Below are 115343 nucleotides of genomic sequence, written 5' to 3'. Positions count from 1 at the left end.
TCACTCTGTTCAACATCACGTACGGCGCCACCGCATCCGTCACTGTCGTGTGGGCGAGCCAACGACTAGGCCTCGACGAGGTGGGATTCGGTCTGCTCACCTCAGCCGGCGCCGTCGGCGGAGTCGTGGCGATCCTCACTTTCGGGGCGGTCACTCGGCGTGTGTCCTATGCCACGCTCATGCGAGCAGCTCTCGTCACCGAGACGCTCGTCCACATGACCTGCGCGCTCACCACGACGCCCCTGGTGGCGTATGTGGCGATGTTCGCGTTTGGCGTTGAAGCATTCCTGTGGGGGACGACATCGATGACGGTGCGACAAGCTCTGACCCCTCACCACCTGCTGGGTCGTGTCGGCAGTGTGACCATGATGGGGGTCTATCTGGGGCTGGTGGTCGGCGGGATGTTAGGTGGTGTCATTGCTCGCCAGTTCGGCATCACAGCCGTGTATTGGTGTGCCGTAGCTGGCAACTTCCCCTTGCTTGTGGTGATCTGGCGTCAGCTCGGTCACCTCGCACAAGCCGGAGAACCTCACCGTGACGACTCCGATGAACGCTGATTGGCAGATGTTGGCCCGGGAGTCCTACGACCGTGTCGCACAGTCTTACGCGCAGATGACACGTTCTGCTCCGATGGACAATGCCGCTATGGCTGGTGATTACGCCATGCTCACTGAGTTAGCGGCACGCACCATTTCCGATGGTGTCGCCACGATCGTCGACATCGGCTGCGGGCCCGGGTGGTGGACTCAATTCCTCGCTGCGCGCGGGGTACAGGTGATGGGTGTTGACCTGTCTCCAGTCATGATCGACATCGCGCGTGAGAATGTGCCGCAGGCGCGTTTCGAAATGGGGTCCGTTCTGGATATTCCTGTGCCGTCGGAGTCGGCAGATGGGGTGTGCTGCATGTACGTCCTCCATCACCTGCCCGATGCAGAACTCGGGCGTGCCGTCAGTGAGCTTGCGCGGATACTGACCCCTGGCGGTGTGTTGTTGCTCGGCGGCCACATCGGCGCTACACACAGCGTGAAAACCCAGGGGTACGGAGGTCACCCCATGCACGTCCACGTTAATAAACGTTCCGCCGCTACCTGGGAACAGGTTGTGCATCAGAAGGGTCTCCGCATCGAGTCGCACGCGATCTACGACCTTGACACGTCGTCCCTCACCCATGCCCTTTTGGCCCGTAAACCGAATGCCCTGACGATTTGATGCGCTGCCGTGATGAACGGCGCAAACAGATATGTGAGGCTAGCGCAGGTCCTGTGATATTCGTAGCGCCAGGTCGCGGCTGCGGTCTGGGTGATGTCGATCGTGATGACCTCACGTGGGTTGGTCTCAACGGGTGGGGAGCAACTGATCCCATCGGGTTGTCGCAGCAGCGGACAACAAGTCACGGCGCATCTCCCATGGGGGCACACGTCGAAAGCCTGCCGCGCCATACCCCACTACCCCGGGTCCGAGTCGCGCAGTCAGTGCGTCCATTGCGCGGCCTAACCGGATATCACCTGGTGAGCCCCACAATGGTGATGCCTCACCGGCCGGGGTGAGGTCCGTCAACAGCACACCTACCCGGGTGTAGGCAGCTCCATGTGGCATGGCCGTCGCTGTAGCGTGGTGGGCAGCGCGGATCAGGTCGTGGGTCTGGTTGGTGGGTGGGTCTAAGGGGACAGAGGCGGTGTCATGTCGTCGGCGTACGTCGTGCTTGTCGTGGGAGGAACCAGCGGACAGGATCACCGTGAGCAGCGCTGCGTGCAGGCCGTGGCTTCGCAATCGGGTCGCTGCTTGGCTCGCCCGGACCGTGACCACGTCTGTCATGTCGGTGAGGGTGTCCACAGGACGGCCAAGCATTCTCGTGTGCATGACTTGGGCACGCCGGACGGGTTGATTTCCCACAAGCAGACATGGGGTGCCCGCTAATTCTCGAGCGGTGCGTTCCACGGTGACGGAATAGCGTTGCCGGAGCCACCCCGGGTCCGCGGTGGCGAGATCAGCGGCGGTGGCGATGCGGTCCGCACATAGCCGGGCTGCCAGGCGTGACCCGATGCCCCAGACGTCGGCTACTGGTGTCGCGGCAAGAACATCACCGATCTGGGCAGGAGAATGCCCGGCAAGATTGCCGACATGGGGCGGATTTGGGTCACGTTTGGCCAGGCGTTGAGCTACTTTAGCCAGCGTTTTCGTCGTACCGATCCCACAGGTCACCGGCAAGCCCACCCACTGGTAGACCCGATGCGCGATGTCATTGACGATTTGCTCTGCCCGGGCTGCCGGCAGCGATAGGAAAACTTCATCGATGGAATACACCTCGACGTCAGCAGCGAGGGAAGTGACAGTGGTGACGAAACGCGCCGACAAGTCGCCGTACAGCTCGTAATTGCTGGACTTAGCCACGACTTGCTGAAAACGTGGATCGTCGCGCACCTGAAACCAGGGCGCACCCATCGCGACCCCACACTCTTTGGCTTCCCTCGACCGAGCGATCACGCAGCCGTCGTTGTTAGAAAGCACCACGACAGGCCGACCCATCAAGGCGGGATCGACGACCCGCTCACAGGAGGCATACATCGATTCCACGTCGATGAGAGCAACGACCTGACTCATGGGATGAGCAGGTCACGGACCAGCGCCGTCACCACTCCCCAAAATCGCACCGCATCGGTCGCGGTCAACACCCCAGCGTCCACAGCCAACGTGCCATGCGGAGTCAACCGGGCAATGCGATGTTCGCCGTCGGCGACCACCACCAGAATCATCCCCGGCCCGGGATCGACGGCACGATCCACGATGAGGACGTCACCGGCGGCGATACCCGCGCAGGCCAGCTGTGCCTCAGAGCGCAGCAGATAACGCGACGGGCGCCCCAAGTATCGGGCATCCAAGCTGATGGGGCCCTGGTAATAGTCCTGCGCCGGGGACGGCCAGGAGCTGGTCACTCCCGCGTTGATCGAACACATGTACGATATGATGACACTGGTGACACCGACTGGCCAACCGCCTTATGTACAGCGCAGGGGACGGGCGTCTGCGACCACCTAGTGGCAGATGAGATGCATCATTCGCTCTGTCGATCCTCAATCCTTCGCGCATACCTATCTGCGATGTCGCCATCCTGCTCACCACGAGATGAGCTGCACTGCATATCCAGTGCCAAAAAATACCGCACGTAAATATGCCACCCTCCTAAGCTAAGGGCATGAAGTTATCATCCATTCTTTCGCTTCACAAGGCACGATCCTAATAACAATAAAGCCGATACGAGAAAGATGCCACCAGATAGGCGGTCCCCTCCCAAGAATGTTGAGAGACTAGCAATAAGAAAAAGTACACCAATGACGATCCGCAGATATTTCCTATTTGTGGTATTCATGGATTCCTTTCGTGGAAGTTCTTGTGGATCAGTGATCTGCCCTGGCATAAATGCGCGCCGAAATCAGATAAGAGATGAAATACACGAGCAAGCTAAATGCCAGCAAATAGAGAGGTATGACTTGAAATAACTCTTTAAAGTTAATGCTAGGCGCATCGAAAGGCAGGGAAGGTCCGTAGAAGCCAAAAATTCCGATCAGGAAAACTGAAAAGAGAAAGACTATTCCGCCGCGCTGAGCCCCCCAAGCAGTATAAACAGGGAGAAGCAAAGCTAATAGGACGAAGATCGAGCCCACCCCAGCGCACAAAGCATTCATCAGATCTGATCTGCTCCCGCCACCGATGCATGCCCCCAAAATAAGAGGCGAAGCGCTAGCAGCAATAGATAAAATACCAACGAGGTAATGCGCCGCAACAACCTCCCTTGGGAGAACGGGGAGGGAGCCATAAAGAAAATGCAAGTCACTTGAATCAATAATATTATATAAATTGACGATCATGATGATTGATATCATCGTCATGAACGGCATAGTGCTTTCTAGTGGGATGGCCATGGTCGCTACAGCTGATATACCTATCATGGCTGCCGCTACTATCGACATAGTGCGGATAGTAATCAGATCCAACAAGACCATCGCGGCTATCCGCTTCAACGGAGTGCTGTTTGAAATAAAAGTCTGACTCCTCACGTCATGCGCAGAATTAAGCATCGCTGCAGCCTTGGGGTAAATAAATCACAACCTCATCCAACGATGGCTCCCTCAGTTTAATTGAATTTAAATTAATATTACTCGTATGCGAAAGTTTAATGAGGCCCTCACATGAGGCGGGTCCCTTTCGTAGGCCTATAATAGATTCTTTGATTGCTGACAGCTGATCAAATTCTCCTGAAATTATTCGATAGTCACTCAGTAAATTGCAGGTTTGACCTGAGAAGACCAACTTTCCTTCATGAAGCATGATGATATCGTCTGCGAATTTTTCTAAATCCGAGCTGATGTGACTGGAGAAAAGAACGGAGTGTCCCTGAATCTTCGAGAAATCAGCTATCATGTGTAAAATTTCGTGGCGCGCTAACGGATCGAGCCCCGAAGTCGGCTCATCGAGGATCAGAAACCTTGCATCGTGGGCGAATGCGACTGCAAGCTGCAATTTCATACCCATCCCCCGCGATAGTTCCTTAATTTTCTTTGACTGATCTATACGCGCCCAATCGACAGTGATATCGAATTGTTGCTGATCCCAGGTTGGATAAAATCTTCGAAGTGCTTTAGAAACCTCACGGACCCTCCAATCTTTACTATACTTAGGAGTGTCATATACGACTCCGACCTCGTCGGAATGACATTTCGTTACTGTTCCGGAAGATGCTCGTGTCAAGCCAAGCGCAAGTTTGATGAGAGTCGTCTTTCCGGCGCCATTGACTCCCACCAAACCAGTAATGCTGTTTTCTGCAATGGATAAATCGATGGGTCCGAGCTGAAAATGATTGTACGATTTAACAACACCATCGAAGGAAATGTGCAACATTCAGCCTTTCTTGCTATTAAACTAAATGAAGATGACCCCCTTGCGACACTTGGTGAAAGTGCAACTCTGGTCATCGATTATTTTCTTAGCTTATTTTGAGGTCATCAATGATGCACACATCCCGTATATGAGATGGCTTCACTGGAACATATCTGGACTTTGCCATATGCGTACTCCGACCTCTAATGGAGGCCTCATCTAAGCCGTCGAGGCAGCCATTGCTCAAGCCTCCCCTTCACCTCCGTTACCGACGTGACGCCGATATCCGTTATTGGGGCTACAGGCAGAGCATGACATAAATCTGGGCTTGGCGGGTGCTTTTCCGATTGCAATGCCGGAATCCAGATGGCGCCTATCCTTGGAGTTTCCTGGGAAAGTGGCAGTTTAAGCACTCCACCTGGAGGTCACCAGCTTCTCGAAAAGGCTTGAACCATAAGCGAATCCACGAGGATTTTACCCTACGCCAGGAATAGGAGATGGCGTCCATTTACTGAACGGTCGTTAGCTGAAAGAATCCAGCTTTTTCACAGCACAACCGGGCGGGTGCAGTCAAACGTCAGAGATAGAGACGACCGTGGAACAGCACCTGCCGTGATGGCTACATGCGTGGCAGGTGCTGCCATGAGTCGAGGCTCCACAGATATGGAGAAGCACTGGTCAGGACTGCGAGGACAGTGGAGCGGATGTGCGCTGAGTGCGCAGGTGTGCGGGTAGCTCCGGCCACGGGTCGATCCACATCGAGCAGCATGGTCAGGCATCGCAGGGTGTGCAGGGTATTGGCGCGGCATGGATCTGAGGGCTCGTCGGCGCTGCGATGGAGATAGGTGACGAGTGGGCCGAGCCAGGCCAGCTGGGTGGGGTCGATCCCTCCGGCAGTAGGGTCTGCATGGTCAGCGTTCTCGCTGTTGAGAGCGCAGACTATGGCGTAAGCGATATGTTCGTCTTCGCCATCAAGCCACACGAATTCAGTAGGAGCGATGAGTCGCCTGGTGCAGGCGCCTAAGAGACGTGCCGCGGAGGCTTGACGAGCCAGCGCGAGAGCGCCGATGAGATCAGCGCCGCGCACGACAGCGTGGATCCACCCGTCCTGAGGGTCGAAACTACGCAGATCGTCTTCGCGAGTCCACCAACGCAGCACAGATTCAGTCCACCCGTCATCCCAGGTGCCATATCGGGCCAGGTGGGTGAGCGCGAGCGCTGCGCTGCTGCGGACGGCAGTGAGCGGCGCCTGATGGAGTTCGTCGATCAGGGCGGCACCTAAGTCTCGGCGATCATGTGTCGACCATTCCTCCAGGTGAGCGCGGAGTACGTCGAGGCCGCGAGCGCGGTCGTCAGGGCCGGTGGCACATAGGAGGGTGTGGGCTGCGGCGGAAGTGGAGGGGGTCACGAGGGCAGATTACGTGCCGGGCGGAGCGGTTGAGTTGACGTCACCCCCACTGGGGTTATGCTCAGTATCAGCATTAGTAAATCCGCGTCAGGCCTCACCCCTGGAGAGCACCCATGCCCAGCATCACCAGCCACCGCCGTCGAGCCATCCCCTCGACAGATGAGCTCTATGACCGAGTACGTCAGGTGATCCCCCCGATTGAATGGGCCACGATGGTCGACGACATCACCGCAATATGGCAGCTCAAGGCTGAAAAACGGGCTGTCATCCTGGCCCACAACTACATGACTCCGCAGATCTTCCACGGCGTCGCCGATATCGTCGGCGACTCACTCGCTTTGGCCCGCCAAGCTCAAGACGTCGATGCGGACGTCATCGTGCTTGCAGGAGTCCATTTCATGGCCGAGACCGCAAAACTGCTCAATCCGAGCACAACTGTGCTGGTTCCTGACCTTCGCGCCGGCTGTTCCCTTGCCGATGGGATCACCGCCGACGACGTCGCCCGACTCCGTCAGGAACACCCGGGCGTCCCGATCGTCACCTACGTCAACACCTCCGCAGCCGTCAAAGCCGCCTCTGATATCTGCTGTACCAGCGGCAACGCCGTACAGATCGTCGAACGTATCGCCACCCGCACCGGCAACGATCACGTCCTCCTCATCCCGGACCAGCATCTCGCCCGCAACGTCGCAGCACAGGTTGCTCCCCGCGGCATCGGCATCCTCACCTATGCCGGGTCATGCGAGGTCCACGACCGTTTCACCCCCGCCGATGTGCGCCAGATCCGTCAAGACCATCCCGGTGTCACCATCTTTGCCCACCCAGAATGCCCCCCTGGGGTCGTTGCCGCAGCTGACCTCGCCGGATCCACCGCACACATGCAGGATTACGTCGAGAAACACCGGCCACGCCAGCTAGCACTCATCACCGAATGTTCGATGAGTGACAACATCGCCGCCGCATATCCCGACGTCGACATGATCCGTCCCTGCAACCTATGCCCCCACATGAAACGCAACACGCTCGCCGCCATCAGGCACGTCCTGGAAACCGGGGCGAATGAGATCACTCTCGACCCGGCCGTCGCCGATGGTGCCCGCCGCGCCGTCACCCGCATGCTTGAGTTCAGCTGACCACTGGGAACGACGATGACCTCCTCCCCTACAGTCTCCGACACGTCGTACGACGGCATGACCGTCATTGTCGGCGCCGGTCTCGCCGGCTTGACGACCGCACTCGACCTGAACCGTCCCTGCCTCCTGGTCACCGCCACCGACCTTGGTGCGGACTGCGCCAGTGACTGGGCGCAAGGCGGACTAGCAGCCGCCGTCGGCCCAGAAGACCATCCTGAGCTGCACAGTCAGGACACTCTTCGCGCTGGGGTTGGGCTCTGCAATCCCCAGGCTGTACGCCGGATCGTCTCTGCCGGACCAGCCGTCGTCGACCACCTCCTCGCCCTCGGTGCGCGCCTCGACCAGGACACAAACGGCGCTCTTCGGCTCGGATTAGAAGGCGCCCACCGACGACACCGCATCGTCCACGCCGACGGCGATGGTTCTGGACGGGAGATGACCCGTGCCGTCGCCCAGGCGGTGCGAGCGACGCCGACGATCCACGTCATGCCCCACACCCGTGCCACCCGGCTACATGTCGATGGCAACGGACATCTCAGCGGAATCGATCTGCACCACCTCGACACTGACCGCCACCGTCATGTCGCCACCACTCACGTCGTCCTCGCTACCGGCGGGGTCGGTGCCCTCTTTGCACACACCACCAACCCTCGGGGTTCGTGGGGCAGCGGCCTGGCGTTGGCTCTGCGCGCCGGTGCCGTCGCCCGCGACCTGGAAATGATCCAGTTCCACCCCACCGCATTAGACGTCGGACTCGACCCGATGCCGCTGGTCAGCGAAGCCGTCAGAGGAGAAGGCGCTCACCTGCTCGATGACACCGGCGCCCGGGTGCTCCCCGATGACTTGGCCCCTCGTGACGTGGTCTCTCGGGCCGTCTGGGCTCGGTTGACTCACGGACATCGCGTCTTCCTCGACACTCCAGGATCGTTGGGGTCCTCTTTTGCCCAACATTTCCCGTCGATCACGGCGGCGTGCCATGCCGCCGGACTCGACCCGACCGTCGACCCTCTTCCAGTCCGCCCCGCCGCGCATTACCACATGGGCGGATTGATCGTCGATGCCCGCTGCCGCACCACCGTCCCCGGCCTGTGGGCGGTAGGCGAAGTGGCTTCCACTGGATTACACGGCGCCAACCGCCTGGCCAGCAACTCTCTCCTCGAAGCTGTCGTGACCGGTCGCGCTGCTGCCGCTGATCTGAGGGCTCACCGACGTACCTCACGCAGGGCCAGCCGCATCCCCCTCGCCCCCCACGAGGTACCTCTCCGGCATTCTGACGGGCCGTCACCGGCCATACGGACGTTGATGGACCACCATTGTGGAGTGCTCCGCGACGACACCCACCTTCGCACCGCCGTGGAACACCTTCGGGACGACGCCGACACCGATGACGCTGCGCTGGTCGCGCTCCTCATCGCCTGGTCCGCGAAGCAACGCACCGAATCCCGCGGCGGGCACACCAGACTAGACCACCCGGAGACCAGTCTCCCCCGCCATCACGACCTGACCTTGGTCTCTGCCCTGGCTGATATCGACAACCCGGCCACCACTCGGACCCGCCCCTCCAGGAGTGCCTGATGCTTGACTTGCAGATCGAACCCATCGTGCGAGCTGCGCTGCTCGAAGACCTCGGCCGAGCCGGTGACCTCACCACCGACGCCACCGTCCCCCCGGACCAATGCGGCACTGTCGCGCTCATCGCCCGAGACCGCGGTGTCATCGCTGGCGTCGACTGTGCCCGGCTGGCCTGGACATTGATTGATCCGACAGTTCACGTCACGTTCACCGCCCCCGACGGCAGTCGCGTGCAACCTGGCGACCAGATTGGTGAAGCGACTGGCAGCGTACGGGCATTGCTCACCGGCGAACGCGTCGCACTGAACTTGCTCGGACACCTCAGCGGCGTCGCAACCGCCACCGCACGGCTCGTCGATGCCGTCGCCGGGACCCACACCCATATTTGCTGCACCCGCAAAACCACCCCAGGGCTCCGGGCATTGGAAAAAGCCGCTGTCGTCGCTGGCGGTGGAAAAAACCACCGGTTTGGGCTGGATGATGCGATTCTGATCAAAGATAATCACGTCGCGTTCGCCGGGTCGCTGACTGAGGCTGTACGTCGAGCGCGCGCTTACGCCGGGCATCTGGTGAAAATTGACGTAGAAGTCGACACCCTCGACCAAGTGCGTGAGCTGCTCGACATCGGCGCTGACGCGGTGCTCCTGGACAACATGCCCCCCGAGGTGGTGCGACAGGCCGTCGAGATGATCGCCGGTCGCATGGTCACCGAAGCATCTGGGCGAGTCACCCCGGACACCGCACGGGCTCTCGCTGAGACAGGTGTCGATCTGATCTCCGCCGGATGGATCACCCACAGCGCGACCGTGCTCGACATTGGCCTCGATCACCACAGATGATGCATCCAGGGTCCCCGCCCGCCCGAAAGGATGCCACGATGAGCTACCCCCCGAACCATGGTCACGGACCTTCCTCTCCCCATCAGCAGCCTGGATCACCTGGTGATCCGAGGAATCACGGGCATCAGCCCTACATGGCTCCGATCCCACCTTTGAATGCTCCCGGCTGGTCAGCTGCCCCTCAGGCAGGGGCAGCTGACTCCAGTGAACGCAACACAGCGATGTTGATTCATCTGTCGATCATCCCGTTCGGATTCATCGGTCCGCTGATCGGCTATCTCATCAGTGACCACAAGCCCTACCTCAGAGCGCAATCCGCAGAGGCGTTGAACATGGCGATCACCCTCCTCATCGCGGCAGTCGTCGTCGCAATCCTGTGTCTCGTCCTCATCGGCTTCCTGCTCGTACCGGTCCTAGGCCTTTGGGGACTGGTGATGCCGATCATCGGTGGGGTCAACGCCTCCCAAGCCAAGCCCTACCGCTACCCCCTGGTCCTGCGGTTCGTCAGCTGACAGTAGTGGGTCACACTCTCGTCTGACCTACAGCTCCGACGCTCAGAATCGTTCCTGACGAACATCCTCTGCGGACGATGAGCGGTCATGCACCCACCATGACCCCTCATCGATGCAGGTCATCGCCTTTAATCCTGACGGATAGCTTCTCCGTCGGTCACTACTATGACCTGACCCCACCTCAGGGTGAGTCATGTCCTCCTGAGATCCCATCCCTGATCCTCAGGGGCCCGTCAATCGTCAGGAACCCACTCCAGCAAGTCCCCAGGCGTGCACGTCAACACCCGGCACAGCGAGTCGAGCGTGGACAACCTGACCGCTCTCGCCCGTCCGTTCTTCAGGATCGAGATGTTTGCTGGCGTCATCCCTACGGCCTGCGACAGCTGGGCGACACCCATCTTCTGCTTGGCCATCTCCACATCCAACCGGACGATGATGGACACCTCAGACCACTCCCGCCAGTTCAGTGTGATCGGTGATCGCTGACATCAGCAGCGACCGCATCGTGGAGACGATGGCCCAGAGCCTGGAGAGAATCGTCAGTGCCAGGATCCCGGTGACCGGCACAGTGATGGGGCCCAGAGCAGCCAGCAAGGCATAGGTCAGTTCAGTAGCGGTCAGCAGCGCCGCGATGACGATGCAAGCGAGGATGACGTCCACCCAGACGAGCAACTTCTTCAGTCGCGCAGGGATACGGGCGATGAAAGAAATGGACGCGATGATGACAACCGAGTCGGCGCGAATACGATCTCTGTTATTATAAATAATAAAGCTGGTAAAGTCACAACTGTCACCAAGGGGTAGGTTTGAGATTAACATACGATCAAGATGCTGATGCCGCATATCTTTTAGTGGTAGATGAGATTGCTCCCGGCGAAGCAACTAGTCAAGTTCAGGTACATGGCAGCGACAGTGTCGATGGTCGAGTCATTTTTGACTTTGACGCGGAGGGAAAGTTGCTTGGCATAGAAATACTGTTCGCTTCGGAAATCTTGCGAAAATCCACTCTCAACCTCCTTGAGTCAACATGAAAAATGAGGTTGATGATGTTGCTCATGGCGTTATTCCCGGGGGTTTTATCCTCTTGGTGAAAACCTGAAACTCGCAGGTCACGAGCGACTCCGGCAGATAGTTGGTTTTTTCGAGACCTCTTCATGGTTCCGATGCGCACGTGCTGACGGGGTACCCGGCCGGTGGAGAAACACAACGACATGACCCATCGGTCTGGTATTAGGCGGTGTCGCCGGCGAGGAGTCGATGGACGACAGTGTCAGCGAGAAGGCGACCTCGCACAGTGAGCACGACCCTGCGACGGTCGGTTTCAGCTGACTGCTCAGTGGTGGTGTCGCTGGGAGCGCTAACGCCGAGACCGCTCGTGTCCCAGGCTCCCGTGATGGCACCTGGCGCTCCCAGAGCAGGCGCTGCTTCAATGAGGCCGTCAGCGATCAACCCTGCGACAGCGGCGCGGCCAGCTGCCCGCAGCGAGGTCACAGGCAGCCCTTCGGCGAGTCGTGAACGCAACAGGACGTGCTCGTCGTACTGCTGGTCGGCGGTGAGGATTTCACGTTCGTGACCGGGGGCGGTGCCGTGAAGGAGCCGGTCAGCGTAGGCGCGGGGGTGTCGGACGTTCCACCAGCGGACCCCGCCGAGGTGGCCGTGGGCTCCCGGTCCGGCGCCCCACCAGTGGCCGCCGCGCCAATAGCCCACGTTATGACGGCATACGCCAGCGTCGGTGCGTGCCCAGTTACTCACTTCGTACCAGCCGTATCCGGCGGCGTGGAGTCGGGCGTCTGCGAGTTCGTATTTGTCGGCTTCGTCGTCGTCGTGGGGGGTGGGGAGTTCACCGCGGGCGACCTGACCACCCATTCGGGTGCCTTCTTCAACGACCAGGGCGTACGCCGAGATGTGGTCGGGTTCCAGGGAGATCGCACTGTCGAGGCTGGCCCGCCAGTCGTCGAGTGTTTCTCCGGGGGTGCCGTAGATCAGGTCGAGGCTGACAGTGAGACCAGCGTCTCGTGCTGCCGCCACGGCACGTGCCACGTTCGCGGGGTGATGCGTCCGGTCTAGGGTGGCCAGGACGTGCGGGACCGCCGATTGCATCCCGATGCTGAGGCGGGTCACGCCAGCGGCGGCGAGGGCGGCCAGGCTGTTGGTGGTGACCGTGTCCGGGTTGGCCTCGACGGTGATTTCGACGTCAGGGGCGACAGTGAAGACGTCTCGGGCTTGATCAATGATCGCGGTGAGAGCGTCGGTGGGAAGCAAGGTGGGAGTGCCACCACCGATGAAGATCGTGTTGAGAGGACGAACGTGCTCGCCGAGGACGGTGCTGGCGAGGTGGAGTTCTCTGGTGATCAGGTCGGCATAGGCGCCGGGCCCGGCAGGGTCATCGCCGTACGTCGTGATGGTCGACGACGCTCCGGACGATGCGGCGAGGAGGTCGCCGGGAACGTAGGTGTTGAAATCACAGTAGCCGCAGCGCACCCGGCAGTAGGGCACGTGCACGTACAGACCGAATGGTCCGGCGGTGGCGGCGCGGAGTGCCGATGAAGGAAAGGTTCCGTCGGAGGGGACGGGGACGCCGCGGGGAGGCTGGGAGGGCATCCGGTCAGTGTGGCAGAGGCGAGTCTCTCTTGCGGGCCCGGGTCAGCGGCGACGTTTGCTGCTTCCGCCGCTGCTGGCACGGGTGGGAGTGACGGCATCGGCGGCGTCAAGGGCAGCTTCGCCTTGATCGTGGACAGCTGAGGTGACCTCATCGGCGGGAAGGGTGGGGCCGGTGGGGCTCTCATAGCCAGGAGTGGCTGCCGTGGCAGGTTCTTCCATCGTGATGTCGCCAAGGTTGACATCACGCAGGGGGTCGTCAGCGACGCCGGTGCCCAACCCGAAGGTGGCCAGCATGGAACGGACGTTGCTGAGCTGGGAGGTGATGGAGTCACGCCGAGCCATAGCGGCCGCCAACTCCCGCTCGGATTCGCGGCGGATCCGTTCGGCTTGGGAGCGAGCAGTATCAACCATTTCCTGGGCTTGAGCTTTGGCTTCGGAGAGTCGGAGCGCTGATTCTTCAGCAGCTTGAGTCCGTTCTTGTTCGGCGTCGGTGCGCATGACGGTGATCCGGTCAGTGAGTCGACGCAGCTCTTCTTCTTGGCTGGCAAGTTCTGATTGGAATTCGCGGGTGGCTTTTTCACGGCGCTGTCCGAGGGTCTGTTCGAATTCGGCGGCAGCTTCGGAGGCGAGCGCGCGTTGCCGTTCAAAATAGGCTTCGGCTTCTTCGCGGCGGGCGGCGGCGTCCCGGATGGCGTCGTCGACGAGGGTCGCGGAGCTTTCTTTGGCTTCCATCAGGGTTTGTTCGGCATCGGTGTCGGCGCGTTCGCGGGTTTCGGTGGCGTACTGTTCTGCGGCCCGGCGGGTACGGATCCCGTCGTCGGTGGCGTCTTGACGGATCCGGTCGGCTTCTGTGGTGGCTTTCATCACCAGGGAGGTTGCTTCGGCTTCGGCGAGGCTGAGGATCTGGCCGACACGTTTGCCGAGGTGCACGAAACTGGAGGGGCTGTCTTCGGTGGGTAGGTCGTCATGCTGTGCCAGTTGTGCGTGAACTTGGGCTAGTTGATCACGCAGGTCACGGATGGTGTCGTCTTGAGTGTCAGCTTTGCGTTCGGCGGTGGCGAGGCGGGTGCGTACGTCGTCTCGTTCTTGCCGTACCGCGTCGAGTCTGGCTTGGGCGCGCGCGGACTCCTCACGGGCGGTGGCGACGCTCTCCCGTAACCCAGCCAGTGCTGATTCCACCTGTCCGGGGTCGAAGCCCCGGAAGACCGTCGCGAACTGCGGCGTGGCGCTGTCGGTGCTCATCAGGACTCCTCGCTGGCGGGTGTGTTTCCGGCCGGTGCTAATGGGGCCGGGTTGATGCTGCGTTTCGGGCTGCGGTGATGCTCAGGGTCGATGCCGTATTCCGGGTGGGAGGCCCGTTCGGGGACGCTCAACGCTTCGATGACGGCTTGCAGGTCGACCAGTTGTCGGGAAATGTCGTCACGTTGCGCGGCGAGGGCGGCCACTTCGTCGCGGGCGCGGGCGGCGGCGGCTTCAGCTTCGGCGCGGATGCGTTCGGCGCGTTCTTGAGCTTGGGAGGTCATCGCCATAATTTCTTCCCGGGACGACCGGTGATACTCGTACGCTTCGCGGTGCAACCGTTCTGCTTCGGCGCCGGTGCGTTCCCGCACGACGCGGGCAGCGCGTTCCGCTTCTTCAGTACGACGGCGGGCCCGGTCTTCAATCTCTTCTTCCCGAGTGTGGGCGTCGGCGATGATCTGTTCGGCGGTGGCGCGAGCTCCGCGGATGAGTGCGTCAGCTTCGGCGCGGGCTGCGGTGAGTGCGCTGGTGGCTTCTTCGCGGAGACGTTCAGCCTCGGATTTGCCTTGGGCGATCATTTCGCCCGCTCGGGTTTCGGCGCTGGCGATGAGGATGACGACTTGGTCGCGGGCATGGTGGGCGCGGGTGGCTAGCTCTTGGTGGTGGACCCGGCGTCGGGAGTCCATCTCGGTTTCGGTTTTGGCGATGAGTTCGTCGGTGGTGACGCGAGCCCAGGCGAGGTGGTCCTCAGCTTGGGTCATCACCGCAGCTGCTTCGGCTTCGGCTTCTTCGAGGCGGCGTGCCGCTTTGGCTTGAGCTTCTTCCCACGCTGCTTGGATATCGCGAGTGGCCTGGTCCTGTCGGTCACGGATGTCGCTGTGGCGGCGAGCGATATCAGCTTCGGCGGCCTGTCGTAGGGCGTCGCGTTCAGCGCGAGCTTCTTCGGCGATCGCAGCGGCTTCTTCGGCGGCGTGGGCGCGGATGCCGTCGGCGTCGGCGGCGGCCGCAGCACGCAGGTCAGCGAGGACCACTGCGTGGGTGGTGGCTTCTTCCTCAAGTCGTCGACCTTGTTCCTCGGCGTCTTGGCGGGCTCGAGCGAGGATCGCCAGCGCTTCCTCTTCGGCGGCTTCACGTCGCCGGCGGCCTGCGTCCTGGGCGCCGGTGAGGGCTTCTTCTGCGGCTTTTGCTGCCTGGGTTTGGACGACAGAGGCTTGTTCGATGGCGTCGTTAATCAGGGCGTCTACTTCGGCACGCGCTCGGGCGCGCATCTCCGATTCGTCCTTGCGGGCACGTTCGATGCTTTCCTGCGCGCGGCGGAGTTCTTCAGCCGCCCCAGCGGTGTCGACTTTGATGCGTTCCGCTTCAGCGCGGATCGCGCTCGCTTGTTCTTGAGCTTCGGATCGTACTCGGTCAGCGACGACCTGGGCGCTCGCCAGGAGGGTAAGTGTGGCTTGGACACTCCCGTCCACTGCACCTCCTCCACTGTCGGGGGAGGGGCTTTCACCGACCGATGTCATAGTGTCAATCATGGCATCCGAAGATCATTTCTTCGGGAGTTGTTGCCGTCTTGTGTCCCTGTTCTAACCAGGACGATCGACCAATCTTGATCGATTCAGTTCTCGCTTTTTATCCCACCGGTAACTAGGGTCGAGCGTCCTGGCTGCAATGACACTTCAACTGTTTTCGATTGTCATATTAGGGCGCATCATTCTCGGGCGTCACAGGCGTCGCAGTTCAAGATCGAATGAGGTACGACCCGCAGCCAGACCTTTTCGTTCGAACTTGGTCTGAGGGCGGCCCTCCCAGCGTGGCGCGAAACCGCCGTACGGATTGGTCAGCTGAGCGCAGGATTCAGTGACGGTGAGCATCTGATCGGCATAGTCAGCCCAGTCCGTCGCCAGCCGCAGGATGCCTCCGGGAGCGAGGACCCGCACAACCTGGGTGATCGTGTCGTCATTGACCAGTCGCCGCTTGTGATGGCGCGCTTTGGGCCACGGGTCGGGAAAGAAGATCCGCACTTCCTGGACTTGGCCGTCAGCCAGAGCAGTCCGGAGCAATTCGGCGGCGTCCGCTGGCAACACCCGCAGGTTAGTCAGGCCACCCCGGTGCGCACGGATCACCGTGGTCGCTGCGCCCGGTCGATAGACCTCCACGGCGAGATGATCGATGTCCGGGTGGGCTTGTGCTGCAGCAAGGACCGCATCCCCCGTGCCCGAGCCAATCTCCACGACGAGCGGGGCGCGGCGGCCGAAGATTTCCTGTTGGTCAACTTTCCAGGCCGGGTCCAGTGAGGCATCGCGGTCGCAACGCACCGGATGCACCATCCAGTCTTCGTGTTCAGCGCCCCAGGCCTTGGCGATGTGAGGGCGAACCCGGCCATCACGTCGGGCGAAGGACACCACCTCTCGGCGGATCCCGTGCGGGAGCCGCCGAGAGTCGGGCGGCGTCACTTCTTGGTCTCCACCTCATCAGAGGACAACGCTGCGATGAAAGCTTCCTGGGGGACCTCGACGCGGCCCACCATCTTCATCCGCTTCTTGCCTTCTTTTTGTTTTTCCAACAGCTTGCGCTTACGGGAGATGTCACCGCCGTAACACTTCGCGAGGACGTCTTTACGGATGGCGCGAATGTTTTCTCGAGCGATGATCCTCGACCCGATCGCCGCCTGAATGGGGACTTCGAACTGCTGGCGAGGGATCAGCTTGCGCAGCTTCGTGGCCATGGACACCCCGTACGCGTACGCCTTGTCCTTGTGGACGATCGAGGAGAACGCGTCAACCTGCTCTCCTTGCAGCAGGATGTCTACTTTGACCAGGTCGGCAATCTGATCGCCGTCAGGTTCGTAATCCAAGGAGGCATAGCCACGGGTTCGGGACTTCAACTGGTCGAAGAAGTCGAAGACGATCTCAGCGAGTGGCAGCGTATAGCGCATCTCTACCCGCTCCGGGGAGAGGTAGTCCATTCCCCGCAGCGTCCCGCGGCGCTGCTGACAGAGCTCCATGATGGCGCCGATATATTCGCTGGGGGCCAAGATGGTGGCACGCACCACCGGCTCGCGGACCTCGGCGATCTTGCCATCAGGGAATTCGCTGGGGTTGGTGACCTCAACGATCCGCTTGTCTTCCAATGTGACGTCGTATTCGACGTTAGGCAATGTCGAGATCAGATCCAACCCGAATTCTCGCTCCAGGCGTTCGCGCACAATCTCTAGGTGCAACAAACCTAAGAAGCCCACTCGGAACCCGAACCCCAGCGCTGCTGAAGTTTCTGGCTCGTAGACCAATGCAGCGTCATTGAGCTTAAGTTTGTCGAGGGCGTCGCGCAATAGCGGGTAGTCGGTGCCATCAATCGGGTACAGCCCAGAGAAGACCATCGGTTTGGGGTCGCGATATCCCCCGAGAGCGTCTGTCGCCGGTTTGCCTTGGTTGGTGACGGTGTCTCCAACCCGGGACTGGCGCACATCCTTCACCCCGGTGATCAGATAGCCCACCTCGCCGACTCCGAGCCCCTTGCACGGCTCGGGTTCTGGACTGGACACGCCAATCTCCAACAGCTCGTGGGTGGCGCCGGTACTCATCATCAGGATCCGCTCGCGCGGATTGAGGTTGCCATCGACGACCCGCACATAGGTGACCACGCCGCGATAGGTGTCATACACCGAGTCAAAAATCATCGCTCGACTCGGCGCATCTGGGTTACCGGTGGGTGCGGGGATCGTACCGACGATGCGATCGAGCAGTTCCTCCACCCCGGCACCGGTCTTCCCAGAAACGTGCAACACATCCTGAGGGTCACACCCGATCAGTCCGGCGAGCTCCTCGGCGTACTTCTCCGGTTGGGCTGCAGGCAAGTCGATCTTGTTGAGGACCGGGATGATCTCCAGGTCGTTTTCCATGGCCAGATACAAGTTGGCCAACGTCTGGGCCTCGATACCCTGCGCGGCATCAACCAACAGGATCGCCCCTTCGCAGGCGGCCAGTGACCGCGACACCTCATAGGTGAAGTCCACGTGACCGGGGGTGTCGATCATATTGAGGCAGTACGTCGACCCCTCACGTTCCCAGGGCATCCGCACCGCTTGGGACTTGATGGTGATGCCCCGTTCGCGTTCGATGTCCATCCGGTCGAGGTACTGCGCCCGCATGGCGCGTTCCTCCACGATGCCGGTGATCTGCAGCATCCGGTCGGCCAACGTCGATTTGCCATGGTCGATGTGAGCGATGATGCAGAAATTGCGGATCAGCTCAGGCGGCGTCGCGTGCGGCGGCAACGCGGTGCGGGCCATCGGTGACACGTGGAAGTTTCCCTTCGACAGGACATGAACGGCATCGGGCAGCACCGGTACGGAGCGGGTGGCCTCGGCGGAGCACTGTTCATCATCCCACGGTTACCCGTACGGTCCGATCAGCGGGATAGCAGGGCGGGCAGGCACACTTGTCCGTGATGAACGTCGACGAGATCCTTCAGACCATTCCCGCCGAGGCGGTCTATGGCGTGGTGGGGCTGGTGATCGGGTTGGAATCCCTCGGGATCCCCCTGCCCGGCGAGATCACCCTGGTCGCCGCCGCGCTGCTATCCACCGACTCTCGCTTGTCCATTTCTCCCTTGTGGGTCGCCGCCGCGGGCGCCACCGGCGCCATCGTGGGCGACTCCATCGGGTATGAGATCGGCAAACTCTACGGATACCGCCTGTTGCGTTGGCTTCGCCGACGCTTCCCCGGGCACATCAATCCCGAAACCCTCGCCTACGCCACGTCGGTCTTTCACCGCAACGGGCCAGCCACGGTGTTCTTCGGACGATTTATCGTCCTGCTGCGCATCATTGCTGGGCCGCTGTCTGGCGCATTGAAGCTGCCGTACCGGGTGTTCCTGCCAGCGAATGCCCTGGGCGGGATCACCTGGGCGATGAGCATGACGTACGGCGTCTACTACCTCGGTCAGGTCGCGGAGAAAGCCTTCCAAGGGGTTGCCTGGATGGGCCTGCTGATCCTAGTGGGCAGTGGCGTCGTGACAGCGACCTTGATGCGTCGACGGATGCAACGTGAAGTGCGTTCCTTCGCAGCCTCCCATCCCGATATGGTCGCAGCCATGGATGAGGCGACCCGGTGATGCGCCGGTGGTGGGGCTCAGCGATGGCCCGTGCCCGGACATTCCTGTCCGGCACCCACCTGCGACGTACTCTCCCCCGACCAGGCCCGGCATATCCCGGTGACGTCGTTGACCCAGTGCGCGTGAGTTATGACCCCCATGACGACGACCAGCCGGACCCTGGGGAGATCGTCTGGGCGTGGGTGCCCTATGAAGAGGACCACTCCCAAGGCAAGGACCGTCCCGCGCTCGTCATTGGACGGGACGGCTCATGGCTCTTGGCGCTACCTGTGACCAGCAAAGACCATCACGTAGACGCTGACAGCGAAGCCCGGGCGGGACGATACTGGGTGGACATCGGCAGCGGCAGTTGGGATGCGCGTCGCCGACCGTCGCAGGCTCGGGTCAACCGAGTGGTCCGGTTGGCTCCGTCATCAGTACGACGCATCGGGGCCCGGTTGGATCGGCGCCGATTCGACGACGTCCGTACGGCGATGGCACGCCACCACCGATCTGCTTAACGTCTTTGTCGGCTCCGCCATGGGTGATGCAGACCTGCGCCCTGCTCGACACCGAAAACCGATCGGTCACATCACCGCCCGGTGACCGCACACAGACACGACCGGTTACCGTCGGCGTCCTCCACCACCCAGAACGAGGGCGCCGCCGCGTCACTGACCAGGGTGCCTCCAGCTGCGATCACCGCCTGCAGCCGTCGGCCGACGTCGTCCGCTGGCACCCAGACGTCAAAATGCCACCGTTGCTCGACATCCTGTGCGGGCAGCGGCGCACGTCCAGACGACGTGGCATCCGGCGAGCGTGGCTCCTGCCACCAGATTGTCGGCACCTGACCACTGGGGTCTACCGGCTCACCACCCACCAGGTCGCTGCCCAACAGGGCGGCGTACATCGGTCCATGACGGGAACCGTCGGCCGTGTCCAGTCCGATCTCCAAGATCGTCAGCCCGGTCACGTCCGACACCGCTCCCACCTGATGAGCCAGCGAGCTGACGATCCGCGCCATGTCACAATCACGCATGGTGACACCGCCCACGTCATGACTGGTCAACGTGACCATGACCTCCGAAGAAGTCACGGTCATCACTGGATGATGATCTGCGGCCTCGGCAGCGTGGCCGATGCGTGTCACCAGGTCCAGCGCACTGCGATAGTCCGGGAGGGTGAACCGCGCTTTGAGGACGTCACGGAGATGACGCCAATCGGCCAGCTCGCACGCCTCCACCGCAGCCGGGCTCAGCACCGTCTTCGAATCATTCACTCCACCAGCCTGACACGTGGCGACGCCGCGCGAGGACATCGAAGCACAGTGATGGGGGCACCGGACTCACCGGCGCCCCCATCACTGATGGCGTATCAGGTCACGGCTGTCAATCTCAGTCCAGGTAGTCGCGCAACACCTGAGACCGCGACGGGTGGCGCAGCTTGCTCATCGTCTTGGACTCGATCTGCCGGATGCGCTCGCGTGTCACGCCATACACCTTGCCGATCTCGTCCAGGGTCTTTGGCTGGCCATCGGTGAGCCCAAAGCGCATCGAGACCACGCCAGCTTCCCGCTCAGACAATGTGTCCAACACGGAATGCAGCTGCTCCTGGAGCAGGGTGAAGCTCACCGCGTCCGCAGGCACAACAGCCTCGGAGTCCTCAATCAGGTCACCGAACTCGGAGTCGCCGTCCTCGCCGAGCGGGGTGTGCAGCGAAATGGGTTCACGGCCGTACTTTTGGACCTCGACCACCTTCTCAGGGGTCATGTCCAGCTCTTTGGCCAACTCCTCCGGGGTGGGCTCGCGGCCCAGGTCCTGCAGCATCTGGCGCTGCACCCGGGCCAGCTTGTTGATCACCTCAACCATGTGCACCGGGATACGAATGGTGCGGGCCTGGTCAGCCATGGCCCGGGTAATGGCCTGGCGGATCCACCAGGTCGCATAGGTGGAGAACTTGAAGCCCTTGGTGTAGTCGAACTTTTCGACCGCACGGATCAGACCGAGGTTGCCCTCCTGAATCAGGTCGAGGAAGAGCATGCCGCGACCGGTATACCGCTTGGCCAGCGAGACCACGAGGCGCAGGTTGGCCTCCAGCAGATGGTTCTTGGCGTTACGCCCGTCCTGAGCGATCCACCACAGTTCCCGCTTGAACTTATTCTCGAGCTCTTCACCCGAGTTGAGCTTCTCCTCTGCGAAGAGACCCGCCTCGATACGTTTGGCGAGTTCGACTTCCTGCTCCGCGTTAAGGAGGGCGACCTTACCAATCTGCTTCAGGTAGTCCTTGACCGGGTCGGCGGTAGCGCCGGCGGTCACAACCTGTTGAGCAGGGGCGTCATCATCATCGTCATCCCGAAGGACGTAACTGGCTTCTTCCTCGGCGGATTCCTCCCCAGAACCAGCCTTGCCGGATCCACGACCAGAAGCAGCTGCTTCCTCTTCGTCGTCCTCGGTCTCGACCTCTTCGACCTCATCGGTCTCTAGGACATCCAGGTCAGCCACGACGGTGTCGGCCGCTTCGATCTCTTCAGGCAGGTCACCATCGAGACCGGGCTCGTCCGCACCAGCTGCTTTGGCGGCAGCTTTCTTCGCCGTGGTCCGCTTCGTAGTGGTCTTCTTGGCCGCAGCCTTCTTTGCGGGTGCCTTCTTTTCCTTCTCCGCTGCGGGTTTGGCGGCCTTCGGGGCGCGCGGCGCGGTGAGCCGCATCTCCCCGTCGACCGTGAAGCCCTGCTCCAGAAGGGCTTTCAAGATTTGCTTACGGCGGGCGGTCTTCAACCCGTCAGCGTCCATCGCCTCGGAGAGCGCCTCCGCAGTCACAGAGCGGCTGCGTGCAGCTGCCTTGACGACCTTCGTGACGGTAGCTTCCGTCGCGCTGGATCGTGACGTGCGGGACCTTGTTGCGTTCGGCACAGGCTTACACCGACACCTTTCGTCGTCACGGGACCTGCGCGCCCCGACAGCGCAGGCCCACACCTGCCGTCTGGTCAGGTGGTGGGGTCATCGTGTCTAGGATCGGGGTGACTGCCGGGACTGGATGCCATCGCCTGTTCCAGCCAGCGATCATCGCCGGTCAGCCTTCTGACGAACATTATAATCGGGCCCCTGACAGGACGCGCGCGGTGAGGTCGACGGCGCGGCTCCGGATCGCAGTGAAACCCCCTGGCAGCCCCTCCTCCGCACCGTCTTCATGCAGGTAAAGGCCTGTTTTGGGGTTTTCGGTCACCGTATCGTCACCATATGCATGTGCAGAAATGGCCTGAGACATGCTCAGGCAACAAGGTCTCGGGGTCGCAAGCCAGCATCGACGACCCGCCGTAACAACCCAGCCAAGACGTGCCCTGGAGCCAACGCTGACCGGTCCCTGGATCCGCCTGAAGCCATCGGATCTCCCAACACCCGATCCAGACAGACCGACGCGATGGTGCACTCCCCCAACCACCAGGCATAGGCGCCGATCATCACCACCAGATCTGCGCGATGTCCCGCCGGGAGTCGTCGAGCAAACTCCATCAGCCTGGCCAAGCGTTCGCTTCCCGCTCCAGCGTCCTCGCGTCCGCGATGCGGCGGCGCACCCCACATCCGCTGCCGAACGGTCTTAGACGCTCCCGGAACCTGCTTTCCCAGCAACCCGGGACACAACCAGTCGAGGATGCCATCCCGGAACAGATAGACCTGCGCCGACGCCACCACCATCGCAGCCTGTTCCTCAGTGAGGTGCTCCGCGGCGACGGAGAGATCCAGCAACGGCGTCCATGCCCGATACACCTCCTCCACGCTGGACAGATCCACCGCAGCGAGAGCCGCCAACTGATACGGCGCCACTCCTTCCACCGGTTCGATCCGGTCGACCAAAGCGTCCCGATCAGCGACCGGCGCTACCCCCAAGGCCACCAATTCCGCCAACTGGGGAGTCCGAGCGGGCGAGGGGATCGGCGTACCCCCAGGTGGGCAACATTGACCGTCAAGACAATCCAACGACCACCACCGACCATCAGCGACCACTAACCGATCGAGGACATCGATTCCGGCCGCAGTCATCGACGTCGTGACTTTCTCAAGACCCCGCACCTGGGTCACCGGGTTGTCGTCGTACGCCACCAACATCACCCGGTCGGACCCATCAGCGCGAACGGTGCGCACCACCTGCTTGAGCAAGCGGATGGGATACCGATCCTTGCCCACCAATCGATCCACCCGCTGGATCGGACCGACCGTCGTCCCCCGCAACGCGATCACCACCACTGAATGCAACGGGTGATACCCCAAGACATACGGCAGTGAAGTCAATACGTCGGCGGGTCGGGAAAGGCGCAATGTCGTCATACCGGTCAGCGTCGCCGCAGCAGCCCGCCCACCAACCCACACCACCGCCACGCTGTGGACGAAGCACCCGACGATTCCGCCCTGTGGGCAATCCTCAGCGGCGTGACAACACCACCCGAATCACGCTGAAGCTCAGCGACAGTCAACGCCAAACGACGCTCAACGCTGCGGGAACTCCGTACGCACCTGAGCGGCAATCTGACGCACCAAGACCCCATCCATCCCGGCACCCAGCAAGCCACCCATGACGGGGACACCGCGCCCCAACCGAGCAAACGTCTTTTTGCCCACCTGCGTCAGCAACCGGAAGCCCACCGCCTTGTTGACCGCCATCATCAATGGACCCGGCAACTGCTGCGTCGCCAACGATGCCAACCGACTCGTACCGACGTAACCAACCTTCGCCAAGACATCCTGCGCATCCGCGCCCACCAGGGACAACAACACCGCAGAACGCACCGACCCCTCCTGCAGGTCATACCCCCGCAGATGCGCGATCGCCGCCGCCATCCGGGTCGCCACGATGTAGAAACCAGCAACATTCGCAGGCAACGCCACCGGCAAGGTGACGAAACCACCCAAGCCCGTCACAAAACCCCCGGCAGCAGCCAACCTCGTGTGCTCCCACACGACGGCGTCAATCGCCTGCGGCACCGTGCCCCGGCGTCGTAACGCCTCGTCAGCAACAGCTTCGGCCGAGGAAAAAGCCCCCTTGCCATCGATGCCCACCGACAGCAGCCGCTCCACGAACGCCGTAGCCGCTCCCGCCACACCCTGGCCATCATCCTCATGGGGTTGTAGCTGCTGGGACGGTTTATCCGATCTGTCGAAGACACCCACCAGTTGGTCCTCCTGCTCGTCACGGACCGGTCAGCTGACCGACCCTACCCACCCTGCACCGTCACCACTCACCGGGAAAAGCCCGGACCAACTTCCGGTTCACCGTCCTGACGCCGCAAAAACGCCTCGAACTCCTCGCCCAACTCATCAGCGGTGGGGATCTTCGAATCGTCACCGGCCAGCAAAGCCTTGCGCTGCTGCCCAGCGACAAACGAGTCGTACTGCTCCTCCAACGCGTCAATGACCGCCGGCGCATCCTCAGTGGTCGACACCTCCGAGGCAATCGCCCGCTGATTATCCGCCGCCGCCACATGCAATGCCGCGTCAGGCAACGCCAGCCCAGTCGCAGCGACCAAGTTTTCTAATCCCGCCAACGCCGCCGCCGGGAACTCCGCCTGCGACACGTAATGCGGGACATGCACAGCAAAACCCACCGCCTGCCGACCCGCTTCACCCAGGCGCAACTCCAAAAGGCTCGACAACCCGGCCGGGACCTTCACTTCGCCGAACACCGGTTCACGACCGTGGATCAACCGCTCATCGGTGGCATGCGCCGTCACCCACAGCGGCCGCGTATGCGGCACCGCCATCGGGATGCCATACACCGTCGTCACCAGATCCACGCCAAACCGATCCACCAGAGAGAACACCGCTTCGACAATCCGTTCCCACTGATAGTCCGGCTCCTTACCGGTCAACAGCAGGAACGACGTACCGTCGTCGTCGAACACCTGATAGAGGATCAACGACGGGTCGTCATACGCCGTCCAGCGATCCCGGTCGAAGGTCATCAGCGGACGCCGCCCCCGATAGTCAAACAACTCGTCAACCTCGAAGGTGGCCACCACCCGATGATCCAACGTCGCCAACAGATGCGAGACGAGGATCTGCTGGGTGTGCCCCGCATCGAGATACCCCTGGAACGCCACCACCATCACTGACGCACGCAGCGACTCGATGTCGGCATCGGTCTCGAAGAAATACAGATCATGCGGGTTACGCACCCCGGTCTCCTCCCGGTAGACACGTGTCCTTGCTCACCGGGACCAACGCCCACACGCCCCGGCTGATTCCCGACACGCTCATCGACCTCGTGCGTCCTCCACCGCATCCATCGCCGTGTAGATCCGTTTTTCCGAGACCGGGTACGCCGTGCCCAGCCGCTGTGCGAACAGACTCACCCGCAACTCCTCGGTCATCCACCGCAACGCCACCACATCGGCAGCATCGCGCTCGCCCGGCGGCAAGCCAGCCACCAGTGTCGCCCGCTCGCTCTCCACCCTCGCCACCGTCTCAGCCCGAGAACCATCCCGACGTAGATCAGTCGGGGCCTTCTCCAGACGTTCCGTCATCGCGGCGAGATACCTCGGCAGATGCCGCAACTGGGCCAGCCCTGTCGCTGCCACAAAACCATCACACACCAACGCCTCCAATTGCGCCGACACATCAGCCTTCAACCCCGCCACCGAGGCCGCCCGCATCGCATCCAACGACAACCGCAACGACAACGCCCGATCCAGCACCGGGTGTACCAGCTCCACGATCTCAATGACCTGCGGCACGATCTCCCGACGTACCGCAGCCAACGCCTGATCAAACTGTGCCGCGTCCCGCATCCGCCCCTCTGGGGACGCCGCGACCAACCGAGCCACGATCGCATCCACCGCACACGCCAAAACATCGTCGAGCAGCGCCGGGACTGAGCCATGTGGATTATGACCCAATGCCAACTTCTGCTCGTTGCTCAACAATCCGAGGATCCGCTGCCAAGGCGCCGTTGTGTTTAACAACAACAACCGGCGAATCCCTAACCGAGTCGCCGCCTGTTGCTCCCGGACACTGCTCAACACCTGCACCGCGACCGAATCACCCTGATCAACCAGCGCCGGATATCCCTGCAACGTGCCGCGGGCCCGACCTCGGTCCTTAGCGAAGGTGGCCGGCAGCTCGCCAAACGACCACGACGTCAACCCCCGTTTTTCGACATCGCCAGCGGCCTGAGCCATCGCAGTGCGCATCGAGGGCGCCAACGTCTCCTGCAACGCCGCCAGGTCTTTGCCCTCGCCCAGCGTCCGACGGCGAGAATCCTCCACCCGGAAGGTCATCCGCAGATGATCAGGCACCCGTGACAACTCAAAATCAGAGGCCGACACTCGCACCCCCGTGGTGATCCACAACGCCCGGGCCAGCTCCGAAGCCAACCGACCCTGGGCAGGATCCGCTTCTGCTAAAGCTCGCTGGGCATGATCTGGAGTCGGGACAAAGTTCTTCCGCAACTGCTTCGGCAACGACTTCACCATCGCCGACGCCAACTCAGCCCGCATCCCCGGAACCAACCAGTCAAAACCGTCGTCCTCGACTTGGTTCAGCACGTCCAGCGGAAGATGGCAGGTCACCCCGTCAGCGTCCGCTCCTGGCTCAAACTGATAGGTCAACCGGAAGGACAAGCTGCCTTGTGTCCACGTCTGTGGGTAATCTCGCAAAAACGCTTCATCAATACCCCCCGACTCCTGCGCAACCACCACGTCCTCAGTGAACGTCAACAGATCGGGACGACGCCGCCGCTCCCCTTTCCACCACGCATCAAAATGCGCCGCCGACACCACATCAGCAGGTAAGCGATGGTCATAGAACTCGACCAGATCTTCATCATCGACGAGGAGATCTCGACGGCGAGCCCTCGACTCCAATTCGGTCAGCTTCGCCACCAGTTTGCGGTTGTCATGGAAGAACCGGTGAGAAGTGTCCCAATCACCTTCCACCAAGGCATGCCTGATGAACAGATCTCGGCTGACGTGTGGGTCAATGCGGCCGTACTGCACGGTCCGGTCCGTCACCAGAGGAACGCCGTACAGGGTGACTCGTTCCGTGGCGATCGCTGACCCCGACGATTTGGACCAGCGCGGCTCCGAATAACTGCGTTTAACCAGGTGAGCGGCAGCTGCCTCCACCCAATCCGGATTAGTGCGGGCGTTAGTGCGAGCCCACAACCGAGTGGTCTCCACCAGATCCGCCGACATCACCCAATCGGGTTGGCGACGGAACAACGTCGACCCCGGCTGGATCGAGAACCGGGCTCCCCGGGCGCCCAGATAGTCTCGCTTTTCGTGATCACGCAGACCGACATGCGATAACAACCCGGCAAGCAAGGCCCGATGGACCTGATCCGGACTCGCAGCCGCAGCGTTCTCTACCAGGTCTAGGTCACGGGCTACGCCTCGCAACTCTCGATGCAGATCTTGCCATTCCCGAATGCGCAAATAATGCAGGAACTCTGTCTGGCACATCCGCCGAAACGCGCTACCTGACTTTTCTTTCTGAGCGTGCTTCACATGACGCCATAGATTCAGAATCGTTACGAAGTCAGAATGCTCATCCTTAAACCTGGCATGCTGCTGATCGGCTTGAGCCTGCTTCTCAGCGGGCCGCTCTCGCACATCTTGGATGGACAATGCCGACACAATGATGAGCACCTCCCGCAGCGCCCCTTCATGGGCAGCCGCGAGGATCATGCGCGCCATCCGCGGATCCACCGGAACAGCCGCCAGCTGTCGGCCGATCGGAGTCAATCGTTGACGCTGATCATGAGCTTGCGGGTCGATGGCATTCAGCTCGTGCAGCAGTCGCAACCCGTCCGTGATCATGCGGCTGTCCGGCCGATCGACAAAGGGGAATCGAGCGATCTCTCCCAAGCCAAGACTCGTCATCGACAAGATCACCGACGCTAGATTCGTTCGCAAGATTTCCGGATCAGTGAACTCCGGCCGCGCATCGTAATCGTCTTGCGCGTAGAGACGAATCGCGATGCCGTCAGAAACTCGACCGCATCGGCCAGACCGCTGATTCGCGCTGGCCTGACTGATGGGTTCAATTGGCAGTCGCTGAACCTTCGTCCGCTGGGAATATCGAGAGATCCGCGCCACCCCCGTATCGACGACGTACCTGATCCCAGGAACTGTCAATGAGGTCTCAGCAACGTTGGTCGCCAACACAATTCGACGCCCTGCATGACGGGAGAACACTCGGTGCTGCTCTGCTGCAGACAGACGTGCATATAACGGCAACACCTCAGTGTCAGGGAAACTCATTCCTTCCAAAGCATCCGCAGCATCCCGGATTTCCCGCTCACCCGATAAAAACACCAGGATGTCGTGTCCACCATCGCCGCCCACCCCACCGCTACCCTCAGCGCCGCCACCTTCGGTCCATAACTCCTCGACTGCCTCACAGATGCCGCTGACCTGGTCGATCTCGACCTGCACGGGCGTGCCACCTGGGGTCGATGACGGTTCTGTGCGCACCAACGGGCGGTACCGCACCTCCACTGGGAACGTGCGTCCCGACACCTCGATGATGGGGGCCGGGGTGCCATCGGCGGCAGCAAAATGTGTCGCAAATTTCTCCGGGTCGATCGTCGCCGACGTCACAATAACTTTCAGATCAGGACGACGCGGGAGGAGCTGTTTGAGATAGCCGAGGATGAAATCAATGTTGAGGCTGCGTTCATGCGCTTCATCAATGATGATCGTGTCATAACGACGCAGGTCCCGGTCACGTTGCAGCTCGGCGAGGAGCACACCATCTGTCATGACCTTCACGAGCGTGTCACGGGTGGTGTGGTCGGTGAAACGCACCTGGTAGCCGATGGCACCGCCGATTTCGACGTCCAATTCCTCCGCGATGCGTTCTGCGACGCTCCGCGCAGCGATCCGACGGGGCTGAGTGTGTCCGATCGCACCGTTGATGCCCCGGCCCAACTCCAAACAAATCTTCGGCAGCTGCGTCGTCTTCCCCGACCCAGTCTCACCGGCCACGATCACCACCTGATGGTCACGGATCGCTGCCGCGATGTCCTCCCGCCGTGCAGTGACCGGAAGGTCCGGATACGTGATTGTTGGAACGGACGCTCGGCGCCGTTCCCGGAACGCCTCACGCCGAGTGAGGCGTTCCGCGCGCTGTTCAGGTGTTTCCGGTCCCCGACGGCGTTCGCCTCGTTCAGTGCTGCCCCGTCGTCCGGCGTTCTCTCGTGGTGCGGAGTGTCGGCGTTCGACGGGTCGGTCTTCTCGAGACGGACGTGCCCCGTCTCTGCTGACAGCGTCGGTACGGCGTACGTCGTTGGGCTCGGGTGTCGCTGCGGGACGAGGACGTCGGTGAGGATTCTTGGGGGGACGACGGCCTTTTCCGCCGCCGGTTTTGCGATTCGTCGGGTCGACGGGTTCATCACGGGGAGGCTGCGGAGGCTGGTAGGGCACGCCGACCAGGATAGACAGGGGCTGCTGATGACGGAGGCCAGGATCAGTAGCCGGTGCGTTCTGGGATGACCACGATATCTGCGGTCTCAGTGGCGATCGGCAAAGACGAGGGAGGTTGATGATCTCTCATGCGTTGCAGTGTGGTGCATCGCAGCAGGGTGATGTGAAGGAGTGACCGGCTGGTCGGCGGCCAGCATGGAGGTCGTGGTCCGTAGGCTGACATGCATGATTCTCATCAACGTCAAGTTTGCCGTGAAACCGGAACATGCCGATCGCTGGGCCGACATCACTCGTGAGTTCACCGAGGCGACTCGCGCGGAGCCGGGCAACAAATGGTTCGAGTGGTCACGCAGCCTGGATGACCCCCACACTTTTGTGTTGTTGGAGGCCTTCGAAGAGGGCGACGCCCCGGAGAAGCACATCAACAGCCCCCATTTTCAGGCGATGCGCCGGGAGTTCCCCCAGTATCTGTCGTCGACCCCGCTCATCGTTTCTTGCCCGGTTCCAGTCGACGATTGGGGACCCATGGGAGAAATCGCTGTCGACTGACGTGGTCAGCAGTCACTCGTAGCGCGGTGCCGATGGACTGCTGCCCGGACCGTCCTGCCTATGGTTTTGCCCTGTGGGCGACCGGGCGGTCCGGGCTGGGACTTTTCGGCGTATTAATGGCTTACTTTGGGCATCATCGACACCGACCACTGGGCGGACGCGACGTGGTCGCTCCCCCGGGTTTGCGCGGGGCTTCCCCTCTGAGCGTCATGGTGATTCCGGTCATTCCGCCCTCGGATGAGGGGAAGTCACGTCATGCGCGTCGCCTCTGCTGCTCACGAGGTTGTGGACCACTCCATCTTGGAGCAGCGACCACCGAGCGTGGCGCATCTGTTTCGACAGCGGGTTGCTGCTAGCGCGACAGATATTGCATACCAGTTTTTTGATGGCGATCAGTGGTCTTCTTTGTCGTGGGCGGAGACCAAAGAATCGGTGTGGTCGTTGGCTGCGGGTCTGATCGGGGTGGGGGTGGATATAGAGGATCGGGTGGCATTGATCTCCACGACTCGTCTCGAGTGGGTGTTAGCAGACCTGGCGGTAATGTGTGCAGGCGCTGCGACGACAACGGTGTATCCCAGCACGATGGGCTCAGATGTGGCGTATTTATTGCGCGATTCTGGCAGCACGGTGGTGTTCGCTGAGGATGCCGCGCAGGTCGCAAAGGTGCGCGAGCATCTGTCAGAGCTTCCAGCGCTACGGCAGATTGTGTGTTTTGACGACAATGTAGCAGACGGTGACCTGGTGATCGGGTTCACGGAATTGGCTTCTCGTGGGGGGATGGCTTTAGCTGGGGATCCTCATATGGTGGATGATCGGATTGATCTGTTGACCAAAGATCATCTCGCTACGATTATTTATACTTCTGGTACGACGGGTCCGCCGAAGGGGGCGGAGTTGACCCATGATGCGTTTGTGTGGGCGGGGGCATCGGTGGCGTCGGTGGGTTTGTTGACCCCGCAGGACCTGCAGTATTTGTGGTTGCCGTTGTCGCATGTGTTTGGCAAGGTGTTATTGACACTGCCGTTGACGATTGGTTTTCCGACGGCGGTCGATGGCCGACTCGACATGATCGTCGACAACGTGGCGGTGATACAGCCGACGTGGATGGGCGCTGCGCCTCGCATTTTTGAGAAGGTGAAGTCAAAGGTCGAGTTGACGTTAGCGGAGGCCAGCGGGATGCGGGCCGGGTTGATTCGGTGGGCGTTGGCTGTCGGTGATGTGATGTCGGAGGCGCGGCAGCAGGGGCGATCACCGGGCCTGTGGCTTCGGATGCGATATGTCGTTGCTGATGCACTGGTATTGCGTCAGGTCCGGGACCGCTTCGGGGGACGGATCCGATTTTTCATTTCTGGTTCGGCGCCACTGGATCCGCAGGTCGCACGGTGGTTTGCTCGGTTTGGCCTGTTGATTTGTGAGGGATATGGGTTGACTGAGACGGCGGCATTCACGACGGTCAATCGTCCCCATGCGGGGTGTTTCCGGTTTGGGTCGATTGGGTGGCCGGCGCCGGGTGCGCAGGTGCGGATCGCGGACGATGGGGAGATCTTGGTGCGTGGACCTGGGGTGATGCGGGGATATCACGGTCGACCTGACCTGACCGCAGAAGTGTTCACGCCGGATGGCTTTTTTTGCACTGGGGATATCGGGGTGCAGGATGAGCAGGGTTTTGTGACTATCACCGACCGGAAGAAAGATATGTTCAAGACATCCGGCGGAAAATATGTCGCCCCGGCGCATATTGAAGCGCAATTTAAGGGATTATGTCCATATGTGAGCCAGTTTCTCGTGATCGGCGAGGGTAAGCATTATGCGAGCGCTCTGGTGACTGTGGATGCCGACGCCATCAGGACATGGGCAGCTAAGAATGGGATGGCCGGGTCGTCGTACGAAGAGATCGTCAGTTCTGCGCAGGTTCGCGACTTAATTCAAGGCTATATTGACGAGTTGAATTCCCGCCTCAACCGATGGGAGACCATCAAACGCTTCTCCATTCTCGAGCGAGACCTGAGTGTGGAAAATGCGGAACTCACTCCGAGTATGAAATTACGCCGCAAGGTCGTGATCAGGAATTTCTCGGAGACGGTGAACCGTTTGTATGAGGACGGTGCGGCGGGGACCTTGACCGAAGGGTAGCGTCATCCCAGTCCGTGTGCACCGCGCCACAGGGCATCATCGGTGATTGAGCGCAGAGAGGTTGGATCGGGCGGCCGGGGCGGTCCCCGGCCACCCGAACCGTCACAGAGAAGCTGCGGCGGCGAAGCCCTTGCGCAGGTCAGCGAGGATGTCTTCGATGTGCTCGATCCCCACAGCGAGACGGATCAATCCGGGGGTCACGCCCGCGCCTGCGCGGTCAGCGTCGCTGCCTTGGCTGTGCGTCGTGGAGGCAGGGTGGATGACCAGCGAGCGGACGTCACCGATATTGGCCACGTGGCTGTGCAGCTCCAAGGCATCAACGAAGGCCTTGCCCGCTTCCAATCCACCAGCAATCTCAAAGCTGAATACCGCGCCTGACCCCTTCGGGCAGTACTGCTGCGCCCGCTCATGGTCGCGGTTGCCGGGCAGTGAAGCGTAGTTGACCGACTCCACCTGCGGGTGGGCCGCGAGGAACTCGGCCACCGCCCGCGCATTGGCGACATGCCGTTCCATCCGCAATGACAGCGTTTCCACGCCTTGCGCCAGCAGGAACGCATTGAACGGCGAGACTGCGGCACCGGTGTCTCGCAGCAAGTCCACCCGCGCTTTGAGGATGAAGCTGAGATTGACACCGAAGGCCGAATCGGCGCCGAGATCACGAGCGTAGACAAGCCCGTGATAACTCTCCTGTGGGGTGGTGAACTGCGGGAATTTGCCTGGTTCACGGCCATAGTCGAAGGTGCCGCCATCAACGAGTGCGCCCACGATCGCCGTACCGTGTCCACCGAGGTATTTCGTCGCTGAGTGGATCACGACGTCCGCGCCATGCTCTAGGGGACGGATCAGGTAGGGCGTGGCGACCGTGTTGTCGACGAACAGCGGCACTCCAGCCTCGTGCGCGATGGCCGCGACGGCCGCGATGTCGAGGATCTGCTGATCGGGGTTGGAGATGCTCTCCCCGAGGAGGAGTTTGGTGTTCGGCTGCACCGCGGCGCGCCACTGCGCCTGGTCGGCCGGGTCCGCCACGAAGGTCGTCTCGATCCCGAGGCGTGGCAGCGTGTATTTCAGCAAGTTGTAGGTGCCGCCGTAGAGCGCCGCCGAGGCAACGACATGGTCACCCGCCTGAGCGACGTTGAGGATGGCGTACGTCGTGGCGGCCATCCCGCTGGCGAGCAGGAGCGCACCGACGCCGCCTTCCAGAGAGGCCAGGCGATTTTCGACGACCTCAGTGGTGGGATTGCCAAGCCGGGTATAAATCGGCCCCAGGTCGGTCAGGGCGAACCGGGCAGCGGCGGTCTGGGCGTCGTCAAAGACGTACGACGTGGTCTGGTAGATCGGTAGCGCCCGCGCACCCGTGCTCGGATCGGGGGTTTGACCTGCATGGATTTGGCGAGTTTCGAAGGCCCAGTCGCTCATGGTGCTCCTTGTGCCGGCGGGGTGGCTGCCGCACACCCCGGAGGTGGATGGTGTCGGGGACCACGAAGGTGCCCGCGCTTGTGAGCCGTCCTCGTGACGACCCACCAGGTCTTCACCCGGGGCACCCCGCCGCGGTGGGAGGGTTGCCGACCAGCAAGCCGGGGCTGTGACGCTGGTACTCATGACCTGTGGCGAGGATACCCAGCCTCATCCGCGATCCGGAACGGCCATCCCACGATGCGGAAAGGCCCTGAGGTGCAACAACCTGAGATGACGACGACACCAACGTCTCCGCGGGGTGAGTCACCGCCCGCGCAGATGATCCAGCTGCCGCCGTTCACGTTTGGTGGGTCGACCCGCACCGCGCTCACGCATCCCCACCGCGGCAGGTCGCTCCGCTCGCGGCGGGGGCGGCGGAGTTTCGTCAATCATCGCGGTCGCCGCCACCGGGGCGCTCACTCGTTTGGTCAACAACTGCACCACCACCACGGTGCGAGTCACGGGCCCCCCGGTGACCACCACCCGCTGGCCTGGACGCACCGATGTCGCAGGTTTTGCTCGGACCCCGTCCACCTGCACGTGACCGGCTCGACAGGCCGTTGTAGCCATCGACCTGCTCTTGAACACACGCACCGCCCACAACCAGGCATCGACCCGTACGCTCCCGACCTCCACCATGACGTCAGCGTACGACCTGCCTGCTGTCCTGCGGCCCTGGCACGTGCTTCACCCTCGAGCCGGATAGTGGCCTGCTTCCAACCGGATTAAGAACCGCATGATGCGCCGCCACATCAGCTCCGTCAGATCCGAGTCGAATTCCTCGTCCAACCCAGGATCGGAAAAGAGATGCTGATCACCGGGATAGAGATAGACGCTGCTGCACGATCCGGCCCGAGCCGCCAACCGGGCCAGCCGCACCGGGGCATACTCATCAACCCAGGGGTCGTCGACCATGTGGTGGCAGTCCACCGGAACCCCCAATGGCCACGGTTCGTCGTCGTACGCACCACCACCACCGATGAGTACGGCGCCACGAGCCCCTGGTCGATGAATGGCCATCTCCTGAGCGATCCCTGCCCCCATCGAAAACCCCAGATAGACCACTGACTGGGGAAGATCATCGACAGCCGCCCACGCTCGGTCGACCACAGCGGTCCACCCGAGGTCTTCCATCCGCATCATCCCGGCGGCATAGCCCTCACGACCACCCTCAAAAGCCTGGCCGTCATACAGATCCGGGGTATGCACCCGATGCCCGTGATCCGCCAGTCGACTCGCCGCATCGACGATGCCCGGCCGCAGACCCAACGCCGAGTGGAAAACCACCACTTCAGCCACTACACGTACCCTCTCCGAGAAGTGGCACCGACCCGGCACCTGCCATCCAAGCGTCGACGTGACGCCTTCGGTGCCACCACAATGCCACCGCCACGCAACGAACGGTGGCGAAGGATGATGAACTCTGCCGAGCCCGTCATCAGTGGCCGCACACCTCGCGCGCGTCCCGTCTGTCACTCGGGATGAACAGACATTAACCCCTGCAGATGCACACCCCCTGAATCCTGGCAGCACGGATCCTGCCAGCTGGACAAGCCACCGCTCCCACCGACGACCACACAGGCGAGGGCGCCCCGTCAGGCCGTAGCCTCACGGGGCGCCCCCTCACCGACTGCGCACCACGTGCCGGAGTCAGCGATGTCACCATCGCCGAGCCAGCTCGCCGTGCCCACCCGAACACCACTCGAGATCAGGCGTTGACCAGACCACGCAGGACATACTGCAAGATGCCGTCGTTGCGGTAGTAGTCACGCTCTCCAGGGGTGTCAATGCGCAGGACAGCGTCAAACTCCACGACGGTGCCATCAACCTTGGTCGCAGTGACATGCAAGGTCTTCGGGGTGCGTCCCTCATTGAGCTCAGTGACTCCGGAGATGTCAAAGGACTCCGTGCCATCCAAGCCCAGAGCATCCGCACTCTGACCGGCAGGGAACTGCAACGGCAGCACGCCCATCCCGATGAGGTTCGACCGGTGGATCCGCTCGTAACTCTCCGCGATGACCGCCTTGACCCCCAGCAACCGGGTGCCCTTAGCCGCCCAGTCACGGCTGGACCCCGAACCGTACTCCTTGCCACCCAGGACGACCAGCGGCACCCCGGCCTGCTGATAAGCCTGGCTGGCCTCGAAGATCGTTGTCTGTTCTCCACCATTGAGGAAGTTGCGGGTGAATCCGCCTTCGACGCCGTCAAGCAGCAAGTTCTTCAACCGAATGTTGGCGAAAGTGCCGCGCACCATCACCTCGTGGTTGCCGCGGCGGCTGCCGTAGCTGTTGAAGTCCTTGCGCTCCACACCGTGCTCAGCCAGGTAGGCCCCCGCCGGGCTGTCCGGCTTAATCGCCCCAGCCGGGCTGATGTGGTCGGTGGTCACCGAGTCACCCAGCTTGGCAAGCACCCGGGCGCCACGGATATCCGCCACCGGAGTCAGCTCCATGGTCATGCCCTCGAAGTACGTCGGCTTGCGCACGTACGTCGATGCGGCATCCCAGGAGAAGGTGTTGCCTTCAGGGGTGTCCAGGCTCTGCCATCTGCTGTCACCAGCGAAGACATCCTTGTAGTCCTCGACGAAGATGTCCCGGGTGATGGACCGGGCGATGGTCTCCTCGACCTCTGCTGGGCTGGGCCAGATGTCCCGCAGGAAGACATCTTGACCATCGGAGTCCTGGCCGAGGGGCTGAGTCTCGAAATCGAAGTCCATGGTCCCGGCTAGGGCATACGCAATGACCAGTGGCGGGGAAGCCAGATAGTTCATCTTGACGTCCGGGCTGATCCGGCCTTCGAAGTTGCGGTTGCCCGACAGGACTGCGGTGACAGCCAGGTCGTTGTCATTGATGGCCTTGCTGATGTCTTCATGCAATGGCCCCGAGTTGCCGATGCAGGTGGCGCAGCCATACCCCACGAGATGGAAACCGAGGGATTCCAAGGCGGGCCACAGGCCGGCGCGCTCGTAGTAGCCGGTGACGACCTGGCTGCCGGGGGCCATTGATGTCTTCACCCACGGCTTGGCCGTCAAGCCTTTGGCCTGAGCTTTGTGGGCGAGCAAGCCTGCAGCCATCATCACTGACGGGTTGGAGGTGTTGGTGCAGGAGGTGATCGACGCGATCGCCACGTGCCCATTGCCCACAGTGAAGGTGCCCTTGTCGGTGGTCACCTCGACAGTCTTGGTCGGGTCAGAGGTGTACGTCGGCAGGGTCTTGGCAAAAGTCGCCTTGGCTGCGGACAGTTCGATGCGGTCCTGCGGACGCTTAGGCCCGGCGATGCTGGGCACCACGGTGGACAGGTCAAGTTCGAGCTTCTCTGAGTAGCGCGCCTCGACCGTCGGGTCGAGCCACAAACCCTGTTCCTTGGCGTAGGCCTCCACCAGGGCGAGCTGGTCCTCGTCCCGACCGGTCAGGCGCAAGTAGTCGAGAGTGACCTGGTCAATCGGGAAGATCGCACAGGTGGAGCCAAACTCCGGGCTCATGTTGCCGATCGTGGCGCGGTTGGCCAGCGGCAGTGCGGCCACACCAGCGCCGTAGAATTCGACGAACTTGCCGACCACGCCATGCTTGCGCAGCATTTCGGTGATCGTGAGAACAACGTCGGTGGCGGTGACACCGGTGGGCATCTGGCCGGACAGTTTAAAGCCGACGACCCGCGGGATGAGCATGGAGACAGGCTGACCCAGCATCGCCGCTTCCGCTTCGATACCGCCGACACCCCACCCGAGCACACCCAGGCCGTTGACCATCGTGGTGTGGGAGTCAGTGCCCACACAGGTGTCGGGATAGGCCTGGCCGCCACGGGCCATCACCACTCGCGCGAGTTTCTCAATGTTGACCTGGTGGACAATGCCGGTGCCCGGGGGGACGACCTTGAACTCGTCGAACGCTGTCTGTCCCCAGCGCAGGAACTGGTAACGCTCCTGGTTGCGCCGGTATTCGAAGTCTTGGTTGATGGCAAAGGCGTCTTTGCTGCCTGCCACATCGATCTGGACCGAGTGGTCGATGACCATCTCGGCGGGCGCGAGCGGGTTGATCCGCGCGGCGTCGCCACCGAGCGCGACGACGGCTTCACGCATCGTGGCCAGGTCGACGACGCACGGGACTCCAGTGAAGTCCTGCATGACGACTCGGGCCGGGGTGAACTGGATTTCCGTGTCGGGTTGGGCGTCGGCGTCCCAATTTCCCAGCGCACGGATGTGGTCGGCAGTGATGTTGGCACCGTCTTCGGTGCGCAGCAGGTTCTCCAAGAGGATCTTCAAGCTGTACGGCAGGGACTGACTGCCGTCGACCTTGCTCAGCCGGAAGATCTCGTAGGAGGCCTGGCCCACCGTGAGGGTGCCCTTGGCCTGGAAGCTGTCGTGGCTCACGTCTGGCTCCTTCGTGAATTATCTCGACATCAAGATATCTAAGCACACCCCACCCCGATGCGCACTATCCCCACCCCGATCCTCCCGCAGCACGCACGCCAGCACAGGCGAATCGCCCAGGAGTGCCCCTTCATCCCACACCACGAGAAAAACCGCCCAGAAAGACCCTCATCAGGCCGCCCACCACTGACTCCAGAGCAACAGAGGTCTCCTCCAGCTCATTCAGCCGAAGGAGACCTCTATCCCGACATCAATCCCGACGCGGCTCCACCAACGCCACACACTCCATGTGATGGGTCATCGGGAAGGCGTCAAACACCCGCAGATCCGTCAACACCAGATCGCACTGCGCCAGATACGCCAGGTCTCGCGCCAACGCTGCCGGATCACAGGCCACATAGACCACCCGCTGAGGATGCAGCGCTGCGATCTGATCGATCACTGCTTTGCCCGCCCCAGTCCGCGGCGGATCAAGAACCACAACGTCACACGGCTCCCCCTGAGCCACTAACTCTGGCATCGCATGATCGACCCGCCCCTGCCACACTTCCACCTGGCCGTCTGAATCAAAATGATCCGCGGCAGCTTGAGCCGCCCGCACATCAGATTCCACCGCTATGACCTGACCCGATGCACCCACGGCATCGGCCATGACCCGCGCAAACAATCCCGCACCGGCGTACAGATCCAGACAACGCGCACCTGGACGTGGACGCGCCATCGCACCCACCACATCCGCCAAGGTCTGCGCTGCCGCCGGATGCACCTGCCAGAAACCCAGAGCATTGAGCCGAAACTCCACCGGGCGCCCATTAACCTGCACGACCTCATGGATTGTGGGAGTGCGTTTCAGCCCCTGTGGCGCCGCCACCACTGCGCGCTCCCCCGCTGAAGAAACCACGGCATGCACCGCCTTCGCCCGCGGATACCGCCGCTCAAACACCCCTGTCGGGGCGATCTGCGGGCTCGCCAACAAACACTCGTCGATATCGAGGACTTCCCGGCTGCGGTGCGGATGAAAACCGGTCCGCCCCTGACGATCTACCGCCAGGTCTACCCGGGTCCGCCACCCCAACCCGTCGTCGCTCACCCCGGGCAGCGCCTCCACCACCACGTCCCGCTCGATGCCCGCCAATCGCCGTAACTGCTCAGCGACGACCTCACCTTTCAGCTCACGTTGGTACGCCGGATCCGCGTGCTGCAGATCGCATCCGCCGCATCCAGCCGGTCCGGCGTAGCGACATGCCGGAGACACCCGACGCGGTGACGGCTCCAGGATCTCGATGGCCTCAGCGAGCAAGAACCGATCGCCTCCGCGACCAGCGCTCACCCGGGCTCGCACCTTCTCCCCTGGAAGGCTGTGACGCACGAACAACACCAGGCCCTCATGTCGGGCCACGCAATGCCCCCCATGTGCGACCGGGCCAATATCGACGACGTACTCGGTCCCTACCAGGGACGGTCTGGACTGACTCATTCGCCTCTCCTCGCGGCTCCGGCGGTCGGCGCTGCCTCCACGGCTTCAAACCAGGACTCCGCACCAGCGGAGGAACTGAGTTGCCACGGGACGCTGACCATCATCACGCCGGGGGTGAACAGCAACGCTGCTTTCAACCGCAGCGCGCTCTGATTATGCAGAATATGCTCCCACCAATGTCCCACGACGTACTCGGGGACATAGACCGTGACGACATCCTCGGGATAGCGAGTGCGTAATTCCTTGACCCACTCCAAAATTGGCCGAGTGATCTCACGGTAGGGGCTGTCCAAGATCGTGAGCGGCACCGGGATTTCGCGCCGGTCCCACTCCTTGGCCAAGGCCGCGGTCTGCTCGGCCTCAACATCGACAGTGATCGCCTCCAGATGGGAAGGCCGCGACGCCCGCGCATACGCCACCGCTCGCATGGTCGGCTTGTGAATCTGGCTGACCAACACAATCGCCCGGACTCGACTGGGCAACGCCCGTTCTTCCCGGGGGTCGTCGCCCAAGGCCAATTCTCTGCTGACCGCACGGTAGTGACGGTTGATCGCTTGCATCACAAAGAAGACCACGATCATCGCGGCGATCGCCCACTTGGCACCCCGCTCAAACTTCGTCATCATCACGATGGCCAGCACCAGAGCCGACATCGTCGCGCCGATCCAGTTGATCGCCCGACTGCGCCGCATCTGGCGACGCTCCGCAGGAGTAGCTTCCGGTAGCAACCGATTCCAATGCCGGATCATCCCAGCCTGGCTCAACGTGAATGAGACGAACACACCCACGATGTAGAGCTGGATGAGCTCGGTCACTTTTGCCTCGTACGCCACGATCAGCACGCACGCCGCACCCGCCAGGATCAGGATGCCGTTGCTAAAAGCCAACCGGTCGCCACGGGTATGCAGCTGTCGAGGAAGATAGCCGTCCTTCGCCAATACCGACGCCAGCACGGGGAAGCCATTGAAGGCGGTGTTGGCTGCGAGGATCAAGATGATCCCCGTCACCGTCGCGATGTAGTAGAGACCCGGTGGGAAGTCATGGAAGACCGTCCCAGCCAGCTGGCCCAGGACTGTCTCCTGCACATAGGAATCACCCACCGGTCGCCCATTGAGCAGCAGCTGCTCTGCGGGGAACTCCGCAAACTTCAGTCCCACTTGACGAGCCAGGACGATGATCGACAGCAACATCGTCACCGCGATCGAACCCATCAGCAGCAAGGTCATCGCCGCATTGGAGCTCTTCGGCTTCCGGAACGCAGGCACACCATTGCTGATCGCCTCCACCCCGGTCAATGCTGCACACCCGGAGGAGAACGCCCGCAGCATCAGGAAAACCATCGCGAACCCGGCCAACGATTCCATTCCCGGCTCGGGGGCCAACTCGAACTGCGCCGACTCTGCCATCGGCAACGTCCCGGTCGCGGCCCGCACGAAGCCCACCACCGCCATCACGACCACCCCGATCATGAAGGCGTACGTCGGGATGGCGAACAAGGTGCCAGATTCGCGGACCCCACGCAGGTTCATCGCCGTCAGCAAGATCACCAACACCACTGCGATCTCTGTTTCATGCCCTCGCACCTGAGGTAGCGCCGCAGCAGCGTTTTGAACTCCAGAGGAGACCGACACTGCCACCGTCAGTACATAGTCGACCAGTAAGGCGCTGGCGACCGTCACTCCCGCTTTGGCTCCCAGGTTGACAGTGGCGACCTCGTAGTCACCACCACCGGAAGGATAGGCATGGACGTTTTGCCGGTATGACATCACCACGATCGCCATGACAAAAGCCACCGCGAGCCCGATCTGCCATGAATGCGTCATGACCATCGCACCGCCGGCTGCAGCGAGGGTCAGGAAGATCTCGTCCGGGGCATAGGCCACTGACGAGAGTGCATCGCTGGCGAAAACAGGCAAGGCGATACGCTTGGGCAGCAACGTTTCTCCCAGCCGATCGCTGCGCATCGCCCGACCGATCAGGACACGTTTGAGAGCACGGCTGGCATTCGACACGGAGATCACTGTAGGTGGATGCACCCCTGACCCCACAGTCGAGATCAGTATCCGCACCCTCCTAGTAGCGCCACCCCACTCTCGTCACTCCCCACCCGCCAATGGGCTCCTGCGACGTGCCTGAGCGTGGCCGATGCCCATTGAGAGGTGTACCGTCAGGCCGTGCACTTCGTGATCATGGGCTGTGGACGTGTCGGCGCAGCACTCGCGCTGGCCCTCGAACAGCAGGGGCATGACGTGGCTGTCGTCGACCGCGATGCCACCTCTTTCCGCCGACTTGGACCCGACTTTGAGGGCCGACGTATCACCGGCCTGGGCTTTGACAGGGACACCCTGCAACAGGCCGGGATCACCCATGCCTATGCTTTCGCCGCCGTCAGCAGCGGAGATAACTCCAACATCCTCGCGGCCCGGGTCGCCCGCGAGACCTACGGCGTCCAAAACGTCGTCGCTCGTATCTATGACCCCGGCCGCGCTGAGATCTATCAGCGATTGGGTATCCCCACCGTGGGCACCGTGCGCTGGACCGCGGACCGGATGCTGCGTCGTCTGCTCCCCCAGGGCGCCGTCCCTCAGTTCACTGACCCCAGTGGCAAGGTCGTTGTCGCCGAGGTCCATGCCGACCCCTCCTGGATCGGACAGACCATCACCCGGATTGAGAAAGTCACCGGCACCAGGGTCGCCTACCTACTCCGACTGGGCGAAGGGATGATTCCCGTCACCGACACCGTCCTCCAGGACGGCGACATCCTCAACGTCCTGTGCACCGGAGAGCAACTCCCCCAGGTCGAGCAGATCCTCGACCGCACCCCACCGACTGACTGACCCTCCCGTCCAGTCCGACCAGACAGCCGCCAGCAGAAGGAACGCAAGCATGCGCGTGGTCATCGCCGGGGCCGGCAGCGTCGGCCGGTCCATCGCCCGAGAACTCATCAACAACGGTCATGAGGTCCTCCTCATCGACCACAATGCCGCTGAGGTGCAACCCAGCCGCGTCACCGACGCCTCGTGGTTGCTCGCTGACGCCTGCGAAATCTCCGCTCTGCACGAAGCTGGCCTGGAAAGCTGCGACGTGGTGGTCGCCGCCACCGGCGACGACAAAGCCAACCTGGTCGTCTCGTTACTCGCCAAAACCGAATTTGGGGTGCCACGCACCGTCGCCCGGGTCAACAACCCCAAAAACGAATGGCTCTTCGACGAAGGATGGGGCGTCGACGTCGCCGTATCCACCCCGCGGCTGATGACGGCATTGGTCGAGGAAGCAGTCAGCATCGGCAACCTGGTGCGGATCTTCGAGTTCCAGCAGAGCAGATCAGTGCTGGTCGAGATGACCCTGCCCGACGACTCCCCTTGGGCTGGCCGCCTCATCAGCGATGTGCCCTGGCCCCAGGACACCGTCTTGACCTGCATCGTGCGCGAACAACGCGCCATCGCCCCTTCCGCGGACGACCTGCTCGAAATTGGTGATGAACTCCTCCTGGTCACCACCCCAGAAGCTGAAAGCGGGCTGGAGCATCTGCTCAACCCCAACGCTCAACGGCCCGAAGAGGACTGACCTCTAGAAGAGGGTTTAGCTCTCGGCGAGTTCCCAGCAACGCCTAGGGGCGTCCCGGTCACACCGACCGGAACGCCCCTAGGGTGATAAGGCACGCACCGGTCAGGTGGAGCTCTTCTCGACCGGTTCGTCGTCCAACGGGGTATGCCCGCGCAGGATCAGTGCCGCGATCACCCCGACAACCACCAGGTACGCTGGCCAGCCCAACACGACCTTCGCGATACCCAGCCAGGCGACCTTCTCCGCAAAATAGAGCGGCAGCATGATCGCAGCTCGACCCAACATCAATCCGGAGAGCACCAATGTCATTCGGGCACAAACTCGCACCGTCCCGGCGTGGCGTCGCCACCGGGTGAATGTCGCAGCGGTCACCGACTCTGGGTCATCAACCAACCGCGGATCAGCCAAGGCCACCAAGAAACCCATCACTGGCCAGCGCACCACCACCGACAGCAGATAGATGAGCCCCTGACCTAGGTTCCACAGGATCGACGGCAAGAAAGCGTCCTCGGCCCGGCCAGAACGGAGCGCGAAAAACGCCGCTAAGCCCGTCGCGAACACCGATGTCAAGGCGTAGCGGGTCGTCTGACGTTGCATAAGCCGGGCTGCGACCGCGACCGCGACTGCCACCGCCGACGCAACAACGGCTAACCACAGATCGGATCGCCACGACCAAAACACCACGAAAGCGACTGTCGGGACCGCTGCTTCCAGCGCGCCACGCCATCCGCCCAGCATCTGCCCCAGACGTTCCCGAAGCATCTCCTCGACCGTGCCAGGAGTCTCAGAACTTGATGACCCATCAGCGAGCCGTGCTGCGACAATGCTCGGCAACGATTCTGTGCGGATGAGGGACTGGTCCAGGGCACGCGCCGAGGATCCGCCGTCGCGTTCAGTCGCCATGATGCCGCGGCAGGATCTGATACTGAGGATTGAAAATGGTGGGAGATCCCTTCCGGTAAGTGGCCCGCCCACGCACCCGCAACCGGACGCCCGGAGAGATCCCAGGAATCTCCCGTCGTCCTAGCCACACCAAGGTCATCGTGCCGGTCCCGTCGTACAACTCTGCCGTCAAGGTCGGCACGGTGGACCGCGGGGGCAAGGTCAACGAACGTAATTCTCCGCTGACCTCGACCACCTCACGGTTAGGCACCGCACTGATATGAGTCGTGCCCAGAGCTGCGCAATGCAAGGACAGCTCCTCGGCATCAACCTGCTCCGGGCTGCGAGCCAACCGACCGGCCATGCGCGAGAGAAACGACGCCATCAGCGGTCTCTCACCGAATCTCAGAGATTTCTGGACCGCGCTCGAAAGGTTTCAGATCATCTACCCGCAACGGGCCAGATCCAGCAGAATCCGGCTCGGAGGGCTCCGTCAGCTCCTTCGGCAACCGCAACGGGAGCATCTCCCGTGGTGGGCGGGCATCGCTGCCACGCAGCACCACAGTGTTGCCGATCATGTCGTAGAACGGAACGATGTCCCTTTCCTCCGAGGCTGCCGGACCGGTCACCACGGCGCGCAAGAACCACCGTGGGCCATCCACCCCGATGAAACGCATCACCTGATAGACGGTGCGACCGTCCGGCCCCCGCGAGGGCAATCTGGTCAACAACTCCAGACCGAACGGACCAGTCACCTCGTCCACCGCGCCACCACGTTCGGTGATGGAATCCGCGATCTCAGTGCGGATCGCCCGCCATAGACCGCCGCTACGCGGCGCGGCGAACGCCTGCACCTGCATCGAGCTGCCTGACAGATCAGTCGTCACCGACTGAATGTCACCGCTCTGCTGATCGACCTCAATGCGCAACTGGCAACCGCCGATCGACCCCAACCACAGACTTCCCAGATCGACGCGGTCACCAACCTCGTCGCTCACCTCGTCCCGGTCGAAAGGTCCAGTTCGAGCCCGATCGAATGTCGGTTCCGGCGGTACCTCAGGGGCACGGTCATCACCCTGGTCATCAACCAGCGCGTCGTCGTACTCCTCGTCGTACTCCTCGTCATAGCCCAGGTCGTCGGTGACGAGGACACGGCGCCCCACCGTGTCGTCATCATCGCGCCGCCGGCGCCGGAACAGTGCCATCCCTACTCCTCAAACTGCCGTCTTCATCGGCCCGCCCGTGCGTCCATGCAGCGGGCGGTCGTCTCTAGTCTGCCTGTGCGAAACCACCACTGGAGCCGTGTCCTGATTCACCCCGCTCGCTGGGGGGAAGGTGATCAACCTCGACGAGGTCGACCTTCACCACCGGTTGCACCACCAGCTGGGCGATCCGGTCGCCACGCTGCAAACTCACCGACTCCGCCGGGTCATGGTTGATCAGGTTGACCATGATCTCGCCGCGATAACCGCTGTCGATCGTGCCTGGGGCGTTCACCATCCCCACCCCTAATCTCGCCGCCAGCCCAGAGCGCGGATGGACCAAACCCACGAACCCCTGAGGAATAGCCACAGCCAGCCCGGTGCGCACCAGAGCACGCTCACCCGCCGCCAAAGTCACCTCGTCTCGGGCGTACAGGTCCAACCCGGCGTCGCCATCACGGGCGTACGCCGGGAGCGGAAGGTCGATATCCAAGCGGATCGCCCGGACCGGAACCGATGGTGTCGACACGTTCAGCCCGCGCACTCCGAGCACACCGGCTGCCCGTTGACCTCTTTGGCCAACTGGCTGCGGTGATGAACGAGGAAGCACCGTGAGCACGTGAATTCATCGGCCTGTTTGGGAATGACCCGGACCGAAAGCTCCTCCCCGGACAAATCCGCGCCGGGCAACTCGAAGCCTTCGGCTTGCTCGGTCTCATCGACGTCGACGCTGCTGGAAGCCTTATCGCCCCGTCGGGCCTTCAGCTCCTCAAGCGAGTCCTCGCCGAGGTCGTCGTCGTCACTCTTGCGAGGGGCGTCGTAATCAGTCGCCATCAAACTCTCCCTGTTGGCATGCTGGTGGAAACCGCCTGATCGGTGGGACGCGGAGCGAGCCCGCGTCGATCCTGAGGATGAACGCGCCGGACGGCGATTCTGTGCCCGGCCAAGCGGGATTGTGCACCAAAAGACGCCGGGTTTCATCCTCGACCCGCACAAAGGTCCTCGACATGTCCGAAACTGGACGTCTGACCCGCTTCCAAAACCTCGGCGGTAGAGCACTACCCGTCATCCCACGCGCCCCTCCCCCATCTCGACCGGATGGGACGCGTCAAGATACGCCTGCGTCATCAGGGCCGCCAACGGCGCGGATATCCCCGGTGACGCAGCCATGACCCCGGTCTCAGCGCGCGGCCCGGCAATCCAGAAACCCACCTGCGCACCGGCTTCCGCTGCGATGAGCATCCCCGCGGCGACATCCCAAACATGCACCCCCCGCTCGGCGTATGCATCCACTGTCCCTGCCGCAACCGCACACAGATCAAGAGCAGCACTTCCCCCACGGCGAATATCTCGAACCTGTCCCAAGACCGGCACCAACGCCTGAGCCTGCTCCACCCGCCGATCCGAGTCATAGGCAAAACCAGTCGCCAGCAAGGTCACCGCCAGATCGTCCACCGACGTGACCGACAGCGTCCCCGACGCCTCAGCACCTACCCCGCCCATGTCCCCGCGTACCGTTCCGATCTCATCACAACGGGCACCCCCACCACGGTGTGCATGAAAAACCACTCCTCGCGCCGGTGCCGCCACCGCCCCAGCCACCGTGACCCACCGACCCGGGATAGCAGGATCCCCCAGGACCGCTGCCACCGACACGCCGTACTCCTCCCGGCCATACACGTAGTTGACGGTCCCATCGATCGGGTCGAGAACCCAGGTCAGCGAGCTACGACCGTGCTGACCCGCTTCCTCCCCTAGCACGGCATCCTGCGGGCGTGCCACCGCCAACCGCCCCCGCAACCGCTCTTCCACTGCCCGATCCATCACCGTGACGACATCGGTCTGAGTGCTCTTCGTGTCCACCGCCCCCGCACGCGCTAAAGCCGCACCCCGCCCGTCCCGCGCCAGAAGCGCTCCGTCAATGGCCAACTCCACCGCTAACTGCCGCAACTCAACCAGATCCACACCCACGCACCCCGCGACGTCAGCGGGCACCTCGCGCGTCCACGGCATCCACTCTGCGGGATCGCTCATGCCTGCCCTCCCGAAAAAGCAGTGGGTTCCACGTCGTCCTCCCCGACAGCAGGGCGCCATCCCCGCGGATTAGGACAGCACCCCCGGGCACACCCAATATCCCCAGCACGAGGAGAAATATCATCATGATCACGGACCTGAGCAGCACGCTCAGTGATCAAATCAGCGAGCGCAGCGACGAATTCGGGGTCGCACCGCACGGTAGGCACCCGGGTGAAGGCCATCGCGTGGCTGTGGGCAACTGCAGCTGCGGTCTCGTCGAGGTCGTAGACGACTTCCATGTGGTCCGCGGTGAATCCGACGGGGGCGACGACTACGCCGCGCACGCCATCTGCAGCGAGGGCGGTGATGCGATCGCTGATGTCTGGTTCCAACCAGGGCTGGGTTGGTGGTCCCGAGCGAGAGCAGTAGGCCAGGTCTGGGAGGTCGGGAAGACCGTGGGTGACGGCGACATGGTGAGTGACGGCGGCCGTGATCTCGTGATGCCAGCGCGTGTAGGCCCCGCCGGGTGGGAGCCCAGACATGTCGTCTTGGGCGTGGGGGATCGAATGGGTGACGCAGACCAGCCGGACTGAGTCCGCGGGCAAGCCGGTGTCCTGAAGCAGAGCGGCAACGGCATCAGCGGCCAGACGCGCTGTGGTCTGGCTGAATCCGGGGTGCGTGGCGTAGGGGCTGATTCGGTCGACATGCAACGGCATGTCGGGGTGAGCGCGTCGGATCTCGGTGAGCGCGCTTGCCAAGTCTTCACGGTAAGAGCGGCATCCCGAGTACGAGGGATAAGCGCTAGTGGTGATGGCGATGAGGCGACGCCAGCCGTGCTCGGCGGCGTCGGTGAGCGTTTGAGCGGTGAAGGGTTCAGCGAAGCGGTTACCCCAGACCACGGGTCGGGGGGCTCCTCGACGTTCGAGTTCTGTTGCGAGTGCGTCCCGTAGGGCACGAGTTTCGTCGTTAATGGGGCTGCGGCCGCCGCGAGCGGTGTAGTGGCTGCCGACTTCTTCCAGGCGTTCTCGGGGGATGCCGCGTCCTCCGGTGACTCGTTCTAGGAAGGGCAGGACGTCCTCTTGCCGCTCCGGTCCGCCGAAACTATGGATGAGGACGGCGTCGTACGGCGCGAGCGCGTCGGTCGGCATGCTCTTGATCCTTCGGCTGGGCGGTCGGGGTGACCACCGTACCGGGGTCGAGTAGGGTCGACGTGCTGCGGTGGGGTGGGGGGATCCCTGGGCGGACGTCTGGAAGTGACGTGCGGCGTGGCCGATACCACAGACGGGCCTGACGTGGCAGAGTCGGGCGTGCATCTACCCCATGCTGAGAGGCGACCATGCAGGACCTGCATCTGATCGGAGTTCACGAGGACGGCGAGTTCCTGTTCCTTGTTGATGGCTCCGGTGTCGAGTATCGCCTTCGTCTGGACGACGCGGTGCGCCAGGCGGTACGTCGCGAGGCGCGGTCGATGGCCGGGAATGGTGGGGCGGATCGTTCTCGCACGTTGGGGCCGCGGGAGGTGCAGGCCATGATCCGGGCGGGCGCCACAGCGGAGGAGGCTGCTGAGCGTGCCGGTTGGACCGTGGAGAAAGTGCATCGGTATGACGGGCCGATCCTGGCTGAGCGCGAATACATTGCGGAGTCGGCGGGGCGGTCGCGGTTGCGTTCGCGCCAGGGTGGGGCGGAGACGACACTGTCGGCGCGGGTCACTGAGCGGTTGACCTCGCGGGGCGTTCCTGCGGATGCGGTGGTGTGGGATTCGTGGCGTTCTGAGGACGGTGCGTGGACGGTCGTTGCGGCTTTCGCTGCTGGTGGGCGGGCTAGGCAGGCGTCGTGGTCGTATTCCAGACAGACCGGGACGGTGCATGCTCTTGATGACGAGGCGTTGTGGCTTTCCGCGGATGACGATTCCGAATCGCCTTATCACGCCAGTCGGGTGGCGACTCGGGGCCGCCGGACCACGCCCTTTGGTCGGAGCGACAGCAGTGAGCAGCAGGGTCGGGCCTTCCCCTCGCGGCTGGCGGTGGATGAATCGGCGGTCGAAGATGTCGCGCGTCCCATGGAGGTCGCCGATGCTAGTGAGGGTGAGTGGGGTCCGGAAGGGGAGGATGACGGCTTTGAACTGATGGATGCGGTCCGGCATCATTCGGCGGCGGGGCGACGTGGTGGGCCCTCTCGTCCAGCGGTGTCACGGCGGTCCCCGCATCTTGATGTCCGTCACGCCGGTCCTGCGGACTTGTCTCCTACGACGGTCCCACCGTTGGATGAGCCGACCCCGGAGGACGCCGTTCCGCTGGTGGATTTTGGTTATGACCCGGAGATCATGCCGCCTCCGCCGGGTGCGCACAGTGACCCTTGCCCTGATGACGTGGATGGTCGCCCGGAACCAGCGGCAGCTGCCCTGGCCCGCCAGGAGGGTCCTCGTCGTGTGCGGCGCAACGGGCCGACGCCACGGCCTCGCCGTACGAGCCCTTCAGCAGAGGAAGGGCCAGCTGTTGAGGACACCTGGCAGCGGGAGGAGAGCCTTCCGGACGGCATCCATCGTGGTGGTTTAGGTGGTGCGGCAGGTCGGACGGTACGCCGCTCCGGGCGGGATGGCCGTGGCCATGAGCGCGGGGTGGAGATCACGACCGGGGAAAATGACGACGAGACCGTCTCGACGGCTCCAGGGACCGGTGATGCGGAGGATTCGGCCCGTCGCACGGTTCGATCTCGCGCCAAGGGCCGGGCCAGTGTTCCCAGCTGGGACGACATCATGTTTGGTCACCGCGGTCGGGAGTGAGCTGTCCTCTCTGGTCAGCGGACGGGGGTGGAGTGCTCTGGTATCGGTGCGCCCTGTTGTCCACGTCGAAGGGCAACACTTCCGGGGACGGCGACCGTTGACCTGCAACATGCGAGGTCATCCGGCGCATGTAGTGCCGGCGGCATAGGACTTCGTACTCGACTTCGCTGGGTCGTGGCATCGCCGGTGGGGCAGGAACTGCCGTCGTACCAGCAGCGTCGTTGACGTCACCCACGACGACCTGGTCTCCCTCAACCACCATCACCCCATCGACGACGCGGGCGTTGTGGGTGGCGCGCCGCCCACACCAGCACAAGGCTTGCACCTGAAGGACTTCGACGCGATCGGCGAGTTCAATGAGGCGTTTGCTGCCGCAGAACAATTGGGCTCGAAAATCGGCGGTGATGCCGAAGGCAAAGACGTCGACTCCGAGCTCGTCGGTGACTCGGGCGAGCTGATCGATCTGCGCCGCGGTGTAGAACTGAGCTTCGTCACAGACGAGGTAGTCGACCCGGCCGCCGCTACTGGCATGGTCGACGACCACCTCCCAGAAGTCGAGGTCATCCACGACCTCAACGGCTGGGCGTTCCAACCCTAACCGGGAGGAAATCACTCGCTCGCCAGCCCGGTCCAACTTGGTGAAGATCAGTCCAGCCCGGCCACGGTTGCGATGGGTGTGATCCAGTTGCAGCGCCAACGTCGACTTCCCACAGTCCATCGTCCCGGAGAAGAACACCATCTCAGCCACGGCCACCTCCTGGATGACGAATCAGCAAGGGGACGAGGACCTCGTCACGGGTCAAGGCGCCGTGCAAACCCAGCAGCCGCAACAAGCGAGGTGGTTGGCAGCGACTGTCGACCACGGCCACTGCGGATCGGCAGCTGATGACGATGTCGCCGATACGTCGGGAGACCTCTTCACGTCGGATAGCCGCTTCGGCGGTGCCAGGTGGGCCAAACCAGCCAGCGTCCAACGCTTCTTGACGGGTGAGGACGTGCGCTTGGTCGCCCAGTCGTTCGTTCCACCGCTGCCAGACGTCGGTCGTCGCACCTGGACGGACATAGAGCTGTGGGGAACGGGCTTCGCCGCCAAGGTGTCGCACCCCGTCCCCGAGCTCTGGTTCAATAGCGAGGTCGATCCGGTCAGCGAAGGGGATGTCAACCATGCCGTGATCGGCGGTGACGACCAACAGCGTGTCCGGGGGCAGCTGACCAGCGAGTCGTCGGAGCGCCGCATCGACTTCCTCGACTGCTTCCCCCCATTTGCTGCTGGCACAACCGTGTTCATGTCCGGCACGGTCCACCTCGCCCCAATACAGGTAGACCAGGCAACGTGGATGTGCCCGGAGCGCAGCCAACGCTGCAGGAACTCGGGCGTGGGGTTGGTCGGCTGCCCGGAAGGTCGCGCCCCGCAACGCTGCTCGGGTCAATCCGGAGCCGTCGAAGTACGCCGGACCAATCATCGTGACTGGGACGTCCGCGGCTGTGAGCTGCTCGAAGACCGTGGACGAGGGTTGCCAAGCGAGCGGATCAGGTCCGTCGAGCCAGCTGAGTTCGTTAACCAGTCGGTCGCGTTCAGGAACGAGCACCTCGTATCCGACCAGGCCGTGCGCGCCCGGGGGAAGCCCGGTGCCGAAGGTCCCCATGCTGGTCGCCGTCGTGGAGGGAAACCCAGAGGTGATCGCGCCCGCGTCTGGCAGCAACGAACGCAGGTACGGCGCATGACCGCTGCGTCGTCGGAGCAACTCCAAGCCCAGACCGTCGACGAGCACCACCACGGCCCGCCGGGCTGGCGGCACAGCCGGCATGGGCCAGTCAGGGTCTTGCGGGGAGGGCAAGCCTGGTAGCGGAACTCCGAGGGCCGCAGACACTGCAGGGAGCACCCCGGCTAGGCCTGCGCCGTCGTACCTCGGTGTCATCAACTCAGGGTCGGTGGCAGCGCTCACCGACCCGCAATGAGCTGCCTCATCTGGGGATTCGTGCAGACCCACCATCACCGGGCCGTCGCGGCCTGCAAAGCGTGCGCGAAGCCCATGGCTTCCCGGAGTTTGGCTTCCCCGTCAGCGACGGAGCTGATGCGCAGACTGATGTCGTCCGCAGTGACGGTGCCCTCATAGCCGTGGTCGGCGTCACAATTGGGGTCGCCGCAGGTCGCGGGGAGCAAATCGACCCGGTTGACCGATCCCCACCCGATCGTGACGGTAATTTCGTGGCCGAGGGCTCCTCGCCGGTACCGTTCCGGGTCAGCGACGACGTGGGTGAGCATCACTCCACGGACTCCGGTCAGCGGGATCGATTCGCTGGTGGCGGTGACAGTCGCTACCGGCGCATCCTCGTCTGCTCCGTGGTCGTCGGCATGGGCGACGACCAGACGGGTCGGGGTGAGCACCAGGACTGTGACATGCCGTCGAACCGTGTCGTGGTCGAAGGTGGTCTCCTGATGCACGAGGTGGGAGACCACCTGGTCCCCGGCGATCGCCGTAGCGACGACGTCAGCGACCAGGGCCGGGTAATAGCCAGCCTGTTCGATGCCGCGGTGGAGATCGGCGGGCAGAGTCAGCTCGCCGGCGGGACGTCCGGGGGTGTTCATGGATCAATCTTCACCCATTAGGTGAGTGCGCGTCGTCCTGCGTCCCGGCGTGCCGGGGCGGGAGCGACGTCGATATGAGCGCCTAGGACCTCTGCTCCCGTCTCGTGCGTGATGATCGGGTCGAGTTCTAACGCTGCGATCTCGGGAAGGTCATCGGCCAATGCGGCGACCCGCAAAATGAGATCCTCTACTACGGCTCGATCCACGGGAGGGCGGCCGCGTTGGCCGGTGAGGAGCGGAGCAGCCCGCAGGGAGTCGATCAGGTCTCGAGCATCGACGTCGGTCAGTGGGGGGATGCGGTAGCTGAGATCGCCGAGGAGGTCCGTTGCGGGACCAGCGATGCCAAAGCTGACGACCGGGCCGAAGAGCGGGTCCTCGTGGGAACACAGGGTGGTGGCGACACCGGGAGGGGCCATCCGTTGGACAGCCAGTTGCGGATCGGGATGGTCGGCCAGCCGGGTGGACATCGCGATGTAGGCGTCACGAACAGCGTGATCAGAATGCAGGTCGGCGTGGACCGCACCGGACCCTGGGTGGGATCTGAGATCGTCAGCGAGGGCACGCACCACCACCGGATAACCGATCTGCGCGGCCGCTGCGACCGCCTCTTCAGGGTTGGCGGCCCGGGTGGCTGGCCAGAGATGGATGCCGTAGGCGGCGAGCAGGGTGTGAGCTTCACCGGAGGTGAGCGCGCGTCCGGCGGGGTCGACTTGCAGGACAGCGTCGACGAGGTGTTGGGCTCCAGCACGATTGAGTCCTCGGGGGCGGACGTGTTCGCCGTGGTCCGCTTCTCGCCATAGGGCGTACTTGGCGACTCGGGCGAGCGCTTCGACGCCGTCCACGGCGGTTTGATACAACGGGATGACTCGACGGAGATTTGGTCCCATGTCGGGTTGGGGTTCCCCTGCTCTGTAAAGGGATTCGGAGACATCACGCATCCCTAGGAAGGTTGCTACGCAGGGAATGTTGTGCCCCCAGCAGGCGTGGGCGACGGTGGTGGCGACAGTCTCGTCTGAGGACTGTAGCGGCGGGATCAGGCAGACCACGACAGCGTCGGGTGCTGCGGCGAAGGCAGCGTCCATGGCGGTCTGGACATCGCGGGCGGTGGCATTGGCTGGGACCCGTACGGGGTTGCGGGCGAGGACGAGGCCTCGGGATAGGGCTGCGTCCGCGATGACCTGGGACAGTCCGTCAGAGTTGCTGACGATCACGATCTGGTTGCCGGTGGGGAGTGGTTGGTGGGCGACCAGTTCAGCAATGTCGACGAGTTGATGGATGGTGTGGGCGCGGATGACGCCAGCTTGTTGCAAGAGAGCGTCGAAGGCGGCGGGCGAGATGCGTGGGGCTCGGGCGCGATGTCCGGGAGGGACGGCGAGGGCGTCTGATTTCACGACGATCACTGGTTTGCGCAACGCGAGCTGCCGGGCGATCCGACTGTATTTGCGGGGGTTGCCCACCGATTCGAGGTACATCCCCACGACCCGGGTGTGGTCGTCGTCGATCCAGTACTGCATGAGGTCATTGCCGGAAATGTCGATGCGGTTGCCGGAAGAAACAAAGGTGGACACACCGAGTCCTCGGCGGGTGATAGCTGTGAGCAGCCCGACGCCGAGACCCCCGGATTGGCTCATCACACCGAGACCGCCGCGCGGCGGAGGACGCCGACTGATGGTGGCGTTGAGCTGCACGTCCGGGTGGTTATTGACCAGCCCGAAAGACAGCGGACCGAGGACCCTCATCCCGGCTGCGCGGGCGCGGCGCAGGAGTTCGTCCTGTCGTCGTACGCCGTCGTCGTCGGATTCAGCGAACCCTGAGGAGATGACGGTGACGGCGGTGACATTTTTGGCGGCACAGTCGGCGATCACGTCGAGGACGGCTTCGGCGGGCACCGCGATGACGGCCAGGTCGACAGCACCGGCGATGTCGCTGACCCGCTCGTAGCTGGGGAGGCCTCGGAATTGATCGGTTTCGCAGTTCACTGGGTAGATCTGGCCGGTGAAGCCACCGTCGAGGATGTTGTCGAGGACGATGCTGCCCAGTGCATCAGGGCGTCGGCTGACCCCGACGACGGCCACCGAGCGTGGGGCGAGGACGTCGGCCATGTTTTCAGCTTCAGCTCGATGTTCCCGGGAGAGGCTGACTTCCGCCGAGCGGGCGGTGGTTTGCAGACTCAGCCGTACGGCGATGATGCCGTCGTCGAAGTGATGCCCTACGTCGTATCCGGCGTCGGTGAAGACTTTCATCATCTTGCGGTTTTGTGGGAGGACATCGGCGACGAAGGTGTCGATCCCTCGCTCTTGGGCGATGGCGGCGAGATGTTCCAGCAGGACTGAACCGATGCCTTTGCCCTGGTGATGGTCGGAAATGTTGAAGGCCACTTCGGCGGTGGTGGCGTCGGCGAGCCGGTCATATCGGCCTACCCCGATGATGGCGTCGCGCATGGTCACGACCAGGGCGACGCGGTCGACATAGTCGACGTGGGTGAACCGGACCACATCCTTGTCGGACAGTTCTTTCAGAGGTGCGAAGAACCGGAGGTAGATGGATTCCTCGGATTGTCCGGCGTGGAAGGCGCGCAGCCCGTCGGCGTCGCCGGGAACGATGGGTCGCACCTGGGCGAGAGAGCCGTCACGGAGCACCACGTCGGCTTCCCACCGATGCGGGTAGTTCGCGGGGAGGGGCGGCGCATCGTGCGCGTCGGGCTTGGGTGGGTCGGCGCCGGGGCCAGTCGGTGGCTCCGGCGGGTCACCGAGGAGCCGCTCGACGTCCGTCATGTCGCCATCCTTGCGATCGCGACGTCACCGGTCAACGATCTACGGAGGGATGTCAGTACGTCGCAGTGGCCGGTGCGCGGATCTGTTCGGCTCTGTTGGGGCACTGTTCAGGTCTGCTACGGTACCGGGCAGGATGCCGTGGCGCCGATGCCGGCGGCGACATGTCAGAAGCGACACGACGATGCATCAGTCCCAAGGCCACTGCGTGACGGTGCTCTCGCCCCGTCGGTGCCACCGTGCGATTCGACGGTGCGGACCGGGACGCCCGGACACCCCGGTGGTCGCTCGTCGCGTCGACCTGATCCCGCAGCGGCCACCGTCATGGCAAGCCGTTGGCAGATTCGGATCCGACGGCCTGGAGGTGTGCACCCCGTGATCCTCACCCTGACTCCCAATCCCAGCGTGGACCGGACCATCAGCGTGGACCAGTTGTCTCGCGGGCACGTCCATCGTGCCACTGGGACCCGAGTAGATCCCGGCGGTAAAGGGCTCAACGTGTCGCGCGCGTTGACCCTGCATGATGTGCCCACCTTGGCGGTGCTGCCACTGGGCGGCCCGTTGGGACATCTGATGCGTGAGTTGCTACACACCAGTGACACTCCAGCTCTAACGGTGCCTATTCACCAGTGCATTCGAGTCAACATCACCCTGGTCGAACCAGATGGCACCACCACCAAGATCAACGAGCCCGGGCCCGCGCTGGACCCCACCGAGATTGAGTCACTGCTCACCGCCACAGTCGAAGCTCACCACGCCCCCGGGACATGGGTGGCCGGGTGCGGCAGCCTCCCCGACGGTGCCCCACCACAGTTGTATGCCGACCTGATCGGGCGACTTCGAGGCCGCGGCGCCCGCATCGCGGTGGACACTTCTGGACCAGCGTTGCACGCGGCCGTTGCTGCTGGCCCTGACCTGATCAAACCGAACCGACACGAACTCGGTGAACTCGTCGGTGCCGACTTGACCCGGCTCGGTGACGTCATTGACGCTGCGAAGTCCCTGCTGGATCGAGGCGTCGGTGAAGTCCTGGTCTCCCTGGGTCGGGATGGGGCTGTGCTTGTCACCGCCGATGATGTGATCCGCGCTCACGCCCCCGTGGCGCGGCCAGTCTCCACCGTCGGTGCTGGTGACTGCACTCTCGCCGGGTATCTCTTAGCGTGTCGCCGTGGCGCCGACCCGGACCGGGCCTTAGCCACAGCAGTAGCGTTCGGCGCCGCAGCGGTCGCCTTGCCAGGCAGCGCTGTCCCTGGACCGGAACAGGTCGACGCCGTACGTCCACAGGTGGAGTTGCGCCCCGACCCGGGGCTCCCCCTCGACGACTGACTTTCCTCCCCTACCCCTGAACGACAGACGAAGGAGTCATTGATGTCTCTCATCACGCCCAGCCAGGTCCTGCTTGACCTGCCCGCCGATGACCGCCAGCAGGTCGTCCACGCCCTCGCCCAGACCCTCGTAGACGACGGACGCGTCACCGACCTCGACCAATTCCTCGCCGACATTGCCGCCCGGGAGAAGTTGATGGCCACCGGGCTTCCCGACGGGATCGGCATCCCGCACTGCCGGAGCGCCGCCGTCACTGTCCCGTCATTAGCCTTCGCGCGCAGCGCCAACGGTGTCGACTGGGGCGCTGCCGACGGTCCGGCCACCTTGATCTTCATGATTGCCGTGCCCGACAGCGGCGGGGAAGACCACCTGGCGATCCTGGCGAAACTGGCCCGCAAACTGATGCGCCGCGAATTCAAACAGTCGCTGCGCGACGCAGGCAATGCCGATGAGGTCGTGCGCATCATCGAAGACCAGGTTGTGAACGCATGAAATTCGTGGGGGTGACCTCCTGCCCCACCGGCATCGCCCATACCTACATGGCGGCCGAAGCCCTGGAAATGGCAGCACAGGACGCCGGGCATGAGATGGTCGTGGAGACCCAAGGTTCAGCGGGGGCGGTCCCGATACCTCAGGTCACCATCGACGCCGCCGACGCCGTGATCTTCGCCCACGACCTGGAAATCCGCGACGCCGCACGGTTCGCGGGCAAACCCACCGTCGATGTCGGAGTGAAACAAGCCATCAGCGACGCCGCCAGCCTGATCGCTCAAGCCGAAGCCCTCGCCGCCCGCCAAGCAACCAGCAGTTCACCGGCCACGCCGACCGCCACAAGTCCCCCACCAACCCCGGTCACCACCGACGACCCACATCTCGGCGTGCGCATCAGGCAATGGTTGATGACCGGTGTCTCCCACATGATTCCCTTCGTCGCCGCAGGCGGCATCCTCATAGCCCTGGGATTCATGCTGGCGCAAGCCTTCGGTGGGGACCACGGCGCCATCGACGTCACCCAGCACTACGCCCTCACCGGCGGCAAGCAGGGCGTCACCGACATCGTCGCCCACTTCAACCCCCTCGACGGGATGCACTGGGCAGCACTGCTTTTCCTCGTCGGCGCCGCATCCTTCTCATTCCTCGTGCCCATCCTGTCCGGGTACATCGCCTTCGGGATCGCCGACCGGCCCGGACTGGCCCCAGGCATCGTCGGCGGATCCATCGCCACCACCATGGGAGCCGGTTTCCTCGGGGGGATCGCCACCGGTTTCCTCGCCGGATTCACCGCCCGCTGGATCAGCAGATGGCCAGTGCACAAAGGAGTCCGCGGCATCATGCCGGTCATCGTGATCCCCCTCCTGTCAACCGTCATCACCGGCGGCGCGATGATCCTGGTCCTCGGCCGACCCATCGCCGCGCTCATGGAAGGCCTCACCAACGCGTTGAACGGGATGTCCGGATCCAGCGCGATCCTGCTCGGAGCAGTCCTCGGCCTGATGATGGGCTTCGACCTGGGCGGCCCCGTCAACAAGGTCGCCTACACCTTCGCCACCACCGGATTGACAGCAGTAGCCACCTCCGCCGTCACCGACGCCGCCCAGATGAAAATCATGGCCGCCGTCATGGGGGCAGGCATGGTCGCTCCATTAGGCATGGCTCTCGCCACCAGCGTGCGCCCGGCGTTGTTCACCACCCCCGAACGCGAAAACGGCAAAGCTGCCTGGCTGTTGGGACTGTCCTTCATCTCTGAAGGAGCCATCCCATTTGCTGCCGCAGACCCATTGCGAGTGATCGCGGCGTCCATGACCGGATCAGCAGTCACCGGCGCCCTCGTGATGGCCTTCGGCAGCGCACTGCGAGCCCCGCACGGCGGCATCTGGGTGATCGCCTTGATCAGTAACTGGGCAATGTTCTTGATCGCCGTCGCCATCGGTACCGCCGTATGCGCGGCAATCGTGGTGGCACTCAAAGGGTATGGGGCGGCAAAACCCCTCGAAACAGCCCTCACCGACACACCGGCGACCTGAGTCACTCAACGATCTGAACAGCGAAAACACCGTGGCGACCGCTGGTGAGGATGATGACACGTTCAAGCAGATTCCGCCCCAGCGGCTCGCACCGGCAGAATGAGAGCACAGACTGCTCCACAACGAGGTGTCCAGCAGTGCGCGACGGCTCCACCAGCGGGCCGTGCGAATTCTCCATCCGACCCAGTGGACCCACCCCACGTGATGAAGGAGCCCCCATGGCAACACGCACTGTCACCATCGCCTCCAGCGTCGGCCTGCACGCCCGACCTGCTGCGCTATTCGTTCAGGCCGCCACCGCGACCGGCCTACCGGTGACCATCGCCAAGACCGGCGGCACGCCGGTCGACGCTCGCAGCATCCTGGGCGTCATGGCGCTCGGCGCCAAACACGGCGAGCAGGTCGTGCTCACCGCAGACGGCGCCGACGCCGACGCGAAGCTGGACTCACTCGTGGCATTGCTGTCACGCGACCTCGACGCGGAGTGACCCGATGACCCGACATGTCATCCACGGCATCGGGGTCTCGGCCGGAACGGCCTCGGGGCCGGTCGTCCATGTACGACCGGCCCCGGGCTTCGACCCGAATGAAGCCCCCACCACCGACGCCACCGCCGCCTCCCGTCGCGTCACCGACGCCCTAGAACAGGTAGCCACTGGCCTTGAAGCCCGCCTCGCCAAAGCCAGCGATCACGCCAAACCTGTCCTCCAGGCCACCGCGATGATGGCCCGCGACCCAGGACTGGTCACCGCGATCGACGGCAAACTCGGCACCGGGCTCGGACTGACCCGCGCCGTCCACGACGCCGTCGAGGACTACTGCGCCATGTTCGAAAGCTTGGGCGGCTACATGGCCGAACGAGTCACCGACCTGCGCGACGTGCGCGACCGCACCATTTGTCGACTGCTCGGCGTCGCCGAACCCGGCGTTCCTGACCTGCGCTCCCCCTCGGTCCTGGCCGCCCACGACCTGGCACCCGCAGAAACCGCCACTCTGGCCCGGGACAAAGTCCTCGGCATCGTGACCAGCGCCGGCGGACCGACCTCACACACCGCGATCCTCGCGGCGCAACTCGGCATCCCCGCCGTGGTGCAGGCCAAAGGCATCACTGACACCCCGGACGGCACCATCGTCGCCCTCGACGGCGGTGTCGGCGAAGTCGTCGTCGATCCCTCCCCCGCTGACATCAGCCAACTCTCTGAACGCGCCCGGCGCCGTTCCGCAGCCTTGGCGGGGTCCTCCGGAGAAGGTGCCACCTACGACGGACACAAGGTCGCCCTCCTAGCCAACATCGGCACCGCCGCTGACGCCCGCGCCGCGGCCGCTCAGGATCTGGAAGGATCCGGCCTGTTCCGGACCGAATTCCTCTTCCTGGACCGGGAAAGCGCTCCCACCCTGGACGAGCAAACCGCGACCTACACCGAGGTGCTGCGCGCCTTCGGCACACGCCGCGTCGTCGTACGCACCCTGGACGCTGGCGCAGACAAACCCCTGCCCTTCGCCGACCTGGGACCGGAAGAAAATCCCGCCTTGGGCCGACGTGGGCTACGTCTCGGCATGATCCGCGAGGACCTGCTCGACACCCAACTCAAGGCGCTCGCCGCCGCGTATCGGGCCACTGGGGCCGATATTCGAGTGATGGCTCCGATGGTCGGCACGGTCGAGGAAGCCGAATACTTCGCAGCGAAGGTCCGCGCTGTGGGCCTACCGAAGGTCGGCGTGATGGTTGAGGTTCCGGCGGCGGCGCTGCGCGCGGATCATCTGCTCTCCGTCGTGGACTTTGCTTCGCTGGGCACCAACGACCTGCAGCAATACACCATGGCTGCCGACCGGATGCAGGGTGAGCTGGCGACCCTGCTGGACCCGTGGCAGCCCGCACTGTTGCAGCTGGTTCGTTCCACCTGTGAGGGAGGACGGGCCACCGGCAAGCCGATCGGCGTGTGTGGTGAAGCTGGCGGTGACCCACTGTTGGCGTTGGTGCTGGTCGGATTGGGTGTGTCCAGTCTGTCGATGGCCCCGGGCAAAGTGTCCGCGGTGCGGGCGTCGCTGCGACTGCACGACTTGGCCACCTGTCAGCAGATGGCGGCGTACGCCGTCGCAGCTCGGACAGCGAAAGACGCCCGCAACGCCGTACAGGCGCTGGTGCATCCGCAGCTGCTCGATTTGCTGTGATCTGATCTGGTCTGATCTGCGGCCCCGGTGCGCTCCTTCGAGAGGGCGCCGGGGTCGTGTCATGTCCGCTCTCGCCTTCCGCTGGTGACGGCGTGCGCTGCCGCGAAAGGTCGGGAGCCATCGAGGATGAGAGTGTCTGTCCCCAACAGCCCCAACGGGGTGACGGCTTCGCTAGCGTGGCCGCATTACTCACCGACACGAAGGCCTCAGGAGACTCACATGCAGATCACCCCGGACACTGTCGCCTTGGTCACCGGTGGGGCTTCCGGTTTGGGTGAAGCGACCGTACGGCGCTTGCACGCTGCCGGGGCAGGAGTTGTCATCCTGGATCTGCCCACCTCCCGAGGGGTGCGTCTGGCTGAGGAGTTGGGCGCCCGGGTGCGCTTCGTCCCGGCTGATGTGCGGGAGGAATCACAGGTCACAGCTGGTATCGACGCTGCCCGGGAGTTGGGGACGTTACGGATCGCGGTGACCTGCGCGGGGGTAGCCACCCCGGGCCGCATCATAGGTCGGAGCGGTCCGTTGCCGTTGGAGACGTTCCGGACAGTCGTTGAGATCAACCTGGTCGGCACGCTGTCGGTGCTGCGGTTGGCTGCTCAGGAGATGCATCACCATGAACCAGTCGATGGGGATCGCGGAGTGGTGGTGATGACAGCGTCGATCGCGGCGTACGACGGACAGGTCGGTCAGGCGGCGTACGCGGCGAGCAAGGGAGGCGTGGTGGCGTTGACCCTTCCTGCGGCTCGGGAATTGGCGGATAAGCAGATTCGGGTGATGACGATCGCACCGGGCACGATGGAAACTCCGATGATGGCGGGGCTGCCGCAGGAGACCCGAGATGTCCTCGGGGCAAGCGTGCCGCATCCGAGCCGATTGGGCCGTCCGCAGGAGTACGCCGCTCTGGTCGCGCACATCGTGGACAATCCACTGCTCAACGGTGAGGTGATCCGGTTGGACGGGGCACTACGGATGCCGCCGCGGTGACCGTCCTAGAAGATGGGGTGGTCCGGGGTGACCTGGTGGCTGGAGCATCGCCGCGGATGAGGGAGGATGGAGCGTCGACCCCCAGGATTCCCGGCTGCTAGGAGACGTACCGCGCATGGCCCGCCGCACCTCGACCCCCACTGACCGTCCCGTCGAGGAGAACATCGTCGAGATTGACGTCGAGCGGGAGATGGAAAGCGCGTACCTGGAGTATGCGTATTCCGTGATCTACAGCCGGGCGTTGCCTGATGCCCGAGACGGTTTGAAGCCGGTGCAGCGGCGGATCCTCTACGGCATGACTGAGCTGGGCTTACGGCCGGAACGGCCGCACGTGAAGTCCAGCCGGATTGTCGGCGAAGTGATGGGTAAGTATCACCCGCACGGTGATTCAGCGATTTATGACGCCTTGGTGCGGATGGCTCAGCCGTTCTCGCTGCGATTGCCGCTGGTCGATGGACACGGCAACTTCGGGTCATTGGACGATGGCCCGGCGGCGTCACGGTATACCGAGGCTCGTCCGGCGTCGGCAGCGAGTTTGATGACCGGGGGTTTGGACGAGGACACCGTCGATATGGTGCCCAACTACGACGAAACGCTGACTCAGCCGGAGGTCATGCCTGCGGCGTACCCGAATCTGCTGGTCAATGGCGCGTCGGGGATCGCGGTGGGAATGGCGACCAATATGCCGCCGCACAACCTAGGCGAGGTCATCGGAGCGTGCCGATATCTCATCGAGCATCCAGATGCGACGCTCGAGGAATTGATGCGATTTGTGCCCGGTCCGGACTTGCCCGGTGGTGGTCGGATCGTCGGTTTGGATGGTGTCCGGGATGCTTATGCCACCGGGCGGGGGGTTTTCCGCACTCGCGCTACCGCGCATATCGAAAATGTCACGGCCCGCAAGAAGGGCATCGTGGTCACCGAGTTGCCGTATCTGGTCGGCACGGAAAAGGTGATGCAGAAGGTCAAAGACCTGGTGCAGAGCAAAAAACTGCAGGGGATCTCGGACCTGAAGGATCTCACCGACCGGAAGCACGGTTTGCGGCTGGTCATCGAGGTCAAAAACGGCTTCAATCCGGAAGCAGTGTTGGAGCAGCTGTACCGGTTGACGCCGATGGAAGACAGCTTCGGGATTAACAACGTCACTTTGGTCGACGGCCAGCCTCGCACGTTGGGTTTGCGGGAGCTGTTGCAGGTGTACGTCGACTTCCGCACCGATGTGGTGCGTCGCCGGACTGCGCATCGGTTGGCGCGCCGCGAGGAACGTCTGCACTTGGTTGACGGGCTGCTGTTGGCAATTGTCAACATCGACGAGGTCATTCGGATTGTGCGGGCCAGCGAGGACACTGCGGCCGCCCGGACATCGCTGATGGCGACGTTCACGCTGTCGGAGGCGCAAGCGACGTACATTTTGGACCTGCAGTTGCGCCGGTTGACGAAGTTCTCCCGCGTCGAGTTGGAGAAAGAAGCACAGGAGCTGCGGACCGCGATCGAAGGGCTGCGGGCGATCCTTGCCGATCACGGCGCGTTGATGGCGTTGGTGTCTGATGAGTTGGCGAAGGTCGCTGCGACACATGGGTCACCGCGACGCACCGTATTGCTGGAGGGGTCCGGAGCGACGGTGACTTCAGCGACGCCGCTGGAGGTCAGTGACGACCCGTGTTGGGTGCTGCTCAGTTCCACCCGTTTGTTGGCCCGCACCACCACCGACGGTCCGCTGTCAGACACTGGTGGTCGAGCAAAGCATGATGCGGTGGTGAGTCGGGTGCGTGCCACGGCGCGCGGGGAGATCGGTGTGGTCACATCGCTCGGCCGGGTGCTGCGGCTGCCGGTGGTGGAGTTGCCGACGCTGCCACCGACGTACGACGCTCCCACCGTGTCCGGGGGGGCGCCGTTGGCGGCATTCACCGATCTGGCGATGGGTGAGCAGCCGTTGTGTCTGGTGTCTTTGGCGGAGGACTCCCCCGGTGTGGCGTTGGGCACCGCGCAGGGCGTGGTGAAGCGAGTGACCTGTGACTATCCGCATGGCAAAGACGAATGGGAGACCATCGCGTTGAAGGACGGCGACCGCGTCGTCGGAGCCGTCGAATTGACTACTGGTGAGGAGCATCTGGTGTTCCTCACCGCGGCGGCTCAGTTGCTGCACTATCCGGCGTCGGCAGTGCGTCCACAGGGTCGCTCCGCTGGTGGCATGGCCGGGATCAAGGTGGCTGCCGGTGACGAGGTGATCTGGTTTGGTGCAGTCAATCCGGGTCAGGATGATCCGGTGGTGGTGACGATGGCTGGGGCGAAGGATGCCTTGCCGGGGACGCAGGTGCCATCGTCGATCAAGGTGACACCGTTTACGGAGTATCCGGCGAAGGGTCGCGCCACCGGTGGGGTGCGCTGTCAACGATTCCTGCGCAGTGAATCTCAGCTGGTGTTCGCCTGGGTCGGCGGGATGCCAGCCCGGGCCGCTGGCCCGAAGGGTGAACCGGTGGACTTGCCGCAGGAATTCGGGAAACGCGACGGATCGGGGGCACCTGTGGGTGCCTCAATCGCTGCGATCGCTGGGGCGTACGGCGACAGCGGCGGTGGCGCCCCGGAGGGGATGCGGAAGGCGGACTCCGACGCTGTGATCCCCGACAACGCAGGCCAACCCGTCGATAGAGATGGTGGCGACGGCGGTGATGTGGATTTGGAGACGGTACGTGCCACGTTACGGGCCGAAGATGCTCGACGATCCGCTCACAAGACGGTGGGCTTAGCTGCTGGTGACTCCCTGTTTGACCTGGACGACACGGCATCCGCACCCCGTCGCGTCATGGAACGTGACGGTGACGACCCAGACGACTTCAGCGACGCCGTACAGATCGGCCGCGACTGAGCGATATGACCTGGTGAGGATGTCACAGGCGCTTGGAGCTCCGTACTAGACGTGTCGATGGGGTCAGCAGCCCCGAGGTGACCGTGGGCATGGTGGTGCACTGACCGAGGTGTCCTGCAGCGCGGATCAACCTGGACTGGCCAAACGGCTAGTCCAGGTTGATCCGTTCGGCGGTACTGCCGATATGGCGAGTCCCCCTAGCGTGAGTGATGCCGGGAGACATCCTGCGCATCTCTCCACTCGAGGAGGTGAAACCCATGATCGACGTGCTGTCCCAACAGAACCTGCCCACGGTCGAGACCGATGACGAAGAGGCCGCGTGGAGCCTCCTGTCCATTGCCTGCTGACGGCATATCTACTCGCCGCGTCAGCATTCGATTTTCCACATCGACATTGACACTATCTCCGGAAAGGAGGGTGACAATGAGTGACGTCCTAGCTTATCAAGAGCTTCCGACCATGGACATCGATGAGACTGAGGCCGCATGGAGCATTCTCTCCATTTGGTGCAGCTGAGATCGGGTGGTTTAAAGACCACTGCGAGACAACATGTCACCCCACACCTTTGTGTCCGGCGAACCGATTCGCCGGGCACAAAGTTTTCACTATGAATAAAGCATTGCTGTTTGGAAGGCGCTACGTGTCCAACTATGCATTTGTCAGTGAGTGTCATGATCTTCATGTCACCTACGACGCCCGGTCAGCAAATCCCACTGCGGTCCTGCATGGGGTGAACGTCTCGGCGTCACCAGGAGAGCTGGTGGCTGTGGTCGGACCTTCGGGCAGCGGGAAGTCGACGCTGTTGCACGCACTGGCGGGGTTTGTCCAGGCCAGCCAGGGGGCAGTGCGGCTGTTAGGGCGGGATATCACCAGGGCGTCTCAAGCGCAGGTGTCCGCCGTGCACCGCAGTGGCGTGGGTTTCGTCTTCCAATCCTACAATCTGATCCCCTCATTGCCAGTTTTAGAGAATGTTCTCCTTCCGGCACGTTTCGCCGGCAAAAGAGTGGACAAGAATCGGGCCGCTCACTTACTGGAAAGGTTTGGTTTGGGGCGACAGATGGCGCAACGTACCGGAAGTCTTTCTGGTGGGCAGCAGCAGCGAGCTGCGATCGCTCGGGTTGTATATGACCAGCCGAGCGTCGTGTTTGCCGACGAACCGACCGGAGCATTAGATACCACGAATGGTCGACTTGTCCTCGACGCATTGAAGGATCTGACCAGTGACGGTGTCACTGTCGTGATGGTGACTCATGATCTCCAAGCCGCTGCCCGCGCTGACCGGGCGATTGTCCTCAGAGACGGCGTGGTCAGTCAGATCCTAGAACGGCCCAGCGCAGATGCCCTGTTCGCTGAAACAGCGGAGCATATCGATGCTTGACCTGGCATGGCATGACGCCGTAGAACACCGTCTCGTCTGGATCGGGGTCCTCCTCGTTGCCGCTGCGGTGTCGCTGTTTACGACCCTGTGTTTCACGGCAATGTTCACCGCTGCCGCATCGGATCCCGCAGCGTTTAGTACGCCGTACGGCCGGGATGTGATGCTCAAAATGACCAGCAACCTGCTGTTTTTGTCTGGCATACCGGCTGTGCTCATCGTGGCGACGGTGCTCAGCACGTTGACCACGCAACTCGGTGAGGTGCACGCTTTGTGGCGGTTAGCTGGCGCGAGCCCCCGCCAGGTCATTGGGGTTTTCACCATGCAGGTCGTCCTCGCCTGCGTCACCGGGTCAGTGGTCGGCGGTGTCATCGCTGTGCCTTTCCACGATTCAGCGCAGCGGATGATGAGTCGTGGTTCCGCCGTACGGTTGGCCGACCAGGCTGGATTGTCGAGCGTCGCTGGGGTGCTTTGTTCGATGCTGTTGGTCTCGTTGTGGGGGGTCCTCGCGGGGATTCGACCAGCAGTCAGAGCATCGAGGACGTCTCCGCTCACTGGTCGCGAAGCTGACCGGTCAGCGCCACCGAGTCGCTACCGGGCCTTCCCAGCGCTGCTGTTCGTGGCATTCGTCCAGATTCCCGTGCTGGTGCCGCTGCTCATGTCCACGGATGACATGGCCCGCAAAGCTCCGGCAGAGCCAGCGCTGATGGGAGTGGTGCTCGCCCTGCCTGCCGGATGGATGCTGGTCATCACGTTGGCCTTAGGCGCGCCGCTCTATCTAGGACCGGTCATGCGGTTGTGGACAGCACTGCCTGGACTGACGCGCTGGACGCCCTGGCGGGTCGCCCGGCATATCGCGATGAGTCGAGCCACTCAATCCGCCGCGACGGTCATCCCCTTGATGATGGGGATTGGGATGTTTGCCTGCTTTGACATGATGACGACGTGCGCCAGAAATATCACCGGCCCGTCAGGCGACCCTATCAATGTGTTTGACGGTGTCCTCATGCTCACTCCGGTGGGGGTGATCGGAGCGATCGGCAGTGCAGCGGTGGTGTTCATGGCTTCACAACGACGCATCGACGACGTCACTCACCTGCGGATCGCTGGCGCATCCCCAGGAGCGAGCATGGCGGTCTTTTTGAGTGAATCCGTGATCTATGTGGCGACGGCGGTGTTGATTGCCCTGACATCTGGGGTGGGCATGTGGGCCTTGATGTCGTGGTCGCTGTCTCGGTGGGGCCGGCCGGTGGAGTTGGCCGGGTTGGACGTCACCGGGTCGGTGACGGTAGCGCTCGTCGGCGGAGCAGCGACCATCCTCATCGTGACCTCGTGTGGAGCATTGGCGTGGCGCCGTCCGCTGGTCACAGCGTCAGCGACCTAATGCGGTGATCACCCCCGGATGCGAGGACATCAACACCTCAGTGGACTGTCGACGATCGGAGCACCACCGTCATGTTCAGCGAAGTCCCCTTCTTGACCGCATCCGACGAGTTTTACTGCCCGCCGACAGTGACGACGCGTCCTTTCCACGTGCCGTCCCGCCCCGGCTGGGATGTGTGGTGCAGCCCTGACTGGGTGTTTCATCGTCCCTGTGATGCAGACACCCCGCATCAGGGCTGGAAAATCCATGTCAGCGCTGTCGAAGAGCAAGCTCAGTCCGTGCTCTCTCGGGCTGCGGTCGTCGCTCAGGACTTGCAGGTCAGCTTCAAATACCTCCCCAACCGAGAAAAATTCCTATGGCGCAATAGCAAAAACTGCGACCGACGACACGCCGGGAAGTTCATTGCGTTCTTTCCCACTGCTGACCAGCTACCCCAGCTCCTGCCGGCATTAGAAGAACACCTCGGCGACACTGACGGCCCTTACATCTTGTCGGACCGACGGTGGAAGAAAGCTCCGATCTTCCTGCGGTACGGCGTATTTCGTCCGTACCAAACGACTGACGGACCGGATGTCAGGCTCCGAGACCCGCATGGACATGCAGTGGAGGACAGCCGATCATTGACGTTTACGGTCCCCGATTGGGCTCCCATTCCCCCCATTTTGACCTCATGGCTCCCCGACGTGACTGGGCACAGCCGAGCACAACTGCCCTTCACCATCGACTCCGCGATCTCTTTCTCAAACGCCGGTGGAATCTACCGCGGCACCTACGAGTCGACGGAAGTGGTGGTGAAAGAAGCGCGTCCGCACGCCGGGTTGGACCGGACCGGCACAGACGCCGTCACTCGACTCGATCGGGAACGAATTGCGCTGACCAGCGTCGACGTGGGACGAGCGGTGCCCACCATCCTGTACGCCGGGCATCACTGGGAGCACCACTACCTGGTGGAGACGTGCCAGCCAGGTGTCCCGATGCAGATCTGGTCGTTGCACGGTGCTCCCCATCGGCAGGTTGACGACGACATCGCCGACCGTTGGGCGAGATCCTGTCAGCGGGTTCTCGCGTCGCTGCGCGCCATCCTGGATGGCCTTCATCAGCAGGGCTGGGCGCACCTGGACATCCATCCAGGAAACGTGCTGGTGGATCCCGACACGATGGACGTCTCACTGATCGACTTCGAAAATGCCCTCCCGATCGATGCACCCCCGTGTGAACAGCCCATGGCGGCTCTGGGGTTCGGCTTGCGCGGCGTGCACTCTCCCTGCCGCCACGATCACTATGGCCTGACCCGGATCGCAGCGACGACGCTGTGGATCTCCCGGGCGGAAAGCGTGCTGGAACCGGATCATCTCCACACAGTCCTGCGGCTCGCCCGCCAGGATCGGACGCATCCCTGGTTACGTCCCGGCCGCCCCGCCACCGACGCCCTGCTCGATCTGATCGAGTCCATCACCCACGATATGTCGCAGCATGACACCCCGCTGCGTCCTGTCGGTTACGTACGTCCGCTACCTCGCCTCGAGGATCGCCACTGGGAGGCAGTGTTACGACGCGGCATCACCGACGCGGTCGATGCCCACCACCAACCGGGGCGCCGCTATCCCGTGCATCATCGGGCGCTCACCGCGGGGTGGACCGGGCTAGGCAGCGGTGCCGCAGTGATCGATCGGATCTGCGGTCGAATCCCGGATATCCCAGACGGCATGACAACCCATCTGGGATTGATGGACGGCTTGGTGGGCGATCTCTTAGCGACCGAAGAGGATCATCCGAATGAAGTGCAGGTGATGGTGGATGATCGGTTAACGGAATTGCTCGCAGTGTCGGGAACTAGCGTTCACAGTGGGCTTCCAGGAGTGCTACTCGGCTTGGTGCGATTGCATGCGGTGCGTGATCACCCAGAGATTCTTTCTCGGGTCGTAGAGGTGATACGGCAGTTGGCGCGAGACTACGTAGAAAACTCGGGCTTCATCACGCAAGTCAGGCAGAATCGCGGGAATCACCCGCGCTTCCAGTCGACTGGTTTGCTATATGGCAATATGGGTCTGGCATGGTTGTTCTATATGGCGCGCGAAGTGCCCGGGGTCGACGTAGGGCGCCTTGAGGACGCTTGCGCAGTGGCGTTACGTCGAGAATTCGAGGGTTATCTCACCATCGAGGGTCGCATGCTCGCCGATCAAGGACGACGAGGGCTGTCATATGTGGCGACCGGAAGCGCAGGGTGGGGGTTGATACTGCCGCTGGTGCCTGACAGCTTGTGGCCACCGGGCCTAGCAGGGAGGCTGCCCGAGCTGAGGAACGCTTGCGACGCGCCAGGTGCGATGTTCCCTGGTTTGTTCAACGGGTACGCCGGGCTGGTGTGGGGTTTCACCCGGTTGAGTGCCTGCATGGGCGATTCTGAGGCGGCAGCGACCGGCACGGCACGGTTGCATCGTTGCCTGGAACGCCAGGCCCTCGGTCGCGGCACCACTGGGGAGGGTGCCATGGTGTGTGGGGATGGGTGTCGGCTCACTGCGGACCTCGCCACCGGAAATGCGGGAATCTTAGTGGCATTGCGGGGACTGTCCTGCGATGGTGATCTGCTCGATGTGACTCTGTCGACGCTCGGAGCGTCGTAAGCGCTCTGGTGGTTGACGATGCGATGCGCCCAAGATCTGATCCAGACAGCATCCGCCCCACGGGCCCCACAAGTGCGGCTCTGCCTGCTGTTTTCGACCCGGGAGTACGCTCTATTCCACGACCTCGTGGTAGAGCATCGGTGGACTGAGGAGACTGCAATGGTGGGCCGCCACATCACTGCGGTCGTCGCAGACGACGAAGCGTTCGTCCGGAATGCGCTCCGCACGTATCTCAGCGCTGATGGGGATATCGAGGTGGTCGCTGAAGCCATCGACGGTCGCGATGCCCTCGACCAGGTGGCCGCGCATGATCCAGACGTCTTGTTGTTGGATCTGCAAATGCCGGACCTGGATGGCATTGAGGTGACCCGTCAGCTGAGAGCCAGACAGTGCAGGACCCGGGTGCTCGTTGTCACCGCACATCTCAGCGATCGCTATGTGGCTCCGGCGTTACTTGCCGGAGCCAGCGGCTATCTGGTCAAAGACTGCGTCCCGCGCCGTATCCTCCAGGCCGTGCGGGACGTCGCTGAGGAAGAGCTCTCTATCGACCCGCAGGTCACCCGCTACCTCATCGAAACAGCTGGCCGGATGACTCCTCCCCCACACCACTCAGTAGAACTCACCGACCGAGAACGCCAAGTCCTCGAAAAGTTATGCACCGGCCTCAGCAACAAAGAAATGGCAGATGAGTTGATGCTCGCCGAATCCACCATCAAGTACTACCTGTCTGGTCTGATGCAGAAATTTGACAGTCGTGATCGTGTCCAACTCGTCATCTCCGCTTTCCGTTCCGGCGTCGTCCGGTAGCCGCTTACGCGGCCCGGTCCACCAGTTGCCGCAGTGGTTGGCTTGGCTGGTGTCAGTGCTGACTGTCGCCGGGATGATCGACGACGTCCGGGTGATGGTGATGGACTTGATGGCGACAGGTCTGGGATGGCACACCGCTGTGCGACTCTGGGTGCTCTCCGGTTTTGGTGGCACCGGGTTGGCCTTGTCATTTCGCCCTCGATGGGCGCCGCTGCCATTCCTCGTGCTAGTGGCAGCGCTGCCGTTCCTGCCTGACCATTCAGATCCACATCTAGCAATGTTGCTGCTGTTAGGACTGGCTGCTGGAGTCCTTGACTGGGCCCGTCTGCTATCCATGGTGATTCCATTGCTGATGGTGGCGACAGCGACAGCGAGATCTGACAGTCCTGGCCGGGATCACACCGAACTGATCGTGACGACCATCATGGTCGCAGCTCTCGGCCGAGTGATCTGGGTCATCGCGACACGCCAACAACAGGCCCAACGAGAAAACGAAACGTTAGTGCTGGCAGCAGTCGCCCGCGAAGAAGCCGCCGCCGCCCGAGCGGCGCAGTTGCACCTGCGATACGAACGCCAACGGCACCAGTTGAGTCAGGAACTTCACGACGTTGTCGCCCACGAATTGACCCGCATCTGCATGGAAGCCGGGGTCGCAGCGCAAGAGTCGACGGACCCAGACCTTCACCGACGTTTTGAAGAGCTCGCCGATACCGCCCGGCGAGGACTAGGTGAGATGCGGCGTCTTATGGCGCTCTTCGACACCCCCGACGATGAGGAACCCCCGGGGCCTGTCCCCCGCTCGCCCCTTCAAATCAGCCTGCCGGTGGCGCTCGCACAGGCACAGGCCTACCTGGAACAGATCGGTGTGACCGTCGTCGTGGAGGATCGGGTCCACCGCCAGTTGTCGTATTCGGTATCAAGTGCTGCCGAAGCGGTGCTACGAGAAGCGACCACCAATGTCGCCAAGTACGCACCGCCGGGCAGCACCTGCTCCGTGATGGCACTGACCACAGACACCGAGTTAGTGGTGGAGGTGCGCAATCTCATCGCCGAACCCTGTACGACGCCGACCTCGCCCCCGTCAGGTTTTGGCCTGAATCTGTTGTGCGCTCGCGTGGAGAGTGTGGGCGGTCAGGTCACGGTTTGTACTGATGACGGGTGGTGGGTGCTGACAGCGACGTGGCCGGTCGGGTGATGGAGTTACCCGACCGGCCACGCTGGTCATATGGTGTCGCGTTGCTGCTCAGTCAACGTCTTCGTCGACCCAGTCGAGGGTCTTGGTGACGGCTTTCTTCCAGTTCCGCACGAGCTTGTCCCGCTTGTCTGTGTCCATTTCAGGGGTCCACCGGGTGTCTTCAGCCCAGTTGGCGATGACGTCTTCCTCGCCCTTCCAGAAGCCAACGGCGATTCCCGCCGCGTACGCCGCTCCGAGCGCGGTGGTCTCGGCAACCTGCGGCCGGACGACCGGCACACCGAGGATGTCGGCTTGGAACTGCATGAGGGTCGCGTTGGCGGTCATGCCGCCGTCGACTTTCAGCTCAGTCAGTTCGACGCCTTGGTCACGAGCATCGGCGACCATCGCTTCCATGACCTCGTAGGTCTGGTAGGCGGTGGCTTCCAGCGCAGCCCGAGCGATGTGACCTTTGTTGACAAACCGAGTGAGACCGACGAGTGCGCCACGAGCGTCGCTGCGCCAGTGTGGCGCAAACAGCCCGGAGAACGCGGGCACGAAATAGGCGCCACCGTTGTCATCCACAGCCGCGGCGAGTTTTTCCACTTCCGGGGCGGTGGTGATCATGCCGAGGTTGTCCCGGAGCCACTGGATCAGTGACCCGGCGACGGCAATGGATCCTTCGAGGGCGTAGACCGGCTTGTTGTCACCGATCTTGTAACAAACCGTCGTCAACAGACCGTTCTTGCTGGTGACAGCTTCTTCACCAGTGTTGATGAGCATGAAGCAGCCCGTGCCGTAGGTGTTTTTGGCCATGCCTTTGGTGAAGCAGGCCTGACCGAAGGTCGCCGCCTGCTGGTCGCCGAGGTCACCGGCGATGGGCGTGTCAACGAGCAGACCTTGCTTGCGGCCATACCCGTAGATCTCTGAGGATGACTTGATTTCCGGAAGCATCGACATTGGAATACTCATGTCGGCGCAAATCTTTTCATCCCAGGCGAGTTGACGCACATCCATAAGCATGGTGCGGGAGGCGTTAGTGACATCTGTGACGTGGACGCCGCCATCGATGCCGCCGGTGAGATTCCAGATGACCCAGGTGTCGGTGTTGCCGAACAACAGGTCACCTCGCTCAGCCTTCTCACGGGCCCCTTCGACGTTGTCGAGGATCCATTTTACCTTCGGGCCAGAGAAATACGTCGCCAAGGGCAGACCGCAAACCTCTTTGTATTTGTCGACGCCCTCATCGCCGGCGAGCTGATCGCAAATCTTCTGGGTGCGGGTGTCTTGCCAGACGATGGCGTTATATACCGGCTTTCCGGTGGTCTTGTCCCACACCACCGCAGTCTCACGCTGGTTAGTAATGCCGACCGCGGCGATGGAGTGACGGTTAATCTCGGCGCGGGTCATGCATTGCCCTACGGCTTCGCGAACATTGTCCCAGATCTCGTCCGGGTTGTGCTCAACCCAACCGGCCCGAGGGAAGATTTGCTCGTGCTCGAGCTGGCCTACGGACACAATCTGTCCGCCGTGGTCAAAGAGGATCGCGCGGGAGCTCGTGGTGCCCTGATCGATCGCCAGGACATACTTCTTGTCACTCATCTGTCATGCCTTTCACGTCTTTGTGGTGGGGGTGAGCCAGGGATTAGTGTCAATCTAAGATACCGAGACTCATTGATAAATTAATGAGCCAGATGGCGGTGACGCTCAGAAAGCGCTGGCGAGCAAACCTGCGAGCACAGCTCCGATAATGGGGCCCACAACCGGGACCCAGGCGTAGGACCAGTCGCTGGCTCCCTTGCCCTTGATCGGCAAGATCGCGTGAGCGATGCGCGGCCCGAGGTCACGAGCAGGGTTGATGGCGTACCCAGTCGGGCCACCAAGGCTGGCACCGATTCCGACCACCAACAGGCTCACTGCGAGCGGACCAACCTCAGTCTTGGTCTCGCCGAACTTGAGGATGACGTAGACCAGGACGAACGTGGCAATGGCTTCAGTGATGAGGTTCCACAGGTAGCTGCGGATGGCCGGCCCGGTAGAGAAGCATCCCAGTTTGGTTGCTGCATCTTCTTCCTGGTCGAAGTGGTCTTTGTAAGCGACATAGGCCAAAACAGCACCGATGAAAGCGCCGATCATTTCAGCAGCCAGATAGACAACGGTGCTGGTCGCAGTGACGTTCACGCCTTTGGCGTATTCGGTGGCACCGTTGGCCAACAAGCCCAGCGTCACTGCAGGGTTCAAATGAGCCCCCGAACGGTAAGCGGCGTAAACGCCTGCAAATACTGCGAGTCCCCACCCCCAGTTGACCATCAAGGTTCCGCCTGCATTGCCTTTAGTCTTACCTAAACAGACGTTGGCGACGACACCGATACCTAAGAGGAGCAAGATCGCCGTGCCAATAACTTCTGAGAAGAAGACGGTGGACAGGCTGACGGTTCCGGCTGACGCCGACCCGAGGATTATGTTCATGCTTTGACTCAATTCTGCGCGGACGTCGTTGTACGACAGATGTTTCGATGAAGAGGGCTGTCCTCACCGAGGTGAAGCTTCCAACAACTGACTCATTTCCAGCACTGGCAGCTCCGTCGAGCCATTTAGGCCCTGGATTCAGCTGAAGGCACGCCCGTAGGCGTGCCTTCAGCTGCCCAATCTCCTTCGTTTGGGCAGGGATAGACCTGTCCAAACGGAGAAAAACTACTCGGTACGGATGAGGGTGAGCTTAGTCGGACAATCGCCCAACTCATAGCCTGCTTATATCGCTCCACCCTCGATTTTGTTGCGCTTGCGCAACAAAACAGGCGTCAGGCCATCGGCACTAGGTCTTGCACGGCGTTGCGGGCGGCGCTGGCAGCAGCATCACTGTCTTCGGCCTCGGCCGCCGCTTCACCCTCAGCACGTGCCCGGGATGCCTCGATCTCGCGGGTAGTGCGTGCGTCGTCCCAGCCCAGCAGCGGAGCGACGATCGCGGCGATCTCTTCCAAGCAGGACGCTCCGCGATCACGCATTTCGTAGTCGAGACGGATCCGCTTGAGCAGAATGTCATCCAGGTGCAGTGCGCCTTCGTGAGTGACTGCGAAGGCCACTTCAGCGCGAAGGTAGGCCGGCGCTCCGACGAGACGCCCACCGAGGGACGGCTTCTCGTCGATCATCGCCATGATGGTCTCGATCTCGTCGCCGTACCGGTCGAGCAGGTGCTGGACCGTCTCAGTGCTCCAGCCGCGCTCTTTGGCGATGACGTGGGCACGAGCGGCGATCCCGCGATAGCGGGCGGCACCCACCAGAGGCGTCTCATCAGTGACGCACGGGTAGGTGGCGAGGCCCTGCTTGCCGTGCATCTGGGTGATCGCGAAGTCGACAGCATCTTCAGCCATCACCCGGTAAGTGGTGAGTTTGCCACCGGCGATGGCGCACATACCGGGCGCAACCTCGCTGACGGTGTGCTCGCGGCTGACCTTCGCCGATGCGGACTCGTCCTTCACCTTCGGCTGCAGCAGCGGGCGCAGACCGGCGTACGTGCCGATGATGTCGTCTCGGGTGAGCTTGTCGGCGAGCACTGCATTGGCGTGTTCGAGGACGTAGTCAATGTCGGCGGAAGTAGCGACCGGGTGGGCAAGGTCCTCGTGCCAGGCGGTGTCAGTGGTCCCGATCACCCAGTACCGCTGCCACGGGATGATGAAGAGGACGGACTTCTCGGTGCGCAGGAAGATCCCCGTCTCGCCTTGGATGCGCTCCTTAGGTACGACGATGTGGATGCCCTTTGAGGCCAAGACGCGCAGCCCGGCGTCGTCCCGGACGAGATCTTGGGTCTGCTCGGTCCAGACACCGGTGGCAGCGATCACGTACTTCGCTTTGACGAAGCGCTCCATGCCGGTTTCCAGGTCCCGCACGGTGGCGCCGTTGACGCGTCCGGTGTCGTCCTTGGAGAAGCCAACGGCCTGGGCGCGGGTCGCGGCGAGCGCCCCGAATCCGGCGGCGGTGCGGACCAGGTCGATGACCAGGCGGGCGTCGTCGACGCGGGCGTCGTAGAAGCGGATGGCTCCGGTCAGGGCGTCGTCACGGATGCCGGGGAAGAGTCGCTTGGCTCCGGACTTGCTGTAGTGCTTTTGGATCGGGACGCCAGCTTTGCCGCCGGCACCGATCTGGGCGAGCATGTCGTACATGCCGACGCCGATGGCGCTGTAGCTGCGTTCGATGACGGGCATTTTCAGCGGCCACAGGAAGGGCTGCGCTTTGACCAGGTGGGGTGCGGTGCGGGTGAGTAGCAGGCCGCGTTCTTTGAGGGCTTCGGCGACGAGCGCGAAGTCCAGGTTGTAGAGGTAGCGCAGGCCACCGTGGACGAGTTTGCTGGACCACTGGGAGGTGCCACCGGCCCAGTCTTGGGCTTCGATGATCGCGACGCGCAGTCCTCTGGTGGCTGCGTCGAGGGCGATGCCTGCTCCGGTGACGCCTCCGCCGACAACGAGGATGTCTACTCCGTCGTCGTCGGACATAGCCAGCAGGGCTTCTTCGCGGCTGGCCTTGGTCAACGCCGTTGTCACTGTTCCTCCTGAGGTGGCCTCACCGGGGCTCGCGACGGTGGGGCGACGTGTGGGTTTTAGGCCACCTCCGCGCATCGAGGAGCGGCCTCTGACGCTCATCGTCACCCCGACTGAGAAGACGATCAAGTGGCATGCACGTTTGCGCAGGCCTAGGATCGGCTGATGCACGAAAGCGATCGCGTCTACGAGGCCGCAGCCCTCTATTACCTGCAGGACGAGACGATGGAGAGCATCGGATCCCGCCTCCAGGTGTCTCGATCTACGGTGTCCCGGATGCTTAAACAGGCCCGAGATTCCGGGATTGTCCGGATCAGCGTGGCGCCTGCCGAGGCGCTGACCTCACCATTGGCCGAACGCCTCCGATCCGCCTTCACCGTATCGGCTCATGTAGTCCCAGTAAGAGATTCGGCAAATATAGCGACTCGATTGGATGCCGTAGCTCGACAGGCCGCAGCTCTGCTGGGCGACCTCATCACCGACGAGACAATCGTCGGTGTCGCCTGGGGTACGACGATGAGCGCGGTGTCTTCCCATCTGCCTTCGGCGGCAACTCGCGGCAGTGAAGTAGTCCAACTCAACGGCGCTGCCAACATGACCACCTCGGGGGTGGCGTACGCCAGTGAAATCTTGGCTCGGTTTGGGCGGGCTTTCGACGCGCACGTGCACAACTTCCCCGTACCGGCGTTCTTCGACTACCCAGACACCAAAGCTGCACTATGGCGAGAGCGTTCAGTGCGACGCGTGTTGGATCGGCAGGCACGGATGGACATTGCCGTGTTTGGCGTCGGCACCTTCGCTGGCCCCATGCCCTCCCATGTGTATTCCTCGGGTTACCTCTCCTCTGAAGACATCGCTGAACTCCTCCGACAGGGAGCAGTCGGGGACATCTGCACCGTGGCGTTGCGAGAAGACGGGACATATGCCGACATCCCCCTCAATCAGCGGGCTTCAGGTCCGACACCAGCAATGCTCGCTCAGGTCCCGCGACGGGTCTGTGTTGTTGCTGGGCAGCATCGGGCCCAGGCAACATTGGGTGCCTTGCGGTCGGGGGCAGTCACCGACTTGATCATCGACGAGCAGACCGCCCGCTCACTCCTGGATCGGGCGACGCCACGCAGCCGACCTGCCGGGACCCACTGAACGCGCTCGCACCTCTGAGCACCATTGCTGCACAACCGGACCCACACGAAGCTCACCCGGCTTGATCAGCACCAGGGCGTCCTTTCGTAGAGTGGTTTGATGACCGAAGCGTGCGCGACCCCACCCGCCTCTCCTGGTTCCCTTCGTGCTCACGCAGGGTGTTCACGCATGTGGGACGCCGAGGACACACCCGTATGGGGGACCGCGTCACCGGCATTGTTCTGGCTCGCAGTGGAGCAACCCGGCCCGTGGGGCACGAAAGCATTCACCCAATCCCGGTTGGATCCCTCAGTAGGCGCCGCACTGGAGCAGCAGGTCACTGCCGCGGGTGGACGCGCTGTGCTGATGCGGTCGGTCAGTGACCGCCGGGAAAGCACCGCTGGGGTGCCGGTCCGCGTCTTCCTCGCGGGGGGCGCCGCAAGCAACGACCCTTGGCTCATGACGGGGTTATTCGTTGATCCTTCAGTGCTGCTGCACCTGCCCTGGGAGAAAATCGCTGCGGGTGATCGGGCTGCCGCGCAGCGAGCCCTGCCTGAGCTGGCCTTGCAACGTATGCCGGTCCTGCTGGTCTGCACCAATGGCAAACGTGACGTGTGCTGCGCCGTACGTGGTAGAGCAGTTGCTGCATACGCTGCAGGTCAACGACCATCGGCAGTCTGGGAGTGTTCGCATACTGGCGGTCACCGCTTCGCCCCTACTGGGGTATCACTTCCTTCAGGGGCGACATTTGGGCGATTCGACGGCCCCTTGGCGACCGCTACCTGGGATGCGTCAGTGAACGGACAGTTGCCTGCCGCAGCGATCGGCGGGCGTCACCTGCGTGGCCTTGCCCATCTGACCTGCGCCCAACAGGCCGCTGATGCTTTTCTTCGTGCCCACATCGGCGAACTCGACATCGCGGCACTGCAGGTCACCTCAACGACAGATGTCAGCGCTAATGACCTCACCGAGGTGAAGCTGCGCCACCGCGACGGCCGGTCCTGGACGGTTCACGTCAGTGCAACCACTGCTGCTGGCCCACCGGTGTCTTGCGGCGGCACATCCGTGGCCTCGACGTCGTACGCCGTCACCCTGATCGGTTGACCTCAGCGAACACCCACCGCCAGAGCTTGACCGACAGGGAGCGCTAGCAATGCCTGGCCTGGCGATTCCCGGCCTGGCCGACAGCTTAAGGAACCAAACGATTTGACGCTGAATGCACCGTCACTGGAGGGAAAGAACCCCGACGTGTCGCGGTCCCTCCAATTGGCTGCCAGGCGCCACCATCTACCCGAAAATCTGCAGTCAGGACGGCCGTCAACACCGGCGTAAACGAACCCACTCGGGTATATGAATGTCGAATATCCCCACTGGGGTAAGCCCCACCCATCGACCGCGTCGCACCCGATGAATGCCCATCACCAAAATCATAAATAAAATGGTCCAAGGCGATGCGGAAATCCACCGCACGACCCAATAGCGACACTGAACGCACCTGACCAGGGCGATATCCCTGCGCAGACCACGACGCCGCAAAAAACACCGGCAGCCGCACCAACGAGCGCTGTCCCACTGGTTGCATCGAACCACCTGGAGACGCGAACGGCGTCCGCGCAAACTCAGCCTGCACATCAGCTAAGGTCAAATCAGGACGGGAAGGCTTCATTAACGTATTAGGAAAACAGCTTCTGCCTACAAGTGTCCAAGACTCATTTGAATCAGCTGGCCGCGAGTAAACGCGGGTCATTACCCCAAGACTGTCCGGCTCGCGAGCACACATCATGCGAGCAGACTGGCAGTCAGCATCACCCCCTTCTGCTGTATTACCAGGGCAATCAGGGGCTTGCCTATATTCCATTTTTGCCGCACCCCCAGCAATGATCGGAGATCCAAATGTTTTTAGGCCTTCAGCATTACCGTGAACCCTCCTGGATCCCGCACTTGATAACCCATCATCAGACAGAGAATTATCCCAAAAGACATCATCACTCATAACCAGTGAGGCAGACAAGCCAAGAGCAAGAAATACCCCGGTATGCAAGTTGGCCATCAATGCCCCCTTGTAGAATTGCCGCCACCGAGCGGCCTCTCGATCCTCTGAATCAACCAGCCCGTTCTTTTGTATTTTAGATAAACAGTGAATGAAAAAACAACAGGCTCCGCAAAGTCGGCTAATTTCCTCCCTTCGATGGAAGCTTTATAAGCCTCGGTTCCCTGCAGTGCAATGCTGACTATGCTCGCATTATCAATTGGTTTACTGTCAATAATGGAAGCTTCAATTAAGGTTACATCAGGGCCACTTAAATGCCACTTTTTAGAAAGTGCCTCACGGGCGCCTCCATCTCTCACTGCGCAAGACTTAAGGTCCTTCTCGCATAGTTTTAGGATTTCACCAGGCGAGGGCTTCATCAGCACCTGAGCGGCAGCTTCGAAAAAATACTTTGTGAAAGCAACGGCGCCTTCGTCAGACTTGACTTTTGCGGCGCTCGGCATGTTCGCGATCACGTCGAACGTTTCGGGTGACGCCGACGGGATGGTCGTTGGTGCCGCCATCGCGGACGATGCCGGTGATGGCGGCGCCATCTTGACACCGCCAGGCGGACCTTCAACAGCTGAGCCACACGCGGCCAGAGCCCACAGCCCCACCACCACCGCCCCAGCAACGACACCACCGGGACGCGCGCATCCCCGACGAGCAACCACAACTGACCCCCACACAGTGAACTCAACCCCTAGTGCCTACCCCACCCCCGGGACAGACCACCCCCAATTAAGACAACAAGACGCACACCTGTCCAACTCCACCGGATACAAGGATGGTGGCGGGTCGGCATCTGCCTTGACCCGCCACCCTTCACAGCAGAACTGTCAGCTCATACTGAGCGCCCGAGCCCGCTCAGGCGTCGATCCGTTCACGATCCAGATCGTGAGCTGCCTCCACGATGAAATCTTTCCGTGGAGCGACATCACTACCCATGAGCAGCGCAAACACGCGCTCAGCTGCTTCAGCGTCGGCCAAGGTCACCCGCCGTAAAGTCCGGGCGCCTCGATCCATTGTGGTCTCAGCCAACTGGTGGGCGTCCATCTCCCCCAGGCCCTTATATCGTTGAGGTTCTTTCACGTTGCGCCCAGATTTGCGTAGCCGAGTCATCGTGGCCCGCATCTGAGCTTCGTTGTAGGTGTAAATCAGTTCGTTTTTCTTCGACCCAGGGTTGACCACTTCGATGCGATGCAGCGGCGGCACAGCTGCATACACTCGGCCCGCCGCGACCAGCGGTCGCATGTATCGGAAGAACAACGTCAGTAGCAACGTCCTAATGTGGGCGCCATCAACGTCCGCATCGGTCATGATGACGATCTTCCCGTAACGCACAGCATCCAAATCAAAACTGCGACCCACGCCAGCGCCGACGACCTGAATAATCGATGCGCACTCGGCATTTTTTAGCATGTCTCCCACGGAGGCTTTCTGCACGTTGAGGATCTTGCCTCGAATGGGCAGCAACGCTTGGAAATCACTGTCCCGCGCCAGCTTAGCCGTGCCCAAAGCTGAGTCACCTTCGACAATGAACAGCTCAGTCCGGTCGATGTCATTGCTGCGACAGTCTGCAAGTTTCGGCGGCAACGTGGAGGTTTCCAACGCATTTTTACGGCGTTGATTTTCCTTGTGCGTGCGGGCAGAAATCCGGGATTTCATCTCCGCGACGATCTTCTCCAGCAGCTGACTCGCCTGGACTTTGTCATCGCGTTTCGCGGACGTCAATCGAGCCACCAGCTGTTTTTCCACAACGCGTGCGACGATCCCCCGCACCGCACTAGTACCCAGGACCTCCTTGGTCTGCCCCTCAAACTGAGGCTCCGCCAGACGCACCGTCACCACGGCAGTCATACCAGCAAGGATGTCGTCTTTCTCGACTTTGTCCCCACCGACTTTCAAGCGACGAGCGTTGTCCTCCAACTGTTTACGGAAGACTTTCACTAAGGCCGCTTCAAAACCGCCCAGGTGCGTCCCGCCCTTGTGCGTGTGAATAATGTTGACGAACGCTTCTGTACGCGATTCATACCCTGTGCCCCACCGCAACGCCACATCAACGTGACATTCGCGGTCGACGTCAGTGGGAGTCATGTGCCCCCGAGCGTCCAACACCGGCACCCGCTCAGTGAAATGCCCTACGCCCTGCAGACGCCACACGTCAGTGACCGGAGTGTCCGGAGCCAAGAAGTCACAGAACTCGCTGATCCCGCCATCGTGCTTGAACACCTCTTCATGAGGCCCATCAGCCCCAGGAGTGCCAGCCAGCCGACGCTCGTCCCTGATGACCAGCTCTAACCCAGGCACCAAGAAGCTGGTCTGACGAGCCCGGGCGATCAGATCGTCGTACGCGAACTCCGCCTCAGCGAGGAAAATCTGCCGATCCGCCCAATACCGGACCCGGCTACCAGTCACCCCACGTTTGGTCTTGCCCACGATCCGCAATTCGCTGCCCTCAACGTACGGCGCGAACTCGCCATCCAAACCAGGACCTTTCGGGCCGTCAGCGAAGACCCCCGGCTCACCGCGATGAAAACTCATCGCGTACGTCTTGCCACCACGATCAACGTGAACGTCCAACCGCTCTGACAGGGCGTTGACCACGGAAGCACCCACGCCATGCAAACCACCAGACGCGGTGTAGCTTCCACCACCAAACTTGCCGCCGGCATGCAACTTCGTGAAGACCACCTCCACGCCTGACAGACCGGTCCGCGGCTCCACATCGACCGGGATGCCGCGACCGTCGTCGCGCACCTCCACTGAGCCGTCCTCGTACAACACCACCTGGATCTTGCTGCAGAAACCACCCAATGCCTCGTCGACAGCGTTATCGATGATCTCCCACAAGCAATGCATCAACCCTCGGCCATCGGTCGAACCGATGTACATACCTGGTCTCTTTCGGACCGCTTCCAGCCCCTCCAGGACCTGAAGGTGACGGGCGCTGTAACTGCCCGGGCTGGCGGAGGCGGTGGTGACGGCCACGGATGCGTTTCCTCTCTGCAGGTGGACCGTGGGGGAACGGTCGTCGTTCAGGGTAGCCCGCCCCACCGACGACACCGACCATCACCACCTCACCGCCACTGACCGACCTGTCCTAGACATCCCTGAGCTGCAGGACAACCAACCCCACAACCGTTTGTCGCCCGGCTGGCGGGTTTCGCTCCCAAAGCTCTTCTACTCGCCCCGAAGGAGTCGATGAGGAGGCGTCGACACCAACGGCGAAGAACATCACCCGAACCCGCCCGTACACACCCATCCGGGTGAACGCGGACAGTTCGGCAGGGAACACTCGATCGTGTTTGACTGTTGGTGCCTACGAAGCGCACGTGACCGACGTGGCCCACCCGGGGCCACGGAACCGACTGAGAAACGTGCCAGGAAGGGTAGACGTGGCTACTGCACTCGCTAGCACCCTCACCGCCGCAGACCGCTGCGACCGGTGTGGAGCCCAGGCGTATGTGCGTGCACGCCTGGCTTCCGGTGGAGAACTGCTTTTCTGCGCCCACCACGCCCGCCAGCACCTCCCGGCCCTGTCTGATGTCGCAGTAGCGATCGACGACGAGACCGACCGCCTCACCCAACCAGCTATTGACTGATCAGCACATCGACCTGACGTGTCGACGGTTTGTCAGGCGGGCTAGGGCCACTGACGTGCTGATGCCGACCACCATGGTGGTCGGCATCACTGTCGTCAGATCTATCGCTCGATGGCGATCACAGCCGTAAGCTCATAGCCCCCGCATGACAGCCACACCGGGGGGCTCACCACATTCAAGGTCAGAGTTCACCCTCGCGGCGACGCTTCTCCCAACGCTGCTCCATCCTGCCCATGAAATTGCCGCCAGGCCGTTGCTTGCGACTCTGTGACGGACGTGGCTGACGATTCCCTGCTGGTGCCTGCCGACCAGCAGTTCCACTCGCGGATGGCGTCAACGCCCAGATCACCCCACCGATCATGACGGCGAAGCCCAACACTCCCAGGGGGATCGAAGCCATACTCACTCCGACCACCACCAGGGCCAGCCCTAAAATCGCGGCGACACCGCCCAGGATGTGCCGGGTCCGGGATGTCGGACCACCACGTCCCTTCATCTGCGAAGCAAAACTCGGGTCTTCCGCGTAGAGAGCCCGTTCCATCTGGTCGAGCAGCTTCTGCTCGTGCTCTGACAGCGGCATGCTGACCTCCCTACACATCTGCGCACCCCGGCGCGGCCCCGGCCCGTCACCTACCGCCAGTCCACCGGAGGAGAGTGGTCGCGCGTGCCGGACGCCGACACAGTGTGCTGTCGGTCTCACCAGGATAAGCGGACAATCCCCGCCGCGGTAGCCGGGGCGGCCAAGCCGATTGATCGATATGGGGTTGACACCACCAACGGCGAGTCAGTGCGCCCGACGGCGCTCCGTCTCCTCCCCTGCCGACGGCATTAACGACGCCGGACGCACCACCCCAGACCCAAACCGGGCAACCGCCTGATCCACCGCCCGATCAGCATCCCGCCAGCCATGCTCAGGCTCATCAAGCAAGCCCTGCACCGGCGTACCTTCCGCGGCCACCAGCCCCTCCAACCGGACACCGAGCAGTCGAATCCGAGCGCTCGACGGTGACAACTCGTCATACAACCGGCACACCGTCGCATACACCTCCCTAGTGACATCAGTGGGTACCGACAACGTCCGGGAACGAGTCACGGTAGAAAAATCGGCAAAACGCACCCGCAAGCTCACCGTGCGCCCCATCACGGCATGAGATCTGGCCCGAGCTGCAGTCCTCTCCGCCAACGCCAGAAGCTGACGGCGTACCTCCTCCGAATCATCCAGGTCCACCGGAAACGTCCGATCGGCGCCCACACTCTTTTCCCGACGTACCGGAGTCACCGGGCGAGGATCACGAGCCCACGCGAACTCGTGCAAACTCACCCCCATCTGCCCCAGCGCTCGCTGAAGCGTCTCCACTGGGGTGTGAGCAATATCGGCCACCGTGTGCAGGCCCATCCCCAGCAAAACTTCCTCAGTGCGATCCCCCACCCCCCACAACGCACCCACCGGAAGCTGCTGCACAAAAGACACCGCCTCCAGCGGAGGTACGACGACCATCCCGTCTGGTTTGGCCAGACCAGAGGCAATCTTCGCCACGAATTTCGTCGATGCCGCACCGACCGAACAGGTAATACCCACCCGGCTATGCACCGTTGCCCGGATCGACTGCCCGATCGTCATCGGTGAGCCAAGACGACGCACTGCTCCGGAAACATCAAGGAACGCTTCGTCCAGACTCAACGGCTCCACTAACGGGGTGATCGCACGGAACACCTCCATCACCGACCGAGAGACCTCGGCATAACGGCCATGATCTGGGGGGATAACCACAGCCTGCGGGCATAGCTGCCGCGCCCGTGCCATCGGCATCGCCGATGTCACCCCGAACTCCCTGGCCTCATACGTCGCAGACAGGACCACCCCGCGCCCGCCTCCACCGATGATCACCGGGATACCCTGCAGGTCAGGATGCTCCAACAAGGTCACCGACGCGTAATAAGCATCCATGTCGACATGCAACACGGTGCACCCGGTGTCATCCAGCGGGCCGCTCGCCATACGGCGGGGAACTGCGAACCGTCGCCTGCTCACCGCAGATCACCCGCCGGGTCTGACCGCGAGAGATCGGTGCGCTCCAGCGATCACGTCACCGACGAGCCAACACGTGCAACGCACTGCCCAGCCGTCCCAACAAATCCCGATCAGGGTGGGTGGAGATGGCGCGTTCTAAGGCCAGCAACGCCTCCCGTTCAGCGTCGGTGTCGAGGAAAGCCGACGGCACCAAATCAGTGAAGACCCGCAACCCTTGAGAGTCCACGACAGTCAGTCCCACCTCGTCCACCAAAGTCAACACGGTGGCGGCATCAAAACGTCTCGGCAGGGGGTCTCCATCGCCGTACCGGCCATCCGTGCTGGTCAATGCTGTACGTGCCTGGGCGAAACGTCCCGCGAGCGCCCGGGCAAGGACAACGGCGGTGCGCTGTGCGACGAGGAGGCTGAGCATCCCTTGGGGAGCGAGCGCTGTGCTGATGTCTCGCAGCACTGTGGTGGGTTCGTCGTCGAGTTCGAGGACGCCGTGGCATGTGATCAGGTCAGCGCCGTGTCCAAGGTCGAGGTGGGCCAGGGTGGCGGAGTCACCTTGGACTGAGGTCAGGTGAGACGCGGCCTGTTGATTGTCGGCTTCGCGGACGCGGCGTTCGAGGGAAGCTAGGGCGTCGGGACTGGGGTCGACGACGGTCACGTCATGTCCCAGCGCTGCCAACGGTACGGCGATCCCACCGGTGCCGCCGCCGAGGTCAACGACTCGCAATGGTCGGCCGAGTCGATGCTGGCTGTCGTGGACGACCTGGTGGATGCGCTCCCAGAGCAGCGCGGTCCGGGGGGAGGTGGCCAGGGAGCTACGGCGGTTGCGGCGATGTTCCTCAGGCATTGGGGTCCTCCTCTGGGGTGATGGCGTGGCCATGACCCGCTGATCGTGCCGGGGAGCACCACCCCGGACGGTGTGTCCGTCGTGCTGTCAGCCTAATGCCCTGGCTTGGCCGTCGTGGCGGACTCGGTTTGGGTGTGGCGATGGTCAGCTGGACCGGTGGCAGGCTGATGCGACCAGTGGGGTTTGGGACAGGGCGAGGTCTACGGGAAGTCCCAGCGCTCCTTGAACCAGGCAGATGAAGGCTTCGGCGGAGCGGAGAAGATCGTCTGCTTCTCGGCGGGAGGGAACTGCGCCGGCTTCGACTTCAGCGCGGCGTTTCCCGGCGAGCGCGAAATAGTCGGACCATTCCCCCAGTTCCGGGGCGATGACCCAGAGGTGGGCCCAGACGTTGCGGATTGCCGCTTGCCGTCGGGTGGGGGCGGGTCTGGCTGCCATGAGGGCTGCGGCGGCACGTAACGCTCCGAGGTGAGCAGCGACGTATCTGTCGGTGGTGTGTTCGGCGTGGCAGGCCTGCATCAGCGATCCGTGTGACCGGTCTAGGAGGTCGAGGGCTTGGCCGAGTCGAGTGTGATCTGCGGTGCTGTGGCGTGTCCGGGTGATGGTGGGCATATCCTGGCTCCTTTCCTGACGGGTCGTGCCGGTCAGCTCTCGGCTCGTAGCAGTCGCCAGGAGCAGCTGTGGCCGAGGTCGACTGTCATCGTCTGGGCTGCCCCGCTCGGTGCGGCTCGCACCCGCCACACCTGTTCGCAGAGGTCGCCTCCCTGGGAGCCGGTCGGCTCTGCGAACTTGTCGCCAGAGGGATCTCGCCACCAAGGGAAGCGACCGTGCCAATGGTCTGTCACCTCTCGCACGACGTACGAACGTCCTTGCCAGATGAAAGAGCTGGGCGTTTCGGGGTCGGTGCCGAAGGGTGAACGGACAGCGCCCGGCCCACCGAGTGACACCGTGATCGGCTCGTCGACATGTCGCATGTAGCCCTCCTTTCCCTGCCGGTGCGATCTCCTCAACAACGGCGCGGTCTTCGAATCTGTGTTCGATGAGAAATCGTAGAGGTCAGCTCCGACAACGCCCTGAAAAGGATCCCCAGCTGGGAAAAGATCGTCAGCTACGCGACATTCCTTCCTGGAAGATCACCATCGAATCGATCCGGCCGTTGCGATCCAAAGTCAGGAACATCACGTCGTGTCTGCTCACACAGTCACTGCCGCCGTCACGGGCCACCCAGCACACGACCTGCCGCCCGGCGTCATTAACGACCCTCTCCACCCGAGGTGTTCCAGGAATTGAGCGCAGATGGGCGACCACGTCAGCGCGGCCTCGCCACGAGGACCGCATCGCGGGCCGATCCACCACGACTTGTTCGGCGAGCATCACCTCGACCTGGTCCCAGTCCTGGTCCCGCATCGCCTCAACGAGCCGTCGGGCCAGGACAATCGCGCCCCCCGAGGTGCGCACCGGGTCTCCCATCGTCACGGTGGCACTGAGCCCCGACCCTTCCGCGGCCCCCACCAGGTCGCGATACACCTGCAGTGTCGCTGTTGACCTGTTCATCGTGTAGAAATGCAGACCCGGCGCCCCTTCAGTGAGCAGGCGGCGAGCCAACTCTATGGCCACCGCCACGCCTTCAGCCCGCAACGCGGGTGGGTCATCAGCCAAGGGCGCCAAGCGGGCCACCACCGGTGAAGGCAACGCCGTCCCGGACAGTTCAGCCATCCGACGTATCTGTGCGAACGATGTCACGGGCATCAGACCCGGCAGGATCGGCTCGGTATGCCCCCGGCGTGCCACCAAATCACGCAACCGCAGGTAGGAGTCCGGGTCGAAGACAAATTGGGTGACTGCGAACCGGGCGCCAGCCTCAAATTTGCGCACCAAAACGTCAGCGTCCGCCTCCAGGCTCCCCGACTCGGGGTGTGTGTCTGGGAATGCTGCGACTCCCACCGTGAACTCGCCCAAACTACGGATCAGCCGGACTAAGTCCTCGGCATGGTTCAATCCCTCTGGGTGGGCGGTCCAGGACGCCCCGGGACCGCCCGGTGGATCACCCCGCAACGCCAACACGTCGTGCACACCCCCGGCGGCGTACTGACCAACCACCTCACGCAGCTCGTCCTTCGAGGAGGAGACGCAGGTCAGATGCGCCATCGGACGTAATGTCGTCTCATGCGCGATGCGCTCGGTGACCCGCACCGTCCGGTCCCGGGTGGACCCGCCGGCACCGTAGGTGACCGAGACGAATGCCGGGGACAACGGCTCCAACCGTCGGATGGCATCCCACAAGACGGACTCCGCACGGTCGTCCTTCGGCGGGAAGAACTCGAAACTGAACGTCGGTTCAGCAGATTCGAGAAGCTCGGGAATGCTGGGACGGGACATGAGCGTCAGCGTAAGAGACACCGACCACGTAGGCTCGGAAGATCAGCATCCGGGAGGACCGTTTGAGCATCGCATGGGATCTTGCCGACTTCCGCAAGGAGGTCCAGGACAGGATCGACTCCGAGATGGACCGGCAACGGAGAGTTCTCTCCGAGCTGGGCGAGGACATGGCGAGTCTGGTCGACCCCGTCGAACGCCTTCTCGCCGGTGGTAAACGGTTACGTGCCGCGTTTTGCCACAGCGGATATGTCGCCGGTGGTGGGACCCATCTGCCTCAGATCCTGTCGGTGGCGACCGCGATGGAGCTCTTCCAAGCTGCGGCTCTCCTGCACGACGACGTCATGGACGACAGTGCCACCCGTCGGGGTCAGGCCACCGCGCACCGTGCCCTCGCCGATGAACATCACCGGCAAGGATGGACTGGATCGGCGGACCGCTTCGGCATCTCCGGGGCGATCCTGGCTGGGGACTTATGCCTGGTCTGGACAGACGAAATGGTCGCTGGAAGCGGCCTTCCAGCCGATCAATTGGCTAGGGCGCGAATGACCTTCGACATGATGCGCACCCAACTCATGGGCGGCCAGTTCCTCGACGTCCTGGTCTCCGCCCGTGGTTGGGACCATCTGGACACTGCCGCCCGCATTGACCAGGCCCGTCAAGTGGTCCGTTTCAAGAGCGCCAAATACAGCATCGAGCATCCGCTGCTCATCGGCGCGAACGCTGCCGGGGTCGATGCTCACGATGCAGACCAACTCTCCACCTACGGGCTGGCTCTCGGCGAAGCATTCCAGTTGCGCGATGATGTCCTCGGTGTCTTCGGCGACCCAGCGACCACCGGCAAACCAGCTGGCGACGACTTGCGCGAAGGGAAGCGGACCGTGCTGCTCGCCCTGGCACTTGACGGCCTCGATGAGACCGGGCGGGCCGATCTCTCAGCAGGGCTGGGGTGCACCGATCTCACTGACAGCGACATCGATCGGTTGCGCGACCTGATCCGCCGATCCGGCGCAGTGCCGCGCCACGAAGAACTCATTGACGCACAGACCGCTCTGGCCCATCAAGCACTTTCTGCGGCACGAGAACTCACCGACGAGGGCCGCCATGCGCTGACTGAGCTGATTGATTTGGCCACCGCTCGCGACAGCTGACATCGCCCCAGATGACCTGTCGTGGCGGGGGACACCCCTGAGGAAGCTCCCCCGCCACGACACCGTGTTAGAAGGCCTCCTCCATGGCCCGACGGCGCACTTCGGTCTTGTGTCCGGCCAAAATCGACGCCATCGCGCTGCCCCCGGTGAAGCTCTCATCAGCGGAGAACAACCAGATCAGCAGCTCCAGATCTGTCATCCCCCCGTCGGCTAGCACACTAAAGGTGCCTTTCATCTCCGGGCGAGGCCCTTCCTCGGTCACGAACGGCTCCGGGATATACCACGCCCGGTTCGGCCCACGACGTACGGCGATCAACTCACGATCCTGGATCTGTCGCCGCACCGCAGACAAGGCGATCCCTTGGCGTTCTGCGGCTTCCGGGACAGCCAACCAGCCGCTGACCAAGCCCTCCAACATCGAGATCTGCTCGGCTTCATGAGCGGCTCGAGCCTGTCTACGGGATCCGGCCTCGGACACCGTCGATGTCATGGGATCATGGGCGGGCACGACAGAGTGAGGTTTGCGCTTCGTCACATCAGGAAGCATGCCATCTCGGCACGGATAAGCTGTGCGCTCGTGCGGCCCTTCATCGTCGATCAGCGACCGGACTCACTCCGGGACACCCCGTCGACACCGCCACCGATGAGAGCCGTCGACCAGCGATCGTCCCCGGTGTCGTCATGACAGCAGCCCGTGGCGCGTCATCACCTCAATCCCAGGAGATCACACTCCAGTCAGGTACGGTCCTGGCAGGAGGTGCTGACTCTGCCCACATTCCGCTACCCGGTGGAGCCCGACATCTCCCCTGCGTCACACCGGGTCGGGAGCACCATGACGGTGACTTCCCACACCAGCACCACACGGCCCGGTCACGACCGCCGAAAGGACCCCGTCCGCCCATGATCCCCTCGACCCCACCTCCCCCACCTGCAGCAGCCGTCGCTGCCCCGATGACCGCCGGGACGATTGGACGCGCCGCCGCCTGGGAGGAATACGTCGTCGCAGCGGGGGATACCCTCTGGGCGTTGGCACGGTCCCGCGACATCACCGTCACCGAGCTGGTCGCCCACAACAACCTCCCCTCCGCCGGAGTGCGACTGCACGTCGGGGACCGTCTCCGGCTCCCAGTTCCCCCACCACCTGCCGCTCCCCCGCGCATCATCACCCCGGACCCGGCTGCGCTGCCAGCTGCCGACCGACCCGGCCGCCAGATCAACGCCGCTCCCCCCGCAGAGCCAGACGAGAGCGACCACCACCTCGTGCGGGTCGGCGACAACCTCTGGGAGATCGCGCACCGCACCGGATTAAGCGTCGAAGCCCTCGCCGCCGTAAACGGGCTCACCCCGACTTCCACCATCGTCCCCGGACAGCGGCTCCGACTCCCCCACCCTCACCACGCCCCGCTGGCTACCCCACCCGCCCCCTCGACCAGCACCGTCACCTCCGTCGGTCGTGGCGGCGGCCCTGCCTACGGCACCTACGTGGTGCGCCCCGGCGACACCGCCTGGAGCATCGCGACCGCTCTCGGCATCAACGTCCGCGACCTCCTCGCCACCAACGACCTCCCCGCCCACCACGTCCTGCTCCCCGGCAAACGCCTCGACCTGCCCGGCGGACGCCTCGCCGCACGCCAGGCCACCAAAAAAGAACGCACCCGCGCCGCTGACACCGGATCGGTCACCATCACCGTGCAGGACGGCGACACCCTCTCCGCCATCGCCGTGCGCTTCGGAGTGACCCTCACCCGCCTCGCCAAAACCAATGGCATCGGCATCGCTGACGACATTTATCCCGGGCAAACCCTACGCGTCGTGGGCAGCGTCGCCTCCAGCGCCGCCTCACCGACGGCCCGCACCGCCCTATCCGATGCCGCCGCCATCAACCTGGCCTATCTCAACCAGGTCCCCACCCCCGACCGCACCCAGATCCGCGACATGATCATCACGACCGCCCGAGCCCACGGCGTCGACCCCCGCCTGGCACTGGCCATCAGCTGGCAAGAATCCCGCTGGGCTCACAACGCGGTCTCGCAAAATAATGCGATCGGCGCCATGCAGTGCCTTCCCTCCACCGCCAGATGGGCCTCCGCCCTCCTCGACGACGAGCTCAATCTGCTCGACGCCCAAGACAACATCACCTGCGGAGTCGTGGTGCTGCGCAGCCTCATCCGCAGCGCTGACTCGGAGAGCCAAGCCATCGCTGGCTACTACCAAGGCCTCGCCTCGGTGCGCAGCGACGGGATGTACGTCGACACCGCCGCCTACGTCGCATCCGTGCTGGACCACAAGAAGCGAATGTGACAGTCGTACCCCGATGAGCTGCAACAACATGGTCTGGTCAAGAACCGGACCCACCGCAACCTAGACTGCAGCCTATGACCGACAGCACAGGGGACCTGCTCGTCGGCCGTGTCGTCGACGGCCGCTACCGCGTGCTCCGACACCTCGCTGACGGCGGCATGGCCACGGTGTACGTCGCACTCGACGAGCGTCTCGGCCGCGATGTCGCACTCAAGGTGATGCACCGCCAACTGTCCATTGACGAGGCCTTCGTCGCCCGGTTCCGCCGGGAAGCCCGATCCGCAGCAAAACTCACCCACCCCCACGTGGTGAGCGTCTTCGACCAAGGCCAAGACGGCGATGTCGTCTTCCTCGCCATGGAACTCGTCCCCGGCCTCACGCTCCGAGACCTCATCACTCGGCACGGCGCACTCGCACCACGTGAAGCCCTGCGCATTACCGCGCAGATGCTCAACGGCTTGACTGCCGCGCACCGCGCTGGGATCGTCCACCGCGACGTCAAACCCGAAAACGTCCTCATCTCGACCGCGGGAGTCGTCAAGGTCGCTGACTACGGACTGGCCCGAGCCATCGACGTATCTCAAGCCACCCACGCCACCCAGACGCTGATGGGTACCGCTGCGTACCTGTCCCCAGAACAGATCGAACAGGGCGACATTGACGCCCGCGCAGACGTGTACGCCACTGGACTGGTGCTCTTTGAGATGCTGACCGGTCAGCGCGCCGTCGAGGGCGAGACGATGGTGCAGATCGCCTACCGGCACGTCCACGGACAGATCCCCGTGCCCAGCAGTGTTCGCCCCGAACTTGCCCCCGAGCTGGACGCCCTCGTCGCGATGGCCGTCCATCGAGACCGCAATGATCGCCCCCGCGACGCCGGCGCCTATCGGGACGAAGTGTTGCGCGTCGAAACCACGTTGAGCCCCGAGCAACTCGACACCGCACCTTCTCGGCGCATCCGCGCCGCGACCGGACTGTCCACGAAGGACCCGGACACCGTCTCCAACCGGACCACCGACATGTCCTCCCTCATCGGCCCGTCCGCTCAGGAAACTGCCGTCCAAAAAACCCGACCAGTTACCCCGTTGCCCACCCAGGTCGAGAGCTCCTGGAAAGCCGATCAACTGTGGAATGTCGACGACGCTGGCGAAGGCTGGGCCACCGGGCGACAAGCCGTCGCTGTGGCCGCGCCACCGGATGACTCTGACAGCGAGCCCACCCCACCGCCACCGAGCCGAACCGGGGCGCTGCGCACTCGGCGCCGACGCCGTAACCAAGCCATCCCGATCGTCGCCGTCATCCTGGTGGTCTTGATCGCCCTCGCCGGCGGCATCAGTTGGTATGTCTTCTACGGTCCCGGATCACAACGCGCCGTACCCGCACTGGTAGGGATGGAAGAAAGCGCTGCTCGATCTGCCCTGACCGGACTAGAACTGGACGCCGAGGTCGAACAAGTCTTCTCGGAAACCGCCCCTACCGGTCAAGTCATCCACACCGATCCCGAACAAGGCACGCAGGTGCATCGGGCGGCCACAGTCAAGCTCCAGGTCTCCAAAGGCAAAGAGCGGGTGAAAGTGCCCGAACTAGTCGGTAAGACTAAAGACGAGGCACAACAAGCCATCACCGACGCCCGGCTGTCTGTCGGCCAAATCAGCGAAACCTTCAACGAGACCGCTGCCTCCGGCCAAGTGATCTCCAGCGACCCCAAACCCGGCAGCGAACTCAAACCAGGCACCCCGGTCGCGATGACTGTCAGCAAAGGCCGCCAACCCATCGAGGTCCAAGACTTCACGGGCAAGCCGTACGCCGAAGCAGCCGCCGTGTTGAACAAGAAAGGCTTGAGCGTCCAGGTCGCTGGCGAGGAATACAGCAATGACGTTCCCAAAGGCAACGTCATCAAACAAGCCCCGTCCTCCGGCACATTGTTCCGCTCCGGGCAAGTCACGTTCACCGTCAGCAAAGGACCCGACCTGGTCGCCGTACCCGAAGTCCGAGGCCGCACGGAATCCGAAGCGAGTGCGATGCTCCAATCCGCTGGGTTCAAGATCGACATCTCCCGCATCGCAGGTGGACTTTTCGGGATGGCGCTGTCCACCACCCCCTCCGCCGGTGAGCAGGTGCCACGCGGATCCACGATCGTCCTGCGCGTTTACTAAGGCCTCTCGTCATGACCTCTGGCGTCGCGGACTCCCCCACGCACGCACCCACCCATACCCGAGCCGCCACCTTGCTGCTGCTCGCGGTGACCACGGCGTGGGGGTCAACGTTCACCTTGACGCGAGACCTGGTCGCAACGATCCCTTCCGCTGATTTTCTCGCGGTGCGATTCAGCATCGCTGCCGCGGTGATGGTCCCGCTGTTGTGGCGATCAGTGCGGGCGTTGCCCCGCCGGTCCCTGATAGCAGGACTCGGCCTAGGCGCGTTGTACGGCGTCGCGCAACTCCTGCAGACCGTCGGACTGGAGCACACCAGCGCCACTCGCTCCGGCTTCCTCACCGGTCTCTATGTCATCCTCACCCCGGTGCTAGCGGCGGTCGGACTTCGCCAACGCCTTCGCACCGAAACCTGGGTGGCCAGTTCCCTCGCCGTCATCGGCTTGGCCATCCTTTGCCTCGGCTCGGTGGGATGGGGCCTCGGCGAGACCCTCACTTTGGCTTCAGCCGCTGTCTACGCGATGCACATCCTCGGCCTGGGGGCCATCTCTCGTGGAGACACCGCACTGGGATTATCTGCGGTGCAGGTGGGCGCGGTCGCGATGATCAGCCTGATCGCCACCGGTCCTCGAGGGATTCAGCTGCCGCACAGTCCCACCCAGTGGGGCATTGTCCTCTACCTGGCACTGATCTGCGGCGCCTTCGCAATGTGGGCCCAAACCTGGGGTCAGGCGCACATGCCAGCGACCAGAGCTGCGATCGTGATGACCACTGAACCAGTCTTTGCCGCGATCTTCGCGATCGCCTGGGGCGGGGAACATCTGACCTGGCGGGTAGTGCTAGGGGGCGCGTTGGTGCTGTCCGCCATGTACGTCGTGGAGATCGGCCCTCGACTCTCCCAACGCCGCAGACGATCCGCACCACCCCCAGAACCGCCGGTCGAATCACTACACCACGACGCAGGGGGCTGACCGTCTCCCCATCCCAGACCCCCACTTATTCCTGGTGGGCGTAACGCTCCTCACGCCATACATCACCAGTGAGGTGATAACCGTGCTGCTCCCAGAAACCCCGTTTCGGCGCCCGCAGATATTCGATCTGCAACAACCATTTAGGGCCCTTCCAGCCATACAGGTGCGGCAACACCAACCGACACGGCCAGCCGTGCTCAGGAGCTAAATCCTGACCATTCATCTGCAGCGCCAACAGAGCTCGCGGCTCCTCCAAGTCAGCGACCGTGACACTCGCGCTATATCCATACCAAGCACACACCAATGCATGCGCAGCATCGGCCGTAGGTGGAAACCGACGTACTAGCTCCCGGACCGGCACCCCACCCCAAGTGACATCCTGCACCGTCCGCCGCGACACGCAATGATGATCAGCAACCACGGTGATCTGTGGCATCTCTACCAGATCGTCGTAACTGAGCTGATGATTTTCCCCGTCAGCAGTCGCCCCTGACACGGTCACAGACCAGCGCGACACATCGATGCGCGGCACCCGACCGTAATGCACCACACGCATCTCCTCGGCGAGTCGCTGCCCAGGGGGCAACTGCCTCTCGTCGGCGAAATCCGGGTGGCTGCTCATACGGTCAGGAAGCCAACATCTCGGCGACGATGAACGCCAGCTCCAGACTCTGCTGATGATTCAACCGAGGATCACAGGCCGTCTCATAACGCCGCTGCAGGTCCTCATCATGCAGATCAATGGAACCTCCGAGGCACTCAGTCACATCGTTGCCGGTGAGTTCCACATGGATCCCCCCAGGCCAACTCCCCAACCCACGATGCACATCGAAGAAACCACGCACTTCAGCGACGATGTCATCGAAGCGTCGGGTTTTATACCCGCTGGCTGATTCAAAGGTGTTGCCGTGCATGGGATCACAGATCCAGGTGGGTTGCAGACCCTCTGCCCGTGCGGCCTCAACCAGTGGCGGCAAGCCCTCCTGGACACGATGTGCCCCCATCCGCACGATGATCGACAACCGACCCGGTTCCCGATCCGGATCAACCCGATCAGCGAGCCGCAACAGATCATCGGCCTTCGCTGTCGGGCCTAGCTTCACGCCGATGGGATTACGAATCCTCGACACGAAATCCACATGCGCACCCGCTACATCACGGGTGCGCTCACCGACCCACAAGAAATGACCGCTGGTGCCATAAGGCTGACCGGTGCGCGAATCAATCCGCGTCAACGGCTTCTCGTAGTCCAGGAGCAGCGCCTCATGGCTGGCCCACACATCGACCCGCCGCATCGCCTCGAAGTCCGCACCGCAGGCCGTCATGAACCGCATGGCCTTGTCGATGTCATTAGCCATCCGCTCATACCGTCGGTTGGCCGAGTTTGCGATAAAACCGCGGTTCCAATCGTGGACATGCCGCAGATCAGCGAAACCGCCCTGGGTAAACGCCCGGACCAGGTTCAATGTCGCGGCACTAGCGTGATAAGCCCGAACCAGCCGGTCCGGATCAGGCTGGCGCGCCTCAGGAGTGAAGGCGAAATCGTTGACCATATCCCCCCGGTACGCCGGAAGGACCTCGTCGTCACGTTGCTCGGTGTCTTTGCTGCGCGGTTTGGCGTACTGGCCAGCCAACCTACCCAGTTTCACCACGGGGGTGCTTGATCCATAGGTGAGCACCGCAGCCATCTGCAGGATCGTCTTCACCCGGTCCCGGATATTGTCAGCCGTCGCCGCCGCGAAGGTCTCCGCGCAGTCGCCTCCCATTAACACGAAGGCCTCGCCTCGGGCCGCCTCAGCGAGACGATGGCGCAAAATGTCACATTCGCCAGCAAAGACCAACGGCGGGAACGTCGCCAAGGACGCCCTCGCAGTCGCGAGGGCGTCCGGGTCGGGCCAGGTCGGCTGTTGGGCCGCCGGGAGATCCGGCCACTCCAGGCAGTACTGCGTAGTCACGGGCTCAGGCTATCCCGCGCCATCGGCCCTTCTGGGCCAGGTCCGCATGACGAACGCCAAACTCTCAGTCGCGTTCCCGGGAGACAGATGTGGCCTTCGTCTCTGGTGCGGTGTCCACGACCTTCTCGTCACCGACACCTCCTGGCTGTGATCCTTCCGCTGCCACTGACCTTTCCGCGCGTTCCTGATCACTCTCCTGGCCCCGGGATGACTTCTCATCCGCCTGTTCCTGGAGGTGCTCGGCCTGCTCTTGGAGGTGCTCCGCCCGAGCCGCGCTGTCCGCCCGAGCCTGCGCAAACCAGCCCTCTGCCAACGCGGCTCCCTCGGACACTGAGGCAAACGCACGTCCTGTTGCCTCCACCGCCTGAGCACGGGCCTTGGTCAACGCCCCATCGGCCTTGACCAGAGCCTCATCTGCCTGCGCCCGAGTCTTCTGAGTCACCTCAGCGACCTGAGCCTGCAACCGCTCAGTCGCAGCGGCGTACTCGTCCTTCGCCCTCGCCGTCGCCTCACCAGCGCGCTCCACCGCTGCGGCATATTCCGTGCGCGCCCACTCGGCGTACTCGTCGGCTTGGGCCCGCGCCTTCGCCGCTGCTGCCACCGCTTCCTCGCGAGCCCGCGCCGTCGCTGCTGCTGCCTCGGCCCGCGCCTTAGCGGCCGCAGCGTCTGCTTGTGCCTTGGCCGCCGCCATCATCCGTTCCGCGCGCTCCTGCAAAGCCCGCTTCCGATCAGCGGCGTACTCATCGACGTACTCCTGACCGGACAGCCGCTGCAACGATTGCATGACCTCGTCGGTGATTCGACGCAGCACCAGATGATCGCTCTCCTGGCCGACGTACTGGGTGACGTCCAGGGGTTCGCCGATCCGAATCCCGATCTGAGTGATCGTCGGGACGATCTGCCCCGTCGGCTGCGCCTTGTCAGTGTCGATCATGGCCACCGGGATGATCGGCACCCCGGCTTCCAACGCCAACCGCGCCACCCCGGTCTTGCCGCGGTAGAGACGACCGTCAGGAGATCTGGTGCCCTCCGGGTAGATGCCGAACAATTCACCGCTGCGCAGGATGTCCAGGCCGCCCTCCATCGCCACCCACGATGCTGACCCCCCGGAACGGTCGATGGGGATCTGGCCGACACCGCGGAAGAACGCCGCCGTCAACCGGCCCTTCACCCCAGTACCAGTGAAGTACTCCATCTTCGCGGGGAACGTGATCCGCCGACGCAGCACCAACGGGAGGAAGAACGAATCCGAGAAAGACAAATGGTTGCTAGCCAGGATGGCTGCCCCCCGCTCTGGGATGTGTTCTATCCCCTCGACCTTCGGTCGGAACAACACGGTGAGCACCGGACCGATGGTCACCTTCATCAACCAATAGAACATGGATGTTCCTCCTTGACGGCCGTACGACTCTACGACACGACCCGACCTGGCAGGGAATGTCATCTCGCTTCTCTCCACCGCAGACGACGTGGAAGAATCGAGACACCGTCTTGCCCTGTGACCTCACTCCTCGACCGGACGCCGAGGTCGCAGGTCACATCCCTGACGGCACGGCGATGAACATGTCCCTGGAGGTCTGTCATGACGAACGCGCCGGGGCACGATCGTACGCCCGACGACGCCGAGATCGATGCTGCCTTCGCCGCGATTGTGGCGGGCTGGGAACGCGACGCGCCCGTGGTAAAAAACACCGGGGACACGACCCGCGCGAATTCCACTGAAGCGCATCCGCCGAGGCCGTCCTCCTCTGATGACCCCAGCGGCAAGCCTTCCCGCCGCCCCAGTTTCCAGGTCGCCCCACCCCAGTGGCGGGTCCCCCCGGCGGAGACCAATCCACTGGCCTGGCTCGGTGACGACTTCGTCGAGCCCGATCCACCGCTCCCCCGAGCCGACCCGACCTTCTGGTATGCGATCTCTGCGATGGTCTTCGGTTCGCTCTTCTTCGTCATCTGGGCGATGACCGGACCCCACACCACGACTATGCCGTTACTCGTTTCCGCGGCAGCAGCATTCGGTGGTTTCGCTGTCCTCGTCGCCCGGATGCCTGACCGGCGCGACGAGGACGATGACGGGGCCCGCGTCTGAGAGCACCACAGCCGACTCAGTGTCCTCGCACCTCGGCCCACGCTAGATCGGCCGCGCCGATCAGGCCAGCGTCATTGCCGAGACTGGCCGCCTCGATCCGCGCCTCAGGACGATAGCCACGCCCCGGCAACCGACGTCGAAAAGCATCCTTCGCTGGACCAATCAAGAGGTCACCGGCAGCGCTCACCCCCCCACCGATGACAAACATGGTCGGGTCCAGCGCTGCCGCCAGATTGGCCAGCCCCACCCCGAGCCAATGCCCAATCTCGGAGAGCAGTTCCACCGCGGTCGGATCGCCCTCCTGAGCCGCTGTGGTCACGAGCGGGCCAGTCAACGGCCCACCATCCGCTGCGACCCGCGCCGAAAGATCACTGGCCAGCGGTGATCTCGATTCGATCATTGACCTGGCTTCCCGAACTAGGGCGTTACCACTGGCATACTGCTCCCAACAGCCACGGTTACCACATTCGCAGCGTTGACCATCAGGCACCATCTGCATATGGCCGAATTCTCCGGCCAGCCCCCACCTGCCACGGTCGACCGCCCCCTCGCGCAGGATCGCTCCCCCGATCCCGGTGCCCAACGTGATCATCACCATGTCCGGTTGATCTCGGGCCGCACCAAATCGCCACTCGGCCCACGCCGCCGCATTGGCGTCGTTGTCGACACACAGCGGGGCTGACACCCGGTCTTGCAAGGATTCGCGGAGCCGTTCGTTGCGCCAGGACAGGTGCGGGGCAAAAAGCACGGTGCCTCGGTCGCTGGACACCCAGCCAGCAGCACCAATGCCCACTGCGTGCACAGTCAGGTCATCTCCGGCTTGAGCCAACAGATCATCGACGACCGCCACGATGGTGTCTTCGACGATCTGGGGGCTGGTGGAACGATCCGGGGTCGCCGCTCGGGAGCGATACAGGATCTGGCCGGTCTCGTCGACCACTCCCCCGGAGACCTTCGTCCCCCCGATGTCGATCCCAATGGCGACGTCCATGGGTTTCACCTTTCCCTGTGTCACGTCGCGGCTAGCGACGCTTCCCAGGGGATCATGCCAGGTCGCTGCGGGGTGGTTCGTCCCGGACCGGCACCACCCGTCGGGTGGGGCGCCGGTACGTCGGCGGACCGGTGGGAGGTGGAGTGGGGTCGTCATCCTCGGACGGAGATGGTGGCGGTGAGGTGGCATCTACGGCTCGCACCAGACCATGTCCCAGCCAAGAGAGTCCTTGCCGGAGCAAAGTCGTCGTACCCGTTAGCAGGTCCCCTCCGTCTGCCTGAGGCGATGCGACAGCAGTCCTCGGTGCAACCAGTCGGGGTTGCATTGGCTGATGAATCGGCGGCACGCCATCACGGTGCAGCCGCTGTCCGATCGCCGCGGCGAGCCTGTCGGCTTCCTGGGAGGTGCGTGTCGTCGTCATGCCATCGCCTCGTCGTCTCGTCCTCGCCACGCCTGAGCGGGCAGATCAGCCTGAACTGTGAGCGCCGCCCCGTCCAACGCTGCCTGGACCGGAATGCCCCGGCGGAGTACTGCGGGGGGCACGACGAGGTGCTCGACGCCGTGCACGGTGACCAGCAGATCTTCACCGCGATGCACCAGGTGCACGTTGTCCGCCTGGGTCCAGGGCAACGGCAACCGCCAGCTGACCTGGCCACGGGACAGGTCGACCAGTGGGCTTTCGCCGTCGTGACGCGCAGGACGATCGAGGATCGCAGTAGCAACGGCTGCGATCTGCTCGATGCCAGCGGGCGGGTCGAGTGGCGCGGTCTCTTCAATGAAGGGTGACCAGCCATGACCATCAGGGCGGTCCGATGGTTCCATCGGGCCGGGCGGGGCAACTCCGGCCGTGTTCCACCACAACGTTCCGGGGTGCACCTCGGTGAGAAGCAGCCCCGGTACGCCGTATCGGATCCGCCGGATGGAGCGCTCATCCGGCCGGGAGACCACGTGCAACGCGGTCGTCGGAGCACGCAGCACGTCCACTGCGGTCTCGACGGCGTCAACAGTTTCTCGTAGCAGCCGTGGGATAGCGCCGCCGGTGCCGCGGGTCAGCGCAGGTTGGACACCCAACAGCCGGGACAAGCTCCACGAGAGCTGGATGGCGGCGCCGAGGAAGTCTTGAGCCGCCCGAAGATCACCAAGGTCCACAATGGTCAGACCTGATGTCCTACAGATCGCGGCGAGACGGGCCAGAGCGTGACATCGACGCGCGGTGGGCAGCATCGGCCACTGTTCGACCGTATCGGCATCGCCGCCGTACCTCTCCACGGTCAGCGCGAGCGCATCGGCCCATAGGCCCCAGGGGGCCGGCGTGGACAGGTCTTCGACGTGGACGGTCGGGGGGACGGTGGGGAGAGATCCGTCGTGGTGCAGGACGGCGAGGGTGACGGTGGTGCCAGCGGCGGCCGCGTGAGCGGCCAGGGCGGCGCACGCCGTGGTGACACCGGCTCCTCCAGGGCCGGTGACCAGATGGGTGCGGACCGTCATAGTCAGTTCTCGCAGTGGCGTTTTAACCCGTCCAGGGCGGCGGCGACGATGCTTTTCTCCGCTTTGCGGCGCACCAGAGCTGGCATGGTGATGCGGGTGTCCACGGCCAGTCGGTAGGTCACCTCGGTCCCCTCCGGGACGGCGGTCAGGGTGTAGGAGCCGTTCATGGCGGTCAGGCTCTGAGAGCGCAGCAGCGTCCAGGAAACGACACCGGTGCCGTCTTCTTCCACGTCCCAGGTGTAGTCCAAGACGTAGGTATCCCGGACGATTCCGGCATCGACGACGAATTCGACTTCGGCGGGCCAGTCGGCCTGGTCCCGGGTCAGGATCCGTGATGAGCGCATCTGTTCGGTCCATTGAGGGTAGGCCTCGACGTCTCCGATCACGTCGGCGACGGTCCCTGGGTCGGCGTGGATGACGGCTCGTGCCTCGGTGTGATCGGCCATGACGGCACGCTACCGGACATGGGGCGATGTGGCTGTTCGGAGGGCGTGTCTGTGCGGGTTTTCGGTGAGCGTTCAGTGGTGGCTGGGTGGTCAGCTGGTGGAGGCGGACGGGGTGCGGCTCCGAATGGATGCGCCGCCGTCGAAGGACCAGGTGTTTCGAGGGGGTTCAAGGCGGTCTTTGATGGCGGTGATGGCGTTCTTCCAGCGGCGGACGTGGGCTTTTTCCACGGCAGCGGCGCGTCCGGCGGCTGCTTCGGCGCGGACGTAGTGGTGGACGATGGCTCCGTCCCAGCAGGGTTCGATCCAGACTTCAATCTCACCGCGCAGGTGGCCATCAACCTCCCAGATGGCGCCTTCGTCGCCGCGCTGAGCGATCAGACGCGTGCGCAGATGGGGCCAGGCATTCGCTACGTTGTAGGGATGTGTCAATACCGCCGCCACCAGCGTCGGGGATGCATCGACGTACGTCTCGTCTACGATCTGCACGCGAGTCGAACGGGCCCACACGCTCTCAGCATGCGGCACGATGCCTCCTCACGTCATCCCGGCGACCCGCACATCCTTTGGGCGCACGTCCAAGGGCACCTGTCACGTATGGACCGTCACCGCCCAGTTGAAGTCAGTACTGTCCGCGGGGACACGTCCACGCGCGCCGTCGCCGCCGCCTGTAGGAGGGCCGATGCGAGAGAAGACCGTCCCCCCGGTCGCCACGACCGAGCACCCGAACCTGGGAACGGTCAGTGCCCATAACGCGAACGTGGATCCTGACCACGTCGCTTTCCATCGGCGTCGTACGTCGCAGGATCCTTGGGAAGAGGTCACCTGTCGGCAGTTCGACGAGGAGGTCCAGGCACTGGCTGCGGCATTGCGGGCGGCGGGTCTCTCCACAGGTGACCGGGTTGGGGTGATTAGCCGGACGCGTTACGAATGGACTCTGGTCGATTTCGCGGTATGGACTGCGGGTTTGGTCAGTGTTCCGATTTATGAGACGTCCTCGGCCGATCAGGTGGAGTGGATCCTGTCCAACAGCGGGTGTCGTGCCGTAATCGTGGAGTTGGATGATCACCGCACAACTGTGGAGAAGGTTCGTGCCACGTGTCCGGATGTGGAACATGTGTGGCAGATCGATCGAGGTGATGTGGACGCATTGGTCGCGTCCGATCAGGATCGGTCAGTGTTGGCGGAAGTCCGCCGTACTGTCGGTCATGACGATCTGGCCACGATTATTTACACCTCGGGGACGACTGGCCGTCCCAAAGGGTGCGAGCTGACCCACGGCAACTTTCTGCTGCTGGCAGAAAACACGACGGTGACCCTTGCAGAAATCACCCAAGGTCCACATGCGTCGATCTTGTTATTCCTGCCGTTGGCACATGTGTTGGCGAGGTTGATTCAGGTCGTATCGGTGATGTCTCGGATGCGGGTGGGACATGCCCCTGATATCGCTCATCTGTTGCCTGATCTTGAGTCGTTCCGACCCACGCTGATTTTGGCGGTGCCCAGGGTTTTTGAAAAGATCTACAATTCGATGGATCAGAAAGCAGCCACCGAAGGTAAGGGCAAGATCTTCCGATTATCGGCTCGTACGGCGATCGCCTTCAGCCGGGCGTTGGATCAGGCCAAGGTGCCCTGGGCATTGCGACTGCAACACCAGGTGTTTGACCGGCTGGTCTATGCCAAACTTCGGCGCGCGCTAGGCGGGCAGTGCCTCTATGCGATCTCCGGTGGCGCTCCACTGGGCAAACGGCTAGGACATTTTTATCGAGGTGCTGGCTTCACCATTTTGGAAGGGTATGGCCTCACCGAGACCACTGCTCCCACGAATGTGAACACGCCATCTTTTAATACGATCGGCACGGTGGGTCAGCCCTTGCCGGGAACTGCCACTCGAATTGCGGACGACGGCGAGCTGCTGGTCAAAGGTGTCGGCGTATTCCGCGGTTATCACGATAATCCGGAAGCCACTGCGGAAGCGTTCACTGAGGACGGCTGGTTTCATACTGGAGATCTCGCCTCGATTGACGATGCTGGACGGCTGACGATTACCGGCCGTAAAAAAGAACTGATTGTCACTGCGGGCGGAAAGAACGTCGCTCCGGCCCCCTTGGAAGATGCCATTCGGGCGCACCCGTTGGTGTCGCAATGCTTGGTCGTCGGTGATCAACGGCCGTTCATTGCTGCACTGATCACCCTCGACGCAGAGATGGTGCCGATGTGGGGTAAAGCCCACGGCATCACTGAGTTGACGCTCGAGGCGGCCTTGACCGACCCGATCGTTCAGGGGCACCTGCAACAGGCCATTGATCGAGCCAATGCGCGGGTCAGTCGGGCGGAAAGCATCCGCAAGTTCACGGTCCTGACCTCAGACTTCACCGAGGAATCGGGTCACCTCACCCCGTCGTTGAAGGTGAAACGCAATGTGGTGTTGCGGGACTTCGCTGACGAGGTTGATCGGTTGTACGGCGGCCCTGCTCCGGCACGAAGCTGACTGAAGTATTCGAAGTATTCCTGGTGACGGGCTCCGTCGCCCGTCACCAGGCTCAGCGGCCCCAGGAACACACAGCTCGCACCCGACCCTGCCACTGGCGCGTCCAAGCTGTCACGGACCATCCGGTGGCGCGCTGCACCGCATCAGCGAACGCGCCAGAGCGCCCATCGACACCAAGGTCAGAGCGGATCAACCGAGTCAGCGCATCCTCACCGACGCTCTCAGCCAGGACACGACATGCCAGCAGTCCGGCGGCATACGCCGCGGCTCGGCCCGGTCCGTCGAAATCACTGCTGGCGGGAAACTCCGCAGGCACCCCACCGCTGCGGACCTGCGCGGTCAACGCTGCGACAATCTGCGGTTCAGGGATAGCGCGGTCATGGTAGGCGACGTACTCACTGAAGCCTTCGTCCAGCCACAGTGGACGGGATCCGAGGCAGTCTCGACGTACCGCGAGGTGGGTGGCCTCGTGGGTGAGGATGATACGTCGTCCCTCAGGGACTAACCGGGCCCATACCGCTGGGTCGATCACGATGCGGTCAGCACCGGTGCTGCGTCCGTGGAGGATCGGGCCGACTGTCACGGCAGGGACACCACCACCATGCGGCACCCCCGCCCACCGAGCGAACGAGCGGGTGGTGCGTGGCAACCAGATCACCGGACATACCGCAGATCCGCCCCAGACCCGGGCAACAGCAGCGGCTGCCTGGTCACCGTCATGGAGAAGGGTGTCAAGATCACCCGCCGGGGCGCTACCGACGACGAGTGTGGTGCTAGACCGCCGCGCCTGCGCCCCGGGTTCTTCCCACGGCAACGCCGCCGGCTCGTGGATCTCGACCCACGACCCGATGCGAGGGTCCTCGACGAGTTGCCACTGCACCTCGGCGTGGCCCAGTCCGGAGTCGAACCCCGCGAAACGATACGTGCAGCTGCTGTCGTAGCTCTGGCCTCGAAGTTGCGGCGTTCCGAGGTTGAGATCGATGACTCCGGCGGCTCGCATCACCTGGAAGGCGTGCTGTGCGTCTGGACGTTGCGCCTCGGTGACCCCGGTCAACCACCCGGTGAGATCGCCACGGGCGTAAGCCTGCGTTCGGTGCTGCACGATCTGGGTGAGCACGGCCAGCTTGTCGGCGGGGCTGATGTCCCTAGATTCACGATGGGGCGTGTCAGCGGTGCAGCAGCCGCCGATGAGCGCGGCGGCTATCCCCCAAGCGCCCACCCGTAGGAGGTGACGTCGGTCGACGACATCGTTCCCGAGGACTGCCACCGGGTCATCGTAGAGGGGGCTGATGACGGTGTTGTCAGGTGTGACGCCTACGGTGTGCGCATGCACACCTCGCACGATCCGCGCGCAGACGGTCTTCCATGGGATCAGACCTTGGCACCAGCCTTGTCCAGAGTCACCTTCGTGGTGGTGGATTTAGAGACCACCGGTGGAGATCCACGACGCCACCGGATCACCGAGATCGGCGCGGTGAAGGTGCGCGGGCGGGAGATCGTCGAGGAATTCCAGAGTCTGGTGTGCCCGCAAACTCCGATCCCGCCGTTCATTCAAGAGCTGACCGGCATCACTGACGACATGGTCGCCCATGCCCCGGAGATCTCCGCCGTGTTGCCCGAATTTGTGAATTTCGCGGCTGACTCGGTGCTTGTCGCACACAATGCCCCCTTCGATATCGGTTTTCTGCGCGCGGAAGCAGCCCGAGTCGAGACGCCCTGGGATCCTGCGGAGGTGGTTGACACGGTACGGCTGGCTCGGCGGTTGATGGCTCGCTCTGAGGTCGTGAACTGCAAACTGGGCACATTGGCAGCTTTCTTCGGGACGGGGCAGACTCCGGACCATCGGGCCCTCCACGACGCCCGGGCCACTGCGGACGTCTTGCATGCGTTGATCGACCGGGTCGGGGACTGGGAAGAGCTGAGAGTCGCCGATCTGAAAGATGTCCCGGACCTACGAGGACGCGCACAGACCAGTGCGGGAAGCGGCGTGCAAGCTACAGTGGCGCCGTGATCACTGCCATTGTCATGATCGACGCCGACGTCGACGCGATTCCTGAGCTCGCCCAACGCATTGCTGATCAGCAAGGGGTGCGCGAAGTCTATTCCGTGACCGGTGACACCGACTTGATCGCTCTGGTCGACGTTCAGGAGCACGAAGAGTTCACCGAAGTGATCGCCCACCGTCTCAATAAGACCCCCGGGGTACGTCGTACCCGCACTCACATTGCCTTCCGGCAGTACAGTTCCTCCGACCTGGACGAAGCGTTCTCCTTAGGGCTGGACTGACCACAGCCGCGAGATGCGGTCAGGCACCCGGGACTATCCCAGACCCGCCTGCGCATCAACTGCTACGACGTCCTCGGCTCGCCCCATGCGCCGCACCTCGGGCACGAGCAACGTGGACAACGCGATCACCGGATAGCTGCTTGCGCCCCCATCGTCAGTCCCCAGCCAGTGACACCTAATGACGCGGTGTTTTTTGCCACCAACGGGCCGAGCACCATCAGCGCGCCGGAACTGATCACATTCAACCCACAGAACGCCACGACGATCGTCCATAACCACGTGCGCGTGGAAAATTCATGCCACCCGACACGTAGTTCCTGCCAGATGCCCTGCTTGACGGAAGCCCGGCCAGGAATCCGCATGGGGAGCAGAAATAAGACAGCCACCAGGAACGACCCTGCGTCGATGTACAACGTCTCCGTCGCCCCGCCCACAGCGACCAACATCGCACCCAACACCGGGCCGATCACCTGAGCGCCGTGACGTACGAAAGCCACCATCGCGGTGGCTTGCTGCAGATCGTGCCGAGGCACTAACTGCGGTATCAGACCCTGAACCGCTGGCATGCTGAACGCACCCACCGCACCACTCACGGCCGCAAGCACCGTCAACGCCCCCACTGTCGCTTTCCCCGAGGCAAGCAGACTTGCGGTGGTCCCGAGGACCACCGCAGAGGACAGGTACGTCGACATGAGCACGGTGCGACGACTCCACCGGTCCGAGATGATCCCCCCGAACAGGAGGAAAACAACGTTAACGGTCACCTGCGCGACGAGGACCTGGGACAACGCCGTTGCGGTCCCTTCCACATGGAGGACAGCAAAGGCGTAAGCGACTGACGTCATCATGCTGCCGAGTCGGTTGACCGATGAGGCCAGGAAGAACCAAGCAAATTCCTGGTGACGCAGCGGCCCCCATCGCGATGGCTTCAACGGCGAAGCAACGCTCATCCTCTACCTCTCAGCGGAAGGACAGGAGATCGTCACCAAGGCGGATGATCGTCGATCCCAGCCTTCAAGGAGAACACCCCAGAGTCAGAGATACTCTCGGCTGACCTCACGCCACAACGCTAACCGTTGCTGGGCCGCTCCTGAGTCCAAAGCCTCTTCGGCTTGATCCATTCCAGCGCGCAACCGGCGCATCAGCTCTGGCTGACTCGACAGCTCAGGCCCAGTGGTCCCGGACTTGGGCAGTGTCGCCAACGCTGCGCCGGCATTGAGAACCACCGCGTCCCGCACTGGTCCTCGTACGCCGGACACCAAGTCGTGCACCACTGTGGCGTTGTGCTGAGGATCGCCGCCACGCAATGCTGACAACGGTGCCCGAGACAGGCCTAGGTCCTCCGGGGTGATGGAGCCGGTGATGACCTGTCCCTGCTGCACCCACCAGAACTGAGAACTGGTCGACAGGGTCAACTCGTCGAGTCCGTCATCGCCGCGGAAGACCACAGCGGCACGTCCTCGCGAGGCAAAGACTCCAGCCACCAACGGTGCTAGGCGCGCGTCAGCCACTCCGATCGCCGAACAAGTTGGCTGAGCAGGGTTTGTCAACGGACCCAACACGTTGAAGACCGTGGGCACCCCCAGATCTCTGCGGGTTTGCGCCGCATGCCGCATCGCCGGGTGGAAGACCTGCGCAAAACACAACGTAATCCCGGCGCGGCATGCCACGTCCACGACCTGATCTGGCGTCAAGGTCACATGGATGCCGAGAGCCTCCAGCACATCTGCCGTTCCGGAACGGGAGGATGCCGCTCTGTTGCCGTGTTTGACGACCGTCGCTCCCGCAGCGGCGCACACAATCGCTGCCATCGTGGAGATGTTGACGGTGTGGGCCTGGTCACCACCGGTGCCGACAATGTCCAAGCTGGGCCCGGGCACCTCGATTCGATGGGCATGACGCAGCATTTCCTCTGCCAGGGCTGTCAGCTCACCGACAGTCTCGCCTTTGGCGCGCAGGGCCACCACAAATCCGGCAATCTGAGCGGGGCGAGCTTCGCCACGCATGATGCGTTCCCACGCCCATGTCGCCTGCTGCGTGGTCAGATCCGCGCCATGCAGCAACGTGGAAACCACGTCGGGCCAGGTCGGCTCGACGATCCCCATCAGGACGGCTGCACTGCTTCGCGGGTCCCTATCTCAGCGACCGTCGAAGCCATCTGCATCGGGTCTAACGGATGCGGGACAACTCCGTCGGCATAGGACCATGCAGCAAGCCAGTCGTCCTGGGGACGCCCGGTGAGGACAATCACCGGCGGGCAGTCAAAAAATTCGTGCTTGAACTGGCGGCACATCCCCAAGCCCCCAAATGGCGCTGCTTCACCGTCCAGGATGAGCAGGTCGAATCCGCCTTCTTTCATGGCACTTTCCGCGGCAGCCGGGGTGGCGCATTCCAACCATGAGCTGATCTCCACGTGCCGTGCCGGACGGTTGCCAACTGCCACCCGTACGGCGTCCCGGGTCGACCGGTCGTCGCTATACAACAGGACGCGCAACCGGCGGGGGGCGTCGGTGCCGGTCTGAGGCGCGGACGAGGCAACGGGCAGGTCGGCAGATGAACTCATGGCCCGAATCCTACCCATCCGGTGACACGGGAAGCAGCCGCGCCAGCAGAGACCTCGGACCGTGTTCCGTCCGCCCTGGTCGGCCGCCGCTCGTCCACGTCAGACGACCGTTGAGCGCGAATCTGTTCGGCGTGCCGCGCACCACCCGTTTCACACCCGAATCACTCTGACCCATGGGGCAATATTGCGGCCGTGGCGACCGCAACCTCGACGTATTCCCCCAGTCCCGGAGCCAGACCCGGCACGATCCCAGGTCATGGCCCGGTCACTCGTCCCAATATGGCGTCAGTCGGGACGATCATCTGGCTCTCCAGCGAATTGATGTTCTTCGCGGGCCTCTTCGCGATCTACTTCACGATCAGGTCGGTGCGACCTGACGTGTGGGCGGAGAACACCGCCAAGCTCGACATCCCCTTCGCTGCGCTCAACACCCTCATCCTGGTGGTCAGCTCAGTCTGGTGCCAGCTGGGTGTCTTCGCGGCGGAAAAGGGCCGGGGGTCGCGCACCGGCAAACTGTTGACCATGCACCCCATCAAGGAATGGGGCATGCGTGAGTGGTATGTCTTGACATATCTATTTGGTGCGGTCTTCGTCGCTGGTCAGGTCTGGGAGTACGCCAAGCTGACTGCCGAAGGGCTCACCTTGAGCCAAAACGCCTACACCTCGTGCTTCTACATCACGACGGGTTTCCATGGCATCCACGTCACCGGCGGTCTCATCGCTTTCTTGCTGATCATTGGCCGAAGCTTCACCTCCCGTCGATACACCCACCGGCAGGCCACCGGCGCAATCGTGGTGTCCTACTACTGGCACTTCGTTGACGTGGTGTGGATCGCCTTGTTCTTGACGATCTACTTCATCCGGTAGGTCGGCACTGCCCACCGCCCCCGTCGGACCGACCCGCACACTGAAGCCAAGGAAGCCTTGACGTGAAAGCCCTCGCAGCCCGCCGCCGTCACCCGGCAGCCTTCCTCCTCCTGCTCCTCGTGGGGCTCTTTGTCTCTGGAGGCGCCTACGCCACACTCGCACCAGGCGGCGCGCAGGCAGACAGCGGCGCCTCGACATCGGACATCCAAGCTGGCCGCCAACTCTTCGACGCGAACTGCGCGACCTGTCATGGGACCAACGCCACAGGTACCAAAGAAGGACCCAGCCTGGTCGGCGTAGGAGCTGCTGCCGTCGACTTCCAGGTCGGAACCGGTCGGATGCCGATGGCGGAGCAGAACGTCCAAGCCCCGCGCGGCAAGAAGGTCCAATTCGACGATCGGCAAACTAAACAGCTCGCGGCGTACGTCGCCTCTTTAGGCCCTGGCCCCTCAGTACCGGACGCAAAATATACCGAGACCGAAGGGGCGAACCTGGCCCGTGGCGGTGACATCTTCCGGACGAACTGCGCGATGTGCCACAACTACGCCGGTTCCGGAGGGGCGTTGACCCGCGGCAAGTTCGCGCCGCCGCTGCGAGACATCCAGGGCAAACACATCTACGAGGCGATGCTCACCGGTCCGCAGTCGATGCCGGTGTTCAACGACACCAACATCACTCCCGAAGAGAAGCGGGATGTGATCGCCTACATGCACGAGATCGACAAATCCCACAACGTCGGCGGCCACAGCCTGGGCTCTTTCGGCCCTGTCGCAGACGGTTACTTCCTCTGGCTCGTGGCGATGCCCATCATGATCGGCGCCGCCGTCTGGCTCGGCCGCAAGGCCGCGTGATCCTCCCGCATCCGGAGGTGGGAGGTCAGGCCTTCCGCCTCCACCCGCACCGACAGGACGACGAATGAACGAGAACGGCTCCCACACTGGGGAGTCCGGGCACGAGAGGCCGGACAACCCGCATGTCACTGGGCACGAGGTGAGTCTGGGCGAAGGCCACGTCCCCGGCACCGGGGTCACGGTGGCGGACCGGTTCCCCAATCCCGGTTTGCCGCCGCATCAGGTGCGACACGCCGATGTCGACGAACGCGCGGCGAAGCGGGCAGAACGACAGGTGGCAGCTCTATTTACCCTGTCAATTCTGGGAACTGTCGGTTTCCTGGTGGCGTATTTCACCATTCCGATGGCGACCATGGTCTTCATCCCCTGGTTTGGCCATCTGGACCTCGCTCACACCTTGTTCGGCGTCTTCCTGGGATTGTCCCTCCTGGGAATTGGATTGGGTGCGGTGCACTGGGCCAAGACCTTGATGCCCGACGAAGAAGTCGTCGAGGAACGCCACCCGATCGTGTCCCCAGTGGCGGACCGGCAGGGCGTCATAGACACCATGAATCGCGGTGCCGAGCAAAGCCAGATCGGACGGCGCCATCTAATCAAAGTCACCGGTGGCACCGCGCTGGGGGTGTTTGCGCTGCCACTGCTGGTGCAGGTGGTCGGAGGATTGGCCAACGGCAAGATGGGCGATGCCACCACCGAACTGCGCAACACCTTCTGGCGCAAGGGGCTACGCCTGATTACTGACCCAGAGAAGCGCCCGATCAAAGCGTCGGATGTCACGCTCGGTTCCGTATTTCACGTCCTGCCTGAAGGGATTTTTGATCATCCGCATCAGCATCCTGCCCATGGCCAGACCTTCGAGCACGACGAAAATCTCGGCGTCATGGAGCGCAAAGCCAAAGCTGCGGTGTTGTTGATGCGTCTTGACCCGAAGGATTTCAAGAGCAGTAAAGCTCGCGACTGGGGCTATCAAGGGATTGTCGCTTACAGCAAAATCTGCACCCACGCTGGTTGCCCGGTCGGTTTGTACGAACAACAGACCCACCATCTGTTGTGTCCCTGCCATCAGTCGACCTTCGACGTGACCGATGACTGCAAGGTAGTTTTTGGACCGGCCAAACGGCCCTTGCCGCAGTTGAAGATCACCGTGGACAAGGATGGCTATCTGGTTGCCGATGACGGCTTCGCCGAGCCCGTCGGCCCGAGCTTCTGGACGCGTGCCCGATGACGACGACATCTTCACCTCGCCCCGAGACGACTTCCCGTTCGGACAAGTCACGGCACACGCCGTCTCACTCCGACGCGGCCCAACCTGGCCCTGGCAAGGGCTTGGCCTCTTGGTTGGACGAGCGCACCGGGGCTGCCGGGCCTGTGCGCTACTTGATGAACAAGGTTTTCCCCGATCATTGGTCATTCATGCTCGGTGAGATCGCGATGTATTCCATGCTCATCGCACTGATCACCGGGACGTTCCTGACCTTCTGGTTTGTCCCCAGCGCAGGGCATGTCACGTATGAAGGCAGCTATGTCCCGCTGAAGGGCCTGGGGATGTCGGAGGCGTACGCCTCTACCCTCGACATCAGCTTCGATGTGCGTGGTGGTTTGCTGCTACGTCAGTTGCACCACTGGTCAGCGCTATTCTTCGTGGCGGCAGTGGGTTTGCACGCCATGCGGGTCTTCTTCACCGGTGCCTTCCGTAAACCTCGTGAGATCAACTGGGTCATCGGCACCGTGCTGCTCCTGCTGGCCTGCATCGAAGGTTTCGCTGGCTACTCTCTTCCCGATGACCTGCTTTCCGGTACCGGCATCCGAGTCATGGAAGGATTCGTCGAATCCAGCCCGATCATCGGGTCCTACTTGTCGTACTTGATCTTCGGTGGGGCCTTCCCAGGGGAACACATCATCCCCCGCTTGTACATCGCGCACGTCCTGCTGGTCCCCGCCTTGATTATTGGATTGTTTACTGCGCACTTGCTGCTGGTGGTCATCCACAAACACACCCAGTACCCCGGCCCAGGTAAGACCAACAACAACGTCGTGGGCTTCCCAGTGATGCCGGTGTACGCCGCCAAAGCTGGTGGGTTCTTCTTCATCGTGTTCGGGATCATCGCGTTGATCTCCGGCCTTGTGGCTATCAACCCGGTGTGGATGTACGGACCATACGACCCCTCTCCAGTAACCGCGGATTCTCAACCTGACTGGTACATGGGCTTTGCCGATGGAGCATTGCGGCTGCTGCCCGGTTTCCTAGAGTTCGAGATCTTTGGTTTCACGCTGAGCCTCAACCTGGCTATCGGGTCGATCATGCTGCTCCCAGTGGTCTTCACCCTGATGGGCGCCTACCCCTTCTTTGAGGCCTGGGTCACCGGCGACCGCCGCGAACACCACCTGCTGGACCGGCCTCGCAATGCTCCGACCCGTACCGCCATCGGTGTGGCGGCGCTGACCGCCTATCTGGTGATGTTTATCGCCGCCGGCAACGACCTGATGGCGATCAAACTCGGGCTGTCTATCAACGACATCACGATAGTGTTGCGCGTGTTGTTCTTCGTCGGACCGGTGATCGCTTTCTGGGTGACGAAACGGCTCTGCCTGTCCTTGCAGCATGCGGACCGCAACGTGGCCTTGCATGGATGGGCCAGCGGACGGATGGTTCGCACTGCCGCCGGTGGTTTCTTTGACGCCCACGCCCCGCTGACCGAGCATGACCGTTGGGTGCTGGTGCAGCATGAATCTCCCAAACCGATTCAGGCGGGAATTCCGACCGACAGCATGGGCAATGAAGACCCACGTGGTAAGCGGAGTACAGCGCGAGCTTTCTGGTCTCGGTTCTACTTCGGTGACCGGGTTGAGCCGGTCACCCCGGCAGAGCTCGCCGCAGCCCAACACCACGGGCAGGACACGTCCATGCTCGAAGCTGATCCGGCTGGTTTTGGCGGACTGATGCACGGTGGCGCTGAGGAACTCCCGCCACATCACGCCTACAGTCACTCCGCAGCCAGTCATTCCGCTGGGGACCGGCAGAACGCGCCGTAACCCGGTAGTGCTCTAGCGCAAGGGCCGCCCACGATCAGCGTGAGCGGCCCTTGCGCTGTCCCACCAACAAGGTAGCCAGCCGCTCTTGGAGCTCAGCCTCTCGCCCCGGAGCATCCACGGAGAGCACCTTGGTGCGTGAGGTCGCGCCGGTGACGAGGGTCACCGAGCTGCGGCGGACGTCAAAGGCCTCAGCTACCGCCCGCAACACCGCATCCGTGGCTTTGCCATCGACAGCGCGTGCTGTCACTGCAACACACAGCTGTGGTCCATCCGGTGCGTCGTACGTCCCGGAGACCTGCTGCCGAGACGCTCCAGGCCGAACCCTGACACTCAGTCGCATGCCTATCTCTCTTCCAGTGCCACACTGGCCCCATGCCAGTCCAGATGAGCCGGGCCGAGTTTGAGATCGCCGTCGGTGACGCCCTTGACCAGGTGCCTCACGAATTCCTCGACCTGCTCGACAATGTGGTGTTCTTAGTCGAGGACGAACCTGACGAGACCTTGGGCCCAGACTGTCTGGGAGTTTACGACGGGATTCCTCGCACCGAACGGGGATGGGACTGGGGCGAACCGTTACTGCCCGACCGTATTACGCTTTTCCGGCATCCCACCCTGAGAATGTGTGACAGCGCCCAAGAAGTTGCTGACGAGGTCGCGATCACGGTGGTCCATGAGATCGCCCATCATTTTGGGATTGACGATGACCGGTTGACTGAGCTGGGCTGGGATTGAACGTCCGCAGTCCACCAATGCGGACAGCTCTCAGGCGCCGCCGTCCGGATTCATCGGGGTAGCAGCGCCGCTGGCACCGCCGGTCGCTTTGGCGCTTTTGCGCGCAGATTTTTCCTGCCACTGATCCCAGGTCCACAGCCACACGGGGATCCCGGCTTCACCAGGTTTAAGGTCGAACGCCGATCCGACGTTCTCGACGACATCACCATACTGGCTACGCTTAAACAACCATTCTGCATCACCCGG

General features: G+C 62.9%; 106 protein-coding genes and 1 riboswitch (2 of these 107 running past the window's edge). Of the genes, 43 read left to right on the top strand and 63 right to left on the bottom strand.

Going from position 1 to position 115343, the window contains the following annotated elements; all coding sequences use genetic code 11:
* Positions 1–557, top strand: the 3' portion of a protein-coding gene (locus tag KEM60_RS11625) for an MFS transporter (RefSeq protein WP_219107779.1). It extends 694 nt beyond the left edge of the window; the window shows 557 of its 1251 coding nt (coding positions 695–1251); its start codon lies off the left edge, out of view; it ends in the stop codon at positions 555–557.
* The gene (locus KEM60_RS11620) at positions 535–1209 is read left to right on the top strand and encodes a bifunctional 2-polyprenyl-6-hydroxyphenol methylase/3-demethylubiquinol 3-O-methyltransferase UbiG (protein ID WP_219107778.1); all 675 of its coding nucleotides are present in this window, start codon (positions 535–537) and stop codon (positions 1207–1209) included. Before KEM60_RS11625 ends, KEM60_RS11620 begins: the two co-directional genes overlap by 23 nt.
* Positions 1210–1335: 126 nt before the next feature.
* On the opposite strand, the gene KEM60_RS11615 is transcribed toward KEM60_RS11620, so the two are convergent.
* From KEM60_RS11615 to KEM60_RS11595, 5 genes are all read right to left on the bottom strand, one after another.
* A complete protein-coding gene (locus KEM60_RS11615; RefSeq protein WP_219107777.1) occupies positions 1336–2601 on the bottom strand; it encodes a Y-family DNA polymerase in 1266 nt (421 codons plus the stop codon).
* Positions 2598–2954: a LexA family transcriptional regulator gene (locus KEM60_RS11610; RefSeq protein ID WP_219107776.1), complete on the bottom strand. Its 357-nt coding sequence runs from the start codon at positions 2952–2954 to the stop codon at positions 2598–2600. Before KEM60_RS11610 ends, KEM60_RS11615 begins: the two co-directional genes overlap by 4 nt.
* A 441-nt stretch (positions 2955–3395) precedes the next feature.
* On the bottom strand, positions 3396–4076 hold the full coding sequence (locus KEM60_RS11605; protein WP_219107775.1) for an ABC-2 transporter permease: 681 nt from the start codon (positions 4074–4076) through the stop codon (positions 3396–3398).
* The gene (locus tag KEM60_RS11600; RefSeq protein ID WP_219107774.1) at positions 4069–4896 is read right to left on the bottom strand and encodes an ABC transporter ATP-binding protein; all 828 of its coding nucleotides are present in this window, start codon (positions 4894–4896) and stop codon (positions 4069–4071) included. The genes KEM60_RS11605 and KEM60_RS11600 overlap by 8 nt, the downstream gene beginning before the upstream one ends.
* A 598-nt stretch (positions 4897–5494) precedes the next feature.
* Positions 5495–6283, bottom strand: a complete 789-nt coding sequence (locus KEM60_RS11595) for a DUF2785 domain-containing protein (RefSeq protein ID WP_219107773.1) — start codon at positions 6281–6283, stop codon at positions 5495–5497.
* Between the two features lie 113 nt (positions 6284–6396).
* Between KEM60_RS11595 and nadA the strand changes: the two genes are divergently transcribed.
* The 4 genes from nadA (at position 6397) to KEM60_RS11575 (ending at position 10339) form a co-directional block, all read left to right on the top strand.
* Positions 6397–7416 carry a quinolinate synthase NadA gene (gene nadA / locus KEM60_RS11590; protein ID WP_219107772.1) on the top strand — a complete coding sequence of 340 codons (1020 nt, stop codon included), beginning with the start codon at positions 6397–6399 and terminating at the stop codon, positions 7414–7416.
* A 15-nt stretch (positions 7417–7431) separates the two neighbouring features.
* Positions 7432–8991: an L-aspartate oxidase gene (locus KEM60_RS11585; RefSeq protein WP_219107771.1), complete on the top strand. Its 1560-nt coding sequence runs from the start codon at positions 7432–7434 to the stop codon at positions 8989–8991.
* On the top strand, positions 8991–9827 hold the full coding sequence (gene nadC, locus KEM60_RS11580) for a carboxylating nicotinate-nucleotide diphosphorylase (protein ID WP_219107770.1): 837 nt from the start codon (positions 8991–8993) through the stop codon (positions 9825–9827). The genes KEM60_RS11585 and nadC overlap by 1 nt, the downstream gene beginning before the upstream one ends.
* Positions 9828–9961: 134 nt before the next feature.
* Positions 9962–10339, top strand: a complete 378-nt coding sequence (locus KEM60_RS11575; RefSeq protein WP_219107769.1) for a DUF4870 domain-containing protein — start codon at positions 9962–9964, stop codon at positions 10337–10339.
* A 233-nt stretch (positions 10340–10572) separates the two neighbouring features.
* Here KEM60_RS11575 and KEM60_RS11570 read toward each other — a convergent pair whose 3' ends face one another.
* Positions 10573–10782 carry a helix-turn-helix transcriptional regulator gene (locus KEM60_RS11570; protein WP_219107768.1) on the bottom strand — a complete coding sequence of 70 codons (210 nt, stop codon included), beginning with the start codon at positions 10780–10782 and terminating at the stop codon, positions 10573–10575.
* A gap of 1 nt (position 10783) precedes the next feature.
* Positions 10784–11182 (bottom strand): hypothetical protein, encoded by a 399-nt coding sequence (locus tag KEM60_RS11565; RefSeq protein ID WP_219108311.1) that lies wholly within the window; start codon positions 11180–11182, stop codon positions 10784–10786.
* A gap of 8 nt (positions 11183–11190) precedes the next feature.
* On the opposite strand from KEM60_RS11565, the gene KEM60_RS16960 reads away from it, so the two are divergent.
* Positions 11191–11370: a DUF2283 domain-containing protein gene (locus KEM60_RS16960; RefSeq protein ID WP_370626371.1), complete on the top strand. Its 180-nt coding sequence runs from the start codon at positions 11191–11193 to the stop codon at positions 11368–11370.
* 199 nt (positions 11371–11569) lie between these two features.
* On the opposite strand, the gene hemW is transcribed toward KEM60_RS16960, so the two are convergent.
* The 5 genes from hemW to lepA form a co-directional block, all read right to left on the bottom strand.
* The gene (hemW, locus tag KEM60_RS11555; protein ID WP_219107766.1) at positions 11570–12940 is read right to left on the bottom strand and encodes a radical SAM family heme chaperone HemW; all 1371 of its coding nucleotides are present in this window, start codon (positions 12938–12940) and stop codon (positions 11570–11572) included.
* Positions 12941–12982: 42 nt separating this feature from the next.
* Positions 12983–14182: a hypothetical protein gene (locus KEM60_RS11550; protein ID WP_219107765.1), complete on the bottom strand. Its 1200-nt coding sequence runs from the start codon at positions 14180–14182 to the stop codon at positions 12983–12985.
* The gene (locus KEM60_RS11545) at positions 14182–15648 is read right to left on the bottom strand and encodes a hypothetical protein (protein ID WP_219107764.1); all 1467 of its coding nucleotides are present in this window, start codon (positions 15646–15648) and stop codon (positions 14182–14184) included. The genes KEM60_RS11550 and KEM60_RS11545 overlap by 1 nt, the downstream gene beginning before the upstream one ends.
* Before the next feature lie 249 nt (positions 15649–15897).
* Complete coding sequence (trmB, locus tag KEM60_RS11540) at positions 15898–16629, bottom strand: tRNA (guanosine(46)-N7)-methyltransferase TrmB (protein WP_255574548.1); 732 nt, start codon at positions 16627–16629, stop codon at positions 15898–15900.
* Complete coding sequence (gene lepA / locus KEM60_RS11535) at positions 16626–18464, bottom strand: translation elongation factor 4 (RefSeq protein WP_219108184.1); 1839 nt, start codon at positions 18462–18464, stop codon at positions 16626–16628. Before lepA ends, trmB begins: the two co-directional genes overlap by 4 nt.
* Positions 18465–18622: 158 nt before the next feature.
* Here lepA and KEM60_RS11530 point away from each other — a divergent pair, with 158 nt between their 5' ends.
* Positions 18623–19288: a DedA family protein gene (locus KEM60_RS11530; RefSeq protein WP_219107763.1), complete on the top strand. Its 666-nt coding sequence runs from the start codon at positions 18623–18625 to the stop codon at positions 19286–19288.
* The gene (locus tag KEM60_RS11525) at positions 19288–19788 is read left to right on the top strand and encodes a type II toxin-antitoxin system PemK/MazF family toxin (protein WP_219108183.1); all 501 of its coding nucleotides are present in this window, start codon (positions 19288–19290) and stop codon (positions 19786–19788) included. The genes KEM60_RS11530 and KEM60_RS11525 overlap by 1 nt, the downstream gene beginning before the upstream one ends.
* Before the next feature lie 71 nt (positions 19789–19859).
* Here KEM60_RS11525 and KEM60_RS11520 read toward each other — a convergent pair whose 3' ends face one another.
* The 6 genes from KEM60_RS11520 to hrpA all read right to left on the bottom strand — a co-directional run bounded on the left by KEM60_RS11520 (position 19860) and on the right by hrpA (position 29681).
* Positions 19860–20546, bottom strand: coding sequence for a 4a-hydroxytetrahydrobiopterin dehydratase (locus KEM60_RS11520; RefSeq protein WP_255574546.1), 687 nt, complete (start codon positions 20544–20546; stop codon positions 19860–19862).
* 115 nt (positions 20547–20661) lie between these two features.
* Positions 20662–22176 (bottom strand): RNA polymerase sigma factor, encoded by a 1515-nt coding sequence (locus KEM60_RS11515; protein WP_219107761.1) that lies wholly within the window; start codon positions 22174–22176, stop codon positions 20662–20664.
* A 357-nt stretch (positions 22177–22533) separates the two neighbouring features.
* Positions 22534–23589 (bottom strand): DUF4192 domain-containing protein, encoded by a 1056-nt coding sequence (locus KEM60_RS11510; RefSeq protein ID WP_219107760.1) that lies wholly within the window; start codon positions 23587–23589, stop codon positions 22534–22536.
* A gap of 159 nt (positions 23590–23748) precedes the next feature.
* Positions 23749–24429 (bottom strand): EcsC family protein, encoded by a 681-nt coding sequence (locus KEM60_RS11505; protein ID WP_219107759.1) that lies wholly within the window; start codon positions 24427–24429, stop codon positions 23749–23751.
* 68 nt (positions 24430–24497) lie between these two features.
* Positions 24498–25433 (bottom strand): PAC2 family protein, encoded by a 936-nt coding sequence (locus tag KEM60_RS11500; protein ID WP_219107758.1) that lies wholly within the window; start codon positions 25431–25433, stop codon positions 24498–24500.
* A gap of 78 nt (positions 25434–25511) precedes the next feature.
* Positions 25512–29681, bottom strand: coding sequence for an ATP-dependent RNA helicase HrpA (hrpA, locus tag KEM60_RS11495; RefSeq protein WP_219107757.1), 4170 nt, complete (start codon positions 29679–29681; stop codon positions 25512–25514).
* A 225-nt stretch (positions 29682–29906) separates the two neighbouring features.
* Between hrpA and KEM60_RS11490 the strand changes: the two genes are divergently transcribed.
* Positions 29907–30230, top strand: a complete 324-nt coding sequence (locus KEM60_RS11490; RefSeq protein ID WP_219107756.1) for a putative quinol monooxygenase — start codon at positions 29907–29909, stop codon at positions 30228–30230.
* 255 nt (positions 30231–30485) lie between these two features.
* The gene (locus KEM60_RS11485; protein ID WP_219107755.1) at positions 30486–32363 is read left to right on the top strand and encodes a long-chain fatty acid--CoA ligase; all 1878 of its coding nucleotides are present in this window, start codon (positions 30486–30488) and stop codon (positions 32361–32363) included.
* 102 nt (positions 32364–32465) lie between these two features.
* Here KEM60_RS11485 and KEM60_RS11480 read toward each other — a convergent pair whose 3' ends face one another.
* The 6 genes from KEM60_RS11480 to KEM60_RS11455 all read right to left on the bottom strand — a co-directional run bounded on the left by KEM60_RS11480 (position 32466) and on the right by KEM60_RS11455 (position 41673).
* Positions 32466–33779, bottom strand: coding sequence for a bifunctional o-acetylhomoserine/o-acetylserine sulfhydrylase (locus tag KEM60_RS11480; protein ID WP_219107754.1), 1314 nt, complete (start codon positions 33777–33779; stop codon positions 32466–32468).
* 69 nt (positions 33780–33848) lie between these two features.
* A riboswitch (SAM riboswitch) is annotated at positions 33849–33966 on the bottom strand.
* A gap of 116 nt (positions 33967–34082) precedes the next feature.
* Positions 34083–34457 (bottom strand): RNA-binding S4 domain-containing protein, encoded by a 375-nt coding sequence (locus KEM60_RS11475; protein ID WP_219107753.1) that lies wholly within the window; start codon positions 34455–34457, stop codon positions 34083–34085.
* A gap of 48 nt (positions 34458–34505) precedes the next feature.
* Positions 34506–35117, bottom strand: a complete 612-nt coding sequence (locus KEM60_RS11470) for a dienelactone hydrolase family protein (RefSeq protein WP_219107752.1) — start codon at positions 35115–35117, stop codon at positions 34506–34508.
* Positions 35118–35526: 409 nt separating this feature from the next.
* The gene (acnA, locus tag KEM60_RS11465; protein ID WP_219107751.1) at positions 35527–38184 is read right to left on the bottom strand and encodes an aconitate hydratase AcnA; all 2658 of its coding nucleotides are present in this window, start codon (positions 38182–38184) and stop codon (positions 35527–35529) included.
* Positions 38185–38434: 250 nt separating this feature from the next.
* Complete coding sequence (locus KEM60_RS11460; RefSeq protein WP_219107750.1) at positions 38435–39661, bottom strand: class I SAM-dependent RNA methyltransferase; 1227 nt, start codon at positions 39659–39661, stop codon at positions 38435–38437.
* The gene (locus KEM60_RS11455; RefSeq protein ID WP_219107749.1) at positions 39658–41673 is read right to left on the bottom strand and encodes an APC family permease; all 2016 of its coding nucleotides are present in this window, start codon (positions 41671–41673) and stop codon (positions 39658–39660) included. The genes KEM60_RS11460 and KEM60_RS11455 overlap by 4 nt, the downstream gene beginning before the upstream one ends.
* A gap of 162 nt (positions 41674–41835) precedes the next feature.
* On the opposite strand from KEM60_RS11455, the gene KEM60_RS11450 reads away from it, so the two are divergent.
* Positions 41836–42498 (top strand): TrkA family potassium uptake protein, encoded by a 663-nt coding sequence (locus tag KEM60_RS11450; protein ID WP_219107748.1) that lies wholly within the window; start codon positions 41836–41838, stop codon positions 42496–42498.
* 49 nt (positions 42499–42547) lie between these two features.
* Positions 42548–43228 (top strand): TrkA family potassium uptake protein, encoded by a 681-nt coding sequence (locus KEM60_RS11445; protein WP_219107747.1) that lies wholly within the window; start codon positions 42548–42550, stop codon positions 43226–43228.
* A gap of 102 nt (positions 43229–43330) precedes the next feature.
* Here the strand turns inward: KEM60_RS11445 and KEM60_RS11440 are convergent, their stop codons facing one another.
* From KEM60_RS11440 to KEM60_RS11410, 7 genes are all read right to left on the bottom strand, one after another.
* Positions 43331–44131, bottom strand: coding sequence for a DUF3159 domain-containing protein (locus KEM60_RS11440; protein WP_219107746.1), 801 nt, complete (start codon positions 44129–44131; stop codon positions 43331–43333).
* Positions 44121–44495 carry an OB-fold nucleic acid binding domain-containing protein gene (locus KEM60_RS11435; RefSeq protein WP_219107745.1) on the bottom strand — a complete coding sequence of 125 codons (375 nt, stop codon included), beginning with the start codon at positions 44493–44495 and terminating at the stop codon, positions 44121–44123. Before KEM60_RS11435 ends, KEM60_RS11440 begins: the two co-directional genes overlap by 11 nt.
* Before the next feature lie 10 nt (positions 44496–44505).
* The gene (locus tag KEM60_RS11430; protein WP_219107744.1) at positions 44506–45315 is read right to left on the bottom strand and encodes a DUF3710 domain-containing protein; all 810 of its coding nucleotides are present in this window, start codon (positions 45313–45315) and stop codon (positions 44506–44508) included.
* Positions 45316–45379: 64 nt separating this feature from the next.
* Positions 45380–45841, bottom strand: a complete 462-nt coding sequence (gene dut, locus KEM60_RS11425) for a dUTP diphosphatase (RefSeq protein WP_219107743.1) — start codon at positions 45839–45841, stop codon at positions 45380–45382.
* Between the two features lie 2 nt (positions 45842–45843).
* Positions 45844–46146 carry a DUF4193 domain-containing protein gene (locus tag KEM60_RS11420; RefSeq protein ID WP_219107742.1) on the bottom strand — a complete coding sequence of 101 codons (303 nt, stop codon included), beginning with the start codon at positions 46144–46146 and terminating at the stop codon, positions 45844–45846.
* Between the two features lie 231 nt (positions 46147–46377).
* The gene (locus KEM60_RS11415; RefSeq protein WP_255574543.1) at positions 46378–47346 is read right to left on the bottom strand and encodes an inositol monophosphatase family protein; all 969 of its coding nucleotides are present in this window, start codon (positions 47344–47346) and stop codon (positions 46378–46380) included.
* Complete coding sequence (locus KEM60_RS11410) at positions 47343–48476, bottom strand: ferrochelatase (RefSeq protein WP_219107741.1); 1134 nt, start codon at positions 48474–48476, stop codon at positions 47343–47345. The genes KEM60_RS11415 and KEM60_RS11410 overlap by 4 nt, the downstream gene beginning before the upstream one ends.
* Positions 48477–48664: 188 nt before the next feature.
* Between KEM60_RS11410 and sepH the strand changes: the two genes are divergently transcribed.
* A complete protein-coding gene (sepH, locus tag KEM60_RS11405) occupies positions 48665–50110 on the top strand; it encodes a septation protein SepH (RefSeq protein ID WP_219107740.1) in 1446 nt (481 codons plus the stop codon).
* Here the strand turns inward: sepH and KEM60_RS11400 are convergent.
* Genes KEM60_RS11400 through KEM60_RS11385 form a run of 4 tightly spaced genes read right to left on the bottom strand, consistent with a single transcriptional unit; the run spans position 50082 to position 55474 of the window.
* Complete coding sequence (locus tag KEM60_RS11400) at positions 50082–50858, bottom strand: thymidine kinase (protein ID WP_219107739.1); 777 nt, start codon at positions 50856–50858, stop codon at positions 50082–50084. The genes sepH and KEM60_RS11400 overlap by 29 nt on opposite strands.
* Positions 50851–52104 carry an alkaline phosphatase family protein gene (locus tag KEM60_RS11395; RefSeq protein ID WP_370626358.1) on the bottom strand — a complete coding sequence of 418 codons (1254 nt, stop codon included), beginning with the start codon at positions 52102–52104 and terminating at the stop codon, positions 50851–50853. The genes KEM60_RS11400 and KEM60_RS11395 overlap by 8 nt, the downstream gene beginning before the upstream one ends.
* Positions 52104–52700 (bottom strand): DUF5998 family protein, encoded by a 597-nt coding sequence (locus tag KEM60_RS11390; RefSeq protein WP_219107738.1) that lies wholly within the window; start codon positions 52698–52700, stop codon positions 52104–52106. The genes KEM60_RS11395 and KEM60_RS11390 overlap by 1 nt, the downstream gene beginning before the upstream one ends.
* Positions 52701–52717: 17 nt before the next feature.
* Positions 52718–55474, bottom strand: a complete 2757-nt coding sequence (locus KEM60_RS11385) for a GNAT family N-acetyltransferase (RefSeq protein ID WP_219107737.1) — start codon at positions 55472–55474, stop codon at positions 52718–52720.
* A gap of 372 nt (positions 55475–55846) precedes the next feature.
* Between KEM60_RS11385 and pfkB the strand changes: the two genes are divergently transcribed.
* From pfkB to KEM60_RS11370, 3 genes are read left to right on the top strand one after another with little or no spacing between them, the layout of a single operon-like run.
* Positions 55847–56797, top strand: coding sequence for a 1-phosphofructokinase (pfkB, locus tag KEM60_RS11380; protein ID WP_219107736.1), 951 nt, complete (start codon positions 55847–55849; stop codon positions 56795–56797).
* Positions 56798–56839: 42 nt separating this feature from the next.
* Positions 56840–57289, top strand: a complete 450-nt coding sequence (locus KEM60_RS11375) for a PTS sugar transporter subunit IIA (protein WP_219107735.1) — start codon at positions 56840–56842, stop codon at positions 57287–57289.
* Positions 57286–58821, top strand: coding sequence for a PTS fructose transporter subunit IIC (locus KEM60_RS11370; RefSeq protein ID WP_219107734.1), 1536 nt, complete (start codon positions 57286–57288; stop codon positions 58819–58821). The genes KEM60_RS11375 and KEM60_RS11370 overlap by 4 nt, the downstream gene beginning before the upstream one ends.
* Position 58822: 1 nt before the next feature.
* On the opposite strand, the gene KEM60_RS11365 is transcribed toward KEM60_RS11370, so the two are convergent.
* Entirely contained in the window at positions 58823–58999 is a 177-nt protein-coding gene (locus KEM60_RS11365) for a hypothetical protein (RefSeq protein ID WP_219107733.1), read from the bottom strand.
* Positions 59000–59039: 40 nt separating this feature from the next.
* On the opposite strand from KEM60_RS11365, the gene KEM60_RS11360 reads away from it, so the two are divergent.
* The 10 genes from KEM60_RS11360 to KEM60_RS11315 all read left to right on the top strand — a co-directional run bounded on the left by KEM60_RS11360 (position 59040) and on the right by KEM60_RS11315 (position 72225).
* A complete protein-coding gene (locus tag KEM60_RS11360) occupies positions 59040–59309 on the top strand; it encodes an HPr family phosphocarrier protein (RefSeq protein ID WP_219107732.1) in 270 nt (89 codons plus the stop codon).
* A gap of 4 nt (positions 59310–59313) precedes the next feature.
* Positions 59314–60993, top strand: a complete 1680-nt coding sequence (ptsP, locus tag KEM60_RS11355; RefSeq protein WP_219107731.1) for a phosphoenolpyruvate--protein phosphotransferase — start codon at positions 59314–59316, stop codon at positions 60991–60993.
* A gap of 219 nt (positions 60994–61212) precedes the next feature.
* A complete protein-coding gene (locus KEM60_RS11350; RefSeq protein ID WP_219107730.1) occupies positions 61213–61977 on the top strand; it encodes an SDR family NAD(P)-dependent oxidoreductase in 765 nt (254 codons plus the stop codon).
* Positions 61978–62092: 115 nt separating this feature from the next.
* Positions 62093–64843 (top strand): DNA topoisomerase (ATP-hydrolyzing) subunit A, encoded by a 2751-nt coding sequence (locus KEM60_RS11345; RefSeq protein WP_219107729.1) that lies wholly within the window; start codon positions 62093–62095, stop codon positions 64841–64843.
* Positions 64844–65052: 209 nt separating this feature from the next.
* Positions 65053–65190, top strand: a complete 138-nt coding sequence (locus tag KEM60_RS11340; RefSeq protein ID WP_219107728.1) for a hypothetical protein — start codon at positions 65053–65055, stop codon at positions 65188–65190.
* 293 nt (positions 65191–65483) lie between these two features.
* Positions 65484–66221, top strand: a complete 738-nt coding sequence (locus KEM60_RS11335; RefSeq protein ID WP_219107727.1) for an ABC transporter ATP-binding protein — start codon at positions 65484–65486, stop codon at positions 66219–66221.
* Positions 66214–67602: an FtsX-like permease family protein gene (locus KEM60_RS11330; protein ID WP_219107726.1), complete on the top strand. Its 1389-nt coding sequence runs from the start codon at positions 66214–66216 to the stop codon at positions 67600–67602. The genes KEM60_RS11335 and KEM60_RS11330 overlap by 8 nt, the downstream gene beginning before the upstream one ends.
* 71 nt (positions 67603–67673) lie before the next feature.
* Positions 67674–70223 carry a phosphotransferase gene (locus KEM60_RS11325; protein WP_219107725.1) on the top strand — a complete coding sequence of 850 codons (2550 nt, stop codon included), beginning with the start codon at positions 67674–67676 and terminating at the stop codon, positions 70221–70223.
* A gap of 159 nt (positions 70224–70382) precedes the next feature.
* On the top strand, positions 70383–71030 hold the full coding sequence (locus KEM60_RS11320; RefSeq protein ID WP_219107724.1) for a response regulator transcription factor: 648 nt from the start codon (positions 70383–70385) through the stop codon (positions 71028–71030).
* Positions 70984–72225: a sensor histidine kinase gene (locus KEM60_RS11315; protein ID WP_219107723.1), complete on the top strand. Its 1242-nt coding sequence runs from the start codon at positions 70984–70986 to the stop codon at positions 72223–72225. The genes KEM60_RS11320 and KEM60_RS11315 overlap by 47 nt, the downstream gene beginning before the upstream one ends.
* Before the next feature lie 48 nt (positions 72226–72273).
* Here the strand turns inward: KEM60_RS11315 and glpK are convergent, their stop codons facing one another.
* The 3 genes from glpK to KEM60_RS11300 form a co-directional block, all read right to left on the bottom strand.
* Complete coding sequence (glpK, locus tag KEM60_RS11310) at positions 72274–73803, bottom strand: glycerol kinase GlpK (RefSeq protein WP_219107722.1); 1530 nt, start codon at positions 73801–73803, stop codon at positions 72274–72276.
* Between the two features lie 105 nt (positions 73804–73908).
* Complete coding sequence (locus KEM60_RS11305) at positions 73909–74670, bottom strand: MIP/aquaporin family protein (RefSeq protein ID WP_219107721.1); 762 nt, start codon at positions 74668–74670, stop codon at positions 73909–73911.
* A gap of 332 nt (positions 74671–75002) precedes the next feature.
* On the bottom strand, positions 75003–76691 hold the full coding sequence (locus KEM60_RS11300; protein WP_255574651.1) for a glycerol-3-phosphate dehydrogenase/oxidase: 1689 nt from the start codon (positions 76689–76691) through the stop codon (positions 75003–75005).
* A gap of 210 nt (positions 76692–76901) precedes the next feature.
* Between KEM60_RS11300 and KEM60_RS11295 the strand changes: the two genes are divergently transcribed.
* Positions 76902–77879: a sugar-binding transcriptional regulator gene (locus KEM60_RS11295; protein ID WP_219107720.1), complete on the top strand. Its 978-nt coding sequence runs from the start codon at positions 76902–76904 to the stop codon at positions 77877–77879.
* Positions 77880–78047: 168 nt separating this feature from the next.
* The gene (locus KEM60_RS11290; protein ID WP_219107719.1) at positions 78048–78962 is read left to right on the top strand and encodes a sucrase ferredoxin; all 915 of its coding nucleotides are present in this window, start codon (positions 78048–78050) and stop codon (positions 78960–78962) included.
* A gap of 85 nt (positions 78963–79047) precedes the next feature.
* On the opposite strand, the gene KEM60_RS11285 is transcribed toward KEM60_RS11290, so the two are convergent.
* The 3 genes from KEM60_RS11285 to KEM60_RS11275 form a co-directional block, all read right to left on the bottom strand.
* Positions 79048–79524, bottom strand: coding sequence for a hypothetical protein (locus tag KEM60_RS11285; protein ID WP_219107718.1), 477 nt, complete (start codon positions 79522–79524; stop codon positions 79048–79050).
* A gap of 383 nt (positions 79525–79907) precedes the next feature.
* Positions 79908–80441, bottom strand: coding sequence for a hypothetical protein (locus KEM60_RS11280; protein WP_219107717.1), 534 nt, complete (start codon positions 80439–80441; stop codon positions 79908–79910).
* Positions 80442–80754: 313 nt separating this feature from the next.
* Positions 80755–82878, bottom strand: a complete 2124-nt coding sequence (locus KEM60_RS11275; RefSeq protein ID WP_219107716.1) for a type IIA DNA topoisomerase subunit B — start codon at positions 82876–82878, stop codon at positions 80755–80757.
* A gap of 407 nt (positions 82879–83285) precedes the next feature.
* Between KEM60_RS11275 and KEM60_RS11270 the strand changes: the two genes are divergently transcribed.
* Positions 83286–83492 carry a hypothetical protein gene (locus tag KEM60_RS11270; RefSeq protein WP_219107715.1) on the top strand — a complete coding sequence of 69 codons (207 nt, stop codon included), beginning with the start codon at positions 83286–83288 and terminating at the stop codon, positions 83490–83492.
* A gap of 181 nt (positions 83493–83673) precedes the next feature.
* Here KEM60_RS11270 and KEM60_RS11265 read toward each other — a convergent pair whose 3' ends face one another.
* From KEM60_RS11265 to metF, 6 genes are all read right to left on the bottom strand, one after another.
* Complete coding sequence (locus tag KEM60_RS11265) at positions 83674–84072, bottom strand: DUF3040 domain-containing protein (RefSeq protein ID WP_219107714.1); 399 nt, start codon at positions 84070–84072, stop codon at positions 83674–83676.
* A 204-nt stretch (positions 84073–84276) separates the two neighbouring features.
* Complete coding sequence (dinB, locus tag KEM60_RS11260; protein ID WP_219107713.1) at positions 84277–85524, bottom strand: DNA polymerase IV; 1248 nt, start codon at positions 85522–85524, stop codon at positions 84277–84279.
* Positions 85525–85579: 55 nt separating this feature from the next.
* Positions 85580–86362, bottom strand: a complete 783-nt coding sequence (locus tag KEM60_RS11255) for a methyltransferase (protein WP_219107712.1) — start codon at positions 86360–86362, stop codon at positions 85580–85582.
* Between the two features lie 144 nt (positions 86363–86506).
* Positions 86507–86971 carry an SAV_6107 family HEPN domain-containing protein gene (locus KEM60_RS11250; RefSeq protein WP_219107711.1) on the bottom strand — a complete coding sequence of 155 codons (465 nt, stop codon included), beginning with the start codon at positions 86969–86971 and terminating at the stop codon, positions 86507–86509.
* A gap of 32 nt (positions 86972–87003) precedes the next feature.
* A complete protein-coding gene (locus KEM60_RS11245) occupies positions 87004–87333 on the bottom strand; it encodes a DUF6504 family protein (RefSeq protein WP_219107710.1) in 330 nt (109 codons plus the stop codon).
* A 130-nt stretch (positions 87334–87463) separates the two neighbouring features.
* The gene (gene metF / locus KEM60_RS11240; RefSeq protein ID WP_219107709.1) at positions 87464–88738 is read right to left on the bottom strand and encodes a methylenetetrahydrofolate reductase [NAD(P)H]; all 1275 of its coding nucleotides are present in this window, start codon (positions 88736–88738) and stop codon (positions 87464–87466) included.
* A 62-nt stretch (positions 88739–88800) separates the two neighbouring features.
* Here metF and KEM60_RS11235 point away from each other — a divergent pair, with 62 nt between their 5' ends.
* Positions 88801–89886, top strand: coding sequence for a polyprenyl synthetase family protein (locus KEM60_RS11235; protein WP_219107708.1), 1086 nt, complete (start codon positions 88801–88803; stop codon positions 89884–89886).
* A 67-nt stretch (positions 89887–89953) separates the two neighbouring features.
* Here the strand turns inward: KEM60_RS11235 and KEM60_RS11230 are convergent, their stop codons facing one another.
* Positions 89954–90376: an Rv2175c family DNA-binding protein gene (locus KEM60_RS11230; RefSeq protein ID WP_219107707.1), complete on the bottom strand. Its 423-nt coding sequence runs from the start codon at positions 90374–90376 to the stop codon at positions 89954–89956.
* Positions 90377–90786: 410 nt separating this feature from the next.
* On the opposite strand from KEM60_RS11230, the gene KEM60_RS11225 reads away from it, so the two are divergent.
* The 3 genes from KEM60_RS11225 to KEM60_RS11215 all read left to right on the top strand — a co-directional run bounded on the left by KEM60_RS11225 (position 90787) and on the right by KEM60_RS11215 (position 95311).
* Positions 90787–92187, top strand: a complete 1401-nt coding sequence (locus tag KEM60_RS11225; RefSeq protein ID WP_219107706.1) for a LysM peptidoglycan-binding domain-containing protein — start codon at positions 90787–90789, stop codon at positions 92185–92187.
* A 74-nt stretch (positions 92188–92261) separates the two neighbouring features.
* A complete protein-coding gene (gene pknB, locus KEM60_RS11220; protein ID WP_219107705.1) occupies positions 92262–94343 on the top strand; it encodes a Stk1 family PASTA domain-containing Ser/Thr kinase in 2082 nt (693 codons plus the stop codon).
* Positions 94344–94354: 11 nt separating this feature from the next.
* A complete protein-coding gene (locus KEM60_RS11215; protein ID WP_219107704.1) occupies positions 94355–95311 on the top strand; it encodes a DMT family transporter in 957 nt (318 codons plus the stop codon).
* A gap of 25 nt (positions 95312–95336) precedes the next feature.
* Here the strand turns inward: KEM60_RS11215 and KEM60_RS11210 are convergent, their stop codons facing one another.
* The 3 genes from KEM60_RS11210 to KEM60_RS16955 form a co-directional block, all read right to left on the bottom strand.
* Positions 95337–95933, bottom strand: coding sequence for a molybdopterin-dependent oxidoreductase (locus tag KEM60_RS11210; protein ID WP_219107703.1), 597 nt, complete (start codon positions 95931–95933; stop codon positions 95337–95339).
* 4 nt (positions 95934–95937) lie between these two features.
* Positions 95938–97266 (bottom strand): class II 3-deoxy-7-phosphoheptulonate synthase, encoded by a 1329-nt coding sequence (locus tag KEM60_RS11205; RefSeq protein WP_219107702.1) that lies wholly within the window; start codon positions 97264–97266, stop codon positions 95938–95940.
* 64 nt (positions 97267–97330) lie between these two features.
* A complete protein-coding gene (locus tag KEM60_RS16955; RefSeq protein ID WP_219107701.1) occupies positions 97331–98647 on the bottom strand; it encodes a lysophospholipid acyltransferase family protein in 1317 nt (438 codons plus the stop codon).
* 201 nt (positions 98648–98848) lie between these two features.
* On the opposite strand from KEM60_RS16955, the gene KEM60_RS11195 reads away from it, so the two are divergent.
* Complete coding sequence (locus KEM60_RS11195) at positions 98849–99352, top strand: hypothetical protein (RefSeq protein WP_219107700.1); 504 nt, start codon at positions 98849–98851, stop codon at positions 99350–99352.
* Between the two features lie 16 nt (positions 99353–99368).
* On the opposite strand, the gene KEM60_RS11190 is transcribed toward KEM60_RS11195, so the two are convergent.
* The 5 genes from KEM60_RS11190 to KEM60_RS11170 all read right to left on the bottom strand — a co-directional run bounded on the left by KEM60_RS11190 (position 99369) and on the right by KEM60_RS11170 (position 102802).
* Entirely contained in the window at positions 99369–100343 is a 975-nt protein-coding gene (locus KEM60_RS11190; RefSeq protein WP_219107699.1) for an ROK family glucokinase, read from the bottom strand.
* Between the two features lie 52 nt (positions 100344–100395).
* Positions 100396–100764, bottom strand: coding sequence for a hypothetical protein (locus KEM60_RS11185; RefSeq protein ID WP_219107698.1), 369 nt, complete (start codon positions 100762–100764; stop codon positions 100396–100398).
* Complete coding sequence (locus KEM60_RS11180) at positions 100761–101831, bottom strand: hypothetical protein (protein ID WP_219107697.1); 1071 nt, start codon at positions 101829–101831, stop codon at positions 100761–100763. The genes KEM60_RS11185 and KEM60_RS11180 overlap by 4 nt, the downstream gene beginning before the upstream one ends.
* A gap of 2 nt (positions 101832–101833) precedes the next feature.
* Positions 101834–102277, bottom strand: a complete 444-nt coding sequence (locus KEM60_RS11175) for an SRPBCC family protein (protein WP_219107696.1) — start codon at positions 102275–102277, stop codon at positions 101834–101836.
* Positions 102278–102367: 90 nt separating this feature from the next.
* A complete protein-coding gene (locus KEM60_RS11170; RefSeq protein ID WP_219107695.1) occupies positions 102368–102802 on the bottom strand; it encodes a hypothetical protein in 435 nt (144 codons plus the stop codon).
* Between the two features lie 154 nt (positions 102803–102956).
* On the opposite strand from KEM60_RS11170, the gene KEM60_RS11165 reads away from it, so the two are divergent.
* Complete coding sequence (locus KEM60_RS11165; protein WP_219107694.1) at positions 102957–104765, top strand: long-chain fatty acid--CoA ligase; 1809 nt, start codon at positions 102957–102959, stop codon at positions 104763–104765.
* Between the two features lie 52 nt (positions 104766–104817).
* On the opposite strand, the gene KEM60_RS11160 is transcribed toward KEM60_RS11165, so the two are convergent.
* On the bottom strand, positions 104818–106098 hold the full coding sequence (locus tag KEM60_RS11160) for a hypothetical protein (RefSeq protein ID WP_219107693.1): 1281 nt from the start codon (positions 106096–106098) through the stop codon (positions 104818–104820).
* On the opposite strand from KEM60_RS11160, the gene KEM60_RS11155 reads away from it, so the two are divergent.
* Positions 106093–106776 (top strand): exonuclease domain-containing protein, encoded by a 684-nt coding sequence (locus KEM60_RS11155; RefSeq protein ID WP_219107692.1) that lies wholly within the window; start codon positions 106093–106095, stop codon positions 106774–106776. The two genes, KEM60_RS11160 and KEM60_RS11155, sit on opposite strands and share 6 nt — an antisense overlap.
* The gene (locus KEM60_RS11150) at positions 106773–107051 is read left to right on the top strand and encodes an Lrp/AsnC family transcriptional regulator (RefSeq protein ID WP_219107691.1); all 279 of its coding nucleotides are present in this window, start codon (positions 106773–106775) and stop codon (positions 107049–107051) included. Before KEM60_RS11155 ends, KEM60_RS11150 begins: the two co-directional genes overlap by 4 nt.
* Before the next feature lie 125 nt (positions 107052–107176).
* Here KEM60_RS11150 and KEM60_RS11145 read toward each other — a convergent pair whose 3' ends face one another.
* The 3 genes from KEM60_RS11145 to KEM60_RS11135 all read right to left on the bottom strand — a co-directional run bounded on the left by KEM60_RS11145 (position 107177) and on the right by KEM60_RS11135 (position 109614).
* Complete coding sequence (locus KEM60_RS11145) at positions 107177–108001, bottom strand: MFS transporter (RefSeq protein WP_219107690.1); 825 nt, start codon at positions 107999–108001, stop codon at positions 107177–107179.
* Between the two features lie 84 nt (positions 108002–108085).
* The gene (gene trpD, locus KEM60_RS11140) at positions 108086–109156 is read right to left on the bottom strand and encodes an anthranilate phosphoribosyltransferase (RefSeq protein WP_219107689.1); all 1071 of its coding nucleotides are present in this window, start codon (positions 109154–109156) and stop codon (positions 108086–108088) included.
* Positions 109156–109614 (bottom strand): hypothetical protein, encoded by a 459-nt coding sequence (locus tag KEM60_RS11135; protein ID WP_219107688.1) that lies wholly within the window; start codon positions 109612–109614, stop codon positions 109156–109158. Before KEM60_RS11135 ends, trpD begins: the two co-directional genes overlap by 1 nt.
* Before the next feature lie 192 nt (positions 109615–109806).
* On the opposite strand from KEM60_RS11135, the gene KEM60_RS11130 reads away from it, so the two are divergent.
* From KEM60_RS11130 to KEM60_RS11115, 4 genes are all read left to right on the top strand, one after another.
* Positions 109807–110481, top strand: coding sequence for a heme-copper oxidase subunit III (locus KEM60_RS11130; protein ID WP_370626357.1), 675 nt, complete (start codon positions 109807–109809; stop codon positions 110479–110481).
* Positions 110482–110543: 62 nt separating this feature from the next.
* Positions 110544–111332: a c-type cytochrome gene (locus KEM60_RS11125; RefSeq protein ID WP_219107687.1), complete on the top strand. Its 789-nt coding sequence runs from the start codon at positions 110544–110546 to the stop codon at positions 111330–111332.
* A 64-nt stretch (positions 111333–111396) separates the two neighbouring features.
* Positions 111397–112557, top strand: a complete 1161-nt coding sequence (locus KEM60_RS11120; protein WP_219107686.1) for a ubiquinol-cytochrome c reductase iron-sulfur subunit — start codon at positions 111397–111399, stop codon at positions 112555–112557.
* Positions 112554–114365 carry a cytochrome bc complex cytochrome b subunit gene (locus KEM60_RS11115; protein WP_219107685.1) on the top strand — a complete coding sequence of 604 codons (1812 nt, stop codon included), beginning with the start codon at positions 112554–112556 and terminating at the stop codon, positions 114363–114365. Before KEM60_RS11120 ends, KEM60_RS11115 begins: the two co-directional genes overlap by 4 nt.
* A gap of 34 nt (positions 114366–114399) precedes the next feature.
* Here KEM60_RS11115 and KEM60_RS11110 read toward each other — a convergent pair whose 3' ends face one another.
* A complete protein-coding gene (locus KEM60_RS11110; protein WP_219107684.1) occupies positions 114400–114705 on the bottom strand; it encodes a DUF167 domain-containing protein in 306 nt (101 codons plus the stop codon).
* 32 nt (positions 114706–114737) lie between these two features.
* On the opposite strand from KEM60_RS11110, the gene KEM60_RS11105 reads away from it, so the two are divergent.
* On the top strand, positions 114738–115097 hold the full coding sequence (locus KEM60_RS11105; protein ID WP_219107683.1) for a metallopeptidase family protein: 360 nt from the start codon (positions 114738–114740) through the stop codon (positions 115095–115097).
* Positions 115098–115127: 30 nt separating this feature from the next.
* Here the strand turns inward: KEM60_RS11105 and KEM60_RS11100 are convergent, their stop codons facing one another.
* A protein-coding gene (locus KEM60_RS11100; protein WP_219107682.1) for an Ig-like domain-containing protein crosses the window boundary here: on the bottom strand, positions 115128–115343 show its final stretch. Its footprint extends 1050 nt past the window's final position; the window shows 216 of its 1266 coding nt (coding positions 1051–1266); its start codon lies beyond the right edge, outside the window — the gene reads right to left on this strand; its stop codon occupies positions 115128–115130.

The sequence above is a fragment of the Austwickia sp. TVS 96-490-7B genome (assembly GCF_019331795.1).
Classification (GTDB): domain Bacteria; phylum Actinomycetota; class Actinomycetes; order Actinomycetales; family Dermatophilaceae; genus Austwickia.
The sequence above is the reverse complement of the archived record's forward strand: the minus strand, read 5'-3'. Positions and strand labels throughout refer to the sequence as shown.

What these genes read in the sequence shown, in the direction of transcription:
- KEM60_RS11615 (WP_219107777.1), bottom strand. Translation starts at nt 2,601, where the DNA reads ATGAGTCAGGTCGTTGCTCTCATCGACGTGGAATCGATGTATGCCTCC.
- KEM60_RS11610 (WP_219107776.1), bottom strand. Translation starts at nt 2,954, where the DNA reads ATGTGTTCGATCAACGCGGGAGTGACCAGCTCCTGGCCGTCCCCGGCG.
- KEM60_RS11605 (WP_219107775.1), bottom strand. Translation starts at nt 4,076, where the DNA reads ATGCTTAATTCTGCGCATGACGTGAGGAGTCAGACTTTTATTTCAAAC.
- KEM60_RS11600 (WP_219107774.1), bottom strand. Translation starts at nt 4,896, where the DNA reads ATGTTGCACATTTCCTTCGATGGTGTTGTTAAATCGTACAATCATTTT.
- nadA (WP_219107772.1), top strand. Translation starts at nt 6,397, where the DNA reads ATGCCCAGCATCACCAGCCACCGCCGTCGAGCCATCCCCTCGACAGAT.
- KEM60_RS11585 (WP_219107771.1), top strand. Translation starts at nt 7,432, where the DNA reads ATGACCTCCTCCCCTACAGTCTCCGACACGTCGTACGACGGCATGACC.
- nadC (WP_219107770.1), top strand. Translation starts at nt 8,991, where the DNA reads ATGCTTGACTTGCAGATCGAACCCATCGTGCGAGCTGCGCTGCTCGAA.
- KEM60_RS11575 (WP_219107769.1), top strand. Translation starts at nt 9,962, where the DNA reads ATGGCTCCGATCCCACCTTTGAATGCTCCCGGCTGGTCAGCTGCCCCT.
- KEM60_RS11565 (WP_219108311.1), bottom strand. Translation starts at nt 11,182, where the DNA reads ATGCGGCATCAGCATCTTGATCGTATGTTAATCTCAAACCTACCCCTT.
- hemW (WP_219107766.1), bottom strand. Translation starts at nt 12,940, where the DNA reads ATGCCCTCCCAGCCTCCCCGCGGCGTCCCCGTCCCCTCCGACGGAACC.
- KEM60_RS11550 (WP_219107765.1), bottom strand. Translation starts at nt 14,182, where the DNA reads ATGAGCACCGACAGCGCCACGCCGCAGTTCGCGACGGTCTTCCGGGGC.
- lepA (WP_219108184.1), bottom strand. Translation starts at nt 18,464, where the DNA reads ATGGCCCGCACCGCGTTGCCGCCGCACGCGACGCCGCCTGAGCTGATC.
- KEM60_RS11530 (WP_219107763.1), top strand. Translation starts at nt 18,623, where the DNA reads ATGAACGTCGACGAGATCCTTCAGACCATTCCCGCCGAGGCGGTCTAT.
- KEM60_RS11525 (WP_219108183.1), top strand. Translation starts at nt 19,288, where the DNA reads ATGCGCCGGTGGTGGGGCTCAGCGATGGCCCGTGCCCGGACATTCCTG.
- KEM60_RS11510 (WP_219107760.1), bottom strand. Translation starts at nt 23,589, where the DNA reads ATGACGACATTGCGCCTTTCCCGACCCGCCGACGTATTGACTTCACTG.
- KEM60_RS11490 (WP_219107756.1), top strand. Translation starts at nt 29,907, where the DNA reads ATGATTCTCATCAACGTCAAGTTTGCCGTGAAACCGGAACATGCCGAT.
- KEM60_RS11485 (WP_219107755.1), top strand. Translation starts at nt 30,486, where the DNA reads ATGCGCGTCGCCTCTGCTGCTCACGAGGTTGTGGACCACTCCATCTTG.
- KEM60_RS11480 (WP_219107754.1), bottom strand. Translation starts at nt 33,779, where the DNA reads ATGAGCGACTGGGCCTTCGAAACTCGCCAAATCCATGCAGGTCAAACC.
- KEM60_RS11475 (WP_219107753.1), bottom strand. Translation starts at nt 34,457, where the DNA reads ATGGTGGAGGTCGGGAGCGTACGGGTCGATGCCTGGTTGTGGGCGGTG.
- KEM60_RS11460 (WP_219107750.1), bottom strand. Translation starts at nt 39,661, where the DNA reads ATGAGTCAGTCCAGACCGTCCCTGGTAGGGACCGAGTACGTCGTCGAT.
- KEM60_RS11445 (WP_219107747.1), top strand. Translation starts at nt 42,548, where the DNA reads ATGCGCGTGGTCATCGCCGGGGCCGGCAGCGTCGGCCGGTCCATCGCC.
- KEM60_RS11440 (WP_219107746.1), bottom strand. Translation starts at nt 44,131, where the DNA reads ATGGCGACTGAACGCGACGGCGGATCCTCGGCGCGTGCCCTGGACCAG.
- KEM60_RS11435 (WP_219107745.1), bottom strand. Translation starts at nt 44,495, where the DNA reads ATGGCGTCGTTTCTCTCGCGCATGGCCGGTCGGTTGGCTCGCAGCCCG.
- KEM60_RS11430 (WP_219107744.1), bottom strand. Translation starts at nt 45,315, where the DNA reads ATGGCACTGTTCCGGCGCCGGCGGCGCGATGATGACGACACGGTGGGG.
- KEM60_RS11420 (WP_219107742.1), bottom strand. Translation starts at nt 46,146, where the DNA reads ATGGCGACTGATTACGACGCCCCTCGCAAGAGTGACGACGACGACCTC.
- KEM60_RS11415 (WP_255574543.1), bottom strand. Translation starts at nt 47,346, where the DNA reads ATGAGCGATCCCGCAGAGTGGATGCCGTGGACGCGCGAGGTGCCCGCT.
- KEM60_RS11410 (WP_219107741.1), bottom strand. Translation starts at nt 48,476, where the DNA reads ATGCCGACCGACGCGCTCGCGCCGTACGACGCCGTCCTCATCCATAGT.
- sepH (WP_219107740.1), top strand. Translation starts at nt 48,665, where the DNA reads ATGCAGGACCTGCATCTGATCGGAGTTCACGAGGACGGCGAGTTCCTG.
- KEM60_RS11395 (WP_370626358.1), bottom strand. Translation starts at nt 52,104, where the DNA reads ATGGTGGGTCTGCACGAATCCCCAGATGAGGCAGCTCATTGCGGGTCG.
- KEM60_RS11390 (WP_219107738.1), bottom strand. Translation starts at nt 52,700, where the DNA reads ATGAACACCCCCGGACGTCCCGCCGGCGAGCTGACTCTGCCCGCCGAT.
- KEM60_RS11385 (WP_219107737.1), bottom strand. Translation starts at nt 55,474, where the DNA reads ATGACGGACGTCGAGCGGCTCCTCGGTGACCCGCCGGAGCCACCGACT.
- KEM60_RS11375 (WP_219107735.1), top strand. Translation starts at nt 56,840, where the DNA reads ATGTCTCTCATCACGCCCAGCCAGGTCCTGCTTGACCTGCCCGCCGAT.
- KEM60_RS11370 (WP_219107734.1), top strand. Translation starts at nt 57,286, where the DNA reads ATGAAATTCGTGGGGGTGACCTCCTGCCCCACCGGCATCGCCCATACC.
- KEM60_RS11365 (WP_219107733.1), bottom strand. Translation starts at nt 58,999, where the DNA reads ATGGAGAATTCGCACGGCCCGCTGGTGGAGCCGTCGCGCACTGCTGGA.
- KEM60_RS11360 (WP_219107732.1), top strand. Translation starts at nt 59,040, where the DNA reads ATGGCAACACGCACTGTCACCATCGCCTCCAGCGTCGGCCTGCACGCC.
- ptsP (WP_219107731.1), top strand. Translation starts at nt 59,314, where the DNA reads ATGACCCGACATGTCATCCACGGCATCGGGGTCTCGGCCGGAACGGCC.
- KEM60_RS11350 (WP_219107730.1), top strand. Translation starts at nt 61,213, where the DNA reads ATGCAGATCACCCCGGACACTGTCGCCTTGGTCACCGGTGGGGCTTCC.
- KEM60_RS11345 (WP_219107729.1), top strand. Translation starts at nt 62,093, where the DNA reads ATGGCCCGCCGCACCTCGACCCCCACTGACCGTCCCGTCGAGGAGAAC.
- KEM60_RS11340 (WP_219107728.1), top strand. Translation starts at nt 65,053, where the DNA reads ATGCCGGGAGACATCCTGCGCATCTCTCCACTCGAGGAGGTGAAACCC.
- KEM60_RS11330 (WP_219107726.1), top strand. Translation starts at nt 66,214, where the DNA reads ATGCTTGACCTGGCATGGCATGACGCCGTAGAACACCGTCTCGTCTGG.
- KEM60_RS11325 (WP_219107725.1), top strand. Translation starts at nt 67,674, where the DNA reads ATGTTCAGCGAAGTCCCCTTCTTGACCGCATCCGACGAGTTTTACTGC.
- KEM60_RS11320 (WP_219107724.1), top strand. Translation starts at nt 70,383, where the DNA reads ATGGTGGGCCGCCACATCACTGCGGTCGTCGCAGACGACGAAGCGTTC.
- glpK (WP_219107722.1), bottom strand. Translation starts at nt 73,803, where the DNA reads ATGAGTGACAAGAAGTATGTCCTGGCGATCGATCAGGGCACCACGAGC.
- KEM60_RS11305 (WP_219107721.1), bottom strand. Translation starts at nt 74,670, where the DNA reads ATGAACATAATCCTCGGGTCGGCGTCAGCCGGAACCGTCAGCCTGTCC.
- KEM60_RS11300 (WP_255574651.1), bottom strand. Translation starts at nt 76,691, where the DNA reads ATGTCCGACGACGACGGAGTAGACATCCTCGTTGTCGGCGGAGGCGTC.
- KEM60_RS11295 (WP_219107720.1), top strand. Translation starts at nt 76,902, where the DNA reads ATGCACGAAAGCGATCGCGTCTACGAGGCCGCAGCCCTCTATTACCTG.
- KEM60_RS11290 (WP_219107719.1), top strand. Translation starts at nt 78,048, where the DNA reads ATGTGGGACGCCGAGGACACACCCGTATGGGGGACCGCGTCACCGGCA.
- KEM60_RS11285 (WP_219107718.1), bottom strand. Translation starts at nt 79,524, where the DNA reads ATGAAGCCTTCCCGTCCTGATTTGACCTTAGCTGATGTGCAGGCTGAG.
- KEM60_RS11280 (WP_219107717.1), bottom strand. Translation starts at nt 80,441, where the DNA reads ATGGCGCCGCCATCACCGGCATCGTCCGCGATGGCGGCACCAACGACC.
- KEM60_RS11265 (WP_219107714.1), bottom strand. Translation starts at nt 84,072, where the DNA reads ATGCCGCTGTCAGAGCACGAGCAGAAGCTGCTCGACCAGATGGAACGG.
- KEM60_RS11255 (WP_219107712.1), bottom strand. Translation starts at nt 86,362, where the DNA reads ATGCCTGAGGAACATCGCCGCAACCGCCGTAGCTCCCTGGCCACCTCC.
- KEM60_RS11250 (WP_219107711.1), bottom strand. Translation starts at nt 86,971, where the DNA reads ATGCCCACCATCACCCGGACACGCCACAGCACCGCAGATCACACTCGA.
- KEM60_RS11245 (WP_219107710.1), bottom strand. Translation starts at nt 87,333, where the DNA reads ATGCGACATGTCGACGAGCCGATCACGGTGTCACTCGGTGGGCCGGGC.
- metF (WP_219107709.1), bottom strand. Translation starts at nt 88,738, where the DNA reads ATGTCCCGTCCCAGCATTCCCGAGCTTCTCGAATCTGCTGAACCGACG.
- KEM60_RS11230 (WP_219107707.1), bottom strand. Translation starts at nt 90,376, where the DNA reads ATGACATCGACGGTGTCCGAGGCCGGATCCCGTAGACAGGCTCGAGCC.
- KEM60_RS11225 (WP_219107706.1), top strand. Translation starts at nt 90,787, where the DNA reads ATGATCCCCTCGACCCCACCTCCCCCACCTGCAGCAGCCGTCGCTGCC.
- pknB (WP_219107705.1), top strand. Translation starts at nt 92,262, where the DNA reads ATGACCGACAGCACAGGGGACCTGCTCGTCGGCCGTGTCGTCGACGGC.
- KEM60_RS11215 (WP_219107704.1), top strand. Translation starts at nt 94,355, where the DNA reads ATGACCTCTGGCGTCGCGGACTCCCCCACGCACGCACCCACCCATACC.
- KEM60_RS11210 (WP_219107703.1), bottom strand. Translation starts at nt 95,933, where the DNA reads ATGAGCAGCCACCCGGATTTCGCCGACGAGAGGCAGTTGCCCCCTGGG.
- KEM60_RS16955 (WP_219107701.1), bottom strand. Translation starts at nt 98,647, where the DNA reads ATGTTCTATTGGTTGATGAAGGTGACCATCGGTCCGGTGCTCACCGTG.
- KEM60_RS11195 (WP_219107700.1), top strand. Translation starts at nt 98,849, where the DNA reads ATGACGAACGCGCCGGGGCACGATCGTACGCCCGACGACGCCGAGATC.
- KEM60_RS11190 (WP_219107699.1), bottom strand. Translation starts at nt 100,343, where the DNA reads ATGGACGTCGCCATTGGGATCGACATCGGGGGGACGAAGGTCTCCGGG.
- KEM60_RS11185 (WP_219107698.1), bottom strand. Translation starts at nt 100,764, where the DNA reads ATGACGACGACACGCACCTCCCAGGAAGCCGACAGGCTCGCCGCGGCG.
- KEM60_RS11180 (WP_219107697.1), bottom strand. Translation starts at nt 101,831, where the DNA reads ATGACGGTCCGCACCCATCTGGTCACCGGCCCTGGAGGAGCCGGTGTC.
- KEM60_RS11175 (WP_219107696.1), bottom strand. Translation starts at nt 102,277, where the DNA reads ATGGCCGATCACACCGAGGCACGAGCCGTCATCCACGCCGACCCAGGG.
- KEM60_RS11165 (WP_219107694.1), top strand. Translation starts at nt 102,957, where the DNA reads ATGCGAGAGAAGACCGTCCCCCCGGTCGCCACGACCGAGCACCCGAAC.
- KEM60_RS11155 (WP_219107692.1), top strand. Translation starts at nt 106,093, where the DNA reads ATGCACACCTCGCACGATCCGCGCGCAGACGGTCTTCCATGGGATCAG.
- KEM60_RS11145 (WP_219107690.1), bottom strand. Translation starts at nt 108,001, where the DNA reads ATGAGCGTTGCTTCGCCGTTGAAGCCATCGCGATGGGGGCCGCTGCGT.
- trpD (WP_219107689.1), bottom strand. Translation starts at nt 109,156, where the DNA reads ATGGGGATCGTCGAGCCGACCTGGCCCGACGTGGTTTCCACGTTGCTG.
- KEM60_RS11135 (WP_219107688.1), bottom strand. Translation starts at nt 109,614, where the DNA reads ATGAGTTCATCTGCCGACCTGCCCGTTGCCTCGTCCGCGCCTCAGACC.
- KEM60_RS11120 (WP_219107686.1), top strand. Translation starts at nt 111,397, where the DNA reads ATGAACGAGAACGGCTCCCACACTGGGGAGTCCGGGCACGAGAGGCCG.
- KEM60_RS11115 (WP_219107685.1), top strand. Translation starts at nt 112,554, where the DNA reads ATGACGACGACATCTTCACCTCGCCCCGAGACGACTTCCCGTTCGGAC.
- KEM60_RS11110 (WP_219107684.1), bottom strand. Translation starts at nt 114,705, where the DNA reads ATGCGACTGAGTGTCAGGGTTCGGCCTGGAGCGTCTCGGCAGCAGGTC.
- KEM60_RS11105 (WP_219107683.1), top strand. Translation starts at nt 114,738, where the DNA reads ATGCCAGTCCAGATGAGCCGGGCCGAGTTTGAGATCGCCGTCGGTGAC.